The sequence below is a fragment of the Pseudorhodoplanes sp. genome (assembly GCF_059499825.1).
On the sequence record NZ_JCABZI010000010.1, the window covers coordinates 55,721 to 171,063 of the forward strand.

Consider the following 115,343-nt stretch of genomic DNA (forward strand, 5'->3'; position numbering starts at 1 on the left):
CCAGCAACTGGTGACGCGCCTGACCGAAATCTGCTCCGGACCGCCACCCGTCGTCCCTGCAGAATTGGGTCGTGAGGCGACAGAGACGCTCGATCGCTGGGCCGGCAATTCCGATGGCAAGGCCAGCGAACGCGTGCGCAATGTGATCGAAGCCGAGGTCGTGCGTGCGCCAAGCAAGATTGTAGCAACCGGCAGCAACGCTGTGGTCAATACTTGAAACAGTTCTTGTCAGGTACGGCGCGGCTGTCTTTGCGCACCAACATGTGAAACGGACCTACTCCATGCTCGCGGCACTTTCGAAACAGGCCTATCGCCTTTCCAAAAAATGGCTACCGAAGGACCAGGAGAGCGCGCATAGATCGCATATCCACACAGAGGTCATGCATATCTGGCTGACCGAGGATATGGCGAAAGTTTCCGGCGATGTCGGCCTCGATGTCGGGGCGGGCTCACTCGTGAATCGCCCGTTGTTCAATACCAAGCATTACATCGCGGTGGAGCCTAACGCGCGGTCCGCGGAAACCGGGCGCAACAGGTTTCCCGATGCTGAAATCCATGTCTGCCGGATCGAAGACTACGAGCCGGAAAAGCCGGTCGACCTTGCGATCGCCTGCACCGTCATAGGCAACAAGCACTTTGCTCCTGAATCAGTCATGCCGACCATTGAGCGGGTTACGCGCTGGCTTGCGCCCGGCGGGACATTTTTTTTCGACGTGCGCCCACGGGTGATTTCCTACGAACCGCAGGTTGATGAATTCGTTTCAGGAGCTTTTGCCAGGGTGGAAAAGCGTGTCTATGGACGTTTCGACTGGACCGCTCCGCCTTTCATCACTGCGCGCGCCGGACGCATCTTGTCCAAACGTGCCGCGTGGAACGTGCCACCTGATCCCGCGCGGCGTCGGCTGTACTATGCGTGTTTCGGCAAGCGTTGAAACTTCCGAACACGTTTTGGTCGGTCGCGGTGGTTGAACGATCTGTTCGCGAATCGGTTACTTCCGCGGTCGGCGCTCACACGCGTCGTCGAAATTACCGATTAAAATCAATATCCTGGATATAACCCATCGCGGTTAAGGCGGAACGGTGGCCTTGCTACAGCCGGCTTCAGGGGCTATGCCGATCCGTGAAAAAACTCCCGGCAGCGCGGATCGTCGAACCTCCATGCCCTTACCGGATTTCCGAAGCGATTTTCCTACCATTGCGGATTTTCTGCACTGGTGGCTGCAGAATGATGTTCTGCCCGCGCAACACGCTGCCACGTTCAAGACCTATTACGGCGGCTACATCGGCCGGTTCGGTCGCTATGTGCGCCACCATTACTCCGATCAAACCCGCGAGATTTGTAATTTCATCAGGGAAGCAGGCTCGCCGCGGTTGCTTGAAGTGGGCGGGGGATGCGGCACGGAGGCGTTGTGGTTCGCGTTGCGCGGCGCGCGGGTGGTGGCCGTCGACATCAACGAGGACAGGCTGGCTGTTGCACGCGCGCGGCAGGAGATTGTCGAACAGTCGATCGGCTGTCGTCTCGACCTCGAATTTCGCTCGTGTTCTCTGTTTGAAATCCAGGAGAGCGGCGGCTTCGATCTGATTTGGATGGAGCAGGCGTTTCATCACGTCGAGCCGCGAGACGAGGTTTATGCGACGATTGCGCGTTTGCTTGCGCCTGGCGGGCGCATTGTGATTTCGGAGGCTAATGGCTGGAATCCGCTCTTGCAGCTCGTGCTGTTCCGCCGGCGCGGTTTCCGTACGATCGTCGATCGTACAACGGCTGATGGCCAACGCATCCTTTACGGCAACGAACGCATCACGGTGCCGTCGGCCATGTCGCATGGGTTTGAGGCTGCAGGTGTGAAGCGTGAAGCCGTGCGTTATTTCCGGGCCCTCCCGAATGTGGCGGCCGCCGATGCGCTGCAGCCGCTGGAGCGTCTGATACCCTCTTACGCGGCGCCTCTGTTCAGCCATTACAATTATGTCGGCCGTAAGCCCGTTGCCTAACCGCCGCGCGACGTAACGCACATGACGGAGCGGCCCTGGCTCATCATCCCGATCGAAACGAAGGTCCGGGAACTCGATGCCAAAACCTATCTCGCCTGCGCTGCCGCGGAGGCGGGTTTTCGCGTTCTTTTGGGTGATCAGAATGCTTTGATGAAGCGGCTGGCTTCGCTGCCTCGCGGCTTCTATCTGGACAAGAGCGTGGCGCGGCTGAAGGTGAAGAGTTTCCGGCGGCTCGAAGACCTTGGCTTCACGATTCTTGCCTGGTGCGAGGAGGGTCTCGTTTATCGCGACCGCGACGCCTATCTGCATGAGCGCGTGGCGCCAGCTGCCTTTGAGAAGGTCGATGCGTTCTTTGCCTGGGGCAAGGTCCAGCACGACGATATGCGACTCGCCGTGAATGATGGCGACCAGAAGATATGCGAGACGGGCAATCCCCGGTTCGATCTGCTGCGGCCGGAGCTGCGCGGGCTGTATCGTGCGCAGGCCGAAGCCCTGGTGCGGCAGCATGGCGACTTCATTTTGATCAATACTAACTTTGGCCGGTTTAATCATTTCTACGGTGCTAGCGGAGTGATGGACATTCTTCGCAAGCGCGGGTCCATCCGGAATGCGGCCGACGAGGAATTCTTCACGCAATGGATCGCGTTTCTCGGTCAGATCTACCAGGCCTTTCGGGACGTGGTGCCGGAGCTCGCGCGGGCATTTCCGGACCGGACGATCGTGGTGCGTCCGCATCCCTCCGAAAACCATGACAACTGGCGGCAGGTGGCCGAGGGGCTGCCCAATGTAAAGGTCATCTACGAGGGTGGCGCCATTCCTTGGATCCTTGCGGCAGCCGTTTCGATCCATAACAGCTGCACGACCGGACTTGAGGCGGCGTTGCTCGACCGTCCCGTTATCGCCTATCGGCCGTTTCAGTCCGAAACTTATGACAGTTTCCTGCCCAATCGCGTCAGTGTCGAAGCTGCAACGAGCGGCGAACTGATCTCCAATGTCCGGACTGCACTTGAAGGACGGCTCGATGCGCCGCTCGCCGTGGATGAAGCGGTGCGGAACGATGTGAAGCACTATGTTGCATCAATGGACGGCCCACAGGCGTCATATCTTATCGTTCAACATTTGCTGGCGTTGAACGAAAGTCGCGCAACCTTGCGTCGCCGTAATCCGCTCTCAGCTTTGCGCGATCGGGGTGAGCAATGGGCGCGGTCCGTTGCACGAACCGCGCTCGCACCGTTGCGGCCCACAGGTGCCTACAGCCGGCAGAAGTTTCCGGGACTTGAGCGAGAGGAGCTTGACCGATTGGTGCGAGACTTCCGCCAGTTGACCGGGCGATTTGAGAAAGTGCGCGTGCTTTCTGGCGAGAAGCATTCCTTTATCGTGACGATCTGAGCTCCGTCGAAACCGACTTCGTGAAGCATAGATGTGCGCTACGCGTCCTTGCCGATGGCGGCGAGGATCGCGAGCCGTGTTCGCTCGCCGGCGCGTCCGTCCGCATTGCCTGTCCAATGTTCGAGCGTGGATATTTCGCTGGAGCCAAGCTCTGCCGGCACCGGGCGGGAGGATCGTGCGTACTCAATCAGCAGATTGCGCAGTTCGACCGGATGACGGGCCACCTCGCCAAGGGCTCGCAGGTCGATGACGTATGGCTGCACGTCCGCGCGCTCGGCTTCTGCGAACCAAGGCAGAACAATGGGTTTGCCGGCGGCAACGGATTCGAGCAGCGCCGTGGAATTGAAACCGCAAACGACGGATGCCTCCGCAATCAGCGGCAATACGTCGCCGCTGTGAACAATCCGAAGATTAGAGGGGGCAGGCGCCTCGTCATCCACTCCGAACAGGCTTCCGCTTTCGGCCAAATCGCGTTGCCGGCCTTTGGTCTTTACGACGATCTCGATGTCCGGGTTCTCGCGCGCAATGTCGAGAATGGTCCGGCACGTCTCGGCGTAAAGAGTGCTGAGCGAAATGGCCCCAATGCCTTCTCCTGCGTCGTCATCGGCATCCTCAAGGTAAACAGTGCCGGTTCTCTCGCCCTTTCGGACAACGCGCGGCATGCCGGTCAGCGGCGAAAACAGGAAGAACAGAATTCGCCGCGGTGATGATGTCCCTGCGTTGGCGATGCGCCACTTGTGCATGCGATCCAGGCGCGGCATGCCAACGATATCGATTTGTGCCGCCGCCGCGATACCGGCGCGGAGTTGCAGGTCTTTCTCGATCTGGTTGTAAACCAGAATGTTGCGGCCGGTGAAGGGGCCGCGCCGTTCCTTGTAAATGTATTCGAAGAATTCAACCCGGCCCGGCGTCTTAAGGTTTTCCTTATGCAGCGCGATGAAGGGGATGCGCAATTCAGACAAGGCCGTCGCAAGTTCGCGTTCGGCGCGATAGCCAAAATTTCCTGTCACGACCGCATCAATCTGTCGGAAACGCGATAGCACCTTGAACAGTTCGAGAATGAAACATCTGTAGCGGGATTTGAGTCGATCGAACTCACTGCCTGCCGATGCATAGTTATTGTCATCGACGGAATTGGGCAGGAAGGCGCGAAAGCTCTCTCGCAGGATCAGCCGGGGGAGTGCGAGCACTTCGACATCGTCGGCACTGCCGAGTGCACTCATGATGTCTTGTGTAAAGCCGTCCTTCGGCAGGATCAGTATGCTGTATCGCTTGGTCGATGTGGCGGGCTTCAAGCGGGAAATGAAGGGCAGGACCAGGATCGCGGGGATCCACGCCAGTCCCAGCCCCGCGCTCTTTCGTAAGGCCGCCAGATAGGCAGATCTGAGCTTATTGGCGATGTGGTTCATTGCCATTCAGCACGGAGTCGACCTCGTTGGTATTGATGCGGTCGAGAGCAAACGGTATGTGCTCGGGCTGCACCCATTGCCCCGTCAAGGTCACGCCCACCGAAAAGCCGTGGCGCCTGCAGAATTCCGCCGGATCGGAAGGAAGAGCCCAGTCGCGGCCATAAGGGAACGAGACCCAGTTGGGCTTCCGACCCGTGGCTTCGGCGAGTGTGGCAACATTAAGCGCCATGAGCCGGTCCTCGTCCGGTCCAAGGCGCGTAACCGCGCGGTGATCGTGCGTGTGCGCGCCGATGCGATGCCCTCTGTCTTCGAGGCGGCGCAGGCCGGCCGCGTCCATATAGGTCTCGGCGCAGAAGCGCCGCTCATCGATGCCACGGTTTGAGAGCATCTTGCTGGTCACGTCATCGAGGATGTCTTCCGGAAGCAGCGAGTTGAGCAGATACTTGATCTGCCCGTGCTCCGGCTTGTCGTAGATGTAGGTGCGCTCCGCCTTCAAGCGTTCGTCTTGAGTCAATTGCCGGGTCCGCCATTCGGGCGGCAGGGCGGTCAGCAGTTCTTCCCGAAAGCGCGCAGGCTCTGTCATGGCGCGAAGATAGTGCACCTTGTGGACGGCGAGCGCACGGTGCTCCGTCAGCGGGCGAGAGCACACGAAAAAGACTGCCTTGATGCCCATTGGCTCGAGAATGTCGTGGGCGGCTTTTGCGTGATCGGTGAGCCCATCGTCGAATGTGACCAACGCGCTTGGTCCCGGAAGCTCCTTGCCGTGAAGCAGATATGCTTCGGCTTCTTCCGGTGTCGCCATGTAAAGCAATGACCCCAGAAATTCCATCTGGCGACGAAAATCCTCAGGCGATATCGGGTGAATTCCTGGATAGGCATACAATCCAGGGTCGCGCACATAGTGATAATTGACGAGAAGCAGGCGTTGATTCATGGGTGCTATAATTTGCCAGCGACGGCCCGGCCATAAACCTCGCCGAACCCACGACTCGCGATCGCGTCCTTGATATCGGCGATGTCCTTGTCGGCGAGAATGTTACGCCAGATTCCGACACGCTGATTTGTCAGTGGCTCCTTAAGCCGTTCCAGCGTTGTGGAAGCCTTTCCGGTCGCGTCGCGAACCTTCTCGAAATCTCCGTCGCGGCCGCTGAAGGTGCCGACCTGCGGCTCCCAGTCCTCATTCAGAAACGAGACAACCCGGCGCATCGTGGCCTCTGGGGCGTCGATCAGGTCTTCGTAGCGGATGACGAGATAGGCCGTGTCGTCTGGGTTGATCTTGTTGATCAGTTCGGTCCCGGCTCCAATCGTGTTGCACCAGCGTTCGGCAAACTCTTCTACCGAATCCCACTTTCTGGCCTCCCGGAGGGATGCGAAGACGTCACGCGGATCGCGCGTGATGTGGATGACCTGCGCGTTCGGCCAAAACGACCAGATGCGGTCGACATGGGCAATATTTCCAGGCGTTTTCTCGGCCCAGCGTCTTTTGCCCAACTTACTTGCGAGCTCGTTCATTAAAGCGTCGAGGAAGGCTTCCGTGCTTGGCGCGGATTGGGCCAAGGCTACAACCTCGTCGGAGGGAAGATCGTAAAAGCCCGCCAGCTGAACGATTTTGCCCTGCATTTTTGCGCTGTCGCGCTCTGCCCAGTTCCAATTGAACCAGTAGGTCTCGAGTCCGGACGCAATCGCGCTGTGCTCGCCCAGCATAGCCCGCAGCAGCGTGGTCCCCGACTTGAACATTCCGCCAATGAAAATGGGAGCGCTTGTCATGCGTGTCGTTCTCGGTTCAACAGCCACTCGGCCAGCTCAAGCTCAAATGGATCGTCGATATTCACGACGTGGCGTTCAATGACAACGGCTTGCGCATCGCGGTCAATGATGCGGCCGTGATCGACGAGATGAGATCTGGTGACGGCATAGCACAATCCGTTGCGATGATAGTAGGCCGGTATTCCCTGCCGGAGGCTGTGGCGCGCGCCGTCCGACAGGTAAAATCCGATCGTGCCGCGGTCGTCCAGGGTGAGCGTTTTGTGCGGCGTGAAATGCGCAGGTGTGCGGGAAACGGTCGCGGCCGCCGGCGCACCGGTTTCGATAAGTGTCCTCACCGTGAGGTTTACATCCTCGGGGCGGCGCATGGGGCTGGTCGGCTCCAGCAATACGGAAATATCGAACCGCCGGCCGTAGTGTTTTTCGGCCGCAAGCCAGGCGTGGCGCCACATGTCTGCAGAGCCGGCCTGATCGCCGGACAAGTCGTCCGGTCGCAAAAACGGGGTGTCCAGCCCGTAGCGCTCGGCCTCGGCCAAGATATCGCGATCGTCGGTCGAGATAAGCGCTGCGTCGATCCATGGCAGGGCGCGGGCGACCATTGCGGCGCGGCCCACCAGGGAGATGCCGCCGATCTCCTTCAGGTTCTTGCGCGGTATCGACTTCGACCCGCCGCGAGCGGGGACGACCGCCAGAACCGCGTGACCCTCAATCATCCGCGCTTGCCGTTCGCACGGTGCATCCCCTTGCGCTACTCTCGCGGATGGCCTCTATCAGTTCCATGACCTTAATGCCATCGGCCAACGTACAGGAGGGCGAGACCTGCCGGGTGACGACATCCAGATATTCGCGCGCCACAGCCATGAACATCTCGTTGCGTTCAAACGTGAAATTTTCTGCTTCCCAGACGTGCGCGCTTTGCCGGCCGATGGCGAGGCGATTAGGATCGGCGGACCATAGAAGTGTCCCCCCTTCACCGATGAAACGGATGTATTTTTCGTGGGGACGGCCGTACAGATCGAGATGCAGTGAAACCCTGAGACCGTCGGGATAAACGGCGAGCGCATCGACGTTATCGTCTGTTTCGATGTTCAGATCGGATATTTTTTCGACGCGTCCGGAGAGTTCGGCTGGCATGCCGAACAGCCAAATCATCAGATCAATCCAGTGGCTCTCGTCCAGCAGCGCGCCGCCACCCTGCGCGGCGCTGGCCATAAAGAATTCTTGATACGGTTCCCAGGGGTGCCAGTCCGCCAGATGTGCGGACATGTGAAACTGTACATGGCGCAGCGTACCCACCGCGCCGTCGCCGAGTAGAGCGCGGACGCGCGCAAGCGGTGGCCACCAGCGCCACGTATAACCGAGCAGGACAGGCACGCCGGTTCGCCGTTCGACCTCGCGCATGGCATGAGCTTCGGCTGCCGTCTTTGCGACGGGCTTTTCGAGCAGCACCGGCAGTCCGGCTTCAAGGGCCGAGATTGTCTGTGCTGGATGGAAAGCGGTGGGCGATCCGACAACGACCCCATTGAGCCCGCCAATAGACAACGCATCTTCGATGGTTGGATAAGAGCCGATCACCGGCGTTTCCGCCGCAAGCTCTTTGCGCCGCTCCTCGCGCGGATCGACGCACGAGATCCGGCAGCCCAGCGACGCCAGATTCCGCGCGTGGCGTTTGCCGACGCTGCCTGAGCCCACGATGAGGAGATGAGGATCGGTCACTGTCTGGCGTCCTACCGGATCCCGGCAACCATGGCCTCATAAGGCTCGGGCGCGAAGGGAATTTCAAGAAAGGCGGGTCCGTTCTCGGGACGCCAGGCAGCGAGGGCCGCTTCCGTCGCGGCGAGGGTCTCGGCGCGATGACTCGGAAGGCCGAGGGCGTCGAAGGACGCGGTCCAGCCTTTGCCGTCCATGGTCAGCGGCTTCTGTGTCAGGTTGTGTTTCAATGCGCGTGTGCGGATGGAGCTGAAAGTGTTGTCCGTCATCAGGACGATCAGCAGCGGGAGACGGTTCTGCGCGGCCAGCTTTGCCTCGGCCAGATGCATCGCGATACCACCGTCGCCAAGGATCGCAATGCTCGGCGTCGTGGGATCATGCAAAGCGGCGCCCAGCGCCATCGGCAGTCCTGTGCCCATGTAGCGGCCTTGGCCCGACATCAAACAAAGGTCGGCCTCGCGGGGCCGCAGGGCATGTTCGCCAATAGTGCAGAAATAGCCAGTATCGAGCACCACGCGGGCACGACGGTCGAAGCGTCGCTCGATTGCGTGGAAGACGCAGCCGGGGAGAAAGCCTTTCTGCATATTCGCCTGCAAAGCAGCGACGATGCGCGCAAGGTTTTCCAATCCCCACGAGCGCGGCCGCAGCGCGGTCAGGATCTCCCCGACATCGGCGATGTGGACGCGCGCAGCGGGCGCGAATGCGGCAGTGCCGGGTGTTTCGACGGCCTCGACGGCGACGTAGGGAACGGGAAACGGCTTCGTTGCGAGCGCTTCGCGCGCGGTCAAGCCGATGCCGACAATGAGATCGGCTTGGCCGAGCAAACCGCTCTCAGGAGTCAGGTTAAGCCCGACGCCGGTGAATACACCGGCTGCATTCTCGGCGGTCTCGTCGATGATCCCCTTGGATGCAGCGGTGGAGAATACCGGGAAGGGGAGGGAAGCCAGCGTGTCGCTAAGTTGATTGCGATGTGCGAGTGTTCCGGCGATCACGATGGGGCGTTCGGCACTGCTCGCCAGTTTCAACGCGGCTTGCAGGTCGCTCTTGAAAGCCGGCGCCTCGGCAAAGGCGGGTGCGTCCGTCTCCACTTTGCCGGCGAGAGTGACCACGCTTGGCCCCGGCTCCTCGGCACGTGCGAAAGCCGCAATCTCGGAGAATCCCGGACCGCCTTGCGTGAGGTAACGCATGTCTTTTGTTATCGGCTCGACAAGCGCAGCCTGATCGATGCGTTTGTGCGCCATGGACAGAGGCGCGTTGGGTGGGAAGCCCTCCGTGAAATGCACCAGCGGAAAGCCCTCGAACCAAGCCGCGGCAATGCCGGGAATCGCGTTGGTCAGACCCGGACCCTTGATCGAGAGAGACACCCCGGCGGCATGGGAAAGTCGACCGACGGTGGCCGCCATCAATGCGCCGGCGCCTTCCGAATGCGTCAGGTGAAACTGCGCGCCACGCGTCTCGAGCGCATCGATCAGTGACAGCGTTTCGCCGCTGCCGGGAATGCCGAACACGTGCTTGACGCCGTGCGCGACGATGTCATCGGAAAGGCGGGCGAAATCCGTCATGGGGTACTTTGCAGCTGATGGCGGATTTTTCCGGCCGCGTGCGCGCAGACGAGTCGGACCGCATCGGGGCTGAAGCCGCCGCAATGCGGTGTGATCAGCAGATTCGGATGTGTTCGCGACAGGACGACAAGCGGGTGATCGGCGGTCTCTGGTTCGCCCTTGAGGACGTCAAGGCCGACACCCCCGAGCAGCCCTGACTCGATTGCGTCGTATAAAGCCGCCTCATCGACGATGCCGCCGCGCGATGTATTGATCAGGATCGCGCCGGGCTTCATTTTCTGAACCAACTCGCGCGAAACAAGGCCTTCCGTTTCGGGTGAGAGGTGTACGTGGATCGAAACGAAGTCGCTCGTCGTTACCACTTCCTCGATGGGGCGTGGTTTGATGGTGTCCGGAAAAGCAGAAAGGTGCGGATCGAATCCGATGACCTCCATGCCGAATGCCTGCGCATAGCGCGACATCCATCCGCCGATCCGACCGCAGCCGACGAGGCCCAGCTTTTTTCCTTTGAGCATCACGCCCGGAAAGTCCTCGCGGGTCCATCCGCCGCTGCTGACGTGGCTGACGGCAGCCGGCAGCTTGCGCGCGCAAGCCATGAGCAAAGCAAAGGAGTGTTCGGCGGCCGGCGTTATATTGCGCAGAACGTCAGGGTCTTCCTTGAGCGTGCGCACGGGAATGCCGCGGGCTTCGAGCGCTGCGCGGGAAATATGGTCCGAACCGGTCGTCGCACAGGAGATGATCTTCAGGTTTTGCGCAGCCGCGATCATGTTGTCGGTAATGCGGGTCTTCATCGACGCATCGAGCAGCCCGTCAGCAAGGCGGAGGGCCGCGGCGACGTCTGTCTGCTCGGCCGGCACATGCAGGACACTCGCCACGCCAGCGAGAGCCGTCTCGGTGGCTTCGAAACCTTCTGCTGCGCCCAGATAGATCACCTGCTTCATGTCGGTGACTCTCAGTCCTTGCGAACCAGAACAGCGTAGAGATAATCGCCGTTGCCTTCCATCTCCAGCGTACGGGCCCAGACCGCGTCGAGCAGCGGGGCGTTGATACCAGGTAGCGCGGCATGGCCGCCTGGCTTCTTGTCTCGTAGCCAGATCAGCGCGTTCGACAAGCCAAATCGATGGACGCAACGCATCTGCTCGACGGCAAGCCCAGCTTGCCGCGCACAATTGGCCAGCGAGTCCGCGTCGAAATACCAGCGATGCACGGCGCGATAGAAGAATGACGGGTAGGTGTCAGGCAGGAGGCTCATCAGCAAATCCGCCCGATTGGGCGTCGAGATGAGAATGCGCCCGCCGGGCTTCACCATCGTACGAATGTCGGCCAGAAAGCTTTTCGGATCGCCGACATGTTCAATGACGCTGAAAGAAAATGCCCAGTCGACGCTCGCCGGGTCGTTCATGTCTGACGGCGACGCGTAGACTTCGAACCCGCGGTCCGAAAGCGACCGATGATACGGGATGCATGGTTCGACCGCGATGGCGCGCGCTGGCAGGCCCTTCACATGATCGAGGAAGCTTCCGGCGGCGCAGCCGATATCGGCAATTGTCTTACCCCGCAATGTTTCGGGCCAGACCTGCTGGAGGTTCTGCAATTGCAGCCGGTCGTGCTCGGCAAAGAAGCCGGCGGCGTCGGTGGCCTCGTTCAGCGCGGCTCGGTATTCGGTGCCCTTGTAGAAATCGTCGTCCTTGGTGCTTTCCTCGGCCAAACGTTCGACGCCACAATCTCCGCATCGCGCAACGATTGTCGGCTTGGTCAACCGGCCAAAAGCGCCGTCGCGCACCGGACCGCGATAGGCTTCGCGCCAGTCCGTCGAGCCGCAAACCTCGCACGCCCGAAAGTTGTCAACTGACATAGGAGAGCTTTTTCTGAATGCGGAAATTGGCGGTAGCAAGGATGTCGGCAATCCGTCTGCCTGCGGTTCCGTTTCCGAACAATGTCGACGGCTCGTAAGGACCATGCTCAAGCTGACGGCGAATGGCGGCTCCGATCTTCTCCGCGTCATAGGGGACGTCGATGACGTTTACGCCGCGCTCACGGCCTTGCTGCCGGGTGCCAATGTTGACGCATGGAACGCCCATGAACACGCCTTCGCGCAGCCCGGACGACGAATTTCCTACGAGGCAGGCACAATGCTTGATAAGCCGCAGATAATCTTCCGGCGAGAAGTTGCGGTAAAAATGCAGATAGTCCGGATTGGTGTGCTCGCGAAACACACGCAGTCCTTTCGAAACGTCGTCGGAACCGGCATCAACGTTGGGCCAAAGCCAGGCCACCTGCATCCCGATCGCCGATATGGCGTTCAGGGTCTCGCTGATCTGAGCGAAGCCTTGCCCGTATTCTGTCGTAACCGGGTGCTGCAACACGACGAGATACGGACGGTCTGGATCGATATCGGCGCCGACGCCGGCATAGCGCTTGAACAGATCGGGCGGGAGAGTCAGGTCGGCGTCGGCAACAAGATCCATCGCCGGGCATCCCGTCAGGTGCACAGTGTCCTTTTCCTCGCCCATGCGCAGAAGGAAATCATATGCCCGCTCTGTCGCCGGGAAGTGGATGTGCGAAAGCTTGGTGACGGCGTGGCGGACGCTTTCGTCGATCGATCCGGTAACTTCGCCGCCCTGAGTATGGGCGACCGGGATATTCATATAGCTCGCTGCAATCGCGGTCGCGATGGTTTCGAATCGATCTGCGACCGTCAGCACAACGTCCGGTCGAATGTTTTCGAATTGAGAAGCAAGTTCGAGCACGCCGAGGCCCGTCGATTTGGCCATCGTCGTCGGTGTTTCGCCCTCGACAATCGAATGCACCACCGCGGTAGGATCGAATCCATCGCTACGAATGATGTCGATCACGCTGCCAAACCGATGCAGCAGGGCCGAAGCGCCAACGAGAAGCTGCAGCTCCAGCTGAGGATGCTGTTGAACGGCGCGCATGACGCTTTTGATGCGCCCGTAATTCGCACGGCTGTTGACAACAACGCATATCTTACGGCGGCGCTCAGGCATCAATGTCTTCCCAGGAAAGCAGGTTTCGCGCGTCTACGGCACGTTTGAGCCGCTTTCCGACCAATTGGTCAATGTCAGCCGCGGGAATGCCGCTGCCGGGCTTCTTGAATGTCAGCATCTCACGGGTCAGCATTGTTCCTGCGGGCGAGTCATCGGTAAGCGCGACGCTTTTGCCGAAAATCTGCCGGGTTGGCCGGAGCGAGTCCGCCAGCATGTCCTTGTCGACCGGATGACTGCGCATCTGGTGGAAAGCGTCTCGGGCATTTGCGAGAAGACGGAATTCGTCGGGGGTCAGAGAGGCAAGTGTGTCCGGCCCGAACATGCGCCGGTCGAAAACGATATGCGCTTCGATCATGTCTGCGCCCCGAGCCATCGCGGCGAGCGCCGGGAACACGCTCCCTGAATGATCGGAAAGGCCCACAGGACAATGGAAACGCTGTCTGAACTCATCGATGACGTTCAGGCCAACATCCTTCAAGGCCACAGGGTATTGCGATGTGCATTGGAAAAGCGCCACGGCGCTTCCGCGTGCCCGCAGGGACGCAACGACTTGTTCGACTTCCGAGTAGCTGCTCATGCCGGTGCTGAGCAGTACCGGGCCGCCGGCTTTGACCATTGCACCAAGGAGGTCGCTCGATCCGACTTCGCCGGAACCGACCTTCCAGGCACCCATGTTGATGCGAGCCAGCATTTCGACCGCGCGAACAGAAAACGCGGAACTCAAGAAAATCAGCCCTCGCGCTTTTGCGTGCTCGGCCAGTCCTGCCCATTGCTCGGGCGAAAATTCCATCCGCTTCCAATATGCGTAGCGCGTATCATCCTGTTTGGAGAACTTGACCCGGAACGGTTCATCGAGCGTGGATTCAGCGTCGGCAATATGCGTCTGGAACTTGATAGCGTCGGCTCCAACCTCGGCCGCAACGTCGATATACGCGTGTGCAGCGCCGAGGGAGCCATCATGGGCCTGGGCGACTTCGGCGATCAAGAAGGCGGGGTGGCCCGAGCCGATCGGACGACCTGCTATGTCAATGACCTGGTTCACGGGGAAAGCTGGGGTCTCTCGTCGTGGTGCAGACGCCAAACCTGCCTGCAGCCTCGTCTTGTTTTCAAGTCGGGCGAGACCAGCTCGATGCCGTCCGACCTGGCTGATTTGGGCTTGCCCTTCATTAGTTCCTATCGGCCATTTCCACAAGTCTGCGGGGCCGGTGCCGGAGATAGTCGAAGGTCGAAATCAGGGAATTTCGCCGCGGATCACGCCGACGAAGGTCTTGGCATATTCCTGACCGATCGCCTCCGCGCCGAAATTAGCCGCAATCCGGTTGCGCGCCGCAGTGCCCAAGGCGCCGCGCTCTGGCCCGGACAGCCTCAGGATTTCGATCATGGCCTCTGCCAAGTCCCCCGGGGATTCCTTCGGCACGATGCGGCCGGTATCCCCCACGATAATGGCCGAATCTCCAACGTCCGTCACAACGCAGGGGACTTCCACCGCCATTGCTTCGGCGATGGTATTCGAGAAACCCTCGGTTCGTGACGAGGACACGTTCAGATCGAGAGCCGAGAGAATGGATGGCATGTCGCGACGTTCGCCGAGCAACAGGAACTTTTCTGCAGACAAACCCATGGCGCGGACGGTTTCGCGGAATTCTTGGCTGTCGGTACCGCGACCGACCAGCAAAAATCGCGCAGCCGGAATGGCGCTTGCGACCTGGGTTGCCGCAGCAAGAAAAGTGTCGTGCCCCTTCATCGGATCTACGCGCGCAATCAGCCCAACGAGAAGGGTCTCCGGGCCAACTCCAAGTTCTTCGCGCATGCGGGCTCTCGCACGACTATCCGGACGAAACGTCGACAGATCGAAACCGTTTGGGATGGTGAGCCAGTAACGTGCGCGGTATCCGTAAGCTTCATGTACGCGCCGCCCGGCATTCGAGTTCGTGACGATGGCGGATGCGCGGCGCGACAACTTCGCCAGGATGCGGGGCAATGCCCGGGTGAGCGCGCTGTATTTGGAAAGATCCATGTCTGCGCAGCGAATGTTCCACATCAGCGGTGCGCGTACGGCAAGGGAATTCGCCAGAGTGCCGAGAAGGTCAGCGTGGTAGAGCCACGTCACGATCAAGTCGGGGCGCTCTGTCCGAAAAAGCGTGGCAAGGCGAAAAATGGCGCTCGCGAAGTCGCGGGGTCCCTGGAGGCCGATCGCGGTGACTGGAACCCCCTTCGCCCGGATCTCGTCTTCGAGAATGCCGCCGCGTTTCAACGAAACGACGTGGTGTCGCATGGAATTCGGCAAAGAATTCGAAACTAGACGCATGAGCGCCATCTCGGCTCCGCCGATATCGAGGTCGGTAATGACGTGAACTATTTTCGGTTCGCGATCGGTCATAAAACTGGTGTGGTTTTGACCCGTCCGGCCTATTGACGGGACGTCCCTTCGCGATGGATGTCTGACGGGTCCAATTTCACTGCCTTGGCATTCTCGATCCGGTAGATGGCCTTGGCCGCAAAAATGATGTCCTGTCTGTGCGAAATAATGACAACAGGATGCGTTAGTGAGAGCTGGTAGATGAGATCGTTGACGATGGCCTCGCTGTCTCGATCCAGCGCGCTGGTCGGCTCATCGAAGATATAAAGATCGGGCCTGCGTAGCAGCTCTCGAGCCAGCGCCAGTCGCTGGCGCTGTCCCCCGGAGAGCAGGTGCCCCGAACGGCCGAGCTCGGTCGAGTATCCCTTCTCCATGGTCGAGACGAATTCGTCGACATGGGCGCGGCGCGCGACCTCAAGCATTTCTGCTTCCGTCGCATCGTCCCGGCCAATCATCAAATTCTCCGCAACAGTCCCGTCAAAGAGTTGGGGTTCCTGTGACAGGTAGCCGACCCGCGCCCGCAATGACCGCACGTCAAACTCACTCACATCCCGCCCGTTGACCAGAACGCGGCCGTGATCGGTGGTTCGCAGCCGGACAATCAGATCGACCAATGTTGTTTTGCCGCTGCCGGATGGGCCGACGATCGCGGTGAGGCCGACCGCTGGAATCCGCATGTTGAGACGGTCGAAGATGACAGGGCGCCCCTCAGGTTTGAGGGAGACGTCTTCAAAGACGATTTCTCCCGTGAAACCCGGAAACGGCACGGAACCTCGCAATTGCTCCGGCGCCAAACCCATCGCTTCATGTACCGCTTGTAGCGGCGCCAAGGAGCTTGCGATTTGCAAGCGTTTCGCAAAAAGCTGCGTTGCGCTGGCAGCAAGGCGCATAAACACCAATGCGAACAGCGCGGTAGTCGGCAAAACCTCCTCGATCCTCATCTTCAGGACTGCTGTCATGAAGAGAATGACAGCGCCCCCAAAGACAATGGCGATCAAGTCGATCATGTTGGAGGGCAAGCCGCTCGCAACCTCAAATCTGGTGTCGATCGAGCGATACTGCTGGAGCATCTTCCGCAGCGCCTTCGCCCGTCTTGTGGTCAGGTCGAGCAATTTGATAGTTCGCAACCCCGTGATGGTCTCGCTGACGAGCTTGCTGGCGTCGTTTCGGATGACCCGCCTCTTGCGTCCCGCCTCAATGGAGAAACGTTGCGCGCTCTTCTGCGAGAGTGCGAATGCCAACACTCCCAGGATCAGGACGAAGACGGTTGTTTGCCAGTTGGTCAGTAGCAACAACAGCAAAAGTACTCCGGCCTGAATGAGCCGGGCCGAGAAATCGACCAGCAGGAGCACTCCGCGCGCCGCGAGTTCGGTTTCTCCCACAATCGTCTGTATGACTTCTCCATGAGGGCGAGCAGCCACTATTGCGTAAGGTCCCCTCAAGTAAGCCAGCAAACTTCGCGTGGACCAGTCTATCCGCAATGTATTGATGAACCATCGCGTCAGACCGGACGAAACGATCAGGCTGATGCTCTTCACCATGAAAACGAGCACAAGTAAGCCAAGGAGCCCCGGTAGGCGCCATTCGCTAGGGAACAACTGACTGAGCCGCGAGAATGCGAGTTGAATGAAATTGCCGCCGCTGCCGGTTGAATCGGGCGACAGCAATGTTTGCAGCAGCGGGACTACGAGTGAAAAGCCAATGCCCTCGACGATGGCGGTAAAAAGGAATGTGCAGAATAGCAGAGCAACCTGATGCCAATGTCCTTTAAGCATCGGCAGCAAAAGTTGCTTCACCGGGATTTGCTCTGCGGCACCGGCTGGAATCTGTCGTGGAGTTGTCAGCAACTGCTCGTTTCTCTTCATGCGAGGGTTGCCGCGTTGGGCGCTTCTCTCGCCAGGCTTCGTCTAAAAAAATAGCCTGAACTCGGTCGCTCCGCTCTATTCTCCAGGGAGTGTTTTTTGGCCATTCGACACGATCTATAAGCAGCGAGGATACAACTAACAATAGACTTCGTGGCCACGCTGACGTGCCTTAAGATTGAAGCTACCCAGTACTATACGGGTGCTGCGAGGCGGTAGGGCCGGAGGGGGCATCTTCAGAAATGCGAGCCACGGTCCCGGCCGGTACGCGTCAGCGAGTTGTCCGCCGGTTTGGGATCACGCAATTTGAACTCCTCGGACAACTTTGGCGACGAGGTCCATCCAGGCAAAAGTCGGTTTGTCGATTGATTCTCGAGGATGGGCTTCCGAGGATTGACTTCTGGTGCCCGAGTCGCTGGCCTCACGCTGGTCGGTCCGCGGACCGGCGGGCTTAGAGGCCAAGTATCGCTCAACGGGAAATTTGAGACGAAAAAGTTCCTGGCGCTTTAGGACCAAACCACGGTTGGCTGCTCCACCCTCTGACAGGGAACCCACATCCGGAGCATCAGGAAAGCGTCTTTTTACGAGAATAGGCACCATTTCCTACCGTCGCGCTCGCTGAAAAGCGATCGGGCCTCGCCAGCGCGGCCGCGCAAAGCGCTCAACTCGGCGTTGAAATAAGGTTGAGTAGAACTGCGGGCCGTGTTTATAGTGATTCTAAAGATAAACCGGGATTTCTTCAGAAGACGGCAAGATGGCGGAACGCTCTGCAGGCGAAGACGCGTTCAACATGCTCAAGGTTGAACGTGGTGTTCTGACTGCATCTCTAATCTTCACGGTTGCACTTGCCTCGGACTTCCCGGCTTTGGCGGACGACTTGTTCGCGCTGCGCGCTCCGGGCCTCTCATACATCGCGCCACCGTTTTCGATTTACTACCTTCCGCTGCTCATCCTGTTTCTCTGGTTCAATTATTCGGCTCGCGAGTCCCAAGAAGCCAGCATCAAGGTTGGTCCATCACTCATCTCAGCGGCCTTGCTGTTGTTTTCTCTCCTCATGATCGAAGCGCTCCATGCGCTCCGTGGCTATGAGCCGAACATCGAAGTGATACTGGGCTTCGCTTGGATGATCCTTCTGCTGTTCACTTTGCGAAGTTTCAGTTATCTCGTTCATTGGAGAGCGACGATAATTGTAGCTGCATCTGTCTTCTGCACGGTGCTCTCGGTCCTAAGCTTGGTCGTTCCGGTCAACAGCCTTTCCGATTTGGGGAGGGCGGTGCTGGTCAGTCCGGATCGGCCTGAGTGGAAAGGCGTCAACTCGCACGCCTATTTTGCCGCAGCAATGTCCATTGTTGCGGCGAACCAGTTTCTGTTTGCGCGACGTCAAGAGCCGCTGACTTCCCTCTTCTGGACGGCCGTCGTGGCCGTGAACATCCTCGCCGTTGTGGTCAATCAGTCCCGGGGCGCATGGATTGCTGCATGTCTCGGGTTCGCCATGCTGCTGATCTCGCGGATCACCGGTTGGACTGCAATGCGTTCGGCCATAGCTGCAGCGCTTCTTGCGTGCCTAACCGTCGGGCTGCTTCTTGGTACGCAATCCTCACAACTCGAGAGCGTTCTTTCTCTGAACCGAGGTCTATCCTCAAGCCAGGAACTTGCTCAGTCCGGACGAGCACCAGTGAACGGTGATGTGTCGAGCGTCGCAGTTCGCTACGCGATGATTTCTGAGGCGGCCGCGCGTTTCTGGGCTAGTCCCTATTTTGGCAGTGGTTGGGCGAGGATTTCAGAGGAGAGCTTCGGCGGGCACTCGATGCACGGCGTGCCGCAGATATTCTCAGCTTCATACGGCTTGGTCGGCCTGATTGTGTTCGGGATCTTCGTTTATTGCAATTTTTCAAATCCGCTCGCTTCTCGAATGGCGATACCGTTGATTGTGTTGATGGCCATCGAAATCATGGCGCGGCCAATTATCCCTTTCTGGTTCGCGATAATCATTGCCTTGATCGGCCCGCAGGACAGGCAGCAGGCCTTGGGCGACAAATGACGCGCCGCAGCCTTGCTATAGACCTGCGTGGTTTCTCGAACCTGTGGCGACTTAGCTGGAAGGTGTTTGTAGTCGCGCTCTTGCTAGGCGGCGTAATCGCGGTAGTGACGGCAATGCGGGTGGAACCTCGGCCATATAAGCCAGTCATTCGCATCGGGTTGCCCGGTTCGGGTGCAGAGGTCGATGCCGATATGAAGGCAAGTGATGCCGCATGCGGTCCGATGCTCGGCCGCCGTAGCTATAGGGATATTTTGGCACAGTTTGAGCTGAATGCGTATTCGGCAGTCTTGCGACTTCAGCGCGACGAACTGTTCGTGACGCGTTTCAATATTTCGGAGGATGGAAGAATAAGACTGAGGTTAGAGTCCGTCGGCAGGGACAAAACAGATTCGCACCTGCAGGTTTTGATTCGCGACCTCAATGCCGCGCGATTACAATTGTTGCATGTGCTCCATGATCGATTGGCTATTGTTGAGAACCGACGGCGACTTTTGAGCGAAAGTCTTCAGTGGGTGCAGTCTAAAAGCGAACCGCAAGCCAGCGCGGTGGCCGCGTATCTCCAAGAGCAGATCTCTTGCAATGATTTTGAACTTGAGTTCCTGCGCGACCGTTATCGGGACAGTCAAACAAAAATAGTGCCGACTGCTTTAGGCAGCGATTCGATGTATCCGTCGAAAAGGAGAACCCTCGTCGTCTGCCTGATTATTGCTCTGATAGTCGCGTCGCTCGCAGCAATCTTGGTCGGCTATGCGCGTTTGTTGCGTCGTTCGATGAAAGAAAAAGACCGGAATGCCGCGAAACCGAGCGTGTTGTGAGCCTTCCGCTGCGACCGTACATGGAGTATTCGAGTGTCGCTCCGGGGGGTCGGCTTAGCGATAATCCGACTGCGCGAGGAGACTTCGCCCGGTTTTGATCGCTAGAGCATTTCATCGATGCAAACCGAAAGTCCATTGATCCTCTATCTCGTGACTGAGGACTGGTATTTTCTCTCCCACCGATTGCCGATGGCGCGGGCTGCGCAGCAGGCGGGGTATCGTGTTCATGTTGCAACGCGTGTTGGGAAGGGTGGGGCGGCTATCGAGGGGCTCGGGTTCACCCTGCATCCGATCATGTGGCAGCGCGGTAGCACTAATCCCTTCAATCTCGTCGCGAATATTCGGCAGGTGAGGGCACTTTACAAAAGGCTGAGGCCGGATCTCGCGCATCATGTCGGCTTGCAGCCTTCGGTGGTTGGGTCGCTGGCCGCCGTTGGGTTGCCGATTGCATTGCTGAATGCCCTCACCGGGCTTGGCTTCGCTTTCACTTCCCGCGATCTCAAGGCGGCGTTTTTGCGGCCCTTGATGTCGCTACTGCTTCGTCTCCTGCTGATGCGTCGTGGAGTCAGCGCGCTGGTGCAAAATCCGGATGACAACGCGGCGCTCCGAAGCCTGGGCGTGGATCCGGCCAAAATCGATATCATTCCCGGCTCGGGTGTCGACACCCAGGCGCTTAAGCCGTTGCCGGAACCGGGAGGCGAGGTAAGCATCGCCTTTGTCGGGCGCCTGCTCGACGACAAGGGCATCCGTCCGCTTGTCGCGGCCCATGAATTGATGAGGCGGCAGGGCCAGCAGGTCCGCTTGCTCATCGCGGGCGATCCCGATCCGGCAAACCCCGCATCGATTCCCACGGGCGAAATCGAGCGGTGGAGGCATCTGCCAGACGTTGAGATGCTGGGGCATGTGGTCGACATCGAGGCCGTCTGGGCGCGGTCCCATATCGCGGTTTTGCCGTCGCGGCGGGAGGGATTGCCGAAGGGGCTTCTGGAGGCAGCTGCCCATGGGCGACCGATCGTGGCCACCGACGTTCCCGGGTGCAGAGAGATCGCCAGGCACGGGCACAACGCTTTCCTGGTGCCCGTGGACGATCCCGCACCGCTGGCAGGCGCCCTGACCGTTATGGCGCGAGATCCCGCCTTGAGGCGTCGGATGGGGGCGGCGGGGCGCGCCATGGTCGAAAAGGAGTTCTCCAGTGATCTGATCGGCCGGGAGATTGTGGCCCTTTACGGCAGGCTCACGGGCCGGAAAGTGGAGCTATTGCCCGCGCCATAAGCTTCCGGCTATGACCCCCCTTTCGAAATCACAGGAAGCATCGTGTCCCCTCACAGGAAGATCGCCGTCATTGGCCTCGGGTATGTAGGCCTGCCGGTCGCGGTTGCGTTCGCACGCGCTGGCTCCGAGGTTGTCGGCTTCGACATCGACAAGAGCCGAATTGCTGAACTCAGGGATGGCGTGGATCGCACGCGGGAGATCGAGCAAGCGGACCTGCATCTGGCAACATTGGCATACACGGCCGATGTGAGTGCGCTCAACGCCGTGGATTTCTTCATCGTTACAGTCCCGACTCCTATCGACGGGGCGAATCGACCGGATCTTCGGCCGCTCCTCGGCGCATCCGAAACCGTCGCGCGGGCGATGAAGAAAGGATCGATCATCGTCTATGAATCGACCGTATACCCCGGCTGCATCGAGGAGGATTGCGTACCGATCCTGGAGCGCGTTTCCGGCCTGAAATACGGAGCCGACTTCACGGTCGGCTATTCACCGGAGCGGATTAATCCCGGCGATCGCCAGCACCGCTTCGAGACCATCACCAAAGTGGTGGCTGGGTCCGATCAGCGAACCCTCGATATCGTTGCCGATGTCTACGGCTCGGTGGTGACCGCGGGTATTCACCGCGCGCCCTCGATCAAGGTTGCCGAAGCGGCGAAGGTGATCGAGAACACACAGCGCGATCTGAACATTGCCTTCATGAACGAACTGTCGGCGATCTGCCATCAACTGGGCATCGACACCGGCGACGTGCTGGCCGCTGCCGGGACCAAATGGAATTTCCAGAAGTTCTACCCTGGTTTGGTCGGTGGACACTGCATCGGCGTCGATCCCTATTACCTGACCTATCGGGCCGAACGCGCGGGCTACCATCCTGAGGTGATCCTGGCGGGACGCAGGATTAACGATAACGTCGGACAGCGCGTCGCGCAGGCCTGCATTCAGGCGCTGTTCAAGCGGAAGCGCGTGGATGCGACCGTCACCATCCTCGGCATGACTTTCAAGGAAAATGTGCCCGACATCCGCAATTCGAAGGTCGTGGATATCGTGCGCAACCTCGAGGCGGCGGGCGTCACCGTTCAGGTGACGGACCCGCTGGCGTTAGCAGACGAAACCAAACATGAATACGGCATCGACCTGACCGCAAAAGATGCGTTGAAGCCGGGCGATGCGGTGGTTCTGGCAGTTGCGCATGACGATTATCTGCAAGGCGGATGGCCATTCATCTGCAGCTTGCTGCGTGACGGCGAGGGGCTCGTCTTTGACGTAAAATCGATGCTCGACCGGGATTCGAAGCCCGGCGGAATCGAATTATGGCGGCTGTGATGGACGCACCGATTCTGGTGACCGGTGCCGCCGGGTTCATCGGCTTCCATGTGACGCGTAGGCTGCTCTCGCAGGGGCGTCGCGTCGTCGGCGTCGACAGCTTGACGCCGTATTACGATCCTGCATTGAAGGATGCGCGACGCGCCGAACTGGCGAAGTCCAACCACTTCGACTTTGTGAAGCTCGATCTCGCGGACCGTGACGCGACGCACAAGCTGTTCCGCGACTTCGGGTTTCCCTATGTCGTGCATCTCGCCGCGCAGGCGGGCGTGCGCCACTCGATTTCGCACCCGGAGGCCTATGTCGATGCCAATCTGCAGGGCTTTGCCAACGTGCTGGAAGGCTGCCGCCACAATGGCTGCAAGCACCTGATTTTCGCCTCGTCGTCGTCGGTCTATGGCGCCAATACAAAGCTCCCGTTCCGGGCAAGCGACAATGTCGACCACCCGATTTCGATGTATGCGGCGAGCAAGAAGGCGAATGAATTGATGGCGCATTCCTATGCCCATCTGTTCCGGTTGCCGGTGACAGGGTTGCGCTTCTTCACGGTCTACGGGCCGTGGGGCCGGCCGGACATGGCGATGTGGATTTTTGCGCAGTCGATCCTCTCCGGGAAACCTATTACGCTGTTCAATTACGGAAATATGCGGCGCGATTTCACCTATGTGGACGACGTGGTCGAATCCGTGGTGCGGCTCATCGGCAAACCCGCCGCGCCCGACCCGCAATGGTCCGGCGATCAGCCCGACCCGGCGACCAGTTCCGCGCCCTACCGCATTTACAATATTGGCAACAATAATCCGGTTGAGCTCCTGCATGTAGTATCAGAACTGGAGAAGTGCCTCGGCAAGCGGGCGGAACGCGAGCTTATGCCCATGCAGCCGGGCGATGTGCCGGAAACCTATGCCGATGTGGACGATCTGATGCGGGATGTGGGTTTTCGGCCTTCGACGCCGGTCGAGACCGGAATTCGTAAGTTCATCGATTGGTATCGTGACTATTCGAGAACCTGAACAACGCAGTTTGTATTGCCGACATCCGGATGTTTGAGGTGATTTTAGCGCTATGAAGCAAATCGCAGCCTCCGACCGAATTGTCCCACTCGTGATGTGCGGCGGCGCCGGGACGCGGCTTTGGCCATCATCGCGCGAGGGACGGCCGAAGCAGTTCCTGTCGCTGCTCGGCTCACGCTCGACTTTCCAGGACACCATGCTGCGCGTTTCGGACGCAGCAATATTCGCGCGGCCGATTGTCATCACCAACACCCAATATCGATTCATCGTCAAGGAACAGCTTTCGGAGATCGGTATCGACGCCGACATCCTGCTGGAGCCGCTACGGCGCGATTCCGGGCCTGCCATCGCCGCCGGCGCAGCCTTCGGCGAAAAGCGTGATGGCAATCCGGTGATGATAGCGCTGGCGGCAGATCATGTAGTTGCGGACAACGCTGCCTTTGTTGCGGCCTGTCTTGATGCTGCCAAGGCGGCGCAACGTGGGCACATCGTTACATTCGGTGTGAAGCCCGATCGTCCGGCCACCGATTACGGCTACATACGTCCCGGTGCGAAGATAGACGGCGGCGTTTTCGCGGTTGAGCAATTCGTCGAAAAGCCAGATGCCGAGACTGCCAAGCGCTATATCGGAGAGGGTTATCTGTGGAATTCCGGTAACTTCATTTTTCGGGCGGGCGATCTCCTGGGTGAATACAGCGCGTTCGAGCCCGAGACGGTTGCCGAAGCGAAAGAAGCGATCGAGGCGGCCGGGGACGATCTCGGTTTCGTCACCATCGATCCAGCGCATTTCGCCCGCGCGAGGGCAACGTCCATCGATTACGCCGTGATGGAGAAGACCAAGCGCGCCGCGGTGATCCCGGTGTCATATGGCTGGTCCGACGTCGGTTCGTGGCACGCGGTGTGGGAATTGTCGAAACAGGACGAGTCCGGAAATGCCGGGCAGGGCAATGCCGTGTTCGTCGACACGCATAACTCTTTTGTTTCGTCGGAAAAGCCTCTGGTGGCGCTGTTCGGCGTCCGGGATATCGTGGTGGTCGCGAGCGAGGATGCTGTTCTGATCGCGGATCGAAAAAATACTGCGGAGATGAAACGCCTCGTCGGAAGGCTCAAGGAGGTTGCTCCCGCCGTAACGGTGGATCACATCCAGGTGCACCGGCCGTGGGGAAATTATCAGTCGCTCGATAACGGCGCCCGCTACCAGGTCAAACGCATCGTGGTAAAGAAGGGCGGTCGGCTGTCGCTTCAATATCATCATCATCGCGCGGAACACTGGATCGTGGTGCGCGGTACGGCGCGGGTGACGATCGGCGACGACGTGAAGATCCTGCACGAAAACCAGTCGATCTATATTCCGATGGGGACTTCGCACCGGCTGGAGAATCCCGGGATGATCGATCTGGAACTGATCGAGGTTCAGACCGGCAGCTATCTGGGCGAAGACGACATCGTGCGTATCGAGGACGATTATCGCAGGTCCTGAGTTCCACGCTCGGTCCGGAATGCGGGTGAAGCGCACGCCGCCGCATTCAGCCCTTTGCTTGTCGGCGCTTCGGAGTTATGGAATCCCGGCTTGCGAGCCCTTGCCCGCGGCAGGAAATGACGGAGAGCGTCATGGCGATCAAACTCGAAGACCTGAAGGTCAAGCTGTTCACCGACGGTGCCGACAAGGCCCAGATCGTGGAGATGGCGAAAAACAGGTGGATCGCCGGCTTCACCACGAATCCTTCGCTGCTCAAGAAAGCCGGTGTGACGGACTACGAGGCCTATGCCCGCGACCTGGTCGCGGCGGTTCCCGATCGCCACATCTCCTTTGAGGTGTTTTCCGACGACATTGAGGAGATGGTGGCCCAAGGGCGCGTGATCGCGTCCTGGGGCAAGAATGTCTACGTGAAGCTTCCTGTGACGACGACGCGCAAGGAGCCGCTATTCGACGCGGTGCGCACCCTGTCGCGCGATGGCGTGAACATCAACCTCACCGCGATTTTTTCGGCCGACCAGGTCGGCAAGGCCATGCAGGCGCTGGCGGGCGGGGCGCCCGCCTGTGTCTCCGTCTTCGCCGGGCGGCTGGCCGATTTCGGCATCGACTATGCCCCGCTGATGCGCGACGCCATCGCGCAGGCCCGCGAGACCGACAATGTCGAAATTATCTGGGCCTCGACCCGGGAGGTCTACAATGTCATCGAGGCCGATAAGATGGGCTGCCACATCATCACGGCGCCCGCCGATGTCCTGAAAAAGCTTCCGGCGCTGGGCACGAAGACGCCCGAGGAGCTCTCCGTCGGCGCGATCCAGGCCTTCCGGGAGGACGCCCTCGCGGTCGGCTTGAAGCTCGACCTGGGCGGGCGGGCGGCGGCGGAATAGCCCTCGGATTATCGCATTTCGGCTCCACGCGGCCTCTCTGCTCAGACTTTCGGCGGATTTGTCCGGTTCCCGTCCGTAACGCTCTGACTCAAAAGGTGTTTGGACGCGGAAAGCGAAATCTCGCCGCAATTGCGATGAGCATGCTAGGCAGATCGGGGATCTGGGCCGCTTCGGGGGTATGTCTGAGATGGTTCTTGCAATGAAGGGCGGCGAGGCTAGGCCGCTTCGCGTCGGCGTGGTCGGCGTGGGTATCATGGGGGCGAATCACGCCCGCGTATTTGCCGGATTGCCGGACGTGACCCTGGTCGGGGTGGCGGACCCCAATTCGCAGCAGCGCGAACTCGTCACCCGTATTCTCGGCGTCCCTGCTGTGGAGGATATCGACGATCTGCTCGGGCCCGGCCTCGACGCCGTGACCATTGCGGCTCCGACGCATATGCACCACGAGCTTGCGTTGAAATGCATCGAGCGGGGCATTCATGTCCTGATCGAAAAGCCGATCGCCTCCAATGTGGAGGAGGGGCGTGAGATCATCGCCGCCGCCAAGCGGCGCGACGTCAAGCTGATGGTCGGCCATGTCGAGCGCTTCAATCCGGCAGTGCAGGCGATCAAGGACGCGATCCGCGACGAGGACATTCTTTCGATCGCCATCACCCGGGTCGGGCCGTTTCCGCCGCGCATGTCGAATGTCGGCGTGGTGATCGATCTCGCGGTCCACGACATCGACCTGATTCGCTGGTTCACCGATTCGGAAATCGTCGAAGTGCAGCCGCAATTGTCCAGTGCGGTAGCCGAGCGTGAGGACATCGCCCTTCTGCAATTCCGCACCGCCTCCGGCGTTTTGGCCCATATCAACACAAACTGGCTGACGCCGTTCAAGGCGCGCACAGTGCACGTCGCCACCCGCCGCAAATACCTGATCGGCGACCTTCTGACCCGCCAGGTCACCGAATGCTTCGGGTTCCAGCCGGACGGCAGCTATTCGATGCGCCACTTGTCCGTCGGACATTCGGAGCCCCTGCGCGCCGAATTGCAGGCCTTCGTAAATGCGGTGCGGGACAACAAGCGGCCCCCGGTGACGGGCGAAGAGGGCGTCGAGAGTCTGGACGTCGCGATGCGCTGTCTCGATAACCGCCAGCCGGCCAAGGTGGCTTCGCATCCTTCGGTCGCGCGCCGCGCCGCCGGCTAGGCCTACGTTTTTCGCTCCGGATAGAGAATCGTCGTCAGCTCATGAACCAGCATGCCCGCGTCGAAGTGAAACCCATTCCCTTCATCGATGTGGCGGCGCAACGCCGCCGTCTGGGCAAGGCGATCGATGACGCGACCACCCGCGTTCTCAACCATTGCCAGTTTCTGATGGGGCCGGAGGTCGGCGCCTTTGAGGCCGAGCTCGCCGCGTTCTGTGGCGCCAAATACGCATTGTCATGCTCAAGCGGTACTGACGCTTTGGTCATGACCCTGATGGCGAAGGGGATCGGCCGCGGCGATGCCGTGCTCTGTCCGACCTTCACCTTCTGCGCGACAGCGGAAAGCGTTGCGCTGGTGGGCGCGACGCCGGTTTTGGTGGATGTGGATCCGGAGACGTTCAATATCGACGTCGCGAGCCTGAAATCGGGGATCGCGACCGCGAAGGCGGAGGGTCTGAAGCCCAAGGCCGTGATCCCGGTCGATCTGTTCGGACTGCCGGCCGATCACGATGCGATCGCCGAGATTGCCGCTGCCGATGACTTGTTCATTCTCGACGATGCCGCGCAAGGGTTTGGCGGCATCTATAAGGGCCGCGCTGTCGGCACCTTCGGCCACGCCACCGCGACCAGCTTTTTCCCGGCCAAGCCGCTCGGCTGCTACGGCGATGGCGGCGCCGTCCTGACCGATGACGAGGAACTGCTCGCGATCCTGAAAAGCGTCAGGGTTCATGGCGGCGGATCGGATAAATACGACAATGTGCGGCTCGGGCTGACAGCCCGTCTCGACACCATCCAGGCGGCGGTGCTGCTGGAAAAGCTGAAAATCTTCCGCGACGAGATCGAGACCCGCAATCGCGTCGCCGAGCGCTACAGCCGCGCGCTGAAGGATGTGGCGACCGTGCCGGTGGTGCCGGACGGCTATACTTCGGTCTGGGCGCAATACACGCTGCGGCTGGCGCCCGGTACCCGGGACGAACTCGCCCGCGCGCTGCAGGCCGAGGGCATTCCGACGGCGATCTATTACGCCAAGCCATTGCACCGGCAGACGGCTTATCGCGATTTCCCGGTTGCGGCGGCAGGGCTTGCGGTCAGCGAGCGGCTCGCCGACGAGGTCCTCAGCCTGCCAATGCATGCCTATCTCGACGAGCCGACGCAGGATCGCATCGTGGATGCGGTGAAGCGGGCGTTGCGCTAAGACACGGACCGCCTCTAGGCTCCGATCATTCCCGCGAAAGCGGAAATCCAGTGCTGGGTCCCCGCCTTCGCGGGGACGAACGGAAAGAATGGTTTTCCGGTCGTGATCGGACGCATTTTCACCGTCGGCGGTTTCACGCTGCTCTCGCGCATCACCGGCTTCGCGCGCGACATCATGCTTGCGGCGATTCTCGGCGCTGGACCGGTGGCCGACGCTTTCTTCGTCGCGCTGCGGCTGCCGAACCATTTCCGCGCCATCTTCGCCGAAGGCGCGTTCAACGCGGCATTCATTCCAGCCTACGCGCGCATCCGCACCCAGGACGGGCCGGACCCGGCCAAGCTGTTTGCCGACCGCGTCTTCACCATGATGGTGGTGGTCCAGCTGGTGCTGCTCGCAATCGCGCTCGTTTTCACATCCGATGTCATTTCGCTGCTCGCGCCCGGCTTCAGGGACGATCCCGGCCGCTTCGCGCTGGCGACCGAACTGACCCGCATCACCTTTCCCTATTTGTTGCTGGTCTCGCTGGTCACGCTGTACGGCGGCATTCTGAATTCGATCCATCACTTCGCGACGCCGGCCGCCGCGCCGATCCTGCTCAATCTGTCGATGATGGCGACGCTGGCGCTGGCCGCGTTTTTTCCGTCCGCTGGCCACGCTGCGGCCTGGGGCGTTTTCATCGCAGGCATTCTCGAATTGCTGCTGGTCGTGGGCGACGCTGGCCGCGCGCAGGTGCTCGCCTGGTTCACCTGGCCGCGGATCGATGAGAATGTCCGGAAATTCTTCCGCGCACTGGGACCGGCAACCGTCGGTTCGGCGGGCGTGCAGCTAGCGATGTTCGCCGATACGATCATCGCGAGCTTCCTCGCCGCCGGTGCGATCTCGGCGCTCTATTATGCCGACCGCATCAATCAGTTGCCGATCGGCGTCATCGGTATCGCGATCGGCACCGTCTTGCTTCCGGAAATGTCGCGCCGCCTCGCCGCCGGCGACGAACCGGGCGCGCGCAACGCGCAAAACCGTGCGGTTGAACTGACACTGCTGCTGACCATTCCCTGTCTGGTCGCCTTCCTGCTGATTCCCGACCTGATCATGCGCGCACTGTTCCTGCGTGGAAAATTCACCGCCGATGACGCGCTGGCAGCGGGTGCGACGCTCGCGGCTTATGCGATCGGTCTCATTCCCTATGTTCTGATCCGCAGCATGACCGCACCGTTTTTTGCCCGCGGCGACACTCTGACGCCGGTCAAGGCGTCGCTGATCGCGGTCGCAGTCAACATCCTGATCAAGATCGTACTGATGGGCCCGCTGGCACAGGTCGGTCTCGCCATCGCCACCGCAATCGGAGCCTGGGTCAATCTGGGGCTGGTCACCTGGTTTGCCTCGCGCGCGGGCATTGCCGCGATGGATGCGCGGCTTAAACGATCGATCCTGCTGCTGGTTGCAATCGGCTGCGTGTTTGGGATCACCCTCTTCCTGTCGCAGCGGATCGTAACGGCGCTCTATCGCGATCTGCCGGCGTTCCGCGATGAAGCGGCGCTGGCGACCCTCGCCGTGCTTGGCGGCGTTGTTTACGGTGCGCTCGTGCTGCTGTTGCTGGGGCGCCACTGGTTCGCGGCTTTTCGGGGCGAAAAGCGCGTCCCTGCTGTCAGCACAAAATCCGACTAAGCCCCTATAACCGATAGACAAATGCGGCGCGCGCCAGTAACAAACGGGCGCGGGGACAATGTTTGCAGTCTGACCTCAGCGTTCCTATGTGACGCTGGCGGTTGCAGTGCACAATGAGCCTCGAATGATTAGACGAAAGTATAGCCGCTTTGCAGGCTTGGCATTGGCTTTGACCGCAGTGGCTGGTCTTGCCGGATGCGGCCAGAATCCTCAGCAGCAGCAATCGGCGCCGCCGCCCCCTGCCGTTACAGTCGCCACGCCGATCGAGCGAACCATCACCGATTTTGATGAATATGTCGGCCGGTTTGTTGCGGTCGATTCGGTCGAAGTCCGGGCCCGCGTCTCCGGCTATCTGGACAAGATCGATTTCAAGGACGGCCAGATGGTGAAGGAGGGCGATCTGCTCTTCACCATCGACAAGCGCCCATTCCAGACGGCGCTGGATCAGGCGAAGGCGACGCTCGAAAAAGCGCGCGCCGAGCTCGCATTCGCGCAGGGCGACCTCGACCGTGCGGCCCAACTGGTCAAGGACAAGACCATCACCCAGCAGACGTTCGATCAGCGCACGCAGGTGAAGCGCGTCGCGGAAGCCAATGTTGCCGCTCAGGAAGCCGCGGTTCGCCAGGCCGAGCTCGATCTCCAGTTTACCGATCTGCGCGCGCCGGTCAGCGGTCGCATAGGCGATCGCCGCGTCTCGGTCGGCAATCTGGTCACCGGCGGCACGTCGGGCAATACGACGTTGCTCGCGACCATCGTATCGACCGACCCGATCCGTTTCGAATTCACCTTCGATGAAGGTTCGTATCTGCGTTACGAGCGCCTCGCCGCCAACGGCAATGTGAATGCAGCGCGAGACGGCATCGCAGTCCGCGGCGGCTCAACCGTGGTCCGGCTGAAGCTGATCGACGAGAAGGATTTTTCCAACGTCGGCCGCATGGACTTCATCGACAACGTGATCGAACGCTCGACCGGCACCATCCGCGGGCGGGCCGTGTTCTCCAATGCGGCGGGCATTCTGACCCCCGGCATGTTCGCGCGGATTCAGGTCCCCGGTTCCGCGCCCTATACCGCGCTGCTGATCCCGGACACCGCGATCGGCAGCGAGCAGGCGCGCAAATTCGTCTATGTGGTGAATGGCGATAATACAGTCGTGCAGAAGTACGTTGAGCTCGGGCAGTTGTCCGATGGCGACCGGGTGATCAAGAGCGGTCTCCAGCCGACCGATCGGGTGATTGTCGAGGGCCTGATGCGTGTCAGACCCGGCAGCAAGGTCAGTCCGCAGACTGCCCCTGCGCCGGCGCCCGCATCGGCGGGCGCCTCCGGAACGGCGCAGAAATAGGCCTCGATATGAAGATCTCGCACTTCTTCATCGACCGGCCGATTTTCGCGGCCGTTCTCTCAACCGTATTCATCATCCTGGGCGCCGTTGCCTTTGTGCGGCTTCCGATCGCGCAATACCCGGAAATTGCGCCGCCGGTGATCAACATCACCGGGCAATATCCCGGCGCCAGCGCAGAAGTGGTCGCCGATACAGTGGCCGCGCCGATCGAGCAGCAGGTCAACGGCGTCGAGGGGATGCTCTACATCTCCTCAAACTCGACCACAGACGGACGCTTCTCGATTGCGGTGACGTTCGAACTCGGCACCAATCTCGATATTGCACAGGTTCAGGTGCAGAATCGGGTTTCGACCGCGACTCCACGCCTGCCACAGGCGGTTCAGCAGATCGGTGTGACCGTCGCCAAGAGCTCGCCCGACATTCTGATGGTGGTGAACCTGTTTTCGCCCGATCAGACCCGCGATACGGTGTTTCTGACCAACTACGCGAACCTGCAGATCAAGGATGTGCTGACCCGTCTCGACGGCGTCGGATCGATCACGGTGTTCGGTGCCCGCGACTTTGCGATGCAGATCTGGCTCGATCCGAACCGGATGCAATCACTGAACCTGACCGCACAGGATGTCACGACCGCCTTGCAGGGGCAGAATATCCAGGTCGCTTCGGGTATTCTGAACCAGCCTCCGGTCGACAACCAGCTCGCGTTCCAGGTCGCGGTGCGGACGCTCGGCCGTCTGTCTGACCCCGCCGAATTCTCGAATATCGTCATCAAGCAGACGCCGACCGCAGTGGTGCGGGTCAAGGACATCGCGCGGGTCGAACTGACCGGTCAGGATTATTCGTCGTCGTCCTATCTCGGAAAAAGTCCGTCGGTCGCGATGGCGGTGTTCCAGCGGCCGGGCTCGAACGCGCTGGCGACCGGTAACCTGATCCGCGCAACCACTGCCGAACTCGCCAAGAGCTTTCCCCCGGGGATGCAATACACGATCATCTACGACCCGACGCAGTTCATCCAGCAGTCGGTCAATGCGGTGATCGAGACGATTTTCGAGGCGGTTATCCTCGTCATTCTCGTCATCCTGCTGTTCCTGCAGACCTGGCGGGCGGCAGTGATTCCCATCGTCGCGATTCCGATCTCGCTGATCGGCACCTTCTTCATGATGAGCGTGTTCGGATTCTCGCTCAATAATCTGTCGCTGTTCGGGCTGGTGCTCGCGATCGGTATCGTGGTCGATGACGCGATCGTCGTGGTCGAGAATGTCGAGCGCAATATCGAGAAGGGACTCTCGCCGCGCGATGCTGCGATCCAGTCCATGGACGAGGTCGGGGGAGCGCTGGTCGCGATCTCGCTGGTGCTGTGCTCTGTGTTCATTCCGGCGGCCTTCATCACCGGCATATCCGGGCAGTTCTTCCGGCAATTCGCGCTGACGATTGCGGGCGCAACCGCGATCTCTCTGGTCGTCTCGCTGACCCTGTCGCCTGCGATGTGTGCATTGCTTCTGAAGCCACATAGGTCGGAGCACCATCAGCCAAGATGGTGGGAAAAGCCGTTCGTCACTTTCTTCCGCTGGTTCAATTCCGGCTTCAACTGGCTGTCGGCAAAATACGGCATGCTCGCCGGGCGCACGGTGCGGATGGTCGGGCTGATGCTGGTCCTGTACGGGGTGATCATCGGCTTCGGTCTGAATGAATTCCGGAAGGCGCCACAGGGCTTCATCCCGCAGCAGGATCTCGGCTATCTCATCGTCGCCGCGCAATTGCCGCCGGGCGCTTCGCTCGAGCGGACCGACAAGGTGATGCGGCAGGCGACCGACATGGCGCTGGCCACGCCAGGCGTCCTCAACGCGATCAACATCGTCGGGTTTTCCGGCGCCACGTTTACAAATGCGCCGAATGCCGGTGCGATCTTCGTGATCCTCGATCCGTTCGACAAGCGCGCGAAGGATCCAGCCCAGTCGGCAGCGGGGATCCAGGGGGCGCTGTTCGGAAAATATGCCGCCATCCGGGAGGCGCTGCTGCTGGTCGTGCAGCCGCCACCGGTCCAGGGCATCGGCAATGCCGGCGGCTTTCGCATGATGGTGGAAGATCGGGCCGGGCGCGGGCCGCAGGCGCTGCAGCAGGCGGTCGGCGCCATGATGGGGCGCGCCGCGACCACGCCGGGTCTGATGCAGGTGTATTCGCTGTTCGAGGTATCGACGCCGCAACTCTATCTCGACATCGACCGCACCAAGGCCCAATTGCTCGGGATCAATATGCCCGACGTCTTCAACGCGCTGCAGGTCAATATCGGCTCGTTGTATATCAACGACTTCAATCTGTTCGGCCGGACCTTCCGCGTGCAGGCACAGGCCGAGGCGCCATTCCGTCTCGAGCCAAAGGACATCCTGAGTCTGCGTGTCCGCAATTCGAGCGGCGAGACGGTGCCGCTCGGATCGTTCACGACGATACGCGACATCACCGGTCCGTATCGCGTGCCGCGCTACAATCTCTATCCGGCCGCCGAACTCGACGGCTCGGCAGCGCCGGGCTATTCGCAGGGGCAGGCGATCCAGATCATGGAGAAGCTTGCCGCCGAGACCTTGCCGCAAGGGTTTGCCTACGAGTGGACGACACTCGCCTATCAGCAGATCAAGGCCGGCAATACGGCGATGTTCGCGTTTTTACTGGCGGTGGTGTTCGTGTTCCTGGTGCTCGCGGCGCAGTACGAAAGCCTGACGATGCCGCTCGCGGTGATCATGATCGTGCCGATGTGTCTGATCGCATCGATCTTCGGCGTGGTGTGGCGCGGCCAAGACAACAACATCCTGACCCAGGTCGGCTTCATCGTGCTGATCGGGCTCGCGGCGAAAAATGCGATTCTAATCGTCGAGTTTGCAAAGCAACTCGAGGATCAGGGGCGCGACCGCTGGCAGGCCGCGACCGAAGCCGCCGAGCTGCGTCTGCGTCCGATCCTGATGACCTCGCTGGCCTTCATCTTGGGCGTAGTGCCGCTGGCGATCGCAATCGGCGCCGGCGCCGAATTGCGGCGCGCGCTCGGTACCGCGGTGGTATCCGGCATGATCGGCGTGACGATCTTCGGCCTGCTGTTCACACCGGTCTTCTACGTCATGGTGCGCTGGATCGAGGACCGGTTCGCGCGCCGAAAGACCACGCCGCCCGCGGCGGAGCATCCGGCAGAACAACGGAACTGACCGAGACGATCAGTCGAGTCCGCGGCCTGACCGACTCTCGTCCGTTGGAATGAGGCGGCGCGCAGAGCGCGGACTCGAATTTTCAGATGGCGTAAATTCAGAGGGGCCACCAGGTCATCTGATCCATTGCGCTGGCCATCTGGTGCATGCGCGATGCCATCTTCACATCCCTGACGCGAAAATGGAGCTGAAACGCAGCGCGCCAGCGCCGCGGGCCCATGCAAGCCAGAAGCGGGATCACGGCTTCGTGATGCCAATCAGGCGTGGTTCGCAATAGCGGTGTCGTCACTTTTTAGGAATAACAATCTGCCGTCCGGGTTTGCCAGTTGCCTGCCTCAATCGTTCTCCTTCCTTCGAAACACACGGGGAGTCTCCCATGATCGTCCGTACCGCCGTCTGCGCTGCCCTTGCCGTTGCCCTCAGCGCAAGCGCCGTGATTGCTCAATCCAAGGCGATTGCCGAGCGAAAAGAAATTATGAAGGGCGTTGGCGCCGCAGCGAAGGAAGGCGCGGCCATGGCGCGGGGTTCCGCGCCCTATGACAACGCCAAGGCGGTCCAGGTCTTCGTGGTCTACGCGAACGCCGCGGAAAAGATGCCCGGCCTGTTCCCGGATGATTCCAAGACCGGCGGCGAGACCACGGCAGCCCCGAAAATCTGGGAAGACATGGCAGGCTTCAAGGCCGCAATGGCGAAATGGGGCAGCGACGCCAAGGCGGCGCAGACCTCGGTCAAGGATATCGACACCTTCAAGACCGCGTTCGGCGAAGCTGGCAAGCAGTGCGGTGCCTGCCACGAGGTCTACCGCATCAAGAAGTAACACAATCCGATTCGGCATAGGAGGGCGGCCGTCCTTGGGGATGGGCCGCCCTTCGGCTTTTCTGACAACGCCTGACCGCCTAACATCCCGCCCGGAAACAGGGAGCCTCGCATGGTGCGCAAGCTAGTCCTGCTGGCGATCGTCGCCGGCTTCATCGGTCTTGCGATCTTCTGGTTCGTGACCATTCCGGCGACCGTTCCGGCGAGCGCGCTCGGCGCCTACACGCCCAATCTGGAAAACGGCAAGGCGATGTTTTACGCGGGAGGCTGCGCATCCTGCCACGCGACAGAAGGCCAGGACGACAAGCTCAAGCTCGGCGGCGGCCATCCGCTTCATTCTCCGTTCGGGACGTTCTACGCACCAAACGTATCTCCCGATCCGAAAGCCGGTATCGGCTCATGGACCGAGCAGCAATTCGTCAATGCGATGCTGAAGGGCACAAGTCCGAACGGTTCGCACTATTTTCCGGCATTCCCCTACACCTCCTATCGCTTGATGCCAGTTTCTGATGTGCGGGATCTGTTCGCTTTCATGAAGACACTGCCGCCCGTATCGGACGCATCGAAGTCGCATGATGTCCCGTTTCCGTTCAGCTTGCGCCGCCCGCTCGGCGGCTGGAAGCTGTTGTTCTTCGATGACGCGCCATTCAAGCCGGACCCGACGAAATCGGCGGAGTGGAACCGTGGCGCCTACCTTGTGAATGGCCCGGGTCATTGCGTCGAGTGCCATTCCCCGCGCAATCTGCTGGGCGGCATTCTGTCGGCGCAGAAGTTTGCCGGCGGGCCCAATCCCGAGGGCAAGGGATGGGTCCCCAACATCACGCAGGCCGGTCTGAAGGAATGGGAGAAGGACGACATCGAGTACATGCTCGAGTCGGGTATGACGCCGTCAGGCGACTCGGTCGGCTCCAATATGACGCCGGTGATTCACAACACCTCGAAACTCTCCAAGGCCGACCGGGCGGCGATGGCGGTTTACCTGAAGTCGCTCCCGGCGGTGGAAGGGCCGAAGCGCCCCGGCAAATAAACCTGCTTTCGTCCCTGGTGGGTCAGGCGTGAGCCGCCCGCATTGGCGGCATGCGGTGCTTGGCCTTGCGCGCCCCGCGTGTATCGGCGACAGGGGGCGTGCCGATCTGGCCTGCCTGCTGCGCCTCGGGCGCCGATTTTCCGTTCCATGAATGTCTACAAGGCGATCCTGTTCACGCTGATCTCGTCGCTGATGTTCGCGGCGATGTCGGCGCTCGTCCGGTCTGTGGGCGAATCGGCGCCGGTTGGACAGGTGGTTTTTTTCCGTGCCGCGTTCGGGATGGTTCCGATCACGCTTTTCGTGCTGTTCCGCGGCGAACTCTCGCAAATGATCCGCACGCGCCGAGTCTTCGGCCATGCCGGACGCGGGGTGTTCAGCGTCGGCGGGATGTTCCTGAACTTCGCCTCGCTTGCGAGACTTCCGGTGGTCGATGCCACTGCTTTTTCATTTGCCTCGCCACTGGTCACGGTGGTGCTGTCCGCGATCTTCCTGAAAGAGCGCGTTCGCATCTACCGCTGGTCGGCCGTGGTCCTTGGATTCGTCGGCGTCCTGGTGATGCTGTGGCCGCACTTCGATCCGTCGCGCTATGTGGGAATGGCCACCACGGCCACGGCGATCGGCGCGATCTGCGGCCTGACCGGCGCCATCATCAATGCCGGCGCGGTGATCCAGACGCGCAGGCTTACCCATACCGAGACGACGTCGTCGATCGTGTTCTATTTCTCGCTATTCTGCGCACTCGCCGGACTTGCGACGTTGCCATTCGGCTGGATCATGCCGACACCGACGCAGCTTCTGGCGCTGATCGCGACCGGCCTGATCGGCGGCTTGTCGCATATCTTTCTGACGGAGAGCTACCGCCACGCGCCGCAATCGGTGGTCGCGCCATTCAACTATACGACCATGCTGTGGGCGCTGGTCTTCGGCTATGTGTTCCTGGGTGAGATTCCCGTACCGATCGTTCTAGTCGGCGCCAGCATCATCGCGATTGCCGGGCTGATCGTGGTGTTCCGGGAGCGCCAGCTCGGCAAGCGCGAGATCGACGCGCCGCCGCCGACGCCGTAAGCGTCAGAATGCCTTGAAGGTGATGATGGTCAGGGTGTCCTGAATACCCGGGATGACCTGAACCTTCTCGTTCACGAAATGGCCGATATCGACCGACGGGTCGACATAGAATTTCACCAGCAGGTCGTAATGGCCCGCGGTCGAATAGACCTCGGAGGCGATCTCGGCATCGGCGATCGCGTTCGCCACCTGGTATGACTTGCCCATGTGGCACTTGATCTGAACGAAGAAGGGAATCATCGCACGTCTCCGCAAGCCCCAGGGGCCATTTCAGGCCAATCCAGCAAAAAGCCGAATGCTTGGCAAGCGAGAGCATGCCTCCGAAGCCGAAACCGGTCTTCATGCAGATCGCAACGCATGCGGCTACACCGCGAGCCGCAGCGCCAGCACCATGATCGCGCTGGCGGCGATCCACGATCCGGCAATGCGAACGGATACGCTCCGGATGCGCTGGGGCAGGGCGCCAGACAGCCACGCGGATGCGGCGGCGAGTGCGATCGCCGCGGTCACAATGCCTGCCAGGGAGAGTGCGGTCGCCTGCACGGACAGTACCGGCGGAACGGAATCGAACATCAGCGCGCCGGCGATCGTGGCGGTGAGGCCGGCAACAACCGGAAGCGGCAGCAACAGGCCGGCCGCGAGAACCAGACCGATTGCGGCACTCAAGGCCAGAAGGAGCGTCTCGGCCCGGGTCGCGCTATAGGCCATTGCGATCAAGGCACAGGATACGCACGCGGCGATCAGGAATGCCGCGAGCAGCAGGGCTTGAGCCGACCTGGTGAATCGGCCGGCCATCAGCCCGAGCGCGATCAGCGTGAGCGTATGCGCCGGTACGAGAAGCGGATGCAGCAGCCCGCCCGGAAATCCACCGATGCCAGGAATGACGGTGTGGGCTTGCGCGGCCGCCGACGTGAGACACAGGAGCGCAGCGGCGAGCGCCGCTCGTGTCATATCAATCGGCCGAGAAACACGAGGCCGGCGATGGCGATAGCACTGCCTGCGGCACGCACCGCCACGCGCCCGGCGGGATGCTGGGTCAGCATTCCGAAGGCGATACCGGCAAGATGCAGCAAGCCGGTTGCGATCACGAAGCCCAGCGCATAGCCCAGCGCGTTGGCGCCGTCCGGCAATTCGGTGCCGTGGGCGTGGCCGTGGAAGATCGCGAAGGCCGCGACCAAGATCGCGGCGACCGCGATATGCGGTTTGGCCGCCAGCGCTACCATCAGCCCGAGCACCACGGCGGACACCGCAATCCCGATTTCGATCCCGGGCAGCGGGACGCCGAGAATGCCGAGCACACCGCCCAGCGCCATCACCAGCGGAAACACGACCGGCAAAACCCAGATCGCAGGCAGCCCGAGAAACGCACCCCACAGTCCGACCGCGAGCATGGCCGCGACATGGTCGGGCCCGAGCAGCGGATGCATGAAGCCGCCGGCAAAACCGCCGGCCAGGCCTTCGCCAGTATGCGCGAAGGCCGGCGTCGCGCATGCGATCGTGGCCAGCGCGATGGCGGCGATCCGCTTCACGTCAGGCGGCCTTGCGCGCGGCCGCGACTGCCGCACCACGGAGCAGGTCGATCAGCGCCAGCGGGTCAGAGGGTTCGCTGTCGCCGCGCCAGGCGATGTGCTGGTCGGGCCGGATCAGCGCGAGCTTGTGCTGATAGAGGTCCCCTGCACATTCGGCAGGGAGGTCGACCACGACCAGCGGCATGCCGCGATGCGCAGCCGCCTGCACAATGCCGTCGATTGACACCGCAGGATCGAAGCGCAGGATCGAATAATCCGGTCCGAGCAGATCGTAGAGCGACTGCCCGTTCGGCAGGAAGAAATGCGGCGCCCGGCAACCCGGCACCGTGGACGGCGTGAAGTCGTACATCGTGTAGGTCGGATGCTCGCCATCGTCATAGGCGATGACCGGCGATTGCGAGTAGAAATAGCCGAAATTCAGCCCGCCGCAGCAATATTGGTGAACGTTGAGATCGTAGGCTTCCTGGCCGACGCGTGCGCGCACGGCATCGCCTTCCGGTCCGGGCAACTCGACCTCGGGCGGAGTGCCTTTGCGCTGGCGCATGTTGTTGAGCGCCATTTCCATCGCGAATTTGGAGACCTGCTCGGTGATCGGCTGGCGCTCGCGTTCATAGGCGTCCAGCAACGACACTGGCGCCCAGCCATTGAGGACGGCGGCCAGCATCCAGGACAGGTCCATTGCATCGGCGATCCCGGCATTCATGCCGTAGCCGGCATAGGGCATCCACAAATGCGCGGCGTCGCCCGCGATAAAGGCGCGGCGGTCCCGGAAGCGGTCGGCGACCAGACGACGACCGGTCCAGTCTTCTTTCGATACGATTTCGTATTCGAAATCGTCCGGCACGCCGAGAATGGTGCGGATCGCCCAGTCGCGGTCGATCGAGTCGAAGTCCGGCTCCCCCTCATAGAGATGATTGTGGATCAGCCAGGTCTCCTTGCCGTCGATCGCGATCACCGTGCCGCAGCGGCGGGGATTGAGCGACAGATACATCCAGGCCCGCTTGCCCGGCATCATGCCGAGGAGCTGCGGGGCGCGGATGCAGGTCGATTGCACACGCTGGATCACCGGTGTTCCGGACAGCGTTGCGCCGATCGCGCGGCGCACGATCGACCGGCTGCCGTCGCAGCCGGCGAGATATTTCGCGTCGATGCGGAAGGTCTCGCCGCTGTCGAGGTCGCGCGCGGTCGCGGTGACGCCGTGATCGCCCTGCGTGAAATCCTCGACCACCGTCCGATTGAGGATGCGCACACCCGGCATGGCGGCGGCATGGGCGAACATCACCGGCTCGAGGAATTGCTGGTTGATGCGGTGCGGCGGTTCCGGCGTCGGCCACCAGGTGTCGGGACCGCCGGTCGCGGTGTAGCGCTCGTCGCGCGCCGGGATCGGAATGCGGGCCAGTTCGATGCCGGTCGAGGTGGTGCGATATGAGGCGTCGTTCGGGTAGTCGGAGGGCAGTCCGGTGTCGCGCACTTTCTGCGCCAGCCCGAGACGGCGGAAGGTCTCCATCGTGCGGGCGGAGACATGGTTGCATTTCACGCTCGGCGGCTCGCCCGGATAACGGGTTTCGGCCACAAGCACATCGATCCCCCGCCACGCGAGGTCCATGGCGAGGGTGAGGCCCACTGGGCCGCCGCCCACGATCAGAACGCTGGTCTTTTCCTGTCTCATGTCACGCTGTCGCAAGTTGAGGGCTGCACTTCTATCACGGAAGCGGATCGCATATCATTGCTGCACACGGGATGAAAGATAAGCTCGGGAGGAGCATAGAATGTCCTTTTTTTCGCGGGTTTCCGCTTTGGGCCTTGCGGCGCTGCTGTCGCTGACGGCCGTTGCCGCCGCCCAGAATTACCCCAATCGCCCGATCCGGCTGGTCGTGACATTTCCGCCCGGCGGCAGCACGGATCTGCTCGCGCGCGCCATGCAGCCGTATCTGGAAAAGGCGCTCGGTCAGCCGATCGTGGTGGAAAACCGGCCCGGCGCCGGCGGTGATATCGGTGTCGACGTGGTGGCGAAGGCTGCGCCCGACGGCCATACGATCGGAATCGGGGCGGCCGGCGCATTGTCGGTCAATGTGAGCCTCAAGGACAAGATGCCGTATGACGTCCAGAAGGACCTTGAGCCGGTCACGTTGCTGACCGCCATTCCCTTCGTGATGGTTTCCGGTCCGGGCTTCCCCGGCAAGACGCTTGCCGATGTGGTGAAGATCGCAAAGGAGGACCCGAAGAAACTGTCGATCGGGCACGGCGGCAACGGGACGGCGATGCATCTGTCGTCGGAATATTTCAACCACCTGACCGGCGTCAAGATTCCGCTCGTGCCCTACAAGGGATCGGGCCCGGCGACGCAGGACGTCGTCGCAGGTCACATCCCGCTCGCAATCGTGGACATTCCGTCCTCGCAGGCGATGATCAAGGACGGCAAGATCAAGGTGCTCGGCGTGACCAGCACCAAGCGCGATAACCACGTGCCCGATGCGCCGACCTTCATCGAAAGCGGGCTCCCCGGTTACGAATCGATTGGATGGTTCGGTCTCGTCGCCCCGGCGGGAACACCGCCGGACATCATCAAGAAGCTGAACGAGGTGTTCGTCGCCGCCATGAACGACCCGACCGTCAAAGAGCGTATCCATCAGGGTGGAGCCGAAGCACGGCCGACCACGCCGGCGGAGTTCGCGGCGTTCATCAAGAAAGAGACCGACAAGTGGGCCGAGATCATCAAGGCGGCGGGACTGAAGGAACCCAAGCAGAATTGACCTCATCAGCATGCATCATTCCGGATCGCACGAGGTGCGATCCGGAATCGGATCACTGGCTGCATGGCTGACGGGTTTGAATTCCGCGGGCTCGCATTCCGGAAAACGACCGCCGGGCGGCTTGCATCGCCGCGGAAGCCGGCCTAGATAATCAGCAATCTCATGGGGTGCCCGACGGATCGTCCGTCGCGCTGAGAGGCGGCTACGCCAACCCATTGAACCTGATCCGGGTCATGCCGGCGGAGGGAGTGAGATATGCGTGCCCCCGAGGGCGGCCCTGACAGTGTTGGCTCTGCCGGCGTCGAACACCTTGCCCACCATGCTGCCGACCTGATCGAACGCCTGCGCCTGCGCCAGCCGCGTGTGCATTGCATTACCAATGCGGTGGCGCAGAACTTCACGGCCAACCTGCTGCTCGCAGCGGGGGCGGTGCCATCCATGACCATCGCGCGCGCGGAAGTCGCTGCGTTTGCATCGCGTGCGGATGCGCTGCTTGTGAATCTTGGAACATTCGATGCGGAACGCAGAGCCGCGGCGGACCTGGCGATTGTCGAGATCCGGGCAGCGGCCAAGCCATTCGTGCTCGATCCGGTCTTGATCGATCGTTCGCCGCCACGTGCCGCCTATGCACGCGGGTTGCTGTCGCATCGCCCGTCGGCGATACGCATGAATGCTGCGGAGTTTGCCGCCCTGTCTGGCGACGGCGCGCCGCAGGCGTTTGCGAAGGAGCAGCAGACGATCGTTGCCATCACCGGAGAGACCGACCTTGTGACCGATGGCAGGCGGACGTTCCGGATCGCCAACGGCCATCCGCTGATGGCGAGGGTCACTGCGATGGGGTGCGCGGAATCGGCGGTGGTGGCGGCTGCTCTTGCAGTCCAGCCCGATCAGCTGATGGCGGTTGGCGGAGCGCTCCTGATGTTCGGGATCGCCGGAGATATCGCCGGCGAGACCGCGAACGGACCGGGTACCTTCGGCGTTCATATCCTTGACGCGCTGTTCAACCTCGATCCCGCGACAATTCTTGCGCGTGCAAAGGTTTCATCATGAGTGTCGATCTTCGTCTTTACGCACTGGTCGATCCCGACCGCAGCGGCGGACACGAACTGGGCGCGTTGTCGCGCATGCTGGTCGAGGGCGGCGCAACGCTTGTCCAGTTGCGTGACAAGACCGGTTCGACGAAGCGCATGATCGAAGAGGCGCGCGCGATCAAGTCCGCGCTTGCCGGCTCCTTCGTGCCGCTACTGATCAACGACCGGGTCGACGTCGCGCTGGCAGCGGGCGCCGATGGCGTGCATGTCGGCTGGGACGACATGCCGGTCGCCGATGCACGGCGTCTGCTCGGGCGCGAGGCCATTATCGGTCTCTCGATCAAGACCCGTGCGCAGATCGACGCGGCGCCACTCGAACTGCTCGACTATGTGTGTATCGGCGGCGTGTTCGAGACATCCTCCAAGGACAACAAGGAGCCGCCGGTGCGGCCAGAGGGCTTCGCGGCTCTCGCGGCGCAATTGCGTTCGCGTGCGCCGAACATGCCGGTCGGTGCCATTGCCGGGATCGATGACACCAATGCGGCCGATGTGATCGCGTCCGGGGCTGACGGGATCGCGGTGATCTCCGCCTTGTCGTTGGCACCCGACCCGGCAAAGGCCGCGGCACAGTTGCGCGGGATCGTCGATGAGGGGCTGCGCCTGCGGGGTGCCGCATGACAGCGATTGCAGTCACCATCGCAGGGTCCGATTCCGGCGGTGGTGCCGGCATTCAGGCTGACCTGAAGACGTTCTCCGCGCTTGGAGTCTACGGGGCGTCGGTGATTGCGGCATTGACCGCGCAGAACACCCGGGGCGTCACCGGCATTCACGATATTCCGCCGGCCTTCGTCACCGCGCAGATCGACGCCGTGTTTTCTGATCTTGCCGTCGACGCCGTCAAGATAGGGATGCTGTCGCATCCGGATGTGATCGCGGCGGTAGCCGACGGGCTGGATCAATACAAGCTGGATAAGATTGTCCTCGATCCGGTGATGGTCGCCGCTTCGGGTGACCGGCTGCTGTTGCCGGAAGCAGTCGACGTATTACGCAGGGTCTTGATCCCGAAGGCGATGGTGATCACGCCCAATCTTCCGGAGGCGGCGGCCTTGCTCGAGACGGCGATGGCGCGGACCGAAGGCGAAATGCAGGAGCAGGGCGAGAAGCTGCTCGCACTCGGTGCCAAAGCCGTGCTGATGAAGGGCGGTCATGGGTCCGGCGGCGAAAGCGTCGATCTGTTGATCGAACCGAACTCGGTCGCGCGCCTCGCTGCCGAGCGGATCGCTACGGACAACACCCACGGCACCGGCTGTACGCTGTCGTCCGCGATTGCTGCCGGGCTAGCGAAGGGACTGTCGTTGGCCGAAGCAGTGCGTGAAGCCAAGGCCTATGTCACCGCCGCGATCAAGGCATCGGATCAACTCAAGATCGGTCAGGGACACGGTCCGGTGCATCACTTCCACCAATGGTGGGGCGAAGGGAAGGACTGAATGAGCATTACGCGACGCAATCTGGTCGGGGCGGCAGCGCTCACGACGGTCGTGGCGGCGCCCAATGTGGCGCGCGCGCAAACCAGGCGCTGGCGCATGGTCACCTCGTGGCCGAAGCGGTTGCCCGGACCCGGCATGTCGGCCGAACGCGTGGCCGAGCGGATCAAGGCGCTGTCGGGCGGACGTCTGGAGATTTCGGTCTCGGCCGCAGGCGAGGTGGTGCCGGCTTTCGAAGTACTGGACGCAGTCGGTGGCGGTGTCGCCGAGATGGGGCACACGGCGTCCTTCTTCTGGCAGGGCAAGGAGCCGGCCGCGGTGTTCTACACCACCGTGCCGTTCGGGCTGACCCCGAACGAGCATGTCGCCTGGGTCGATGCCGGAGGCGGACAGGCATTGTGGGACGAACTCTACGCGCCGTTCGGCGTGAAGCCGTTCATGGCCGGCAATACCGGCGTCTGCATGGGCGGCTGGTTTCGCCGCGAGATCAAAAGCCGCGAGGATATTCGCGGCGTCAAGATCCGCTCGCTCGGTCTCGGCGGCGAGGTCTACCGCCGGCTGGGCGCGGTCGCGCAAACCACGCCGCCGGCGGAGATCCTGACCAGCCTGCAATCCGGCGTGCTCGACGCGGCGGAGTTCGTCGGCCCCGGCTCCGACATCGCACTCGGCCTCTATCGGGTGGCGCCGATGTATTACGCGCCGGGCTTCAACAAGCCGAACGGCACCGGCGAATGCGTCGTGTCGCAGAAAGCCTGGAACGCGCTCGAGCCTGACCTGAGGGCGATCGTTTCCCATGCCTGTGCGGCCGAGGCCGCGTTCGCGCTGTCGGAGATGGAGCGGCTGAACATTGAAGCGCTCAATGCGCTGGTGACGAAGCACAATGTGAAGCTGATGACGTTTCCCTCCGACCTTGTCGCGGCGGCGTCGAAGGAATCGGCCGATGTGCTGGCCGATCTTGCCAGCAGGAGTGCGACATCACGCAAGGTGCACGACTCCTATCTCGCCTTCCGCGAACGGGTCAGCGCCTGGTCCAATATTTCGCTGCGGGCGGTACTCGAGGCGCGCGGCTGATCCGCCGGCGTCTGAGTCTCGGGTTTCGGCGTCCGCGCCGGCCACATTTCGGAATAATTCGCAAACCTGCGCAGCGTCTTGTCGTGTCTGGTCGGCTCGATCACCGGAAGCAGCCAGCCCAGCAGGACGTTGAGCGCCGCCGATGTATGTCGCACGTATAGATCCAGCGGCACCAGCTTGAACCGCAGCTGAAGCTTGGGTTCGTAGCTCAGCCCGGTGCTGACCCAGCGCTTGTAGCCGTTGGCGATGCCCCATGAGGCGATGTCGCGGAAGGCGTAATAATACAGATGCAGCTTGTGAGCGACCGTGTAATCGAGGCCAAGATACTCATTGTAGATGGTGTCGCCGTGCACCATCGACACGCTGAATGCGATCGGCTTGCCCGACTGCCGCCACACAAAGAAGCGCGCCTTGTCGGGCATCGCGCGTCCGAGGTCGCACAGAAATGCTTTCGTCAGCTTCTCGAAATGCAGCGGCGATTTCTCGAAGACCTGCAGATAGAGCGGATAAACCTCGTCGATGATCGGCGTGACATCGCGCGTGACGCTCATCTCGATCGGGGCGGCCTTGTCGGCGGCGCGGAATTTGCGGCGTAGCTCCGACCGGATTTTCGAACTCACTCCGCGCCGCAGATAATCTTCGAAATCGGCATAGCGCAGGTCCAGCGCGGCCATGGGGAAGCTCGGGATCCGCGTGTAGCCGTGGTCCAGCAGGCCATCGAGATCGTCGCGATACTCGGCCGGAAATTCCTTCATCACGATCAGGCTGGCGCCGGCCTCGACCGCGTAGGCGCGCAACGCCTCGGCGAACCCCGCCGGCCCGCCGTTGGATCGGCTTGTGCCGATATCGAGATGCCCTTCGCCGGCCGAGCATCCCACCATCAGCGTGCGCAATCGCAGAAATTTCGGCCACCATGACCGCACCAACCGATCCGCGGCGCGCGATAGCGCCGGCACGCCGGCGAGCAGGTCCTGATCGAGCAGAAACAGCGGCTGGATCGCTTGAGCCCGGCCGGTCTCGTCACGGCATACGAGATAGCGGTAATCGAAATCCGGACACAATGTCCGGTCGATCAACTCGTAGAACCGGTGATCCTTGCGCTGATGCGCGAAGGCCCGCGTCCAGTACGGTTCGCGCGCCAGCGCGGATCGCGTGACGACCTGAAAGCTGCGATCCGGTGCCGTGGAGACGGAACCGGTCGGTGGAATAAGCTTCAATTTGGGCATGATTGTTCCGAAGAGGCCGCCCCCCTCGCACCAAGCCCAATGTCCCGCGTTGGTTCCGGTCCGTACAGGAACACCGGTCGCGTCGCCGCGACCGGTGTCCCGAAACGGATCGTCCCGCAACCGCCTATTTCTTCAGCTCGACGATCTTCTGCTTCTGTTCGCCGAGCCCCTGGATGCCGAGCGTGACGACGTCGCCCGCCTGCAGGAATTTCGGCGCCGGCTTGATGCCGAGGCCCACGCCCGGCGGCGTGCCGGTGACGATGATGTCGCCTGGCTCCATCACGAAGAACTGCGAGCAATACCAGACCAGGTGTTCGACCCCGAAAATCATGGTCTTGGTGTTGCCGGTCTGGCGCCGCTCGCCGTTGACGTCGAGCCACATATCAAGATTTTGCGGATCCTTGATCTCGTCCTTGGTGACAAACCACGGGCCGATCGGGCCGAACGTCTCGCAGCCCTTGCCCTTGTTCCATTGCCCGCCCGATCGGTCGATCTGGAAAGAGCGCTCCGACACGTCATTGGATGTGAAATAGCCCGCCACCGCGCTCATCGCCTTGGAGCGGTCGAGATAGCGCGCGCGCTTGCCGATGACGATGCCGAGCTCGACCTCGTAATCGAGCTTCGTCGAATCCTTAGGGATGATGGTGTTGTCGTTCGGTCCGCAGATCGAGGTCGGCGCCTTGTTGAAGATGATCGGCTCCTTCGGGATCGGCATGCCGGCCTCGGCGGCGTGATCGGAATAATTCAGGCCGATGGCGATGAAGTTGCGCACATTGCCGACGCAGGCGCCGAGCCTGGGCTTGCCCGGCACCACTTTCAGCCGGTTGATATTCGCCTTCTTGATCTCGGCCAGCCCGCCAGATGCGAGCATCGCGCCATCAATGTCATCGACGATGCGCGACAGGTCGCGGATCTTTCCTTCGGAATCGACAATGCCGGGCTTCTCGCGGCCCGCCGGGCCATAACGCACAAGCTTCATGTTTCCCCCTGGGAGACTTGGTTGGATGCGCGGGGCCGGGTGCATAACCGGTGTCCGCTCTTGCAGGCTCCGCGCGGACGGCGCGGACTATGCGGCGATGGGCAGGCGAGGGCAAGGTGGCTGCCGGAAAGAAGGCAAGGCTTCGCCGTCCCTGTTCTTTGGCCGGCGCGGGCGCGCCCGTCGTCCCATCTCGCATTCCCTCCCTCGCACGATGCAAGGGCGCGCGGAACGCCGGGCTCTCAGCCAAGCCCATGGCCCCATGCGCTGAGTGTAAAGCGCATGAGCAGGTAGTCACCACGGACCGCCGAAAGGAATCCGGCGTTCCGCGCGCGGTGTTTATAGGCTTGCTCTGCGACAACCCCGGAGGACAGACACCGTTGACCGGCATTGCCGGGCGGACTTTCTTGGTATCCTCCGCTGGTGACCCACGGCCGGTGAGCCGGATCATCGCAGCTTGGGCCTCCGCTGCGATGCTGCGTCTCAGCACCCACAACGGCCACCGCATCCCGCCCCGCGTCTCGCGACGCTCATGAAACGCCCCTTGCTCGGGACGGAATATAAAGACTATATTCCTATTGGCCCGAAAAGTCAAGAGAAAGGTTTGCTGATCTCTATCCACCCGTTCGTCCCCGCGGAATTGCGAACCATAACCACCACTCTGGACTCTGGGTCACAGCCTTCGCGGGGACGCCGGAGGCGAGCGCCGAAGTGTGCTTTGCGATGGGTTTCGCTGCGCTCAACCCATCCTACAGGTCTGCCGATTACGCAGCGCCATTCACCCCGCCACCACCGCCACGGCCCGCACCGGACTTCCACTTCCGTGCAGGATCTTCAGCGGCGCGGCGATGATGATCGCGCCGGTCGGCGGCAGCAGGTCGAGATTGCACAGGCATTGCAGGCCGAGCTTGCCGTTGCCGTGCATGATGGCATGGCACGGATAGGGCGGGCGGAAATGCGCGGCCTGTCCGGCATCGGTGCCGATGGTCTCCGAGCCGAAGCCGAGCACACCGCGCTCATGCACCAGGAATTCCACCGCCGCGACATCGGGCCCCGGCGTATGCTGGCCGGCCGCATCGAAATTCTGATAGGCGACCGGATCGCTGCGCTTCGACCAGTCGGTGCGCATCAACAGCCACGCGCCTTCGGGAATGCGGCCGTGCTGCAATTCCCATGCGCGCAGGCGGTCGACGGTGAGCAGGAAATCCGGATCGCGCGCGGCTTGGGCCGAGCAATCCACCACGCAGGCGGGCGCGACGAATGAGCGGACGGGGAGCGAGTCCGTCGTCGCATCGGGCAGATCGCGGCCGGTGATCCAGTGCACCGGCGCATCGAAATGCGTGCCGGTATGTTCGCCGAACGAGATGTTGTTCCAGTACCAGCCGGGGCCGCGATCGTCGTAGCGCGAAATCTCCTCCATCCGGAACGGCGCGCATTGATCGAATTCCGGCGGCAGCACGATCTGCGGAAAGCGTGGCGACAGCGTCTGCGTGAGGTCGATCACGCGCAAGCGATGCGCGGCCAGCGCCTCGGTCATCTTCGCGAGGACCTGGGCGGGCGTGTCGGCGCTCATTGATCCCACATTTCGCGCTCGAGCACCTTGGCGCTTTCCTGCCACTTGGCGAACAGGTCCTGCGCCACGTCGCCCGGATAGATATCCTCGACGCCGTCCTGCAATGCCTTCACCACGGCCCTGGCGAGCGCGGCGGGCGCGAGCTTCGGCGGCGGGATCAGTTGCGTCCATTCGTCGTCGACGGGGCCGGGGAAGACGTTGACCACGCGGATGCCGGCGGCCCGCATCTCGGCACGCAAGGTCTGCGACAGCGAGAAGGCGGCGGCCTGCGATGCCGAGAAGGTGCCCTGACCGGGCAGCGCCGAGAGCGCGTAGATCGAGAGGATGTTGACCCATGCGGCGGCGGGCACGCTTCCCTCCGCCGCACGCGCGCGCAGGGCCGGGCCGAAGCTTTGCGCCAGGCGCAGCAGGCCGAAATAATTCACGTCCATCTCGGCGCGTGCGGATTCGACGCCGCGGCGGTCGCCGATGCCATGGCTGCGATGGAAATCCGCATTGCTGACGACGATATCGACCTTGCCACCGATCGAACCGGCAAGCTCCGCGACCGAGCGGGTATCGGTGAGGTCGAGCGGCACGATTGTGACTTGCGGGAGTTTCGCAATCGCGTCGAAGCCGGGTGGCATCTTCCATGGTTCGGCCACGCCGGCCCAGACGATGTCGGCCTTGGCCTCGACGAAGGCTTTCACCAGCGCCTGGCCGGTCGCGCTCTTGGCGTCGGTGACGAGGACTTTCCTGTAGGTCGGATCGGCGGTCATCTCACGCAGCATCCTGTCGTCGGCCATGTTCGGCGTGTCGGTTGCGGGAATCGCGATCAGCGTCGCCTGACCGGCCTTGTCGAGATGCGCGCGCACGCGCACCGGTGTCGGCTGGTTCGCCTGCGCCGTCGGGCAATCGCCATGCAGATGCGCGAGCACGGTGATGTTTTCCTCAAGACGGACGAGGCCGAGCCGCAGCGGCACGAGCGCGCGGTAATAAAGTTCGTTGGAGTGATGCAGCAGCGTTTCGGAAATCAGGTCGCCGCGCGCGGAGACCGGTTTCCATTCCAGCCGCACGGAGAGGCAATTCGCGCAGGCATCGCGCGGCGGATATTGCACCTGTCCGCAATCGTGGCAGGTCTGCAAGTCGAAGCGGCCTTCCGCGACCGCGGCGGTCATGCGTAGCGCCGCCCGGCTGCGCGTTGCAGGCGGCAGGGTCGGCAGTTTCAGCGCCAGGATCGGGTTGCGCGGGGCGGGGCGTTTCAGTGTGTCGGTCATGTCACGCCCGCCCGAGGATGGCGGCGCCGGTGCAGATGCCGCGATCGTAGTTGATCATGCCGAAGCCGCTGACCAGCGCATGGCGCGCATTCTCGACCTGCGTCTTCAGCGCCTGACCGGTGACCTGCCGCAACGCCTGAACGAGGCCGAGGAAGCCGCCGGCGGCGCCGGCCTGTCCGACCGAGAGCTGGCCGCCCGAGGTGTTGAACGGCTGCGAGCCGTCGATGGTGAATGTGTTGTTGCGGATGAAGGCCGGCGCGTCGCCTTCGCGGCAGAAGCCGAGCCCTTCAAATTGCAGGCAGTTGATCACCGGATAATCGTCGTAGACTTCCAGCACGTCGATATCCGGCGGGCCGAAGCCGGCCTGCGCATAGAGATGATCCTGATCGACCGCCCAGCCGCCGCGAAACTGGATCGGGTCGGCGGCGAACGCGTTATGCCGTTCGATGGTGCCGAGGATGCGGGCATAGGGGATGCAGAGCTGTTTCGCGCGATCCTCGCGCATGACGAGGAATCCTTCGGCGCCGGCGCAGGGCATCACGCAATCGAACAGCTTCAGCGGATCGGCGATCGGCCGGGCATCGAGATATTCGTCGAGGGTGAGGGGGCGCTTGAACAGGGTGGAGGGAAACCGAAGCGCATTGTCGCGCTGCGCGACACAGAGCTTGCCGAAATCTTCCGCCGTGGCGCCGGTCGACTGCATGTAATGCGAGGTCAGAAACGCGAAACTCGCATTAGGCCCGCCGGAGCCGAACGGATAGACCGCGTCGCGGGCGAAGCGGGAGAAATTGGCGAGATTGGCGCGGAAGGAATCGACATGGTTGGTGTCGCCGGCGACGCACGCGACCACGCTGGCGTCGCCGGATTGCACCGCGCGTGCTGCCCGTCGCAGCGCGATCACCCCGCTGGCGCCGCCATAGGGCAGGTGGTCGAGCCAGCGCGGCGAGAGCCCGAGATGCTGCGTCAGTCCGACCGCGGTGTCGGGAAACAGCGTGAAGCTCGAGACGCCGAGGCCGTCGAGGTCGTCCTTCTTGAGGCCGGAGGCTTTCAGCAATCCCGACAGCGCGCGCGCCAGAAACCAGTGCGCATCCTTGCTGGAATAACGCACATACGGAAGACTGACCGGAGCCGCGATCACCACGCCCTGATAGGCGGCTGCGGTCATGCGGCGAGCGATCCGTCGGCCTTGCGCAGTTCGAGCACGACCTTGCCGCGGGTGCGGCCGGTTTGCGAGAGTTCGTGCGCGCGGCGAAACTCGGACAGCGGCAGCGTCGCCTCGATCGGAACGCGCAGCGATCCGTCGGCCATCATTTTCAGCAGCGCTTCGAGGATGTCCTTGCGCGGCAGCACCGGCGCCTGCGTCACCGTCACGCCGAATTCCGCCGAGCGTTCGGTGAAGGGCTCCGCCATCAGGCAGACCATTTGGCCGCCGCGCTTCAGCACCGCATAGGACTTGTCGTGGACGTCGCCGCCCATGGTGTCGAACACCATATCGACATCGCGCACCGCGCTCTCGAACGGGGTGCGGTCATAGGCGATGACTTCATCGGCGCCGAGCGACTTGACGAAATCGACATTGCGCGCCGAGCAGGTCGCGATCACATGCGCACCGCGCGCCTTTGCGATCTGGATGCCGAGCGAGCCGACGCCGCCGGCGCCGGCATGGATCAGCACCCGCATGCCGGGTCCGACCTTGGCGATATCGACCAGCGGGATGAAGGCGCTGGTGCCGGTGAGCGGCATCGCGGCCGCGTCGGTTGACGACACACCATCGGGGATGACGGCAAAATTCGCGTACGGCATGACGATCTGGTCGGCCCAGGTGCCGACGCCGCGCGGGGCGAGAAATGCGACCCGGCGTCCGGCGAGCGAGGGATCGATGCCGGCCCCGGTCGTGGTGACGACACCTGAGCCGTCGCGCCCGGTGATCATCGCCGCTGCCAGCGGCGCGCCGCCGGCCATGCGGCCGGAGCGGATTTTCCAGTCGATCGGATTGACGCTGACCGCATGAACGTCGATCAGGACCGCGCCGTCGGCCAGCGCGGGTGGCGAAATCTCGCGCAATTGCAGGACTTCGGGGCCGCCATAGGTGTCAAATTCAATCGCGCGCATGAGATTCCTGCTTTAGGTTCCTGCTGTTGCAGGTGCCTATTTTAAGTGTGCCCGACCGGTGCGTCTGCCCATATGCGACGCTTGACCTGCGAACAATAACATACAGTATACTATTTCCAGCAAGCCCGGATGTTCGCCGGACTTCGACGCTTGCGGTTAACGGCGGAGCCTTCGATGCGGGATATGGCGAAGCGTGGTGCCGGCGCGGCGATCGGCCAATGACCGGTTTTCGGTCATGCCGAAATGCGCGACCGCGCATTTGTCCATGCGACGGGCAGGGCGAATGCAATGCCTTGACCGCTCGCAAGCGCGCGACGGATTGCCAAGCCGTAACTTGCCGGCCCAACATTTAACGGATCAATCTGCCGGCCAAGCTTCTCAACGAGCCGGCCAAGACGTGACCACAGAACGAACAGGGGACCACGATGAGCGTAAAGATTGAACTGACCAAACGCGAATTTGTATCGCTGATGCTGGGCCTTCCGGCCACCACCTTTCTTCCGCATCTCGCCGGCGCGCAATCCGCCGACACCCCGCTGAACATCGCCTTCATGGCCGACGTGCAGAGCTGGGATCCCACCGCGGTGACGTTCCCCGTCGGGCAGTCGATCTTCAAATGCGTTTACGATTCGCCGCTGACCTATTCGTCGGACCAGAAGCTGCAGCCGCGCCAGATCGCCTCGCGGAAATGGCTCGACGACAACTCGACGCGGCTCGAGATCACGCTGCGCGACGATATCTTCTTCCATGACGGCTCAAAGCTCACCACCGAAGACGTCAAGTATAGCTGGGTCACCCGTCCGCAAAAGGACAAGAAGCTCGCGGTCGCGGGCCTGCTGCAGGACCTGAAGGATGTCGAGATCATCTCGCCGACGCAGGCGGTGCTGGTCTATTCCAAGCCGTCTCCATCTGCCGAATTCTATCTCGGCTTCCTGACGGTCTACATCCTGCCGAAGGCCTATCACGAGAAGGTCGGCGACGAAGGCTTCCTCGCCAAGCCGATCGGCGCCGGACCCTACAAGCTGGTCGATTATCAGCGCGGTTCGCGCATGGTGATGGAAGCGTTCGACAAGTACTGGGGCGGCGTTCCCGCGATCAAGAGCGTGACCTTCCAGGTGCTGCCGGAAGCGTCCACCCGCGTTGCCGCGATCGAAGGCGGCCGCGTTGACATCGCCGTCCAGTTGCCGTTCCGCGAAGCGGTGCGACTGGAAAAGAACCCGCAGCTCAAGGTCGACATGTTCCCGCAGGCCGAGATGTACATGCTGCAGATCCCGAGCTATGTGGACACCTATCAGAACAAGGACGTGCGCACCGCCCTGCATATGGCGATCGACAAGGCCGCGCTGGCCAAGGCGTTCTTCAACAATCTCGCAAAGCCCTTGCAGGTGCTGGCGACACCGGGCTCGTCCGGCGACGTGCCGGGCTATACCTTCCCGTTCGACCGCAAGAAGGCAGCCGAGACGCTGGAAAAGGCCGGCTTCAGCAAGGCCAAGCCGCTGCAGATGACGTTCTGCACCACCAACGGCACCTTCCCGAACGATTACGAAATCGCCCAGGCGATCGCCCAGATGTGGCGCCAGATCGGCGTCGACGTGAAGCTCGAGGAAATGACGGTCGCGAAATATCTCGAGCTCAACCACGCTGCCAAGCTGCCCGGCGTCATGCTGTATAGCTGGGCCAATGCGACCGGCGATCCGGAAAACTATTCCGGCCGCATCCTCAATCCGGCGCTGCGGTTCTCGGCGTGGAAGGAGCCGGCCAACGGCGAGCGGATCGCAAAGCTGTTCGCCATGAAGCTCGGCGAGGAGCGGCTTGCGGGCTATCGCGCGCTGAACAAGGACGCATCGGAAAATTCCTGGAGCATTCCGTTGCTGCAGCCGGTTGCGAACATGGTCACCAAGAAGACCGTCTCGATCCCGAGCTATTCGCAGCTCTATGTCCTGCCGGCGGAAGCCAAGCGGACGGCGTAGTAGCCGACAGACGCATGCAATCGCTGCCACCGCCTGTTGAAAGGCGGTGGCTTGGGTAACACCCGGTGTCGTCCCCGCGCAGGCGGGGACCCATACACCGTGCTGTATCGATACGACGCGCGGGGCAGTCTTAACACGGGATGGATAGGGGCACGACGAGAGCCTGGTGGCTATGGGTCCCCGCCTGCGCGGGGACGACAGGCTGATGTTCAAGTCTCTGATCAATGTCGCGGCCAGGCGGTTGGTGGGTGCGGTTCCGACCGTGCTGCTGCTGTCGATCGTGGTGTTCTTCGTGCTGCGCGCGCTGCCGGCCGATCCGCTGGCCTTGCTGTTGCCGCCGAACGCCACCCAGGCCGATGCCGAAGTGGTGCGCAAGGCGCTCGGCCTCGATCGTTCGATCGTCGTGCAATATCTGATCTGGCTGCGGGATGCGCTGAGCGGAAATCTCGGCAATTCGATCGCCTTCCGCGAACCGGTGACGCGGCTTCTGGCCAATTCGCTGCCGGCGACGCTGGAATTGTCATTTGTCGGCCTGGCTTTTGCGCTGGTGATCAGCATTCCGGGCGGATTGCTGCTGTACGGCACGCGCGGCACCGTGATCGAGAATATTCTCGATGTGCTGGTCGTCTGCATGCTGTCGATCCCGTCCTTCCTCTGGGCGATTTTTCTGCTGCTCGGCTTCGGCGTGATGCTGGGCTGGCTGCCGTTTTCCGGCCGGGTCGATCCGGGAATCGTCATTCCGGACGGCAGTGGATTCCTGCTGATCGACTATCTCGTCACCCTGCAATGGGGCTATTGGCAGAATGCGCTGTCGCACCTGATCCTGCCGGCGATGGCGCTGGCGCTCGGCTTCTCGCCGCTGGTGATCCGGGTCCTGCGCTCCTCGCTTCTGGAGGCCTCCGAGGATCACTATGTCACCGTTGCGCGTCAGCGCGGGCTGAACGAGCGCCAGATCATCCTCGCGCATATGCTGCGCAATTCGGCGCTGCCGACTATCACGCTGATCGGCGCTCAATTCGGCTTTCTGTTCGGCGGCACATTGCTGGTCGAGACGATTTTCTCCTATCCCGGCATCGGCAATCTGATGGTGCAGGCCGTGCGCAATCATGACCTGCCGCTGATCCAGGGCATTGCCCTTGTCTTCTGCATCACAACGCTTGCGATCAACACCGTCGTGGACATTCTCTATGTCGTCCTCAATCCCAAGCTCCGGCGCGCTTGAAGCGTCGCGCCCGCCTTCGGCCGCGGCCGAAGCCATGCGCCAGGCGATCCGCTCGCCGCGCGTGGTCATCGGCGGCGCGATCGTCATTGCGATGGTGATCTGCGCGGTGTTCGCGCCGCAGATCGCGCCGAACGATCCGGCCAACCAGGATCTGCTCAACATGCTGCTGCCGCCGATGTGGGCGGAGGGGGGCAGCGTCGATTATCCGTTCGGCACCGACAGTCTCGGACGCTGCATCCTGTCGCAGATGATCTATGGCGCGCGGGTGGCGCTGTTCGTCGGCTTCGTCGCCGCCATCGGCGCAGCGTTGCTCGGCACCACCCTTGCTTTGCTGGCGGGCTATTTCGGCGGCTGGATCGACCGCGTCATCAGCCATTTCGTCGATCTGTGGATGTCGCTGCCGCCGGTGGTGCTGTCGGTGACGCTGATGGTCGGTTTCGGCACCGGTGTTGGCAACGTCATTCTCGCCATCGTGCTGGTGGACTGGACGCGGTTCTGCCGGGTGGTGCGCTCGGAAGTGATGGTGGTCGCGCGCAAGGATTTCGTGTCGGCAGCGAAGCTGCTCGGCTTCGGCAACCTGCGCATCATCCTGCGCGAGATCCTGCCGAGCGTGGCGCCGCTGGTCATCACGCTGTTCACGCTGCAGGTCGGTATCGGCATTATCGTCGAGGCGATCCTGAGCTTCGTCGGCCTGAGCGTGCCGGCCGACGTGCCGGCCTGGGGGCAGATGATCGCGCAGGCGCGCAACTACATGTACCAGGCGCCATGGGGCATCATCCTGCCGGTCATGGCGATGTTCATCACCGTGCTCGGGTTCAACCTGCTGGGCGAAGGCCTGCGGGTCACGCTCGACCCACGGCTGCGGCGGCGGAACTTCTGATGGCAAACGTCCTGTCCTTCGACAACGTGACCGTGACCGCCCGCATGGGCGGCCGCTCTGTCGACGTGCTGCGCGATATTTCGTTCGCGCTCGGGCCGGGCGATATCGCCGGGCTGGTCGGCGAATCCGGCGCCGGCAAGAGCATGATCGGCCGGGTGATCTCGGGGTTGTTGCCGGAGAATTTTTCGGTCACGGCGGGGCGGGTGACGTTCGACGGCGCGGACCTGCTCGCGCTGCCGAAAGCGCAGCGGCGCGCGCTGCTTGGCCGCCGCATTGCCTTCATCCCGCAGGAACCGTTGAGCGCGCTCAATCCGGTGCGGACCATCGGCTCGCAATTTTCCGAACATTTGCGCCACATCGGTATCGAGCGCGCGCGGCATCGCGCGCTGATGATCGAGCGGCTGCAGCAGGTGCAGCTTCGCAATGCCGAGGAAGCGCTGCTGCGCTTTCCGCATGAATTGTCGGGCGGCCAGTGCCAGCGCGTGCTGATCGCAATGGCCTTCGCGGGCGAGCCCTCGCTTGTGGTTGCCGACGAGCCGACCACCGCGCTCGACGTGATGACGCAGGCGCATATCGTCCGGCTGATCGCCGAGCAACAGCGGCTGCATGGCACCGCGCTGCTGTTCATCACCCATGACCTGCGGCTTGCCGGCCATGTCTGCCGCAATGTTGGCGTGATGTATGCCGGCGACATGGTGGAATACGGACCGGCCGCGGCCGTGCTGAAGGCGCCGTCGCATCCCTATACCAAGAGCCTGCTGGCGGCGATCCCGGAACTGACCGGCATCCGCCGCGTGCTGCCCGCTTTGTCCGATCACATGCCGGGACTGGCGAGCTTTGCCGGGCTCGCCGGCTGCCGGTTTTCGCCGCGTTGCGCGGTCAAGGATCCGGCCTGCATGAGCACGCGTCTGCCGCCGCGTTCGGTCGGCGAAGGCCATTGGGTGCGCTGCGCGGAGCGCTGCGAACAGGTCGGCGCCGCCGATCTGGGCGAGCCGATTGCGCTTCCTGCCGGTTTGACGGACGCGCCGCCCGCGGTCGCGTTCGACAAGGTGCGGCTCAGCTATCACGCCTCGCGCGGCTTTCTCGGGCTGCACCGCTCGCGCTTCGATGCGGTGAAGTCAGCGACCTTCTCGGTGCGCGAGGGCGAGATCCTCGGCATTGTCGGCGAGAGCGGCAGCGGCAAGACCTCGGTCGGTCGGCTGATCGTCGGGCTCGAAAAGCCGAGCGCGGGCACGATCCGCATCGACGGCGCGGAGCGCGCGACCGGCGCGGTGCATCTGTCGCATCGCGACACCCAGCTGATTTTCCAGGACCCGCAATCGGCGCTCAATCCGCGCCGCAGCGTGATGCGGCTTCTGACCCAGGCGCTGGAAGTGGGCGAGAGCTATCAGCCGGAAGCGCAGCGGCGGCCGGCGGCGGAAGCCCTGCTGCGCGATACCGGCCTGCCGCCGGATTGTCTCGAGCGGTTCCCGTCGCAATTATCCGGCGGCCAGCGGCAGCGGGTGAATATCGGCCGCGCGCTCGGCGCCAAGCCGAGACTGATCGTGGCCGACGAGATCGTGTCCGGTCTCGATGTGTCGGTGCAGGCGCATATCCTGAACTGCCTGCTCGATCTCAACCGGAAACACCGGCTGACGATCGTCTTCATCAGCCATGATCTTGCGGTGGTGCGCTATCTGTGTTCGCGCATCCTGATGATGCATGCCGGCGAGATTGTCGAAGAGGGCGAAACCGAAACCGTATTCTCGAATCCGCAACATCCCTATACCAAGGCGCTGCTGGCTGCAGTGCCGCCGGACAATGCCGACCGGCCCTGGCCGCCGGTTTCCGTTGCCGAGTCCACGATGAGTGTGCCCCGATGAGCGATCGATCGACCAGGCCGAAGGCCCATGAGAAGCTGCCGCTGAAGGTTGTGAAGACCATCAGCCTGCGCGAGCAAATCTACGACCATTTGCGCGAGCGCATCCGCACCGGGCAACTGACTTTCGACGACCGGCTGGTGGATGTGGACATCGCCAGCGAATTCGGCGTGTCGCGCATGCCGGTGCGCGAGGCGCTGATGCAGCTCGTGCATGACGGCGCGCTGGAAAGCACGACCCGCGGCTTCATGCTGCGGCGCTACAGCGATCAGGAGATCGCCGATATTTTCGAGATCAGGCGCCTGCTCGAGCCGGCGGCGGCGGAGATCGCGGCCGGGAAGATGACGGAGTCCGCGCTGCAGATCATGGAGGCCGCGATTCAGGCCGGCATCTCGGCCAGCGAGGCCAATGATTTCACCGCCTTCGTCGTCGCCAATGCGGCGTTCCGCGAAGCCTGGATGGCGCAGGTGCCGAACAAGCAATTGATCGCGGCGCTGGCGCGCTATTTCGATCACGTACAGATCATCCGTCTGGTGACGTTGTCGCAGCGTGCGGTGCGAGACGACGTGCTGGCCCGGCTGCGCCAGATCCACGATGCGTTTCGGGCCGGCGACGCGAAAAGGACCGCGGCGCTGTTTCACGATCATGTCGATGCGGCGGTGCTGGCCTATCGGACCTATTCCGAGGACACGCGCTGACGGGCTGGCTGCCGGGTGGCGCTGGCCATTGTTGACAGGGCGGCCACGGGCGGTAATCTGGATACAGTATACTGTTTTGAGATGGAGCCTCTGATGCTGGCCGTCAATCCCACGCAGGTCGCCAACCCGATGTCGGACCCGGCGCAGAATGGTTTCAAGCTGGGGGTGTTTTCGTCCAATGCCGACCGCGGTCTGACCTTCTCCACCGTCCCGGAAGCCTGGAAGGCGGAGTGGGACGACATCGCCGAGGCCTGCCGCATCGCCGACCGCGGCGGGCTCGATTTCTTCCTGCCGATCGCGCGCTGGCGCGGCTATGGCGGCTCGACCAATGTGCGGGAATGGTCGTTCGAGACCTTCACCTGGGCGGCCGGACTTGCCGCGATCACCGAGCGCATCGCGCTGTTCATGACCGTGCATGTGCCGCTCCTGCATCCGCTTTATGCGGCCAAGGCACTGGCGACGGTCGATCACATCAGCCACGGACGCGCCGGGCTCAACATCGTGTGCGGGTGGAATCCCGACGAGTTCGACATGTTCGGGGTGACGCTGGTGCCGGATGCCTATGTGCAGGCCAAGGAGTGGCTCGACATCATCGTCCAGACCTATAACAGCGACACGCCGATCGACTTCAACGGCAAGTATTATCAGTTGAAGAATGCGGTGAGCCGGCCGGCCTCGGTTCAGAAGCCGCGGCCCGTGACCATGAATGCGGCGTTCGGTCCGCCCGGCCGCGACTTCGCGGCGGAAAATTGCGATCACCTGTTCACGAGCTTCACCGATATCGAGGTCGGCAAGGGGCACATCGCCGACATCAAGGGGCGCGCAGCGAAGTTCAACCGCGACATCGGCGTGTTCACCATCGGCCATGTGGTGTGCCGGCCGACGCAGGCAGAAGCCGAGGATTACTATGATTATTATTCGCGCCAGCATATCGACGAGGAAGCCGTCGATTATCACATGCGGCAGAAGAAAAACTTCAGCCACAGCCATGAGGACGAGGCGTTCAAGCAATACAAACAGCGGTTCTCGGCCGGGACCGGCAGCTATCCGCTGGTCGGCACGCCGGAGGTGGTCGCCGCCGAACTTGCAAAATTCGCAGGCGCGGGCTTCAACGGCGCGGCCTTGTCGTTCGTGAATTACAGGAACGAGTTGCCGTATTTCTGCGAGTCGGTGATGCCGCTGTTGAAAGAGGCAGGGTTGAAGAAATGACCGCGCGGTCATGAGAGTGCCGATATGAGCGCCGATCCGCGCGCGCAATTCGTTCCAACCGAGCGTACGCTTCCCGTCATGTTGCGGCGGCAGGCCGAGCGCTATGGCGAGCGCCCGCTCTTCGTCTGCGGCGACGCGCGCTGGAGCTATGCCGACACGGTCGACGTCGCGGCTCAGAGCGGTGGCCGCTTTACTGCAGCCGGCATTGGTAAGGGCGATCGCGTCGCCATCCTGTGCGGCAACCGGCCCGAATTCCTCGATCTGTTTCTCGGTCTCGGCTGGATCGGCGCGATCTCGGTGCCGATCAATGTCGCCGCGCGGGGCCCGCAACTCGAACACATGCTGAAGACATCGGGTGCCCGGCTGCTGGTGCTGGAGCGCGAATTGCTGCCGGCGCTGGAATTCGTGAACTTCCCGGCGCTGCAGGTCGAGGCGATCTGGGTGATCGATCCCGACGGCGATACGCCCGACCGACATCAGCATGTCCCGATTGCCGGACTGCCCGCCCGCGGCGCTCCGGCGGCGCCCGCCGATCTCAAGCCACATGAGCTGCTCACCATCCTGTTCACGTCGGGTACGACGGGACCATCGAAGGGCGTCTGCTGTCCGCATGCGCAATTCTTCTGGTGGGGCTTCAACGTGCTGCGTCAGCTCGCCCTGCGCGACGGCGACGTGCTGCACACCACGCTGCCGTTATTCCATGTCAACGCAATGGCCGCCTTCTTCCAGGCGCTGCTGAATGGCTGCACGCTGATTGCGGAGAAGCGCTTTTCCGCATCCAACTTCTGGCCCGCGCTGGTGTCGTCAGGCGCGACGGTGACGTATGTGCTGGGCGCCATGGTGCCGATGCTGCTGTCGCGTCCGCCGTGTCCCGAGGAAAAGCAGCACAAGGTGCGCGTGGCGCTTGCGCCCGGCGTGCCGGCGCATCTGCACGAGGTGTTTACCGAGCGCACCGGCATCTATCTGCTCGATGCCTATGGCGCGACTGAAAGCAACGCGACGATCGGCACCATGATCGATACGCGGCGGCCGGGATGGATGGGCAAGCTGTTCGACGGCTTTCAGGCCCGCGTTGCCGACGAGGACGACAACGAAGTGCCGGACGGCACGCCCGGCGAATTGCTGCTGCGCGCCGACGAACCGTTTGCAATGGCGACCGGCTATATCGGCATGGCGGACAAGACCGTCGAGGCCTGGCGCAATCTGTGGCTGCATACCGGCGATCGCGTGGTGCGCGACGCAGAGGGCTATTACAAATTCATCGACCGGATGAAGGATTCGATCCGCCGCCGCGGCGAGAACATCTCCTCGTTCGAGGTCGAGCGGGTGATCATGTCGCATCCCGCCGTCGAGATCGCGGCGGTGTTTCCGGTGCCGTCCGATCTCGCCGAAGACGAGGTGATGACCACGGTGGTGGTGAAGGACGGCGCCACGCTCGACGGCGCCGAACTGATCAGGTTCTGCGAGGGCCGGCTGTCGTATTTCGCGATCCCGCGCTTCGTGGACTTCGTCTCAGAACTGCCGCGCACCGAAAGCGGCAAGGTGCAGAAATTCAAGCTGCGTGAACAGGGCCGATCCCCGGTAACGTGGGATCGCGAGGCGGCAGGGATCAAGTTGAAGCGGTGATGGCGTGGCGTTGATTGGCGGCGGTGTCTGATCCGTCGCCCTGAGGTGCGAGGCGCAAAGCGCCGAGCCTCGAAGGATGGACGGCCAAAGTCGGCCGTCGCCCTTCGAGGGCCGCGCAGGCGCGGCCACCTCAGGGTGACGGGTCCAAACATGGGAATTGTTCATGGCCATATCCTGGTTCTGCCAATGGGACGCGGGCGCCGGAACGAAGGACGGCGCCAAGCCCGTCCTCGACGAACACGACCACCAGGGTCTGGTCGCGCTGATCCGCGGTGTTCCTCGTCTGATCGAAGGACACATCATGACGCCCGTCGCGGCGCATGATCCGCATTATGCGGCCGATCTACACGCATCTCCGACGTTGATCCTGCAACTCGAATTCGCCGAGATCGCCGATCTCGAACAGGCGCTGCGGCCGCACGGTTATCTGCAGGCGCTGGCGCATGACGATATGCTGCCGAGCCTGCACGGCACGGTCGCCAGCCATCACGCGATGCTGACGCGCCGCTATCCGGTGGCGGAGCCTGCTGACGGAGCATCGCGCGAACTCCTGAGCTACATGGTCGAATATGCGGGTCCGGCGAAGGATGAGAATGCGTGGCATCTTTTCTATGTCTCCGGGCATCCGCCGCTGCTGGCGAAATTTCCCGGTATCCGCAAGATCGAGATCTACACGCCGGCCACCGTCATTTCCGCGTTGCCGTTCGGGGTGCGCCGGAGCATGCAGCGGAACAAGACCGCCTGGGACAACGCCGAAGCGATGAACGCGGCCATGGCGAGCCCCGTGCGCGCAGCATTGCGCAAGGACTTTCACAACTTTCCCGAATTCGAAGGCGCCGCGGCGCATTATCCGTTCCGCACCGTGTCGGTCCGCGGCGAGCGTTACAGGGCGTGATTAACCTTAAGGCTTTGTGGCGCTGATGGCTGCAATACAAAATGAACATCTGCGGGCTCAAATGGGTACACTGCAAGAATAAGAAGAGCAGGCGCGAACAGAGTGGAGAGGGCGCACCGCTGATGCGGGCGCCCTTGAGTTGGAGTTGAGGATGTCTGGCAGTCCGTTGCGTCACCGGATCGGGCAGCGTGAGCCGATCGGGTTATTCTGGATGACGCTTGGCTCATCCACCGTCCTGGAACTTGCGTCGCAGGCGAAGCCGGATGCGGTCGTGATCGATGCCCAGCACGGGCTGTGGGACCGCGCATCCCTCGAGCAATCGGTTGGCGTGGTGGCGAGCACGGCACCGGTGCTGGTGCGGGTCGCGGAGAATTCGCCGCTCGCCATCGGCCAGGCGCTCGATGCCGGCGCCGAAGGCGTGATCGTGCCGCTGATCGAGACCGACGAAGAGGCCGCGGCCGCGGTCGCAGCGGCGCGGTTTCCGCCCGAGGGCACGCGATCGGGCGGTGGCGTGCGCCCGCTGAGCCGCAATTTCGGACAATATTATCTCGACTCGATCCGCCGCACCGTGGTCGGCGTCATGATCGAGACCGTTCGCGGCGTGCGAAATGCCGCGGCTATCGCCAATACGCCTGGCGTCGACTTCGTGCTGATCGGGACCGGCGACCTCGCAATCTCGCTCGGCGGCTTCCCGCATGTCGATGCCCGGCACGGCGAGGCTTGCGCCACCGTGCTGCAGGCCTGCAAGACAGCCGGCGTCGCCTGCGGCATCTTCACCCTCAATGTCGATGCCGCGATGGCGCGCCGCAAGGATGGCTATCCGATCGTGGTCGTGGCCAACGATATCGATATCGTGGCGGGCGGCTTCACACGCGCCATGAACACCTTCACCGGCAAGGGCGCGCCGTCAGGATCGATTGCCAAGGACTCGACCGCGCCGGTAGGCTATCTGGCCCGGAACGACGAGCAAAACGAAGAGGATGACAACGTGTCCGACCTTCTGTTGAAATTCGCCTCTTTCATCGCCGATGGCAGCATCCGCGTGGTCGACCTGACCCAGACGCTGAAGCCGTCGACCCCGGTGATCCAGCTGCCGCCGCCCTTCGCGCCGTCCGATCCGTTTCGGATTTCGGAAATCTCGCGCTACGACGATCGCGGTCCGGGCTGGTACTGGAACAACATCGCCTGCGGCGAGCATACCGGCACGCATTTCGATGCGCCGGCGCATTGGGTGACGGGACAGCATTATCCCGACGGCTATACCGACACGGTGAACGTGCAGCGCTTCATTGCGCCGGCCGTGGTGATCGACTGCAGCAAGGAATCCGCGGCCGACGAGAAATTCCTGGTCGAGCCGTCGCATCTCGAGGCCTGGGAAGCCAAGCACGGCCGCATCCCCGACGGCGCCTGGGTGCTGATGCGCACTGACTGGTCGAAGCGCGAGGGCGATCCGGCGAAATTCCTCAACATGAAGGAAGACGGTCCGCACGTGCCGGGGCCGTCCGCCGCCGCGGTGCGCTTCCTGGTGCAGCAGCGCAACGTCAATGGCTGGGGCGTCGAAGCGGTCGGTACCGATGCCGGCCAGGCCTTCGCCTTCGAGCCGGCCTTCCCGGCGCATCACCTGATGCATGGCGCCAACAAGTTCGGGCTGGCGAGCCTGTGCAATCTCGACAAGCTTCCGCCAACCGGCGCGATCCTGATCACCGCGCCGCTGAAGATCGAGAAGGGATCGGGAAGCCCGCTGCGGGTGCTGGCGCTGGTGCCAGCGTAGCATCACAGCAGCCACACACTCCGTTCATTCCCGCGCAAGCGGGAATCCAGTGTTTCGCGGCTCTGGGTCCCCGCTTTCGCGGGGACGAACGGCTGAACTATTTCAATTCAATCCCGGCCTTGCTGACGACATCGCGCCAGACCGCGGTTTCGCGCGCGATGCGATCGTTCAGGCTGGCCGCGCCGTCCGCCGCGACCTCGACACCGGCTGCGTTCAGCTTGGCGCGGACATCCGGAGCGCCGAGCGATTCGACGATCGCCTTTTCCAGCTCGGCCCGGATTGGAGCCGGTACCGTCTTCGCGGTGAGAATTGCGAACCAGGCCGGTGCATCGAAGCCGGGATAACCCATCTCCGCGATCGTTGGGACATCCGGCAGCAGCGACGAACGCTCGGCCGTGGTAACGGCCAGCGCCCGCAGATTGCCGGACTGAATCTGGGGCAGGGCGGACGGCAGATTGTCGAACATGAGTTGAACGCGGCCACCGAGCAGATCCTGCACTGCGGGTGCCGAGCCCTTGTAGGGCACATGCCGATAGTCGATGCCGGCTCGCTGCGCGAATTGTTCGGCGATCAGGTGGCCATTGGATCCGACGCCCTGCGACGCGTAAATCAATTCACCCGGCTTCTGCTTGGCGACTTCGACCAGTTCCTTGAGGTCCTTCGCGGGCACCGAAGGATTGACCACCAGCACATTGCTCACCTGACCGGTGCGCGTGATCGGCGCCAGATCGCGCGCGACGTCATAGCTCAACGACTTGTAGAAGATCGGATTGAGGGTCAGCGCGCTGGAGGCGACCGCCAGCAACGTATGCCCGTCCGGGTCGGCGCGCACGACCTGATTGACGCCGATGGTGCCGTTGGCGCCGGGCCTGTTTTCGATAACGACATTCTGGCCGAGCCGCTCCGACAGCTTCTGCGCCAGGATGCGCGCGATGATGTCGCTGGTGCCGCCGGCCTGATAGGGCGACACGATGGTCACGGTGCGGGAGGGGAAGGTCTGTGCCTGTGCGCCCGCCACCAGAGACAGCGTGGCAAGGCCGATAACGAGTCCGCGGATCATCGCGATATGCTCCTGGTCAATGGTCCGCCGGTGCGGCACCGGTCTTGATCTCGATCAGCACGTTTCGGTATTGCCAGTCGCTGATGTTGAGCAATTCATGCGGAATCCCTGGCTCGCGCCAAAGGACGCCGCCGACGGTCTCCTGCGTTTCCTTCTCGCGGCCGTCCTCGAAATACATGATGTTCTTGCCTTCGGTCATCGGCACGATGACGTAAGGCAGATCGTGCTTGTGCCAGGCCTGCCGTTCGCCGGGATCGAGCTTCACGCTCCAGATCCGCACGTATTCGTTTTCGAACAGGATCTTGTCGCCGAGCGGTCCAAGCTTGTCGCCGCGTGGTGAGGGACCTCTCATGATGTCGTCTCCTTGATAAGCCGCTCGGGATTGTCGCAGAAGATCCGCTCGCGTCGCCCCGGCTCGAGGGCAGCCATCTGCCGATGCGGTTCGATCACGCCCATGGGGAACGGCCAGTCCGAGCCGAACATGACCTGCGTTTCCCCGAACACCCGTTCGGCAAGCGTGAGCGCGTCAGGATCGTGGACGATGCAGTCGACGCAGACATTGCGGAATGTCATGCGCGGCGCCGCCGCCTTGGTATCGATGCCGGGACGCGCGGTGTCGAAACCCCGCTCGAAGCGACCGGCCAGCATCGGCAGCACGCCACCGCCATGGGCGAAGCAGAATCGGATGTCCGGATAACGCTCGAACACGCCGCCGAAAGTCAGATGCCCGATGGCGACAGCGGTCTCGTACGGGTTGCCGAGCAGGTTCGACAGATAGAACGCCGTGAGCCGGCCGTCGGCGCATTCGCCGGGATGGAAGAAGACGAAGGCCTTCGCTTGGTTCAGTGCCCGCCAGAGCGGCTCATAGGCTTTGTCGGACAGCACCTGTTCGCCATGCCCGCCGGACGGTGCGCCGAAGCGGCGATGGCCGCGCGCGATCCAATCGCGTGCGGTATCGGTGGCGATCTCGGGATCCTGCAGCGGCAGATGCGGCAGCGGCGACAGCTTGCCGGGATAGTCATCCGAAATCCGCTGCAAGCCGCGATTGGCGTAGCGAACCCAGTGGCGGGCGTCGTCGCCGCGCAGATGCGCGCGATACAGTGGCGGCGGGATCGAGATCCAGGCCTGCGCGATCGTGTTCTGCTCCATCCACGCGACGAGGGCCGGTGGATCGAACAGAGGCTTCATACCGACGGCGTGGCCGTCGACGGTGAGCGTCTTCGTGCCGGCGTTCCAGCTGACGCCTTCGACCGAGTCGATATCATCCGGATAGACCGGCGCCAGATGCGCATGCACGTCCAGCGCAATGGGTTCGGTCATGCGTCGGCCTTTGCTTTTGCTGCGGCGGGCGCTTCGCTTCGCGTGATCTTGCGGTAGATTGTCTCGACCAGGCCCTCGCGCATCGGCGCGATTGCGGCGATATGATCGTCGGGCCGCACCAGCATCACCGTGTCGGTTTCGCAACCGGCGCGCTGCCGGAACTTGTCGCCGACATCGAACAGCGAACGTTCACGCAGTCCGGAATCGATCGGCGCATCGCGGCGCGACACGATCAGATGTTTGAGGCCCGTACCGTCGGCGGGAAGGACCGGGCGCCGCCGCACGTCGGTGAAATACAGCGCAACGAACGAGTCATCGACCACATCGTGGAGCCGAACCGGGCGCCCGAAGCCATCATGCAGCGTCACGTCGGGAATGCGTTCGCCGACGCGGAGCGGCCCCGGTTCGGTGCGCACCATCGACCAGTCGCCGGACTGGTCCACGTCAAGCCGCACCCCAAGCATCGTCCGGGTCAGCGCATTGGCGAAGGCGCCGCCCGACATGGCGCGCACGGCGTCGTTCTGCCCGAGCATGTATTTGCGCGCGGCTTCCGCCATCTCGCCGGAACCATGCGCGGCGACCGGACGCTGCTCGCGGGCATAGCTTTCCAGCAGCGATGGATCGGCGAGGCCGCGCGCCACCCAGGCCAGCCGCCAAGGCAGGCTGATGGCGTCAAGAATGCCGGTGTTCAATCCCAGCGCCCACATCGGCGTGATCAGATGCGCGGCATCGCCCATCAGGAAGACGCGGCCGCGCTGCCATTCGGTCGCGATCCGGTGATGGATTCGGTAGACGATGGTGTTGAGGATCTCCATGTCCTCGACCGGACCGATGAAGCGCAGGATCTTCTCGCGCATCTCCTCGCGCGACGGCTCTGGCTGGCTGGCCGGAAAAGGAAACAGGAAGCGCCAGCAATGCGGCTGGCGCACCAGGATCATCCATTCGGTCGGATCGGCGAAATAGGCAAGATAGGGATAATCCCGCGGGTTCTGCACATCGAGGTCTACTTTCACGTCGACCAGGATCGTGAGCACGTCGAGCGACTCGCCCTCGACCGGAATGCCGAGTTCGCCGCGGATGAAACTGCGGCCGCCGTCGCAGGCCAGAAGATACGAGCCTTCGACATCGCGCGGGCCGTCCGGGGTGTCGAAGCTCGCGACCACGCCGTCGTCCGTCGTGCGGAATCCGGTGAGTTTGTGCTGCAGATGCACCTGGCCGGAATGCTTTTCGTTCAGTGCCTGGTGCAGGATCGGCTCGAGATGGTGCTGCGGCATGTTGATGACGAAGGGATAGCGCGTCTCGTCTGCCAGCAGATCGGCGCGGACCGAGGGGCGGGCGGTACCGGTCGCCCGCTCGACGTCGCCGATCTCGTCGACGCGCAGCGCCTTGGCCAGCACCCGGTCGGCGACGCCATAACGGCGAAACGCCTCCAGCGTGCGGGTCAGCACCGTGCCGGCCTTGGTGTCGCTGGAGAGCCCGGCGTCTTCCTCGAAAAGCTGGAATGGCAGGCCGTAAAAGCCCAAGCCCAGCGCCGTGGTCAGCCCGACCGGGCCGCCGCCAACGACCAGCACCGGCTTCATGTTCGCAAGCGGCTTCGGTGTCGTCTTCACTGATCCTCCGCGGAATAGGCGAAGTCGCGCGACAGCACGGAGGCCGTCATCGACGCGGCATCGGACAACAGGAACATCAACGGGCCGACGGCATCCTGCGGCGTGCCGACACCGGTCGAGTTCTTCCAGCGTTCGTGGTCGGCGCCTTGATTGGCGGCGCGGTATTGCGGCGTATCGATCACGCCGGGCGCGATCAGGTTCACCTTGACGCGATGCTTCGCCACTTCCTTGGCCGCACTTTTCACGAACGCAATCAGCGCGCCCTTGGTCGCGGCATAGGCCGAGGCGTCCGGCCAGCCCTGATGCGCAAGCCCCGATGAGAAGGCGATAATGCTGCCGCGGCGGCGCGCGATCATACCGGTTATCGCGGCCTGATAGCACCAGACCACGCCGTCGAGATTGATGGCGAGCACCCGGCGCCATTCCTCCGGCGAGGTCTCGTGCACCGGGTTGCGCGGCTGGATGGCGGCGGCGCATACAAGTCCATCGATGCGGCCGAAGCTCTTCTCGATGTCCGCGAAGGTCGTCATCACCGCATCGCGGTCGGAGACATCGAGGCGGCGCGTTGCGATCAGCGCATTTGCCGCTTCCGCCTCGGCCATGGCATTGTCATCGACATCGCAGATCACCACGCGCCCGCCGGCACGCACCACGGCATCGGCCAGCGCGCGGCCGATGCCGTTGGCGCCGCCGGTGATGACGACCACGTCTCCGTCCGCTTCGAACCGCGCTTTCATCGGTCAGCCGTTCGGCAGGACGGCGATGGCGTTGATCTCGATCAGATAGTCGGGCGAGGTAAATTTGTTGACCTCGACCATGGTGGAGGCGGGCGCGATCCCGGTGAAATACTCGCGCCGCACTTTATGGATGGTGTCGAAATGCTCCATGTTGCGGACATAGACATCGACGCGGACGATGTCGTCCAGCGTACCGCCGGCTTCCTCGACCGCCGCCTTCACATTCTCGCAAACCTGCCGTGTCTGTTCCTCGACATTGCCGAGCCCCGCGATCGAGCCATCCGGACGCCGTGCCGTCATGCCCGAGATGAAGACGAAGGTGCCTTTCGCGGCAATCGCTGTCGCGTGCGAGAAATGCCCGTTCGGCTGGCGGAGCTTGCCTGAGGTGATCTGTTTCTTCATTGTGCGGCCTCTTCAGATTGCGTGATCGATATCGATTCCGGCGCGCCGGCCGGACTCGATGAGAGCGTTCAGGGTCTGCCGGCTGAGCGTGCAGCGGCCGGCATTGGATTCCCGCGTGTCATGGACGAGTTCGCCCGGCGCATAGACCCGCACGACGCCCGGCGCGCGTTTTGATGCGCTGACCCGTTGCGCCTGTTCGTGCACCCGTTGCGGGAACGCAGCGCCATCCGGAAACACGCCAAGGTCGATGGCAATGAATGTCTGGCTGCAGCGATAAGGCTCGGCGGCATCGCCGTAGAGCGGGCGGACATCCGAGCCGATGGCGCCGCCCGACAGGCCGCCGCACAGGAGGTCGATGATAAAAGCGAGTCCGAACCCCTTGGGGCCGGCGGCGGGCGCCAGCATGCCCTTGATCGCTTCAGCCGGATCGGTGGTCGGCTGACCGTCCGCGGCCATCGCCCAGTCCGGGGGAATGCTCTGGCCTGCGGCAGCCGCGAGCCTGATCTTGCCCATGGCGGTCGCGCTCATCGCCATGTCGACCTCGACCGGAAAATCGCCTGCGCTGGGCAGCGCGATGGCGATCGGATTGTTACCGGTGATGGCTTCGGCGCCGCCCGGCGCGGGCATCAGCGGACGGGTGTTCGACATCACGATGCCGATGCAATTCTGCTCCGCGATCAAGCGCGCATAGCGGCCGGCGGTGCCGAAATGGAAGGCGTTTCGCACTGCGACGATCGCCATGCCGGCATTCTTCGCCCGCGCGGTGGCCAGCCTGACCGCCTGATGCGCCGTGAGCTGGCCAAGCGCGTTATCGGCATCGACGACGATGGCGGTGCGGATATCGCTGACCACGTCGCCCTGGCTGCGCTTCGACACCGAGCCCTTGAGGATGCGCTCGACATACATCGGCATCAGCATCACGCCGTGCGAACTGACGCCCTCGAGGTCGGCGCGGACCAGGTCATCGGCGACCACATCCGCATCGGCCGGCGCAATTCCAAGCGCCACGAAAATGCGCGCGACGGGCTGGGCGAGACGTTTGGCGTCGACCAGGACGCGATCCGGCAGGGCGCTTGCGGTAGCATTGGACATCAGCGCGCGTCCTCGTCGTTGGTGTACCAGGACGGCCGGATCGGATAATGCGGCCCGTCATAGACTTCCACCACGACGGTGTTCTCATGCGCGATCGCCGGGCCGTGCACGTTGCCCTTGGGGTTCCAGTAAAAACTGCCCGCGGTCAGCGTCACGCCGGTGCTGGTGTATTCGTATTTTCCTTCCAGGCAGAACATAAACTGGTTGGAGGCATGGCTGTGCGGCGCGGGGATGCCCGCGCCTTTCTCGAAGCGGATCAGCGCGATCGAGGCGCCGGTTTCCTCGTTGCGCCACAGCATCTTTTCCGACACGCCCTTCAGCGATTTCTCGCGCCAAGGCAGATCGTTGGCCTGCAGCAGCACTTCATCGAGGCTCGGCATGGCGCCTTCGCCAAGCTTGGGTATCCCGGAATAGGCGGACATGTTCGACGCTCCCTGACGTTTCGTCCCATTATTTCAGCGGCAGCGGGCCGTGCCCGCTGGATGCTTCCTGCGCACGCATCAGCCGGGTGCGCAGACTTTCGATGTGAGTGCGCACGGCTTCGGCTGCGGCATCCCCGTCGCCGCGTGCGATCGCGTCGGCAATGGCGGTGTGCTGCTTGATGGTCGCCTTGTCGTCCAGCGTCTGCCACAGATGCAGATACCAGTAGCGGATCGAGCGCTCATGCAGCGTCCGTGCAAAATCGCTCAGCACGGGATTCTCCGCGAGCTCCGCGAATTTGCGGTGGAAGTCGCGGTCGGCGCCGATGAAGCTGTCGAGCTCCGACATCTTGCCGTTGGTCGCGCCGGCGCGCGCCAGCGTTTTCAGTTCATCGACGTCTTTTGAGGTCGCCCGCTGCGCCGCGTTGCGTGCCAGTTCCGCCTCGACGGTTGCGCGCGAGTCCAGGATCTTGAGGATTTCGGAAATGCTGCCGGGCTGAACGATCACGCCCTTGCGCGGCATGACCTCGACCAGGCCTTCATGCTGCAGCCTCTGCAAGGCTTGGTGGATCGGCGTCCGCCCCATATCGAGCAGCGCGCAGAGCGCGCCTTCGTTCAGATACTGGCCGGGCAGGAAATAGAGCTTCAGGATCTTTTCCTTGATCGCCTCGAACGCCATGTCGGCGAGCGAGGATTTGCGCGGCGCGCGCGAAGCGATCTTGCGCGGGGCCGCGCGGACCTTCTTGGTCGTGCCTTTTGTCGCGACCCGCTTCTTTGCGACCTTCCTTGTCACAGCTTTTTTGGCCATGGCTCAGTGCCTTTGCGGCGCCGGCGGCAACCAGGGCGCCGCCAGCCGCTCCGCCAGTTCGACCAGCAGATACACGAACATGCCGAGGAAGGAGAGCGCGAACAGCGCCGCAAAAGCGAGCGGCGAATCGAGCTGCGACGTCGCGCTGAGAAGGAGGAAGCCGAGGCCTTCGCTGGAGCCGACGAATTCGCCGATCACCGCGCCGATGACGGCAAGCGTGATCGCGACCTTGGCACCGGTGAAGATGAAGGGCAGGGCGGCCGGGAGTTGGACCTTGAGGAAAACCTGCATCGGTGACGCCCGCAGCGACCGCGCCAGTTCCAGCAATTCGCGCGGCGTCGACCGCAGGCCGGCGACGGTGTCGACGATGATGGGGAAGAATGCGACCAGCCAGACGATCGCCAGTTTGGATTCCATCCCGGTGCCGAGCCAGACCAGGATGATCGGCGCCAGCGCCACCTTCGGCACCGATTGCAGGCCAATCAGCAGCGGATAGAACATCAGGTTCATCGCGCGTGAATTGGCGACCGCGACCGCCATCGGAATTCCGACCACCAGCGCGAGGATGAAACCGTAGAGCGTTTCCTTCAGCGTGACCCAGCCTTCCGACACGATGAGGTCGAAGCGCGCAATGAAGGCGTGCAGCACCTTGTCCGGTGTCGGCAGCACCACGGTCGGCAGGTTTGCATAGACGCAGACGAACGTCCAAAGCGCGATCAGCAACAATGTGCCGGCGAGCGGATAACCGATTTGCGTTGCGAGGCGGTGCGTCATCAGGCAGCGCTCTCGACCGGCGGGATAACGCCCAGCGCAATGCTGGCGAGGCGTTCGGCCTGCGTGAAGGCGGGCGTGAACCGAATTTGCTGGCTGCGCGGATAGGGGAGGTCGATCGGGATTTCGGTTGCGACGCGGGCCGGACGGCGGCTGAAGACAATGACTTTGTCGGCGAGATAGATCGCTTCCGAGATCGAGTGGGTGACGAACACGACAGATGCGCCGGTTTCCTTGCGGATGCGCAGCAGCAGATCGTTCATTTCGAGCCGCGTCAGTTCGTCGAGGGCGCCGAACGGCTCGTCCATCAGCAGCAGCTTCGGCTGATGGATCAGCGCGCGGCACAGCGCCACGCGCTGCTGCATGCCGCCGGACAATTGATGCGGCCGCGCCTGCATGAAGCCGGAGAGGCCGACGACATCGAGGAGATGCGTGGCGCGCTCGCGCGCGGCGCGGTCGTTGCGCTTGAGGATTTCCATGGTGAACAGCACGTTGTCCAGCACCGAGCGCCAGGGCATCAGGCTGGGCTGCTGAAACACGAAGCCGTAGTCGCCGAGCGGTTCGGTTACCTCTCGGCCGCCGATCATCACCGAGCCTGAGGTTTTCTGGATCAGGCCTGCCATGATGCGGAGCAGGGTGGTCTTGCCGCAGCCGCTGGGGCCGAGCAGGGCGACCAGTTGTCCCTCGTCGAATTCGAAGCTTGCATCGTCGAGCGCAACCACCGGTTCTGTCGAGCCCGATGCCAGCTCGCTTGCGGCGAACACTTTCCTCACATTCCTGATCGTGCCGAAGGCCATGTCGCTGTGAACGCCCTTGATGCTGAAAACTGCGGCTGTGCGGCCCGGTTCTTGCTTTTCGACGAGGGCTTTGGCGCTCCGCCATCGCCCCGCACCGCGTGCCGCTAAAGGGCGCTTGTGCATATCTGGTGAAATATCTTATGATATTTGAAGTGTCAATTTGGTCCGCCCGCGGCGCGTCCGGATCGTGAGGGGAGAGTCGCAATGCCAATGCTGAAGAGACTGATCGGAGCTGCCGTCGCAGCCTGTCTTGCGCTGCCGGTCGCGGCGCAGGCGCAAACCACGGACGTGAAATTCATTCTCGACTTCATCAGCCTCGGCCGCCACGCACCGTGGTATGTCGCGCTCGGCAAAGGCTATTTCAAAGACGAGGGGCTGAACGTCACCATCCTGCCGTCGAAGGGCACGGCCGACGCGATCCGTACGGTGGTGACCGGCGGGGCGGAAATCGGCTTCATCGACGTGCCGAGCCTGGTCGCCGCGGGCGGCGCCGGTGCGCCGATCCGGATCGTCGCCGCGAACTACCAGAAGCCGCCATACTGCATCTTCAGCCTCAATCCCGGCGCCAATATCGACGACGCCAAGAAGCTTCAGGGCATCGAGCTCGGTTCAAGCTCCGCGTCGTTCCTGCCGAAAATCTGGCAGGCGGTGATGGAGATGAACGGGGTCGATTCCAAGACCATGAAGATCGTCAATATCGATGCGCCGGCTCGCGTGCCGATGCTGGCCGCCCGCAAGGTGCCGTCCATCGACCTGTTCATCATGAGCGAACCGGCGATCAAGCGCGCGGTGCCGGACGCCAAGCCGGTCTGCCTGTTTGCGGGCGATCTCGGGCTCGAGATTTACGCCAATTCGATCGGCGTGCATGAGGACTACCTGAAGAAGAACCCGGAGGTGGTGAAGAAATTCGTGCGCGCGGCGCTGCGCGGCTGGAAGGATACCTTCGACAATCCGCAGGAAGCCGCGAAGATCCAGCTGCAATATGTGAAGGCGCTGGACCCGCAGATCGTGGTCGAGGAGATCGAGATCCTGAAGCGCGTCGCGATCACGCCCGAGGTGCAGAAGAACGGTCTCGGCTACATCACACTCGACCGGATGAAGAAGACGGTCGATTTCATCAACAAGAATATCGAGGTGCCGGGCGAGAAGCTGACGGCGGAGCAGATCTTCGCGCCGGGCTTCCTGCCGGAGAAGCCGGTATTGCCGTAAGTGCCTACGGCCCCCGCGTAAGCGGGGGCCGATACTCCAGAGCGGCGGTTAGGGGTCCCCGCTTCCGCGGGGACGACCGCTCAGAACGGCACCACCAGTCCGTCCATGGGCGCGTCGCAATTGACGAGGTCGACGCGCTTGAAGGCGATACGGATATCGCCACCGGTCTGAACCAGCGTGTGCCGGTAGGTGCCGGCGAAGATGCGCTGCTCCTCGCGGCGATATTCCACGATCATAAATTTGGAGCGGACTTCGGTGGAGTTACCGTCGCCGCCTTCGATCGTGACGTTGGTCACGATGCGGCTCGTGCGCGAGCGCGGCTCCTGCGAATAGATGCGCGGCGAGGAGAGGCGGCGGACCCGGGTCTCCAGCAGGCGGCGGTCGTCATACATCAGCGAGATGATATCGAGCGCGCTCTTCTGATCGGGCTCGCTCGGCACCCAGTAATGCGCTTCGGCCGTAAACAGCGCCAGCCATTCGTCGTAGCGCGCCTCGTCGAGCAGGCGCGCCTCGTGAAGCAGGAAATCCTCAGCATCGGCGCGGGACAGGCCGCTTGCGGTCTTGCGGGCGGTTGCGGTCATGCGCTGGCCTTCATCTCGTTCGCACTGGCCGTTTCGCCCAGCATATAGCCGCGCCAGGCGTCGAACATGTTGCGGATATAGACTTCACTGGTCGAGTTCTTGCCCTTCAGGCCGCCATGCTCGTCGCGCGCGTCGCTGGTATAGCCGCGGCCGATCTCGATCCATTCGGCGCCTTCGCTCGCAAGGCCGATGCCGACACGGTTGTAGATTTCCAGATCGTCGGTCAGCACCAGCGAGCCGGTGCCGTTGACGATATTGGCGAAGGCGACGGTGTTGCGGAACATCTGCTCCGGCGCACCCTTGAGCTTGAAGTTGTAGGTGCAGACCAGCGTACGATTGACCGCAAGCGGGTGAATGACCCGTAGCTGCTGGAACGAACTCATGAAGGACAGGTTTGGATAGAGGTTGGAATTCCAGCGCCGGACTTCGAGGATGCGCTTGACCTCGTCCTTGCCCTTCTTGGCTTCGAGTATCGCGATGTACTCGCGAAACAGCGGGTCTTCCATCGAAGCGATCAGCTTCTTGTCGTCGTGATAGTCGCCCAGATAGGAATGTCCGTTCGGGTAGGTCCAGATGCCAACCTGGTTTTCCCAGAACGAGTAGGGCGCGCCGTTCTGGCGCATCTGCCGGATGGCGATTTCGCCGGTGCCGTCGGAATAGACGTCGTCGCTCTGCTGCTGGGCGGCGTCGATCGAGGAGCGGTGCGTGAACCACGGATGCGCGGCGTCGCACAGGTTCTCCAGATAGAGCTTCCAGTTGGCGTTATAGACATGGCGGAACACGCCACCGGCCATCTCGATTTCGCCGTCCGGCGCGCGGTCGACCATGTCGTCGATCGAGGTCGCCATATAGCCGAGATGCTCTTTCAGGCTTTTGCCTTCCGCCGCCTGGCTGATGAAGATGAAGCCGCGATAGCTCTCCACCCGGGGCACCTGCGTCATCGCGGTGCGCGGGCTCTTGGTGTCGAAATCCTGCGGATAGCCGTGATTGAGCGGCACCGCCTTCAGCCGGCCGTCGAGGTGATAGGTCCAGCCGTGATAGACACACTGGAATTCCTTCGCGTGGCCGCAATCCGACGCCACCACCATCGCGCCGCGATGTGCACATTGATTGTGCAGCACCCGCAGTTGGCCGCTTTCGTCGCGGGTCACCACCATGGCCTTGCGGCCGACCTGGGTCAGGAAATAGTCGCCGGGATTGCGCACCTGGCTTTCATGGCCGACATAAAGCCATGCATGCCCGAAGATGCGCTCCATCTCGAGCTTGAAAATCTCCGGATCGGTGTAGAGTTTGCGGTGAACGCGCGCGGGCTGTACCGCTGAGGAGAGGTCGTTCGGTGTCGGCACGATAGAGCCTCCGGACGTTTGGAATTGGAATTGGGCTAAACGATACTGCGGAGTATCGTTTGCGGCAAGCAGGGAATCGACCCATCGTGACACTCGTGCTGGAAAAATCCGCGGGCCCGGGCCGAGGCGGTCTCTCGGACAAGAAGCGCGAGGCGATCCTGAAGGGCGCCAAAGCGGTCTTTCTCAAGCACGGCTTCGGCGACGCGAACATGGATGAGGTCGCGGCGGTTGCCGGCGTGTCGAAGATGACGGTGTACCGGCACTTTGGCAGCAAGGAAGACCTGTTCGCCGGCGTCATCACCGAATCCTGCCAGCAACTCGTCAGCGGCGAGATCGAGGAGGTTTTCGCCCTGCCGGTGCGGGATGCGCTGCGGGGTTATGCGCGCAAGATGACGGATATCTTCTTCGCGCGCGACACCGCGGAACTGCATCGCATCGTCATCGCCGAGTGCCGCCGTTTTCCGAAACTCGGCCGCCTGTTTTACGAGACCGGACCGCAGGCCTGCATCGACCCGCTGGAGGCGTTTTTCGTCCGGCACAGGAACGATCGGTCGTTGAAGGTGAGCGATCCGCATCGCGCGGCCGAGGAGTTTCTGGAATTGCTGCGCGGTTATTCGCACCTGAAGATGCTGCTCGCCATCGACAAGGGGCCGAGCGCGCGCGACATCGAGGCGCGGATCGAAGCGGCGCTGCGGCATGTGATGGTGTAAAACCGGTCTCGTGTCCCGGGCGCGGCGCATCACCGCCGACCAAACCGATGCGGTTTAGGATTGAAGTTCGATATCTCCCGGCCGCCACGTCTTGTCGAAGAAAGTCTGAAGCGGCCCGTAAAGCCTCAACAAAATGTTCCAGCTCGCGCCAGGAACCGTCTGGACCCAATTCTCTTCCTGACCGGCGGGTGCCGCGGGTCCAAAATAGACGTCAACCGAACCATCGGCGTTGAGCCTCAGCATCTTATTCTGGCTGGTGACGCTAGGATATCGCTGGTTTGTCTGTAGCATAGACCGCGTCTGGTTATCGTAGACGATCACTGACCAGAAATTTTTGACCGGGATATTCGGCGGCAGTCGCAGCTTGTAATTCTTGCCGCCGTCGAGAACATTATCTTTGGAGTCGACGAACATTGCGAGATATTGCGATCCCTCGCCAACGGTCCTGGAATCCATCGCGGGCGTTACGCCTGTAGCGTAGAAAAAGAAGCCCGAATACGCATTCAACAGGCGCGCGCCATTCTCCTCAAACTTGTAGCCACCAACAAAACCAAGCCGCCACTTCCTGTCCGGATACCAATAGCCGTCAGCGCCGCGCCACCTGTACATGACCGCACGCGCGGTCGCGTCGCCGACCAGCGCCGCTTCAGCCAATATTCTCTTCATGCGTTCGTCGGGCGCGAAGGGCCTACCCTTCATGATGCCGACCGAAGCCCAGAAACCCAAAGTCGTCGCATCGACCTGATCGGTCGCTTCGTCTTGCACCACCTTGTTCAGTAATTCCCAGAACCGATAGTCCGCAGGCGCAACCATGTTAAATGGCTTGCCGGACATATCGATGAAATTGAGTTTCGGCGGATTGACCACGTCGGAGAGACGATAGATTTTCGTGTGCTTCTTGACCAGGTCGACACCGGGCTTTGGATCGCCTCCAACCAGGAAGCTGCGCCATGCAATCCAAGTGTGGTATGACCCCGGCCGCAAGACGAAATAGCCGGAAGGGGCGCTGCCCTTATAGCCGGGCGGCAGCAGCAGATATTTTCCGCCCTTGCCCTTGTCCGGCCCAACGAGCCCGATGTCGCCGACCCAATTGTACCACATATCATTAGCCAGCCCGAGCACGTTCGGCGGGGCCCTACGACGACCGGCCCACCGCGTAGGTCGAGCCAGAACCAAGTGTTAGGGGTATTGTTATTAGCGGTGAGTTCAACCGTGCGTGAATCGACCATGCTCTCCCAAATCGGCACGGTCGTATTGGCCGGACCGAGCGAGAGTATGCCGTCACGATTGCCCACCTGATTGACTACAGGCAAAGCCAGCAGATACGCCTGTACCGCACGCTGGAAATCGAGGTTGTCATAAAGCTTGTCGACGCTTGGCTGGTCAGGGAACCCTCCAAAGAAGTTCAGCTTGCCAAATCGCGTTTCCAAAGTATCGGGTATGGCGACACCCTGCGGCATTGGAGTTGAAAACTTCAAATGGGGCGCGGCTGGCGAACCTGGGAGCATCTGAGCCAGCACAGTCGCTGGCTTGGTCGCGGCAACCAATGATGCCAATGCGCCGGAGTAAAGCAAGTCGCGCTTTGTCCACATAGGGAACCTCCCAAGCAACGTCGATATTCTCTAAGCCTTGGAGGCCGCAATGCTCTTGATGTGTATCAACCCCGCCGCGCTGACGGGATAAGATGAGCAGTTGTCGAATCTCAAGATACTGCACGGGATCGAGGCGCGCCGTCGCCCGCGACATCGACGCGCGGGTCGAAGCGGCGCTGCGGCACGTGATGGTGTGATACTTCTCTCTCCCCGTAAGAACGGGGAGAGAGACCACGCGGGGATGACGCGTTAAATCCCGCCCGCCGCGCGCTTCGGCATGTAGTGCAGCACGCGCATCTCGGCCAGGATCACCAGCAGATAGGCGACGCCGCCGACCAGCGTGAGCATGATGATGGTGACGAACACCATTGCGGTGTTGCCCTGTCCCTCGCCGAAGGAGAGCAGGTAGCCCAGCCCCGAATTGCCGCTGACCAGCTCGCCGACCACGACGCCGATCACCGCCAGCGTCGAACCGATGCGAAGGCCCGCGAACAGCGGCGGCAGCGAGGCCGGAAACTCGATCTTCCAGAAAATCTGCGAGCGCGTCGCCTTGAACGAACGCGCGAGATTGATCAGGTCGGGATCGACGCCGCGCACGGCCGTCAGCACATTGACCATGACCGGAAAAAACACGATCAGGATCGCGACCAGGATCTTCGGATAGATCGTGAAGCCCATCCACAGGATGAACAGCGGCGCGAACGCGATCTTGGGCGCAATCTGCAGCGCCAGAATGTAGGGCGAGAGCGCGAATTCCGCAGTCGGCGACATGCCGAGCAGATAGCCCATCAATGCACCGAGCAGGCTGCCGAGGATGAAGCCGACCAGCACCTCGAACGCGGTGATGCCGGTGTGATAGGGCAGCGCTGCCACGCCCCACATCCGCAGAAATTCGTTCCAGGTCGCCGACATCGGCGGCACGATATAGGGCGGGATATTCAGCAATCCCGGCCCCCATTCCCAGGCGACGAGGAAGACGATCAGCATCCCCACGCTCGCGATGGTGCCGCGGCGGACGAGGGCGGAGCGGTCGGCGTCCATCAGGCCGGCTCCTTCTGCGCATCTTCCTGCGCGGCGTGTTCGCCGATATCGAGCTTGTCCATCAGTCGCGCGACATAGCCCGCAACCTTCGGATCGCGCCGCCGTTTCAGCGGATGATCGCGTTCGGGGATATCAATGACGATCTCGTCGATGATGCGGCCGGGGCGCTTGCTCATGACCAGCACGCGATCTGAGAGGATCACTGCCTCGAGCAGGTCGTGGGTGATGAGCAGCGCCGTCTTTCGGGCTTTCATCAGCGTTTGCGCCAGGTCGTGCTGCAGCATGATGCGGGTCTGCGCATCGACGGCGGAAAACGGTTCGTCCAGCAGCAGCACCGAAGGATCGACCGCGAGCGTGCGGGCGAGGGCGGCGCGCTGGCGCATGCCGCCGGACAACTGGTGCGGGTAGCGTTCGGCGAATTCGCCGAGCTTGAAGGCCTGAAGGAGTTCGCGCGCCTTCCTGCGGCTCTCCGTGCCATCGAGGTTGCGAATTTCGGTGCCCAGCATCACGTTCTGCTCGATGGTGCGCCACGGCAGCAGCAAGTCTTTCTGCAGCATGAAGGCGACGTGATCGTTGGGCCCCTCGACCCGTTCGCCGTCCACATAGGCTTCGCCAAGGCTCGGCGAATAGAGCCCTGACCCGATATTGAGCAATGTGCTCTTGCCGCAGCCACTCGGGCCGATCAGCGATACGACCTCACCGTCGGCCACCGAGAAGTCGACATCCTCGATGGCGGTGAAAGTGGCGCCTTTTGCGCCCGCAAAGCGCATCGTAACCTTGCGATATTCGAGCCGCTTCATGCGGGGACTTTCGGCTGGCGGATTGACGGCATGGGTGACACCGGGAGCAAACTTCGGACCAATTGTTGGGCTGTGGGCAGCATAGCGCACAACGAGACTGTCGAGTATAGTAAGACTTATCCGAGGGTGTCACGCCCGCGGGAATGGGGCACAACGACACAAGCACCACCGTGAGGGATATTCAGTTCATGACCGCTTCCAGATCATCCGCCATCACCCGAAGGCTGGCCATCGCCGCTTTGGCTGCAGCCCTCGGTACCGGGTTCGCCGCGCCCCAGGCGCTGGCGCAGGAAAAGGTGACCTATCTGTTTCCCGCGCCGCCGATCCTTCCGGCTTTCGCTCCGCTGCAGCTTGCCAAGGGCAAGGGCTATTTCAAGGATGCCGGACTTGACGTCGACTTTCAGGTCGCGCGCGGCGGCGTCGAAGTGGCGAAGATGGTCGGCGCCGGCAATGCGCCGATCGGCGGCATCGTCGGCGACGGCCCGATCATGGTGCGCGCCAATGGCGTGCCGGTGAAGATCGTCGCGCTGTTCGGCGGCAAGGGCTTCATGCAGACGGTGGTGCGCGAAGATGCTGGCATCGAGAAGCCGGCCGACCTGAAGGGCAAGACGCTGACCGTGCTGTCTTTCCAGGACACCACTTTCTATGCGCTGATCGGGTTGCTCGCGAGTGCGGGCCTGACGCAGAACGACGTGAATGTGCAGCAGGCCGGCCCGACCGGCGTGTGGGAATCGGTTGCCACCGGCAAGTCGCAAGGCATGGCCGGCGTTCCGGACTGGCTGGCGCTGGTTCAGGCCACTGGGACCAAGGTGAAGGTGATCCCGACCGATCAGTATTTCCCGCACCTCGCGCAGGGCATCGCGGTCTCGGACGAGATGATCAAGAAAAACCCGGAGATGATCCAGAAATTCGTGACCGCGGCGATGCGCGGCATGAAGGACGTGATGGACAACCCCGACCAGGCGGCGGCCGACTTCGTGAAGTTCGTGCCGACCTGGCAGGGCAAGGAAGACGTCGTCAAGAACGCGCTCAACTATTACGCCAAGCACGTTTATGTCGATCAGAAAAAGCTTGGCGAAATCAATCCGGAACGGCTGGCGAAGCTGCAGGACTTCTATCTGGAGAAAGGCTTCATCCAGAAGAAGACCCCGGTTGAGGAGCTCTATAGCAACCAGTTCATCAAGTAACCCGCCCGTTTGATTTGCGTCATGGCCGGCCGCGCATAGCCGTTCTTCGAATGGCTATGCGCCAGTCCGGCGGCGGAGGCACCTGCACGTGGTAACCAAACGACATGCCGAGATTGTCGGCGGCGGCTTCTCCGGACTGGCCGCCGCAGGCGCGCTAGCGCAACGCGGCTGGAGCGTGCGGCTGCACGAGCGCTCGCCCGAACTCCGGCCGTCAGGCGCCGGTATCTACATCTACGAGAACGGCCTGCGCGTACTCGAAAAGCTTGGCGCCTACGATGAGGCGGTCAAGGGTGCGCCGTTCGCGCATACCCGCGAGATGCGCGACGAGAACAACACGGTGCTCTCGGTGCATCGCTGGGACCCGTCGAAGCGGGTGTTCTCGGTGGTGCGCCAGCGCGTGATCAATGCGATGGCAGATGCCGCGCGCAGGAACGGCGTCGAGATCGTGCTGGGCTCCGAAGCGGTCGCGGCAACGCCGGACGGCGAACTGATAATGGCCGACGGGACGCGCCACAAAGCCGACCTCATCGTGGCCGGCGACGGCGTGAATTCGAAAATCCGTGACTCGCTGAACCTGGTCGCGAAACGCAAGGGATTGCCGGACGGCGCTATCCGTGTGCTGATTCCGAAAACAGCGGAAGAAATGGCGTCCGGCGACGGCGGCACCACGATCGAGAACTGGTCGGGCAGCCGGCGCATTCTCTATACGCCGGTGAGCGAGACCGAGGTCTATATCGCGCTCACCATGCTGCATTCCGACGAGATCGGAAAGCGGACGCCGATCGACAAGGCGGACTGGAAGCGCGCCTTCCCCCACTGGGCGGACCTGATCGACCGGATCACCGACGATGCCCGCTACGACCGCTTCGAATATATCCGTCTCAAGTCGTGGTCGTCCGGCCGCGTCGCCGTGCTGGGCGATGCCGCGCATGCGCTGCCGCCAAATATCGGGCAGGGCGCGGGCTGCTCGATGATGAACGGATTGTCGCTCGCTTATTATCTCGACCGCGAGAAAGACATGGCGACGGCGTTGAAGGTGTGGGAAGCGAACGAACGGCCGCTGACCGAGCATACCCAGCGCATCTCGGTGTTTCTCGGGCTGCCGACCACCTGGCCGACGCCGCTCCGCCGCGCGTTCCTGACGCTGGCCGGCAAATCGAAGTGGCTGATCGCGCAGCGGACCAAGACGGCACGGCACGTGCCGACGGGGACCTAAGACATGCGCTGACTGCGCGGCTGCTGCGCCCGATAAGTGCGAGCGTTTTTCTCGTATGGCTCTAAAAATGAGCCTCGGATTTGCCAACAAAGAGCAAAACCACGCGTCGGGAGGCCAAGGCTACATGCAATCAAGCGTGAAGGTGTTCGAGTATTTTCCAGACAATTATTCCTGGAACATGGCCGTCCTGATGACGGTTCAGGTCGGCGGGGAGATGTCGGAGATCGAAGAAGCCTGCCGGCCGCTTCGCGATGATGCGCCCAAGGGAGCGTCGTCCAAGGAGCGACAGGTTCAGTGGTTCGAATCCTGGTGCAAGCTTGCCGATCGGGTCCGCGGACTGGCGGACCGGGATCGCGCCAACGGCCATAGCCGGAGCGCGGCGCGGAAATATCACCGCGCGTGCCTGTATTACATGGCGGCTGAACGCCAGATGAGTCATCGCGATCCACGCAAGATGCAAAGCTACGATGCGATGCTGGATGCGTTCCGGCTCAGCATGGAGTTGTCGGGCAATCCGGTCGAGTTCGTGGATGTGCCATACGAAAAGACTGTGCTGCCGTCGCTCTATGTCGCACCGCCGAAGGCTGAGCCCGGCGCCTGCATGATCGTATTCGACGGATTCGATGTCTCGAAAGAATGGGCGTTTCTCTCCGACCTGACAACGGAACTGAGCGCGCGCGATATTGGCTGCCTGCATGTAGATCATCCTGGCTGCGGCGCGGCGCTGAGAAAGCTGAAACTGCCGGCGATCGCGGATATCGAGCGTGCCGCCACCGCGTGCGTGGACTGGCTCTCGCAACGCCCCGAGATCGATCCGAAGCGGATCGGGATCATCGCGCCCAGTCTCGGCGGCTATTACGCTTTTCGCTCGGCCGCGTTCGAGCCTCGTCTCGCCTGCGCGGTGGCGCATGGCGCACGCTGGGACAATGACGGGTCGCATGGTCGCATTCTCCGGAACCCGGGTGCGGCGCGCTCGATCGCCGACTGGCTCGATCATGCGATGTGGTATTACGGCACGAGCACGGAGCAGGAGACGGCCAAGGCGATCGCCGCGATGTCCCTCGAGGGCGGCGTTGCAGAACGCATCCGGTGCCCGGTGCTGGTCGCTCATGGCGGGAACGACCGTCAGGTGCCGCTCGAGCAGGCAACCACGATGGTGGAGCGCGCCATCAACAGCCCGCGACGCGATCTCAAGGTTTTCGATGCAACTGAAGGTGGCATCGAACATTGCGGCGTCGACAACATGTCGATCCAGATCGATTATATGGCTGACTGGATTGCGGAGGTTCTTGCCCCCGCCCGGTAGGCTTTTCGACCAACGCAAAAACGCCAACAAAAAAATAAGCAGCCAGGAGGAAAGTTATGAAGGCCTTGAGTGCAGCATTGTTGCTTCTGGCGGGTGCCGCCGTTACCACGCCGGCACTGGCACAGAGCGACTATCCCAAATCCACGATCCGCTTCATCAATGCGTCCAGCGCCGGCGGCATCAGCGATATTTTCGCGCGCGCGGTGGCCGACGAACTCACCAAGCGCCTGAAGCAGCCGGTCATCATCGAGAATCGCCCGGGCGGCGGCTTCAATATCGCGTCGCGCGCCTGTGCCGATGCCGATCCGGACGGCTACACGTTCTGCGTCCTGCCCGGCGAGGCGGTTATTTTCAATCCGTATCTGTTCAAGAATCTGCCATACGATCCCGACAAAAGCATCGAACCGGTCATGACCCTGTTCTTCATGCCGCAGGTGCTTGCGATCAACGCCGACCTGAACGTCAAATCGGTCGACGACCTGGTAAAGCTCTCCAAAGCGAAGCCCGGCACGATGAGTTATGCCTCGCCCGGTGTCGCGCATGCCGCGTTCGTCGAAACTTTCGTCAAGAGGCAGAAGGGCGGCGATGTCGTGAAGGTTCCGTTTCGCGGCGGCGGGGATGCGGTCAACGGCATGCTGACCGGCGCGACCCCGGTCGCGTTCATTGGCTTCGGAAACCTGCAGGCGCTGCTCGAAGCCAACAAGGTGACCGCCCTCGTTGTCGACGGCGAGAAGCGGCTTCCCAGCCTGCCGAACGTGCCTACGGCAGCGGAGCTTGGTTACAGCGGATATCTGGGGAGGCCGTTCTTCGCACTGTTTGCTCCGGCAGCAACGCCGCAGCCGATCGTCGACAGAATGCGAAGCGAGATTGCCACGATCATATCGGATCCGGCTTTCGCAAAACGTAATGTTGTCGATCGCGGATTGGCCTCCACAGCCGGCACAGCGGCTGAGTTGCGCGATCTGATCGTGACCGGCCGCAAGTCCGCCGAAAAGGTGGTTTCGGAAGCCGGCATGAAAGCGAACTAGGACAGAAGCCGGCGGCTCCGGCATCGTCCCGGAGCCGCGCCGCTCAACTTTGACGTAGCTATTTGGCCGGCTGCATCTCGGCGGCGTCAGCCTTCTTCGCGGTGTAGGTCGGCGTGCCGACCCAGCCATGCTTCGAGATGTCGAACACGACGCCGTCGTGGTCCTTGAACTTCTTCTCGAAATTACCGTGCTTGGCATCGCCGAAGTCGAAGAAGAACGAGCCGCCCGCCTTTGCGATATCGGCTTCTGCCGCCTGAAGGTCGGCGACCTGAAAGCCGCAATGATTGGCGCCGGGCTTGTACTTGTCCTCGGGCATGCCGGGCCGGATCAGCGCCATATTGGTGGTGCCGTCGGTCAGATAGATCGCCGAGCCCATCGGCTGGTGGTCGTATCCGAGATGCTTGAGCCCGAATACCGCCTGATAGAAGGCGGCCTCCTTTTCTAGATCGCGCACGAACAGAGCCATGTGCATGATACGGCCCTTGAGGTTGGCCTGCGGCACCAGCGTCTCGTCGAGGAAAGCGTGCGCCGGATCGGCCTTGATCTTGCGCCCGTCGGTGCCGACCCAGCCGTTTTCCGAAATGTCGAAGATGACGCCTTCGGGATCCTTGAACTTGCGCTCGAAATTGCCTTTGCGCTCGTCGCCGAGGTCGAAGAAGAAGGTGCCGCCGTGCTTCTCGATCAGCGCCTGCGTCTCCTTCATGCTTTCAACCTGAAAACCGAAATGATTGGCCCCGATCTGGCCTTCCGGCTTGTCGCCGAAATCGTGGCCCTTGCTGCCGGTGAAGTTGAGCAGCGCGAGATTGATGCGGCCGTCGCCCATATAGACCGCCGAGCCGATCGGCAGGTCTTCGCGGCCGTGCCGCTTCAGACCGAAAACGTCGCCATAGAACTTCGCCGCCTTGTCGAGGTCGCCGACACAAACCGCAAAATGACGCAGACGGGCCATGATATGCCTCCGCAACTGATCCGATGCATTCGATTGAATGCATTATAGGCCTGAACCGGAGCGGTTGAAATAGCGCCGATCGGGCGTGCCGGATTTGATGCTGCGCAATGTTTGCGCGCAGGTTGGTCAGATCGCGACCGGCCGGGTTTGCTGCTCGATCAGGCGGACCAGCGAGAGTGCCGTCAGTTCCGACGATTTCGGATTGGTGGCGAGCGGGTTGTTTTCCAGCGTGATGGTCATCCGCCCGAACCCGCCCTCCGCCGTGATGGTATGCCCGTTCAGGTGCACGGCCGGATCGGCGACCAGTTCGACGCGGGTGCGATCGAGCCCGATCCCGGCCAGGGACGTGACGACCGTTGCGTTGGCGTTCTGCGGGTACTGGCTCGCCGCGTCGCGCGCGGTGCCCTCGAAGAATACGGCGCGCTGCGTCAGAGTTGAAAGATCGAGCAGCTTTTCCGCTGGCGTGCCCTTCCAGGCGACCGGCGGCTTGACGATCCGGTGGGTCACTGCGTCGAGCCCGAGCACGGCCGCGCCCGCCAGCGCATCGATGCCGCCGATGGCGCCGGAGGGAATGAGGATGCGGCTGCCCTGCTTTTCCGCGAGGTCGGCGAGGCGCGGCAACAGCGCATCGTCGCAAAAGGCCGAGGTGGAGGCGATGATCATCGCGGGCGACGCGGCCAGCGCGGCCGGTGCCCATGCATCGATCGCGGCGCGTCCTGCGGCTTCGATCACGAGGTCGGGTTTCAGCGCCGCCAGGTCGGTCGGGGCAGCGAGGAACGGCACGCCGGCCGGTATGCGCGCGCGTTCGGCCGGGTCGTCTTTGGTGGCAACCGCCACGAGGTCCACGGGCGCCTTGCGTGCCTTCAGCAGATCGGCGACGCGCGAATTGATCGCGCCGAACCCGATGAAAATTACACGCAACCGTCCGTTCATGATCACTCCGCTGCCTGGTTCAGTTCGCCCGGCGGTGTCATGCGTTGCAGGATCGTGTCAATACGATCCTGCCAGGCTTTCCACGGCGCCTCGCGATAATTGTGGTTGCGCACCACGAAGGATGCGCCCGGAAAGAATTTCTCGTATTGCAGATGGCGCCCGCCGAGTTCGGACCCGACGATGTCCCAGGCGAGGCGGAACAGCTTCATGCGCTCGAGCGCGCTCATATGCGGCGTCTGCCAATAGGTGCGGAACTGCTCGCCGAGCTCTGCGTCTTCCAGCACCGCGCCGTCCGCCGGCATTTGCAGCATGCCGCCGCCGCAGAGTTCACGCAGCGTATCGATGACGGCGGAGTAATTCTCCACGCCCCAGTTCAGCCCGGCATACATCATGCGGCGGTTGAAGGTGACGTAACCCTTCACCGGCCATTCCTCGCAGGCCTCGATCTGGCCGGCGACGATGGCTTCGAGCAGCGATTCCAGCGCGGCCAGGCGGCCGAGATTTTCGCGCACCGCAGGCACCTCCGATGCGCCATTGGCCTGTGCGATCCGGCTGCACAGGCCGACCAGGAACTGCATCTTCACCATCAGCCGCACATTGGAATGGTGATTGCCGTAGGAATGCGCGGCGGTCTCGATATAGAGGCCACGCGACAAGGCGGGGTCGTTGTGCACGAACACCCGCTCCCATGGCACCTTGACGTTGTCGAACATCACCATGGCGTCGGCTTCGTCGAAGCGGTAGCTCAGCGGCGCTTCGAACTCAGATTGCGCTGCCGGCGCAAACGGCTTGCGCGACCATAGCGATACCCCCTTGGCGTTACAGGGAACCGCGAAGGTGATCGATTCCGCTTTCGCTTCCGGCGACAGCGGCAGGATATTGCCGATCCAGATCTCGTCGGCGACGGCCGAGCCGGTCGCCAGCATCTTCATGCCGGAGATGATGACGCCGTCGTCCTTCTCCGCGACCACCCGGCAGGCCGGATTCGGTAGATTCTTCTTCTGGAAGAAATCGGGATCGCGCGCGGCCTGCGGCGACACGATCGCGTGCGCGGCGAAGATGTCGTTGTCGCGCATGAATTTGTAATAGTTGCGCACGTTGTCGGCATATTGCCCGAACAGCTCGGGCTTCAGGTTCATGCCGGTGACGAAGCTCGCGATATAGTCGGGCGAGCGGCCGAGCAGGCCGAAATTCGGTTCGGCCAGGATGCGATGGGCGTTGGAGCGCTGCGCAAGCTGCGCCTTCGTCTTGGCCTTCATGTAATAGATCGAGTGGCGGTCGCCGTCCTCCTCATAGGTGAGGGCGTCGCGTTGCGCCGGATTGCGCTTCAGGTCGTAGAAGTCGGCGAAGGCGCGCGCGAGATTGCGGAACGCAGGGTGCGTGGTGACGTCCTCGACGCGTTCGCGCCCGATATAGACGGTGCGGCCGTCGCGCAGGCCTTCCAGATAGTCCTTGCCGGATTTGAGCATGATGTGCGGCTCCCGATGGCGGTTTGCCCCATCAGAGCCCCGGAACCGGCGGACTGCTAGCCGAAAGCCGCATGACTTGTCCGGATTCCGCAGGCATGATCCCCCAGACATCCTGGGACGATCGAGACCATGGCCTACGACATTCCGCATCTGCGCGAGCTCGACGCTTTGCTCCCGGCGACGCGCACAACGCGGCCGGATATCGCCCGCTCGCATCTCGCCGCGATCTTCGCCGATCACGATTTGCGGCTCTCTGCGGGGCGTGTCGATTTCAGTCACCGCCAGGCCCGGCTGTGCGACACTTCGCTCGGCATGCTGCGGTATGGCACCGAAGTCGAGGTCGTGGCGCCGGCGCTGGATTTCTACGTGGCGCAACTCACGCTCGACGGCGAGATTGGATTCCGTACCGGCCGGTTCGAGATCGCGCTGAAGCCCGGCACCCTGTTTGTGATGAATCCGGGCCTGCGCTATCGCAAGACCTGGAGCCGGGACGCGCATCAGCTCATGATCAAGATTCCGCGGCAGCGGCTCGCCGCGCGTGCGACGCGACCGATCCTGTTCGCGGCGGTTCCCCTGCCCATGGATGAGGCGGACGGCTTCGTCGGCCTGATCGCGCATCTGTGCCGCGATCTTGCCAACCCGCGCGGTCTTTCGGGGCATGCAGGCCTGCGGCGCGAACTGGAAGATCTGCTGCTCTCGGCGCTGGTCGCGACGCAGCCCGCCGAAGCGGAAGACGTGCCCGCCTATTTGCGGCGTGCCGAAGCGCATATCCACGCCAATGCCGGGCGCAGCGTCGGCATGGACGAGCTTGTTGCGGTATCGGGCGTCAGCGAGCGCACGCTGCAGCAGGCCTTCCGACGCCATCGCGCCTGCACGCCGCTGGAGCTTTCGCGCGATCTCCGCCTCGATGCGGCGCGGGCGGCGCTGCGCGCGGGGGAGGGCGTGACCGAGACTGCGCTTGCGTTCGGTTTCAACCATTTCGGCCGCTTCGCCCAGGCCTATGCGGCACGGTTCCGGGAAAAGCCTTCCGAGACGGTGAAGCGCGCGAGGCATTAGTCAGACTCGTGTCCCGGATGCCGCGCAGCATGAGCGAAGCGAAATGGTGCGCTGCTGATCCGGGACCCAAGATGTTCTCGTGCAAGGCGATGGGTCCCGGTTCTGCAGCGCACCACTGCGTGCTGCGCTGCGCCCGGGACACGAGATCGAGTTACCCCTTGGCCGGCCGGCCCGGATTGATGTGGCCGCACTTCTTGCAGTGCTGGTTTTCCGGATCGCCGTAATAGGCCTCGAACACCGGCGGCATGTCGCGCTCGAGCAGTTCGATCACCACGGTCTTCTCGAACAGCACGTTGTTGCAGTTTTCGCAGTACCAGCGATGGGTGTCGGTCATCCCGTTCTTGCGGATGCGCTCGACGATCAGGCCGACCGTATCGGGGCCGCGCATCGGCGCGTGTGGGGTATTCGCCGGCAGGAGATAGATCGAGCCTTCCGGCAGCACCACGTCGTGCGGCTTGCCCTCATGCTGGATGCGAACCTTCACCGTGCCCTTGAGCTGGAAGAAGAATTCCTCGGTCTGGTTGATGTGATAGTCGGTGCGCGCGTTCGGCCCGCCGACGACCGTGACCATGAAGTCGTCCTCGCGGAAGATGGTCTTGGCGCCGAGCGGCGGCTTCAGCTTGTCGGGATTTTCCGCGATCCACTTCATCAGGTTGAACGCGGTGGGGCCAGACGATTGCTCGGTGGCTTGGGCGGTTGCTGCTTGTGCCATGGGGTGGCTCCTTCAGGCGGCTTTGTCGGGTGAACCAGGAATGTGATCCGACGGATCCCATCCGGTCTTGTCGGCGAGGTCGAATTGCGCGGCCCAGTCGAGCGTGTGCTGATCGAGATCGGTATGCAGCGTGTCGTTGAAGCGGTTCTGCCAGCCGAACAGCGCGATCACTGCGGTCATCTCGACAATCTGCGGTGTCGAATAATGTTGCTTCACGCGCGCGAAAATCTCGTCGGTCACCGCATTGGGCACCACCGACGCGCCCCGCGCGTAGTCGAACGCGGCACGCTCGGCATCGGTGAAAAGCGGCGAGGTCTCGTAGTCCCAGATCGCGTTCAGCTTGTCGTCTGAGATGCCCCAGCGCGCGGCGCTCGAAATGTTGTGCGCCTGACAGAACTGGCAGCCGGCGGTGCGGCTGGAGATATACGCGATCAGGAAGCGGAAGCCGCGGTCGAGCGTGCCCTCGTCGCGGATCACGGCCTTGGACAGATCCATCAGCGCCTTGAGGATCGGCGGCCGGTGCGCGAGCTGCATATAGCTGTTCGGGATATAGCCGTTCGACTTCTCGATGACGTCGAACCGCTCCTTGAACTCTTCCGGCAGAGCATTGCGGTCGGCGAGTTCGATGCGGGCCATATAAGGTCTCCGGAGTTCCGCAAAGGCAAAAGAGCGCTATCTCACCGCCATCCCATTCATTCTGCAAGCCGACAAAATGTTATGGATTGATATGGCGAGCTTATAAGTTTCTATCGCGACACGACCTTGGCGATCGCAGCGCGAGTCTGCTGCCGCAGGGTCCGCGCGAAACTCTCCGCGGCCGGTGAGAGCGACCGGCCGTCCGGCTGGATCAGGAAAATATTGCGGCTGACCTGCGGATCGACCATCGGGCGCGACACAACATCGCGGCTGCGGGCGAACGACCAGGCATAGGCCGGCAGCACGGTGACGCCGAGGCCGGCCTCGGCCAGCATCACCGCGGTGGTCATCTGCGAGACCTCGTAGAGTGGCTTGCCGGCCTCAAGACCCGCCTGCGCCAGGGTTCGCTCCGTCAGTGCGCGGATGGAGGAATCGCGCGTCAGCATGATCAGTTTCTGGTCATGCAGGTCCGCCCATTTCAGCCGTCGTTTTTTCGCGAGCGCCGAAGACGGCGCACAGAACAGCGCCAGCGCATCCTGCGCCAGAACCTCGCGGCGGATGCCATCGGCCCGCTCATCGAAGGTCCCGATGGCAAGGTCGGCGTCGCCGGCCCGCAGCCGGTCGAGAATCTGGTCGTTGCGGGCATCGACCAGCCCGACATCGATTCCGGGAAACGCCGCGTTGAAGTCCGCGATCGTGGCCGGCACGATCATGGCAGCGAGAAGCGGCGGCGCGGCGATCACGATACGGCCGCGCTTCTTGTCGGAGAGATCGCGCGCGTCGCGCACCGCGCGGTCGAGATCGGCGAGCAGTTTGTCCGCCGATTGCAGGAATTCGCGGCCGGCCGCGGTCAGTTCGACTCTACGGGTCGTGCGGTCGAACAGGCGGAGGTTCAGTTCCCGCTCCAGTTCGCGGATCGAGAGCGAAAGCGCGGGCTGCGCCACCTTCAACCGCTCGGCGGCGCGGGTGAAGGAGCCGAATTCGGCGACGGTCTTGAACGCCTGGATCTGGCGGAGCGTGATATTCATAACCCAATCATATCAATAGATATGATAATGTCATCTTGCTCAATGAATGGGCTGGGCCGAAACTATTCTGCGCACGCCCCCGGACACGGCAGGATCCGTTCAAACGCCATGGATGGTACGCGAGACCAGGTCTTACGGACGCAATGGACCGGCCGGCCGCTGCGCCGGTTCGAGGATGCCGCGCTCGTCACCGGCAAGGGCCAGTTCGTCGACGATCTTCGCCTGCCGGAAACGCTGTTCCTGGAATTTGCCCGCAGCAACCACGCGCGCGGGCGGATCGTCAGCCTGGATATTGCGGACGCCGAGAACATGCCGGGCGTTGTTGCGGTGTTGACGGCGCCCGAACCGGGCACGCTGGGCCATGCCACGGTCAATCGCGTGCTGCCGGACCTTCGCATTTTGCCCTTTCCGGTGCTGCCGGTGGCGGAGATCAACGCCGTCGGCCAGCCGATCGCCGCGGTGGTGGCGACCCGCGCTTCGATCGCGGTGGATGCGGCGGAGGCCATCCAGGCGGAGATCGAGCCGCTGCCGCTCTGGGCCGATGAAGAGCCGATCTATCGCCATGACTGGAAGGCAGGGGATGTCGAGGCGGCGTTTGCCTCGGCTGCGCATGTCGTGCGTGTCGTGGTCGAACACGAACGTCTGGCGCCGGTTGCACTCGAACCGCGCGCGGCGATGGCCTTCTGGGACGAAGGCGCGCAAATGCTAAATGTCTGGCTCTCCACCCAGACCCCGCATCGCGCGCGCACCGATCTCGCTACGATCCTGAACCTGTCGGAGAAGAAAATCCGCGTCGTCGCGCCCGATGTCGGCGGCGCGTTCGGCGGCAAGGCCTCGATCTATCCCGAGGATGTGCTGGTCGCGCTTGCTTCGCTGCAGCTGAAGCGGCCGGTGAAATGGCGCGGCTCGCGCACCGAGGATTTTCTCGCGGCCTCGCAGGGCCGCGGTGCGACCATTGCGGGCGAGCTGGCGCTGGATTCGAACGGCAAGTTTTTGGGTCTGCGCGCCAGGCTCGATTATCCGCTCGGCCACTGGCTGCCCTACAGCGCGGCCGTGCCGGGCAAGAACGCGGCGCGTTGTCTGCCAGGGCCGTATGTCTGCGACCATGTCGATATCGTGCTCGAAGGCCGCGCCGAAAACACTGCGGCCGTCGGCATCTATCGCGGCGCCGGGCGTCCCGAAGCGGCGATGCTGATGGAGCGGCTTGCCGACAAGGCCGCACGCGCACTCGGCCTCGATCCCGCAGAGATCCGCCGCCGCAATCTCATTCCGGCCGATGCCTTTCCTTACCGCATGGCGACAGAATCGGTTCTCGATTCCGGCGATTATCCGCAACTGCTGGAGATGGCGAAACAGAAGGCCGGTTACGAGGATGCCTTGCGCGAGCGCGACAGGCGTCGCGCCGACGGTGAGGTCTGCGGGGTCGGCATCGCGGTCTATACCGAGCCCTGCGGGCATGGCTGGGAAAGCGCGGAGGTCCGGCTCGATCCGGACGGAAGCATCATTGCGGCCACCGGATCCAGCGCGCAGGGGCAGGGGCGCGTGACCGCCTATGCGCAGATCGTCGCCGATGTGCTGCGCACGCGTCCGGAACGGATCACGGTCGCGCATGGCGACACCGCAAGCTGCCCGGCCGGGATCGGTGCGCTGGCCAGCCGCTCCACGCCGATCGGCGGCTCTGCGCTTCTGCAGGCGGCCGAGCGGTTCCGCGAGAAGGCGCGGTCATGCGCCGCGCGGCTGTTGCAGGCCGATCCCGATCATCTCGCGCTGACCGAAAGTGGATTCGAGACCGCGATTCCGGTGCGCCGCGCGTTGACCTGGCGCGATCTCGCCCGAATCGCGCAGGCCGACGCGGAGATTGCCGCCGAGTTCGGCAAGGGCCTTCGAACCCATTGCGTGCATGAGGCCGAAGGCGAAGCCTGGTCGAGTGGCTGCGTGATCGCGCAGGTCTCGATCGACCGCGATACCGGGACGCTGGGTGTCGACCGTATCGTCTGGATCGACGACGCCGGCACCATCGTCAATCCCATGCTGGCGCAAGGCCAGATGATCGGCGGACTCGCCCAGGGTCTGGGTGAGGCGATGCTGGAGCGGATCGTCTATGACGAGGACGGTCAGCTCGTGACTGCAAGCTTCATGGATTATGCTATACCACGCGCCGGACACATGCCCGAGCTTGTGCTCGGCAAGATCGAGACGCCCAGCCCGTTCAACCCGCTGGGCGCCAAGGGCATCGGCGAAGCCGGCTGCGTCGGCGTGCCGGCCGCGATCGTGAATGCAGCGGTGGACGCGCTGGCGCCCTTCAGGGTGACGCATCTCGACATGCCGCTGACCGGTGAAAAGCTCTGGTCGGCGATGAAACACGGAATGACGGAAAAAGGAACGAAGCGATGAAATACGGCAGAAACGATGCGAAGGCCTATTCCCGCGAACATATGAAGGGTGTGTGGGCCGCGGGTCTGACGCCGTTCACGCAGGACTACAAGATCGACGAGAAGGGCATGGCGTCCAATCTCGCGCATTGGCACAACGACCTCGGCATCGACGGCGTGTTCATCGCCGGCAAGCAAGGCGAGTTCTTCTCGATGTCGGTGCCGGAACGCAAGCGCACGTTCGAGATCGCGGTCGATGCGGCCAAGAAACATGGCTTCCAGACCATCATGTCCTGTTCCGACCAGAACATCGACGTCGTGATCGACCTCGCCAAGCATGCCGAAGCGGTCGGCGCCGATTACATCGTGGTGCACGCGCCGGTCCTGCATTTCCTCAAGTCGCAGGACGAGACGCTTTACGAATATTACAAATACATCAGCGAGCAGACCAATATCGGCATCGCCATGTGGAGCCACCCGGATTCGGGCTATCTGATGAGCCCGGAGCTGTGCGCGCGCATCGCCGAATTGCCGACCATCGTCGCGATCAAGTACTCGGTCCCGCGCGAGATGTACGCCAAGCTGACCAGGCTTGCCGGCGACAAGATCCTGGTTTCAACGGCCTCCGAAGAGGAGTGGCTCGACAATATCCTGGAGCTGAACTGGCGGCTCTATCTCTGTTCCAATCCACCCTATCTGTACCAGACCGCGGTCGACAAGCGCATGCGCGAATACACCGATCTGGCCTTCAAGGGCGATGCCGCCGGCGCGCGCAAGGTCCGCGACAGCCTCAACCCGGTACGCGAAGCGTTCAAGAAGTCGCGTCCGCCGGAGAAGGGCCATGCGCACGCAAAATATTGGCAGTCGCTGCTCGGTCAGGCGGCAGGCCCGGTGCGCCGTCCGATGCTGGAACTCACCGATGCCGAGAAGGCCAAAATCCGTGCCGCGCTCGACGGCTGTGGCTTGAAACTTGCAAACAATTCCGGTGCGTTGAAGTCCTCCGCTGCGTAGGGCCCGATACGACCAAAGTCAAAGCCCGCGTGGCGAAGGAGATGAATTAGAAATGATGCGTTTTGTGTGTGTGGCGTTACTGGCTGTGCTTGGTCTGACACCGGCTGCGGCGCAGCAGCCTCTGAAGATCGGCTTCATTACGACTCTGTCCGGTCCTGGCGGCTATCTCGGCCAGGATATCCGCGATGCGTTTCAGCTTGCGATCGATGCGGAAGGCGGAAAGCTCGGTGGCGTGCCGGTCCAGCTCGTCATTGAGGACGACGGCCTGAAGCCCGGACAGGCCAAGCAGACCGCCGAGCGGATGATGAAGACCGACGGCATCAAGCTGTTCACCGGCGTGGTATTCTCCAATGTCGCCGGCGCGATCGTGCCGGACATCGTCGACAATGGCGGAATCTTCGTCAGCGCCAATGCCGGCCCGTCGAATCTGGCGGGCAAGGAATGCCACAAGAATTACTTCGTGATGTCGTGGCTGACCGACACCATGCAGGGCAGCGCCGGCCAGAACGCGAACTCGCTCGGCTTCAAGCGCGCTTTCGTGCTGGCGCCGAACTATGTCGCCGGCAAGGATGCGATCGAAGGCTTCAAGCGCTTCTTCAAGGGCCAGGTGATCGGGGAGGTCTATACGCGTCTCGATCAGACCGATTACGCGGCCGAGATGGCGCAGATCCGCGCCGCAAAGCCGGACGTCGTGTTCCATTTTCATCCGGGTGCGCTCGGCATTGCCTTCATGCGGCAGTATCAGCAGGCCGGTCTGCTCGGCACAATTCCGATGGTGCTCGCCGAGCCGTCGATGGACCACACCTTGCTCAGGACCGTCGGTGAAGCAGCCCTCGGCACCGATGTGTCGGGCGCATGGAATGCCGACTTCGACAACCCGGTGAACAAGGCCTTCGTGGAGGCGTTCACGAAGAAATACGGCCGCACGCCGACGATGTATGCGGCGCAGGGTTACGACACCGCGATTGCGATCGGCGCTGCGCTCAAGGCGATCGACGGCAAGATCGACAATGTCGACGGTTTTCGTGCGGCAATGTTGAAGGCGGACTACAAGCTTACGCGCGGCGCCTTCAAGTTCGGCAAGAACCAGCATCCGGTGCAGGACTGGTACGCAATGAAGGTCGAGAAGGATCCGTCCGGGGCAATCGTGCTGAAGACGCGCGAGAAGATCCTGACGGATTACGGCGATCCCTACGCGGCGGATTGCAAACTGTGACGGTGGTTGCCGACACCGTGCGGCTGGTCGGTCCTGATTGCCTGCAACTCGGGACCGCCACCATCCATCGGCTGGCGGACATCGAGCGGATCGGGTGGCCGGTCACGGCTGTTTTTCGCGACCTGACCGGCGATGCATTGCATGAAGCGGCGGCGTCTTATCCAGGCGCCGTCGATGCGGCGGCAGGGACGCTGGCGCTGACCTTCAATTCCTACATCGTCCAGACCCCAGACCATCTGATTCTGATCGACGCCGGCGTCGGCAACGGCAAGGAGCGGTCGGATCGTCCCGCATGGCACCGCCGCGACGGTGACTTCCTCCAGCGGCTGGGGGCGCTCGGCTACAAGCCCGCAGATTTCGACATCGTCATCAATACGCATCTGCACGCCGATCATGTCGGCTGGAACACGATCGGCGGCGGCACCGACTGGCGGCCGACATTTCCCAATGCCCGTTACGTGGTGCCGGAGCGCGAGCTGTCGCACTGGCGGTCGCGCTTTGCCGAAGATGGACACACCCTGCATGGCGCATACGCGGATAGCGTGCAGCCGATCATCGATGCCGGCCAGTACGACCCGGTCGATCTGCCCGCGGAAATCCTGCCCGGCCTCTGGCTCGAGCCGGCGCCCGGCCACACCGGCGGAATGGCGACGGTTCGGCTGGTCGGCGATGGCGGACAGCTGGTTTTTCTGGCAGATGTGCTGCACAGTCCGATCCAGCTCGCGACGCCGGATCTGACATCCAATTTCTGCGTCGATCGGGCGCAGGCACGCGCCACGCGGCGCAGACTGCTTGACGCCTGCGCCGGGACAGAGACAATTGTGGCAACGTATCATTTTCCGCCACCGGTATTCGGGCAGATTGTGAAATCAGGGGCGGGCTTCCGGCTCGTTCCCGTGACGTGAAACCGGACTCCGGATATCGACGGATGAGTGACAACAGGAGGGTACAGTGAGATTAGCCAAGCTTGGCGCCGGAGTGGCGTTGTCGGCATTGCTTGCGACCGGTGCAGTCGCGCAGGAGCCGGTGAAGATCGGATTAATCACGACGCTCTCGGGGCCCGGCGGCTATATCGGCGCCGATGCCCGCGATGCTTTCAACCTCGCGGTCGAGATGGAAGGCGGCAAGCTCGGCGGCGTACCGGTCCAGGTGGTGGTGGAAGATGACGGTCTGAAGCCAGGCCAGGGCAAGCAGATCGCCGACCGCATGATGAAGACCGACGGCATCAAGCTTTTCACCGGCATCATCTTCTCCAACGTGCTCGGGGCGACCGCGCCCGACATCCTGGATGCCGGCGGCATCTATGTGAGCCCGAATGCGGGGCCCTCGAACTTCGCCGGCAAGGACTGCCACAAGAACTATTTCGTGGTGTCCTGGCAGAACGACACCCTGCACGAGAGCGCAGGCCAGAACGCGACCAACCTCGGCTACAAGAAGGCCTTCATCCTGGCGCCAAACTATCCGGCCGGAAAAGATGCGCTCGCGGGCTTCAAGCGCTATTTCAAGGGCGACATCGTCGGCGAGACTTACACGCGTCTCGACCAGACCGACTTCGCGCCGGAAATGGCGCAGATCCGCGCCGCCAAGCCGGACATGGTGTTCCACTTCCATCCGGGCGGCCTCGGCATCACTTTTGCGCGGCAGTATCAGCAGGCGGGCCTGCTCGGCACGATCCCGCTGGTTGTGGCGGCTCCTTCGGTTGACGTAAATATCGTGAAGGCACTGGGCGATGCCGCAGTCGGCACCAATGGCACTACGCATTGGAATGCGGATTTCGACAATCCGGCCAACAAGAAGTTCATGGACGCCTGGGCCAAGAAATATCCCGGCCGTCTGCCGACCTTCTATGCCAGCCAGGCGTACGACACGGCGCTTGCGATGGGAGCTGCGCTGAAGGCGGTCAACGGCGATCTGAAGGACACCGAGAAATTCCGTCAGGCGATGCTGAAGGCGGATTTCGAAGCGGTCCGCGGCAAGTTCAAGTTCGGCCCGAACCAGCATCCGATCCAGGACTGGGTTGCGATCCGGGTGGAAAAAGGTCCGGACGGCGCTCCGGTGATCAAGACGGTCGGCAAGGTCTTCACCGACAAGGGCGACTTCTATTCCAAGGACTGCAAGCTGTAAGAAGCAAGTCGAAGACCGGGAGACATTGTCCTCCCGGTCTTTTCCGCGTTTGAGGTGATGACCGACATGATGTGTTGCCCGGTATGACGCTCGCGCTTGAGCAGATTCTGAACGGCGTTCAGTTCGGCATCATGCTGTTTTTGATGGCGGCGGGACTGACCCTCATCTTCGGCATCATGAACGTCATCAATCTCGCGCATGGCTCGCTCTATATGATCGGAGCCTACGGCGCGGCGCTGGTGGCGGCAAAAACCGGCTCCTTTCTTCTGGCCGTGCCGGCCGGGCTGCTGGCGGCCGCGGTCGCGGGCCTGCTGATCGAGTTCGTGGTCATCCGCAAGCTCTATGATCGCGATCATCTGCAACAGGTGCTGGCAACCTTCGGGCTGATCCTGTTCATCAACGAAGGCACTACGATGCTGTTCGGCCGCACGCCGCTTTTCGTTGGCATGCCGCCGTTCCTCTCCGGCTCCGTCGAGATCATTCCCGGCGTCCCGTACCCGACCTATCGCATCGCGATCATGGTGGTCGGCCTCCTGGTGGCGCTCGGGCTGTATCTCCTGGTCAACAAGACCCGCATCGGCATGCTGGTGCGTGCGGGATCGACCCACCGCGAAATGGTCCGCGCGCTCGGGGTCGACATCCGCCTTCTCTATACTGTCGTCTTTGGGCTCGGCGCGCTGCTCGCGGGGCTGGCCGGGCTGATGGCCGGCCCGTTGCTCGCGGTCCAGGTCGGGATGGGGGAGCAGATCCTCATCCTTACCTTCGTCGTGGTCGTGATCGGCGGGCTTGGCTCGATCCGCGGCGCCTTCTACGGCGCGCTGATCGTCGGCGTCACCGATACCCTGCTGCGCGCTTTTCTGCCGGGGATGCTCAAGACCGTGATGAACGCGTCGGAAGCCGACGCGCTCGGTGCCGGTCTCTCGTCCATGGGCATCTATCTCGTGATGGCGCTGGTGCTCCTGATCCGGCCGCAGGGGCTGTTCCATGCTCAAGGTTGACGAGAAATATGTGGGGCAGGCCGATGCGCCGCCGCACCGGAACTGGTGGCCGGTTGCTGGCACCATCGTCTTCATCCTGTGCGCCGCGGCCTTTCCGGCCGTCGCGAAGTCGATCGGCGATCCGTCGCTGATCGGCCTCGCCATCCGCATCACGATCTACGCAATCGCCGCTGCCAGTCTTAATCTGATCCTCGGCTATGGCGGCATGGTCAGCTTCGGACACGCCGCGTATTTCGGGGTCGGCGGGTATGTCGTCGGTATCCTTTATCACCATTATGTCGACGGCAACCCGTTCCTCGGCTTCATCCCCGGTACCAACCAGTTTCTGATCACCGTGATCGCGGCGGTCGCGATCAGCGGCCTGTGTGCCCTTGTGCTTGGCGCCCTCTCGTTGCGAACGAGCGGCGTGCCCTTCATCATGATCACGCTCGCCTTCGCGCAGATGCTGTTCTTTCTGTTCCTGTCGCTGAAGGCCTATGGCGGCGACGATGGGCTGATCGTGCGGCGCCGCAACGTTCTCTTCGACCTCAACATGGCCGACGACACGACCTTCTATTATCTGACCATATCGATTGCGGTGGTTTACTTTGTGGTCTTTGCGCGGCTGGTGCGCTCGCCGTTCGGAATGCTGCTCGGCGGCATTCGCCAGAATGAACGGCGCATGGCTGCGATCGGGGTATCGACCTATCAATACAAGCTCACCGCATTCGTGATCGCCGGCATGGGCGCAGGCCTTGCCGGCGCGCTGATGGCGAACTACTCCAAGTTCGTATCGCCCGACATGCTGCACTGGACCAAGTCGGGCGACCTGATGATCATGATCATCCTTGGCGGCACGGGAACGCTGCTTGGTCCGGCGCTCGGCGCGGCGTTGCTGATCGGGCTCGAGACGGTCCTGACCTCGTGGACCGAACATTGGAAGTTCTTCCTGGGCCCGATCCTGATCGTGATCGTGCTGTTCTCCTCGGGTGGGTTGATGTCGCTGTTCTCCGGCTGGAGCCGCAAACGTGAGTGAGCCGCTTCTCAAGGTCGATCGCCTGACCAAGCGCTTCGGCGGCCTGATCGCGACAAACAGTCTTTCGCTCGATGTCGTGGAAGGCGAGCTGCACGCGCTGATCGGTCCGAACGGCGCCGGCAAAACAACATTTATCTCGCAGATCGCGGGCGAATTGCATCAGGATTCAGGCACCATCCATTTCGACGGCAAGGAGATCAGCGGCTGGAAAACGCCGGAGCGCGTGCAACATGGACTGGCCCGCTCGTTCCAGATCACGCAATTGCTTCCCGACTACACGACCCTCGACAATGTGGCGCTTGCAGTACAGACGAGGCGTGGTCATTCGTACCAGTTCTTCGTCGATGCGCGCCGCGTCACCGATGTCCGCGACGAGGGGCGCCAGCATCTCGATCGTGTAGGCCTGGGCGGCCGCTCGGACATCTTGGTCTCCGAGCTGTCGCACGGCGAACAGAAGCAGCTCGAGCTTGCGATCGCGCTGGCGACGAAGCCGCGCATGATGCTGCTGGACGAGCCGATGGCCGGCCTCGGTACGGCCGAATGTGCGCGAATGATCGACTTGCTCAAAGTGCTGAAGACGGAAGTCACCATCCTTCTGGTCGAGCACGACATGGACGCGGTGTTCGCTCTGGCCGATCGAATCTCCGTGCTCGTCAACGGCGAGCGGATTGCAACCGGCTCCGCTGAAGACATCCGCACCAACGAGGCGGTGCGGGTCGCCTATCTCGGTGAGGGCGACGCATGATGCTGAAGGTCGAGAAGCTGCAGGCGCGCTATGGCCGCAGCCAGGTGTTGTTCGACATCGACCTGTCGGTCGGCGACGGCGAGATCGTGACCCTGCTCGGTCGCAACGGGATGGGCAAGACCACGACCATCCGGTCGATCATGGGGCTGACGCCGCCCGCCGGCGGCAGCGTCGAATTCGCAGGACAGTCGGTCGCCGGGCGTGCGCCGGAAGTCATCGCACGCGGCGGCATCGGTCTCGTGCCGGAGGGGCGGCAGGTGTTTCCGCTTCTGACCGTGTTCGAGAATCTGGTCGCGACCGCGGCCAACCGCCTGAAGCGCAAGAATCCCTGGACCCTGGAAGAAGTCTTCAGGCTGTTCCCGAGGCTGGAAGAGCGGCGCAATCAATATGCCCGCACGTTGTCAGGCGGTGAGCAGCAGATGCTCGCGGTCGGGCGTGCGCTGATGACCAACCCGCAATTGCTCATTCTCGACGAGGCGACCGAGGGGCTTGCGCCGGTGATCCGGTCCGAAATCTGGAACTGCATCTCCCTGCTGAAATCGCGCGGGCAGTCGATCCTGATCGTGGACAAGAATTTGTCGGTGCTGAAGCGCATCGCCGACCGGCATTTCGTTATCGAGAAAGGCCGCACAGTGTGGCGCGGCACCAGCGCCGATATGGATCGTGACGCCGATCTCGTGCACCGCTATGTGACGGTGTAGGGCGCTGAGCTTACGTCAGTTGATCCTGACTGCATCTCCATCGGTTCGTCCCCGCGCAAGCGGAGACCCAGATTCTGGATTCCCGCTTTCGCGGGAATGAACGGAGTTTGTTGCAGCTCCGCAGACCGCCCCGATCATGACGATCGTTGGTCCCTCGGGAAGCACCGCGTCTGCGAGCGCGCCGATCGTTGCTGTCACAACTTGCTCCTCAGGCCGGGTCGCATTGGCGATCGCGAGGGCAGGCGTCGTCGGATCGAGTCCTGCCGCAAGCGCGCGATTGGCGAACTGCCGCAGTGTCTTCTTCGGCATGTAGATGACAGTGGTCGCAGCCGGGTCGGCGACGCTGCGCCAGTCGATGTCCTCGGGCAGCAAGCCGTTCTCGCCATGGCCGGTGAGATATTGCACGCGACGCGCGGCGCTGCGATGCGTCAGCGACAGTCCAAGTCGGCTCGCGGCGCCCTGTGCGGCGGTCACGCCCGGCACCACCTCGATCGCGATGCCAGCCTCGCGGCAGGCTGCGATTTCCTCGCCCGCGCGCCCGAAGATCATAGGGTCGCCACCCTTCAGCCGCACCACCCGGCGGCCCGACTTGGCGAGCCCCACCATCAACGTGTTGATTTCGGATTGCTTGCATGATGGGCCGTGCCCGGCTTTGCCGACCAGCATGCGCTTGGCCTCCCGCCGCGCGAAATCCAGCACCTCATTCGAAACGAGATCATCGTACAGGATCACGTCGGCTGATTGGAGTGCGCGCACGGCGCGAAGCGTGAGCAATTCCGGGTCACCGGGGCCGGCGCCGACGAGGGTCACCGATCCATGCTCGGCAGCGGGGGCCTCGCTTCTTGTTTGACTCAGCAGCGCATCGAAATCGGCAGGAGAGGGCGCGCCGTTCGGATTCTGCAGGGCGGTGCGGGTGAAGACCTGCCAGAACAGGCGGCGGCCATTGAACGGCAGACCCGACTGTTTCAACGCTTCGCGCCAGTTGCGTGCGGCCTCCGCCCAGCGCGCGAAGCCCGCGGGCAGCATTGCTTCGATGCGCGAGCGGATCGCCTGCGCGAAGACCGGGGCCGCGCCATCGGTCGAGATCGCAACAACGAGCGGCGAGCGGTTGACGATGGCGCCGAACGAGAAATCGCAATAGCCCGGCTTGTCGATCACGTTGCAGGGGATGCCCGCGGCACGCGCAGCGGCCTGGAATTGCCGGGCCTCCTCATCGGTGTCGCAAGCGGCGATGGCAAGGGCCTGGCCTTCCATCGCATCAGGAGTCCAGGGCTTGCGATGCAGCGTGATCTCGCCCGAAGGCGGAGTGGCTGCTACCGCGAGCAATTCGTCGCTCGGGTTGGTGGCATAGACCTCGACGTGAGCGCCGGCCGCCGCCAGCAATTCCACCTTCCAGGCTGCAGCCGCGTTGCTTCCCGCGATTAACACGCGCTTGCCATGCAGCGAGAAGAATACCGGCAACCGTGCCAGCGGGTTCATGCGCGGCGGCGGGCTCTCAGAGGGCGAGCGAGTCTTGTCGTGCATGCCGGTCACGATGTCCTTCTTGAGCCACGATTTTCTTCAGTTCGGGCAGGCAGGAGCCGCAATTCGTCCCCGCGCGTAGTGCTCTGCCGATGCCTGCGACGTCGGTCGCTGCGCCGGTGACGAGCGCGATGCGAATGGTGTTGAGGCCGACGCCGAAGCAGGCGCAGACGACAGGTCCGGCGTCCACCATGCCATCGGCCGATTGTCCGGACAGGAGAATGCGGCGCTGTCGCTCGTCCAGTGTTTCCGCGGCGAGATGTGCTTTCGCGACGTCCCATTTCGGCCGCCGCGAGGCCGGTCCGACAAACAGGCAACATACAAGCCGTCCATCGGCGAAGCCTGCGGCTCTGTAGATGCCGTGTGGTTCGTCGAGATATTCCGACAAAGAGACATCGGGCGGAGCGTTGTCATGCATCCAGCCGCGCCAGCGATCGGGGCCATCGTTGCAGGCGAACAAAATGCCATCGCCGCCGTCTACGGAGGAGCGCGCCCACCACGTGTGGTTCGGCAGGCTCACGGACTGCTTGCTGAGCAGGAACCCGGCGAAACGGAAATCGACGCGCGTGATCGAGGCCGGTGTGGCCTTGGATTCGGGCTGCCCGGAGAACGGGTCGGTCGCCGGAGTGACGAGTTCTCCGATACGTGCGGAAGATGCATTCGCCTCACTCCAGTGGATCGGCACGAACAACGATCCGCGTTGCTGGCCATCGCTGACGCGCACCTTCAGCACGACGGCTCCGTACGGTGTGGTCACGTTGGCGAAATCGTCGTCCGCTAGTGCGGCGTTCACCGCGTCATCGGGATGAATTTCGACGAATGGCTCAGGCAGATGCGAGGCGAGCCGGGAACTCAGACCCGTTCGTGTCATCGTATGCCATTGGTCGCGAATGCGACCGGTATTGAGAATGAACGGAAACGCGGCATCGGTCGCCGACCGCAGCGCCGGCCGTTCCGGTGCAACGAAGCGACCCCGCCGGTCCGGTGTGAAGAATCCGCCCTCCGCGAAGAAGCGCGTTTCCGCGGCTGTATCTGGCGAGGCTCTCGGCCATTGGAACGGCGCGAGGGCATCGAAAGCCGCGTCGTCAAGATCCGCACAGGCGCCGATATCGAAATCGCGACTGCCATCGTTTTCAAAAGCGGAGAGGGCGGCATGCTCGCGGAAAACATCCGCCGCGCTTTCGTAAGCGAAGGCGTCGCCAAAGCCGAGCCGCCGCGCGACCTGCGTGACGATCCACCAGTCGGGCTTCGCTTCGCCCGGCAACGGCAGAAAGGCGCGCTGGCGCGAAATGCGGCGCTCCGAATTCGTCACCGTCCCGCTTTTCTCGCCCCAGGCTGCGGCCGGAAGCAGAATGTGCGCGCCGCATGCGACCGTGTCGTTCGACAGAACGTTCTCGGACACGACGAACAATTCGAGCTGGCTTAATGCCGAGCGTACGGCGCCTGCATCCGGCAGCGACACCGCCGGATTGGTCGCCATCACCCACAGCGCCTTGATCTCGCCGCGGGCGATTGCCTCGAACATCTGCACCGCTTTCAGCCCCTGGCGCTGCGCCATGTTCGGCGCATCCCAGAAGCGGCCGACGCGATCGATCTCGTCAGGCGAGAAGCCCATATGGGCGGCAAGCTGGTTGGCGAGCCCGCCCACCTCGCGGCCGCCCATCGCATTCGGCTGACCCGTCAGCGAGAACGGTCCCATGCCGGGCTTGCCGATGCGGCCGGTGGCGAGATGGCAATTGATGATGGCGTTGACCTTGTCGGTGCCCTGCGCCGACTGGTTCACACCCTGTGAATAGCAGGTGACGACGCGTTCGTTGGTGCGGAACAGATCGAAGAAATGCGCGATGTCGGCCGGGTCGAGACCGGTGGCCGCCGCAACCGCATCCAGACTCGGGGCCAGTGCGCGGCATCGCTCGAGCGCGGCTTCGAAACCGGACGTGTGGGTATCGATATAGCCGAAGTCAATCGCGGTGCTGTCGGCGAGATGCGCGAGCAGGCCGGCGAACAGCACGGTGTCCATGCCGGGTGCCATGGAGAGGAACAGGTCCGCCTCTTCGGCCGTGACCGTGCGGCGGGGGTCGACGACGACGATCTTGGCGCCGCGTTCGCGCCTGTGCTTCACCATGCGCTGGAACAGAACCGGGTGGCACCAAGCGGCGTTCGAGCCGACCAGCACGATCACATCGGCGCAATCGAGATCGGCATAGCAGCCGGGCACGGTATCCGCTCCGAACGCGCGGCGGTGGCCGGCGACCGAGGAGGCCATGCAGAGCCGCGAATTGGTGTCGACATTGGCTGTGCCGATAAAGCCTTTCATCAGCTTGTTGGCGACGTAGTAATCTTCGGTCAGCAATTGGCCGGACAGGTAGAAGGAGACCGCATCCGGTCCGTCGCGAGCGATGATGCGGCGGAAACCGTCGGCGGTTTGATCGAGAGCTGTGTCCCAGTCCGTGCGGATGTAGGTCGCGTCCGGCTGGCGCAGCATCGGATGCAGCAACCGCGTACCGAGCGAGAGGGTTTCGCCGAGCGCTGAGCCTTTCGAACAAAGCCGCCCGAGATTCGCTGGGTGATCGGGATCGCCGGAGACCATTGCGCCGCCGCGCCCGTCGGGCGAGGCAAGCACGCCGCAGCCGACACCGCAATAAGGGCAGGTGGTGCGGATGACGGGTGGCGTGTTTGAGGGCGCGTTCATGACGCGCCGTATTCAAACGACGTCAGGTTCTGCGGCCGCTGAGACACCACGACCATCAATATACGTCCTGCTGATAGCGTCCGCGCTTCTTCAGGTCGGCGACGAAGGCAATCGCCTCGTCGGTCGAGCGCGCGCCGTGCTGCGCAACGATGTCGACCAGCGCGCGCTCGACGTCCTTCGCCATGCGCTTGGCATCGCCACACACATAGATATGGGCGCCGTCGGCGAGCCATGACCATAGATCCCGCCCCACCTCTCGCATCCGGTCCTGGACGTAGAATTTCTGACCGCTGTCTCTGGACCACGCAAGCGATAGACGCGTCAGCACGCCGGCGGCCTTCATTGCGGCGAGTTCATCCTCGTAGAAATAGTCATGGTCGCGCCGCTGATGCCCGAAGAACAGCCAGTTTCGGCCCGGAGCTTTGGTGATCATCCGCTCGTGCAGGAAGGCCCGGAACGGCGCGACTCCCGTGCCGGGGCCGACCATGATGACCGGGACCGACGGATCGGCGGGCAGGCCGAAGGCGTGCGCCTTCTGCACATAGACCTGGATCGGCGCACCCGGCCCGATACGCTCGGCGAGATAGGTCGAGGCGACGCCGAGCCGCGTGCGACCTGCAATCGGATAGCGTACCGTATCGACGGTCAGCGACAGCCGGCCGGGTTCGACCTTGGGGGACGACGAGATCGAATAGAGCCTGGGCTGCAGCGGCTCGAGCGCCTCGATGAAGGCTTCCGGATCGGGTGCGATCCCAGCGAATTTCTCGAGCGTGGCCAGCACGTCGAGCGTTTCCGCGTCGCCATCCGGGTCTTCGCCGGAGGCGAGCGCCTTGGCCTTCTGCCGCCGCTCGCCGCCGGTGATGTAGGAGAACAGCTGGAACAGCGAGTCCGGTGCGGGCGATAGCGCGACCGTCTCGATCAGGATATCGCGCAATGCTCGGCCGCCGATGTCGAAATCGGGCGAAACGCCAAGCGCCTTGACGATGGCATCCGCAAGGGCGGGATCGTTCTTCGGGAACAGGCCGAAGGCGTCTCCCACGACGTAATCAAGTTTCGCCGCGCTGAGATCGAAATCGAGGTGCCAGGTGTCCTTCTCGGAGCCCGGCTTGTTGAGCCTGTAGCGGCCGACGAAAGTCGCGGTCGCAGGATTGTCGCGCGAGCGGCCGGCGTCTCCTGCGGGTTGCGGGTTAGCGGGCCTGGCCTCTGCCGGGACTTTCGCCACGGCCGGCGCCTTGTCCATCTCCTCGTAGAGCGACTTCAGCATGCGGGCGGTTTCCTTGCCGCCGGGCACGCAAAGGTTCAGCCGCTCCTCGGACTTGTCGACAATCTTGTCGGCATAGTCGCTGCAATTGTAGCCGCACTGGCCGCAATCCTGCTGGGCCATCGCCGCCATCATCCGCCGCCGCAACGGACGGCCCTCGGCGAGCGTCATCCGCTCGGCCATCGGCAGGGTCTGGTCGTGCCACGGCGCTTCGCCGTCGTCGCCGTCGCCAGTGCTGCCGGACATCATCGCCGCATTCTGCTCGGGCGACAGCGCGGTGACGCCCGCGCCGTCTAGCGAAACGAGGCCGGCGAAGAATCCGTTCAGCCAGGCGCGCTGCTCGGGCGAGAACGGCGCGGTCTCCGGAATGAGGTTGGGGATGGGAGGCGGCAGGGCGGTCATTCTACCGCCTCCGCGTCGAACATTCCCTTCAGTGCTTCGACCTCATGGCGCTTGGCGAAAGCCAGGAAAGTCTCATCCGCCGACGCACGATGCGCGAGATAGCCTTTCAGCATGCGCTCGACGACCTTCGGCGCGGTCTCCGCCTTCACATCGCGGTAGATTTCGCGGCCGATCGCGGCATCCGGCCCGAAGCCGCCGCCGACATGGACATGATAGCCATCGACACTGTCGCCGTCGTCGTTGATCGCAACATGCGCACCGATCAGACCGATATCGCCGATATAATGCTGTGCGCAGGAGTGATGGCAGCCGGTGAGATGGATGTTGACCGGCGTATCGAGCGATACGCGCGCGTCGCACCAATGTGCGATCTCCTCGGCATTCTCCTTGGTATGTGCGCCGGCGAAGCGGCAGCCGGTGGCACCCGTGCAGACGACAAGCCCGGCGCGCACGGAGGTTGCCTGCGTGCACAGGCCGAGCGCCGCGATCTCGCTTTCGACCTGCGTGACCTTGTCCGCCGGAACGCCGGAGAGCAGCAGGTTCTGCCAGACGGTGAGGCGGATATCGCCATCGCCATGCTCGCGCGCGATCCTCGCGACGCCGCGCATCTGCTCTACCGTCATCTTGCCGACCGGGAGAACAACACCGATCCAGAACAGCCCGTCCTGCTTCTGCGGATGTACGCCGATATGGGCGAGCCGGTCGAATACCGGACGTGGCTCCAGCGCGTCGGCCGGAACACGGGTGAGCGCGCGGCCGAGCTTTTCCTCCACCGCGGACAGGAATTTGTCGAAGCCCCAGGCATCCAGCACGTATTTCAGCCGCGCCTTGTTGCGGTCGGTGCGGTTGCCGTGCTCGATGAAGACGCGAACGATGGCGTCGGAAATCGCGGTCGCTTCCGAGGGCTTCACGATCACGCCGGTATCGCGCGCGAAATCCCTGTGACCCGTGATGCCGCCGAGCGTGAGCTTGAACCAGATGCCGGGCTCGGCGCCGAACCCGTCCTTCACCAGCACCGCCTGGAAACCGATATCGTTGGTCTCCTCCAGCACCGCGATGCGGCCGGCGCCGTCGAAAGCGACGTTGAACTTCCGCGGCAGTCCGTACAGAGAACGGTCGTTGAGGATGTGATGGTGCCACTTCCGCGCATAGGGCCGGGTGTCGAGCAGTTCCTGCGGGTCGATGCCGGCGGTCGGCGTGCCCGTGACATTGCGGATATTGTCGGCGCCGGAGCCGCGCGAGCACAGCCCCAGGTCCTGGATCGCTTCGACCACATTGGTGGCGTTCGCAGGCTCGATCTCGCGCAATTGGAGATTGGCGCGCGTGGTTACGTGCGAATAGGGCCCGGCATAATTTTCCGCGACATCGGCAAGGCCGGCGAATTGCCAGTGCGTCAGGATGCCGTTCGGAATCCGCAGCCGGCACATATACGAGGATTGCGCCGGCGCGACATAGAACAGGCCGAAATAGCGCCAGCGGAAATTGTCGGCGGGCTTGGGCGGCTCGTTCTTCTCCGCTTGTTCGCGCAGCCTCGGATACGCATCGAAGGGATGCAGTTCGCGCTTGAACTTCTCCTGATCGGCGAGCTTGCCGCCGGCCGCTATGGTGCGGTCCTGTGCCTTGATGTGGATCGCGTCCGGGCCGGTCGGCTCGCCTTTTCCCCCGCCGCCCGCGCCTCTGGCAGCACGCGCCGTGGAAAGGCCTGACACGAAGCCTTCCAGATAGCGTTTCTGATCGGGGGTGAAATCGCCGGACATGTCAGGCCGCCAGATCCTGTTTGGTCTTGTCCTGTTCGGTCTTGTCCCGGTTGATCTTGTCCTGTCTGGTCCTGTCCTGCCTTATCTCGTCCGGATTGTGCTGGTCCAGCCTGGTTGCGCGTTCGGCCAGGGCACGACCGAACGCGAGTTCGTTGCGGAAGCGGTCCGTCGGTGCGCCGGTGCGGATCAGGTCGAGATACCAGAGCCCGTCCGCGGTATCGCCGAACAGCACAGCGCCGACGAGGCGGTCGTTCCTGATGACGAGCTTCTTGTAGACGCCGAGGCCGGGATCGCGGAGCAACACCTGCTCGGTGCCGGGCGCACCGAGATAGTCACCGGCCGAAAACACGTTGACGCCTGTTACCTTGAGATTGGTGGCGGGGGTGCTGCCGATATAACGCGCACTGCCGCCGCCAAGGCGGTCGGCCAGCACCGTGGCCTGCTCATAGGCCGGCTCGACAAGGCCGACGCAACGTCCGTCATGCTCGGCGCATTCGCCGATGGCGTAGAGGCCGGGAATATCGGTCTGCATGCCGTCATCGACGACGATGCCGCGATTGATCGACACGCCGGCCGTGCGCGCCAGTGCGACATTGGGCGCGATGCCGGCCGCCATCACCACAATATCGGCTGGAATGATGCGGCCATCTTTCAGTTCGACATGCTCGACATTCTGGCTGCCCGCGAACCGCGCGGTCTCGGCATTGAGAAGGACATCGATGCCCTTCATCTCCACCGCAGCCTTCAGCATCTCCGCTGATTCCGCGTCGAGCTGGCGCTCCATCAGGCGGTCCATCAGATGCACGACCGTGACCTTGGCGCCGGCCTTGGCGAGCCCGTAGGCCGCCTCGAGCCCGAGCAGACCGCCGCCGATCACCACGGCATTGCATCGCCCGGCGGATTTCAGCACGTCGACATCGCGCAGGTCGCGGAAGGTCATCACGCCCGGCAATTCGCGTCCCGGGATCGGCAGCACGATCGGACGCGAGCCGGTGGCGAAGACAAGCTTCGAATAGGGAATGGTGGCGCCGCTCGCGAGCCTGACGCGGCGGATGTCGCGGTCGATCGCGGTGGCGGCTTGGCCGTAGAGCACGGTTACGCCGCGATCGCGCCACCAGCGCCTGGACTTCAGTTCGATATCGCTCTGCGCGACCTCGTCGGCCAGCACCGACGAGAGCAGTACGCGATTATAGGCCAGCGCCGGCTCCTCGCCGATCACGGCAATGGCGTAGCGCCCGAGCGCGTGCGCGGACAGCCGCTCCACGAGCTTTGCCGCGGCCATGCCATTGCCGACGATGACGAGGGACTCGCTCACCTTTGCCTCACGCCGCTTCGACGAAGCGATGTCGTTCGTAAAGGAATTCCAGCACGCGCTGGCGGCATTTCAGGTAGGTCTGGTTCGCTGCGAGCTCCAGGCGCTTGCGCGGCCGTGGCAGCGGCACGTCCAGAATCTCACCGATGCGGGCGGCTGGGCCGTTGGTCATCATCACGATGCGGTCGGAAAGCAGAACCGCCTCGTCGACATCGTGGGTGATCATCATCACGGTGTTGCCGAGCTTCTGATGGATCGCCATGACCGAGTCCTGCAGGTGGGCGCGGGTCAGCGCGTCGAGCGCGCCGAACGGTTCGTCGAGCAGCAGAACCTTCGGCTCCATCGCGAGCGCGCGCGCGATGCCCACGCGCTGCTTCATGCCGCCGGAAACTTCGCCCGGCCGCTTGTCCTTGGCGTGCGTCATCTGCACCAGTTCGAGATTGTGCATGACCCAGTCATGACGCTCGGTGCGCGACTTGACGCCGGAGAAGACCTTGTTCACCGCCAGACTCACATTGTCGTAGACGGTGAGCCACGGCAGCAGCGAATGGTTCTGGAATACGACGGCGCGGTCGGGTCCGGGGTCGTTGACCTCCCGGTCTTCCAGCAAGACGCCGCCGGATGTGGCATCGGTCAATCCGGCGACGATGTTGAGCAGGGTGGACTTGCCGCAGCCGGAATGCCCGATGATCGAGACATATTCGCCCTTGTCGATGCTGAGGTCGATATCCTTGAGGACGTTGGTCTCCTGCGACCCGCGTTTGAAAATCTTGTTGACCTGCTCGATCTGCAAATAATGTTTCATCGTAACCTCCTAATTCGCAGCCGTGCCGCGGGTGACGATATTGGCGAGCATCGCGACGATGCGATCCAGGATGAAGCCCACGACGCCGATGTAAATGAGCGCGACGACGATGTCGGACAGGCGCGACGAGTTCCAGGCATCCCAGATGAAGAAGCCGATGCCGACGCCGCCGGTCAGCATCTCCGCCGCCACGATGGCGAGCCACGAGAGGCCGATCCCGATGCGAAGCCCCGTGAAGATGTAGGGCGCCGCAGACGGGATCATGATTTTCCAGAAAAACTCGAGATGGTTGAGCCGGAGAACGCGCGAGACGTTGCGGTAGTCCTGCGGGATGTTGCGGATACCGACCGCGGTGTTGATGATGATCGGCCACACCGAAGTGATGAAAATTACGAAGATGGCGGAAGGCTGGCTGTCGCGGAACGCTGCCAGCGAAATCGGCAGCCAGGCAAGCGGCGAGATGGTGCGCAGCACCTGGAAGATCGGATCGAGACCGCGCATCGCCCAGACCGATTGGCCAATGATGGTGCCAAGCAGGATGCCGATCACAGCGGCGAAGCCGTAGCCGACCGCGACACGCTGCAGTGACGTCAACACGCGCCAGCCAAGCCCGATGTCCTGCGGACCGGCCACAAAGAACGGATCGACGATCAGGTCGTAGGCTTCGCTCCAGATCTTGGTGGGAGAGGGGAGCGTGGCGCCCGGCTTCATGCAGAGGATCTGCCAGACCGTCAGGATGAGCGCGAGCATCACCAGCGGCGGGATCACATTGGCGGCGATGTCACGCAACGCGGGGAGAAGCTTCGCGCGCACGAAACTCGGCTTGGGCGGCGTGATGCGCAGAACATCAGCCGTTGGCAGGGTCGTTGCGACACTGGGCTCTGTCTTCAGAACGGTCATCGTCATCTGCAATATCTCCGCGAGGGGAAGCGGCGCCGCGGCATTGCGCGGCGCCGTACGCGATCATTGGCGCGACTACACTTCGACGCGCTTGATGGAGAGCGACTTCAGGTAGGCCTGCGGGTCGGCGGGATCGAAGACCTTGCCGTCAAAGAAGGTCTCCTTGCCGCGTGAGGGCGATGCCGGGATATCGGCGGCCGCGACCGAGAGTTGCTTGGCGGCTTCGCGCCACAGGTCTTCGCGGTTCACCTTGTTGACGAGGCCGCTGATGTCGGTCGACGGCTCGAACTTGCCCCAGCGGATGTCCTCGGTAACGAACCAGGCGTCATGGCTCTTGAACGGGTAGGACGCGTGGTCCTGCCAGAACTTCATGAACTGCTTGGTGCCCTTCTCGACGCGGCCGTTGCCGTAGTTGATGTCGCCATTGGCGCGGCCGATGATGTCGGCGACCGGCACGTTGAACCACTGGCGCTTGCCGACGATGGTCGACATTTCCTGCCGGTTCTCCGGCTTGTCGCACCATTGCTGGGCCTCCATCACCGCCATCAGCAGCGCTTTCGCAGCGTTCGGATATTTGTCGACCCATGCGGCGCGCATGCCGAGCGCTTTCTCAGGATGCTTGGCCCAGAGTTCTCCGGTCGAGCAGGCGGTGAAGCCGATATTCTGGTTGACGAGCTGCTCGTTCCACGGCTCGCCGACGCAGAACGCGTCCATGTTGCCGACCTTCATGTTGGCCACCATCTGCGGCGGCGGAACGACGATGGTCGAGATATCCTTGTCGGGATCGATGCCGCCGGCGGCGAGCCAATAGCGAATCCAAAGATCGTGGGTGCCGCCCGGGAAGGTCATTGCGACCTTTACTTCCTTGCCGGAGGCTTTCTTCTTCTCGAAGGCAGTCTTGAGCGGCGAGGCGTCCGTGGTGACCTTGAGGTCCTTGTACTCGTTGGAAACGGAAATCGCCTGTGCATCGAGATTGAGGCGAGCCAGCAGATACATCGGTGTCGGCACGTTGTTCTGCGTCACCTTTCCGGTCGAGATCAGGTAGGGCATCGGCGTCAGGATATGCGCGCCGTCGATGCCGTTTTTCTCGGAGCCGAGCACCATGTTGTCGCGGGTGGCGCCCCAGGAGGCCTGCTTGGACACTTCGACGTCGGGCATGCCGTATTTGGCGAAGATGCCTTTCTCCTTGGCTATCACCAGCGGAGAGGCGTCCATCAGCGCGATGTAACCGAGGATCGCTTTCTTCACTTCGGGGCCGGACGCGTGCGCGATCGGGAGGCCGAACGGGAACTGGGTCTTCACCGCGCCAAGCAAAGCCGCAGTGCCGGCCGTGCCCTTCAGAAGCGTGCGGCGGCTGATCCGGCCTTTAAACTCATTCCCTCGTTCTTTCGACATCGACTATCCCTCTGTCAGTCTCTGATGGGCCCGGCGGGGTCCAATGGGTCGCCAAAACAAAAAAGCCGCTCATCCGGCAGGCGCCCGTTCCCCTCGCGGGGCTGGCTCCTTGGGATGGCGGCTTCGCCTGGTCGATCCGTCGTTGGATCGGATTTGGCACCCGACGACACGGGTGCCTTTCGCACTCTTCTTTACAAGCTTCGTGCCAACTTCGGTTCGGAACGATTCCAGAATTAAGTCAGAGACTTATCGAAAATCCCGCGAATCGCCTGTCGGCGCGAAAAGCTGAAGATTGCCGCATCAGGGGTCTCATCTGACGCGCGATTGTGCAACGCAGCGCAGCTGACCGCCGCTCGATAAGCGGATGAGAAGGGCTTATCGGCGCCGGATTTTCCAGCCGTCGAGATGCGCCGCGATGTTGTCCGGATCGAAGGCCGGACCGGTGAAAGCGCCGACGCGGTCTGCGGGTTCGGAGGCCGGGAGCGGCGGCTGCGGCCCGAGGATTTCGTCATAAAGGTCCGGCCGGAACGTCGCCTTGGCCTCCGCCAAATTCTCCGCGGACATCAGGGCCTGGCCCCAGCGTACCATTTGCGCGTAGAGCCAAGCGGCCTGCACCGGATCGGGACGCGCGGCGCCGTCGCGTCCGACCAGGAGATAGCGGCCGCTCGATCGGAAGGTACCGTCGGGCGACACTTTCAGCCGGCCGTCTAGCGTGCGGCGGATGACCTCCGGCGCCACGGCGATGCGATCCGGAGCGGACAGGATGGCGGCGACCTCGTCTCGGTTGTCCGGATT

At 62.7% G+C, this 115,343-nt stretch carries 102 protein-coding genes and 1 riboswitch (2 of these 103 running past the window's edge); of the genes, 49 read left to right on the forward strand and 53 right to left on the reverse strand.

The features are described from left to right. The 4 genes from AC5I5I_RS14085 to AC5I5I_RS14100 form a co-directional block, all read left to right on the forward strand. On the forward strand, positions 1-217 hold the 3' portion of the coding sequence (locus AC5I5I_RS14085; RefSeq protein WP_495974032.1) for a hypothetical protein. 1,181 nt of this gene lie to the left of the window's left edge; the window shows 217 of its 1,398 coding nt (coding positions 1,182-1,398); its start codon lies off the left edge, out of view; the stop codon is at positions 215-217. 64 nt (positions 218-281) lie between these two features. Then, on the forward strand, positions 282-932 hold the full coding sequence (locus AC5I5I_RS14090) for a class I SAM-dependent methyltransferase (RefSeq protein WP_495974034.1): 651 nt from the start codon (positions 282-284) through the stop codon (positions 930-932). Positions 933-1,110: 178 nt separating this feature from the next. After that, positions 1,111-1,989 (forward strand): class I SAM-dependent methyltransferase, encoded by an 879-nt coding sequence (locus AC5I5I_RS14095; protein WP_495974036.1) that lies wholly within the window; start codon positions 1,111-1,113, stop codon positions 1,987-1,989. A gap of 21 nt (positions 1,990-2,010) precedes the next feature. Next, positions 2,011-3,378, forward strand: coding sequence for a surface carbohydrate biosynthesis protein (locus tag AC5I5I_RS14100; RefSeq protein WP_495974038.1), 1,368 nt, complete (start codon positions 2,011-2,013; stop codon positions 3,376-3,378). Positions 3,379-3,416: 38 nt separating this feature from the next. On the opposite strand, the gene AC5I5I_RS14105 is transcribed toward AC5I5I_RS14100, so the two are convergent. The 12 genes from AC5I5I_RS14105 to AC5I5I_RS14160 form a co-directional block, all read right to left on the reverse strand. Continuing rightward, positions 3,417-4,787 (reverse strand): hypothetical protein, encoded by a 1,371-nt coding sequence (locus tag AC5I5I_RS14105; protein ID WP_495974040.1) that lies wholly within the window; start codon positions 4,785-4,787, stop codon positions 3,417-3,419. Next, positions 4,768-5,721 (reverse strand): polysaccharide deacetylase family protein, encoded by a 954-nt coding sequence (locus AC5I5I_RS14110; RefSeq protein WP_495758541.1) that lies wholly within the window; start codon positions 5,719-5,721, stop codon positions 4,768-4,770. The genes AC5I5I_RS14105 and AC5I5I_RS14110 overlap by 20 nt, the downstream gene beginning before the upstream one ends. A 5-nt stretch (positions 5,722-5,726) precedes the next feature. After that, positions 5,727-6,554, reverse strand: a complete 828-nt coding sequence (locus AC5I5I_RS14115; protein ID WP_495974042.1) for a sulfotransferase family protein — start codon at positions 6,552-6,554, stop codon at positions 5,727-5,729. Then, complete coding sequence (locus AC5I5I_RS14120; RefSeq protein WP_495974044.1) at positions 6,551-7,264, reverse strand: acylneuraminate cytidylyltransferase family protein; 714 nt, start codon at positions 7,262-7,264, stop codon at positions 6,551-6,553. The genes AC5I5I_RS14115 and AC5I5I_RS14120 overlap by 4 nt, the downstream gene beginning before the upstream one ends. Further along, positions 7,257-8,267 carry a Gfo/Idh/MocA family protein gene (locus AC5I5I_RS14125; RefSeq protein WP_495974046.1) on the reverse strand — a complete coding sequence of 337 codons (1,011 nt, stop codon included), beginning with the start codon at positions 8,265-8,267 and terminating at the stop codon, positions 7,257-7,259. Before AC5I5I_RS14125 ends, AC5I5I_RS14120 begins: the two co-directional genes overlap by 8 nt. 11 nt (positions 8,268-8,278) lie before the next feature. Then, positions 8,279-9,823 carry a thiamine pyrophosphate-binding protein gene (locus AC5I5I_RS14130; RefSeq protein ID WP_495974048.1) on the reverse strand — a complete coding sequence of 515 codons (1,545 nt, stop codon included), beginning with the start codon at positions 9,821-9,823 and terminating at the stop codon, positions 8,279-8,281. Continuing rightward, the gene (locus AC5I5I_RS14135) at positions 9,820-10,764 is read right to left on the reverse strand and encodes an NAD(P)-dependent oxidoreductase (RefSeq protein ID WP_495974050.1); all 945 of its coding nucleotides are present in this window, start codon (positions 10,762-10,764) and stop codon (positions 9,820-9,822) included. Before AC5I5I_RS14135 ends, AC5I5I_RS14130 begins: the two co-directional genes overlap by 4 nt. Positions 10,765-10,775: 11 nt before the next feature. After that, positions 10,776-11,678, reverse strand: coding sequence for a class I SAM-dependent methyltransferase (locus AC5I5I_RS14140; protein WP_495974052.1), 903 nt, complete (start codon positions 11,676-11,678; stop codon positions 10,776-10,778). Beyond that, the gene (gene neuC, locus AC5I5I_RS14145; protein WP_495974054.1) at positions 11,668-12,831 is read right to left on the reverse strand and encodes a UDP-N-acetylglucosamine 2-epimerase; all 1,164 of its coding nucleotides are present in this window, start codon (positions 12,829-12,831) and stop codon (positions 11,668-11,670) included. The genes AC5I5I_RS14140 and neuC overlap by 11 nt, the downstream gene beginning before the upstream one ends. Beyond that, positions 12,824-13,873 carry an N-acetylneuraminate synthase family protein gene (locus tag AC5I5I_RS14150; RefSeq protein WP_495974056.1) on the reverse strand — a complete coding sequence of 350 codons (1,050 nt, stop codon included), beginning with the start codon at positions 13,871-13,873 and terminating at the stop codon, positions 12,824-12,826. The genes neuC and AC5I5I_RS14150 overlap by 8 nt, the downstream gene beginning before the upstream one ends. A 189-nt stretch (positions 13,874-14,062) precedes the next feature. Further along, positions 14,063-15,211 (reverse strand): glycosyltransferase family 4 protein, encoded by a 1,149-nt coding sequence (locus AC5I5I_RS14155; RefSeq protein WP_495974058.1) that lies wholly within the window; start codon positions 15,209-15,211, stop codon positions 14,063-14,065. A 29-nt stretch (positions 15,212-15,240) separates the two neighbouring features. After that, on the reverse strand, positions 15,241-17,055 hold the full coding sequence (locus tag AC5I5I_RS14160; protein WP_495974060.1) for an ABC transporter ATP-binding protein: 1,815 nt from the start codon (positions 17,053-17,055) through the stop codon (positions 15,241-15,243). A gap of 751 nt (positions 17,056-17,806) precedes the next feature. Here AC5I5I_RS14160 and AC5I5I_RS14165 point away from each other — a divergent pair. The 15 genes from AC5I5I_RS14165 (at position 17,807) to AC5I5I_RS14235 (ending at position 37,365) form a co-directional block, all read left to right on the forward strand. Beyond that, positions 17,807-19,093: an O-antigen ligase family protein gene (locus AC5I5I_RS14165; protein ID WP_495974062.1), complete on the forward strand. Its 1,287-nt coding sequence runs from the start codon at positions 17,807-17,809 to the stop codon at positions 19,091-19,093. Further along, on the forward strand, positions 19,090-19,908 hold the full coding sequence (locus AC5I5I_RS14170; RefSeq protein WP_495974064.1) for a hypothetical protein: 819 nt from the start codon (positions 19,090-19,092) through the stop codon (positions 19,906-19,908). The genes AC5I5I_RS14165 and AC5I5I_RS14170 overlap by 4 nt, the downstream gene beginning before the upstream one ends. Positions 19,909-20,043: 135 nt before the next feature. Then, on the forward strand, positions 20,044-21,180 hold the full coding sequence (locus AC5I5I_RS14175; RefSeq protein ID WP_495974066.1) for a glycosyltransferase family 4 protein: 1,137 nt from the start codon (positions 20,044-20,046) through the stop codon (positions 21,178-21,180). 42 nt (positions 21,181-21,222) lie between these two features. Continuing rightward, a complete protein-coding gene (locus AC5I5I_RS14180) occupies positions 21,223-22,506 on the forward strand; it encodes a nucleotide sugar dehydrogenase (RefSeq protein ID WP_495974068.1) in 1,284 nt (427 codons plus the stop codon). Beyond that, positions 22,503-23,519, forward strand: a complete 1,017-nt coding sequence (locus AC5I5I_RS14185) for an NAD-dependent epimerase (RefSeq protein WP_495974783.1) — start codon at positions 22,503-22,505, stop codon at positions 23,517-23,519. Before AC5I5I_RS14180 ends, AC5I5I_RS14185 begins: the two co-directional genes overlap by 4 nt. Positions 23,520-23,571: 52 nt before the next feature. Next, complete coding sequence (locus tag AC5I5I_RS14190) at positions 23,572-24,999, forward strand: mannose-1-phosphate guanylyltransferase/mannose-6-phosphate isomerase (RefSeq protein ID WP_495974070.1); 1,428 nt, start codon at positions 23,572-23,574, stop codon at positions 24,997-24,999. A gap of 131 nt (positions 25,000-25,130) precedes the next feature. After that, positions 25,131-25,880, forward strand: coding sequence for a transaldolase family protein (locus tag AC5I5I_RS14195; protein ID WP_495974072.1), 750 nt, complete (start codon positions 25,131-25,133; stop codon positions 25,878-25,880). Positions 25,881-26,058: 178 nt separating this feature from the next. After that, entirely contained in the window at positions 26,059-27,069 is a 1,011-nt protein-coding gene (locus AC5I5I_RS14200) for a Gfo/Idh/MocA family oxidoreductase (RefSeq protein WP_495974074.1), read from the forward strand. A gap of 41 nt (positions 27,070-27,110) precedes the next feature. Continuing rightward, positions 27,111-28,262 carry a DegT/DnrJ/EryC1/StrS family aminotransferase gene (locus AC5I5I_RS14205; protein ID WP_495974076.1) on the forward strand — a complete coding sequence of 384 codons (1,152 nt, stop codon included), beginning with the start codon at positions 27,111-27,113 and terminating at the stop codon, positions 28,260-28,262. A gap of 102 nt (positions 28,263-28,364) precedes the next feature. Beyond that, positions 28,365-29,927, forward strand: coding sequence for a murein biosynthesis integral membrane protein MurJ (murJ, locus tag AC5I5I_RS14210; RefSeq protein ID WP_495974078.1), 1,563 nt, complete (start codon positions 28,365-28,367; stop codon positions 29,925-29,927). A gap of 178 nt (positions 29,928-30,105) precedes the next feature. Further along, complete coding sequence (locus AC5I5I_RS14215; RefSeq protein WP_495974080.1) at positions 30,106-31,266, forward strand: efflux RND transporter periplasmic adaptor subunit; 1,161 nt, start codon at positions 30,106-30,108, stop codon at positions 31,264-31,266. 8 nt (positions 31,267-31,274) lie between these two features. Next, positions 31,275-34,457 carry an efflux RND transporter permease subunit gene (locus AC5I5I_RS14220; RefSeq protein ID WP_495974082.1) on the forward strand — a complete coding sequence of 1,061 codons (3,183 nt, stop codon included), beginning with the start codon at positions 31,275-31,277 and terminating at the stop codon, positions 34,455-34,457. 376 nt (positions 34,458-34,833) lie between these two features. After that, entirely contained in the window at positions 34,834-35,274 is a 441-nt protein-coding gene (locus AC5I5I_RS14225; RefSeq protein ID WP_495974084.1) for a c-type cytochrome, read from the forward strand. A 111-nt stretch (positions 35,275-35,385) separates the two neighbouring features. Continuing rightward, positions 35,386-36,300 carry a c-type cytochrome gene (locus AC5I5I_RS14230; protein WP_495974086.1) on the forward strand — a complete coding sequence of 305 codons (915 nt, stop codon included), beginning with the start codon at positions 35,386-35,388 and terminating at the stop codon, positions 36,298-36,300. Between the two features lie 147 nt (positions 36,301-36,447). Continuing rightward, positions 36,448-37,365, forward strand: a complete 918-nt coding sequence (locus AC5I5I_RS14235; protein WP_495974088.1) for a DMT family transporter — start codon at positions 36,448-36,450, stop codon at positions 37,363-37,365. 3 nt (positions 37,366-37,368) lie between these two features. Here AC5I5I_RS14235 and AC5I5I_RS14240 read toward each other — a convergent pair whose 3' ends face one another. The 4 genes from AC5I5I_RS14240 to AC5I5I_RS14255 all read right to left on the reverse strand — a co-directional run bounded on the left by AC5I5I_RS14240 (position 37,369) and on the right by AC5I5I_RS14255 (position 40,563). Further along, complete coding sequence (locus tag AC5I5I_RS14240; protein ID WP_495974090.1) at positions 37,369-37,605, reverse strand: Lrp/AsnC ligand binding domain-containing protein; 237 nt, start codon at positions 37,603-37,605, stop codon at positions 37,369-37,371. 123 nt (positions 37,606-37,728) lie between these two features. Next, a complete protein-coding gene (locus AC5I5I_RS14245; protein WP_495974092.1) occupies positions 37,729-38,316 on the reverse strand; it encodes a HupE/UreJ family protein in 588 nt (195 codons plus the stop codon). Further along, positions 38,313-38,894, reverse strand: coding sequence for a HupE/UreJ family protein (locus tag AC5I5I_RS14250; RefSeq protein ID WP_495974094.1), 582 nt, complete (start codon positions 38,892-38,894; stop codon positions 38,313-38,315). The genes AC5I5I_RS14245 and AC5I5I_RS14250 overlap by 4 nt, the downstream gene beginning before the upstream one ends. Position 38,895: 1 nt before the next feature. After that, entirely contained in the window at positions 38,896-40,563 is a 1,668-nt protein-coding gene (locus AC5I5I_RS14255; protein WP_495974096.1) for an FAD-dependent oxidoreductase, read from the reverse strand. A 100-nt stretch (positions 40,564-40,663) separates the two neighbouring features. On the opposite strand from AC5I5I_RS14255, the gene AC5I5I_RS14260 reads away from it, so the two are divergent. The 5 genes from AC5I5I_RS14260 to AC5I5I_RS14280 all read left to right on the forward strand — a co-directional run bounded on the left by AC5I5I_RS14260 (position 40,664) and on the right by AC5I5I_RS14280 (position 45,233). Next, a complete protein-coding gene (locus tag AC5I5I_RS14260; RefSeq protein ID WP_495974098.1) occupies positions 40,664-41,647 on the forward strand; it encodes a Bug family tripartite tricarboxylate transporter substrate binding protein in 984 nt (327 codons plus the stop codon). A 153-nt stretch (positions 41,648-41,800) separates the two neighbouring features. Beyond that, positions 41,801-41,913: riboswitch (TPP riboswitch) on the forward strand. After that, the gene (gene thiM, locus AC5I5I_RS14265; protein ID WP_495974100.1) at positions 41,903-42,697 is read left to right on the forward strand and encodes a hydroxyethylthiazole kinase; all 795 of its coding nucleotides are present in this window, start codon (positions 41,903-41,905) and stop codon (positions 42,695-42,697) included. (Overlaps the previous riboswitch by 11 nt.) Next, entirely contained in the window at positions 42,694-43,356 is a 663-nt protein-coding gene (thiE, locus tag AC5I5I_RS14270) for a thiamine phosphate synthase (protein ID WP_495974102.1), read from the forward strand. Before thiM ends, thiE begins: the two co-directional genes overlap by 4 nt. Then, positions 43,353-44,165: a bifunctional hydroxymethylpyrimidine kinase/phosphomethylpyrimidine kinase gene (thiD, locus tag AC5I5I_RS14275; protein WP_495974104.1), complete on the forward strand. Its 813-nt coding sequence runs from the start codon at positions 43,353-43,355 to the stop codon at positions 44,163-44,165. Before thiE ends, thiD begins: the two co-directional genes overlap by 4 nt. Beyond that, positions 44,166-45,233, forward strand: a complete 1,068-nt coding sequence (locus tag AC5I5I_RS14280) for a TRAP transporter substrate-binding protein (RefSeq protein ID WP_495974106.1) — start codon at positions 44,166-44,168, stop codon at positions 45,231-45,233. Here the strand turns inward: AC5I5I_RS14280 and AC5I5I_RS14285 are convergent. The 6 genes from AC5I5I_RS14285 to AC5I5I_RS14310 all read right to left on the reverse strand — a co-directional run bounded on the left by AC5I5I_RS14285 (position 45,158) and on the right by AC5I5I_RS14310 (position 52,376). Continuing rightward, on the reverse strand, positions 45,158-46,459 hold the full coding sequence (locus AC5I5I_RS14285) for a GNAT family N-acetyltransferase (protein ID WP_495974108.1): 1,302 nt from the start codon (positions 46,457-46,459) through the stop codon (positions 45,158-45,160). The two genes, AC5I5I_RS14280 and AC5I5I_RS14285, sit on opposite strands and share 76 nt — an antisense overlap. Positions 46,460-46,583: 124 nt before the next feature. Next, positions 46,584-47,438, reverse strand: coding sequence for a fumarylacetoacetate hydrolase family protein (locus tag AC5I5I_RS14290; RefSeq protein ID WP_495974110.1), 855 nt, complete (start codon positions 47,436-47,438; stop codon positions 46,584-46,586). A gap of 775 nt (positions 47,439-48,213) precedes the next feature. Next, a complete protein-coding gene (locus tag AC5I5I_RS14295; RefSeq protein WP_495974112.1) occupies positions 48,214-49,008 on the reverse strand; it encodes a cyclase family protein in 795 nt (264 codons plus the stop codon). Further along, positions 49,005-50,264: an SDR family NAD(P)-dependent oxidoreductase gene (locus tag AC5I5I_RS14300; RefSeq protein WP_495974114.1), complete on the reverse strand. Its 1,260-nt coding sequence runs from the start codon at positions 50,262-50,264 to the stop codon at positions 49,005-49,007. Before AC5I5I_RS14300 ends, AC5I5I_RS14295 begins: the two co-directional genes overlap by 4 nt. A gap of 1 nt (position 50,265) precedes the next feature. Further along, positions 50,266-51,429, reverse strand: coding sequence for a thiolase family protein (locus AC5I5I_RS14305; RefSeq protein WP_495974116.1), 1,164 nt, complete (start codon positions 51,427-51,429; stop codon positions 50,266-50,268). Then, a complete protein-coding gene (locus tag AC5I5I_RS14310) occupies positions 51,426-52,376 on the reverse strand; it encodes an NADP-dependent oxidoreductase (RefSeq protein WP_495974118.1) in 951 nt (316 codons plus the stop codon). Before AC5I5I_RS14310 ends, AC5I5I_RS14305 begins: the two co-directional genes overlap by 4 nt. A 425-nt stretch (positions 52,377-52,801) precedes the next feature. Between AC5I5I_RS14310 and AC5I5I_RS14315 the strand changes: the two genes are divergently transcribed. The 9 genes from AC5I5I_RS14315 (at position 52,802) to AC5I5I_RS14355 (ending at position 64,506) form a co-directional block, all read left to right on the forward strand. Next, complete coding sequence (locus AC5I5I_RS14315) at positions 52,802-54,346, forward strand: ABC transporter substrate-binding protein (protein WP_495974120.1); 1,545 nt, start codon at positions 52,802-52,804, stop codon at positions 54,344-54,346. Positions 54,347-54,551: 205 nt separating this feature from the next. Further along, a complete protein-coding gene (locus AC5I5I_RS14320; RefSeq protein WP_495974122.1) occupies positions 54,552-55,568 on the forward strand; it encodes an ABC transporter permease in 1,017 nt (338 codons plus the stop codon). Beyond that, positions 55,534-56,448: an ABC transporter permease gene (locus AC5I5I_RS14325; protein ID WP_495974124.1), complete on the forward strand. Its 915-nt coding sequence runs from the start codon at positions 55,534-55,536 to the stop codon at positions 56,446-56,448. The genes AC5I5I_RS14320 and AC5I5I_RS14325 overlap by 35 nt, the downstream gene beginning before the upstream one ends. Beyond that, a complete protein-coding gene (locus tag AC5I5I_RS14330; protein WP_495974126.1) occupies positions 56,448-58,310 on the forward strand; it encodes a dipeptide ABC transporter ATP-binding protein in 1,863 nt (620 codons plus the stop codon). Before AC5I5I_RS14325 ends, AC5I5I_RS14330 begins: the two co-directional genes overlap by 1 nt. Continuing rightward, the gene (locus AC5I5I_RS14335; RefSeq protein WP_495974128.1) at positions 58,307-59,005 is read left to right on the forward strand and encodes a GntR family transcriptional regulator; all 699 of its coding nucleotides are present in this window, start codon (positions 58,307-58,309) and stop codon (positions 59,003-59,005) included. Before AC5I5I_RS14330 ends, AC5I5I_RS14335 begins: the two co-directional genes overlap by 4 nt. 81 nt (positions 59,006-59,086) lie before the next feature. Continuing rightward, entirely contained in the window at positions 59,087-60,214 is a 1,128-nt protein-coding gene (locus AC5I5I_RS14340; protein ID WP_495974130.1) for an LLM class flavin-dependent oxidoreductase, read from the forward strand. A 24-nt stretch (positions 60,215-60,238) separates the two neighbouring features. Beyond that, positions 60,239-61,840: an ATP-dependent acyl-CoA ligase gene (locus AC5I5I_RS14345; RefSeq protein ID WP_495974132.1), complete on the forward strand. Its 1,602-nt coding sequence runs from the start codon at positions 60,239-60,241 to the stop codon at positions 61,838-61,840. Positions 61,841-62,003: 163 nt separating this feature from the next. Continuing rightward, positions 62,004-62,735, forward strand: coding sequence for an EthD family reductase (locus tag AC5I5I_RS14350; RefSeq protein WP_495974134.1), 732 nt, complete (start codon positions 62,004-62,006; stop codon positions 62,733-62,735). A 151-nt stretch (positions 62,736-62,886) separates the two neighbouring features. Then, entirely contained in the window at positions 62,887-64,506 is a 1,620-nt protein-coding gene (locus AC5I5I_RS14355; protein ID WP_495974136.1) for an aldolase/citrate lyase family protein, read from the forward strand. 97 nt (positions 64,507-64,603) lie between these two features. Here the strand turns inward: AC5I5I_RS14355 and AC5I5I_RS14360 are convergent, their stop codons facing one another. The 11 genes from AC5I5I_RS14360 to AC5I5I_RS14410 are packed head-to-tail and all read right to left on the reverse strand — an operon-like array spanning position 64,604 to position 73,522. Further along, positions 64,604-65,566 carry a Bug family tripartite tricarboxylate transporter substrate binding protein gene (locus tag AC5I5I_RS14360; RefSeq protein ID WP_495974138.1) on the reverse strand — a complete coding sequence of 321 codons (963 nt, stop codon included), beginning with the start codon at positions 65,564-65,566 and terminating at the stop codon, positions 64,604-64,606. Positions 65,567-65,582: 16 nt separating this feature from the next. Continuing rightward, positions 65,583-65,918, reverse strand: a complete 336-nt coding sequence (locus AC5I5I_RS14365) for an AraC family ligand binding domain-containing protein (protein WP_495974140.1) — start codon at positions 65,916-65,918, stop codon at positions 65,583-65,585. Next, the gene (locus tag AC5I5I_RS14370; RefSeq protein ID WP_495974142.1) at positions 65,915-66,886 is read right to left on the reverse strand and encodes an amidohydrolase family protein; all 972 of its coding nucleotides are present in this window, start codon (positions 66,884-66,886) and stop codon (positions 65,915-65,917) included. Before AC5I5I_RS14370 ends, AC5I5I_RS14365 begins: the two co-directional genes overlap by 4 nt. After that, a complete protein-coding gene (locus tag AC5I5I_RS14375) occupies positions 66,883-68,496 on the reverse strand; it encodes an FAD-dependent monooxygenase (RefSeq protein WP_495974144.1) in 1,614 nt (537 codons plus the stop codon). The genes AC5I5I_RS14370 and AC5I5I_RS14375 overlap by 4 nt, the downstream gene beginning before the upstream one ends. Further along, positions 68,493-69,233 carry an SDR family NAD(P)-dependent oxidoreductase gene (locus AC5I5I_RS14380; RefSeq protein WP_495974146.1) on the reverse strand — a complete coding sequence of 247 codons (741 nt, stop codon included), beginning with the start codon at positions 69,231-69,233 and terminating at the stop codon, positions 68,493-68,495. The genes AC5I5I_RS14375 and AC5I5I_RS14380 overlap by 4 nt, the downstream gene beginning before the upstream one ends. A 3-nt stretch (positions 69,234-69,236) precedes the next feature. Then, positions 69,237-69,635, reverse strand: coding sequence for a RidA family protein (locus AC5I5I_RS14385; protein ID WP_495974148.1), 399 nt, complete (start codon positions 69,633-69,635; stop codon positions 69,237-69,239). A 12-nt stretch (positions 69,636-69,647) separates the two neighbouring features. After that, positions 69,648-70,727, reverse strand: coding sequence for an Ldh family oxidoreductase (locus AC5I5I_RS14390; RefSeq protein WP_495974150.1), 1,080 nt, complete (start codon positions 70,725-70,727; stop codon positions 69,648-69,650). Further along, the gene (locus AC5I5I_RS14395; RefSeq protein ID WP_495974152.1) at positions 70,727-71,149 is read right to left on the reverse strand and encodes a cupin domain-containing protein; all 423 of its coding nucleotides are present in this window, start codon (positions 71,147-71,149) and stop codon (positions 70,727-70,729) included. The genes AC5I5I_RS14390 and AC5I5I_RS14395 overlap by 1 nt, the downstream gene beginning before the upstream one ends. Positions 71,150-71,177: 28 nt before the next feature. Beyond that, the gene (locus tag AC5I5I_RS14400; RefSeq protein ID WP_495974153.1) at positions 71,178-71,954 is read right to left on the reverse strand and encodes a GntR family transcriptional regulator; all 777 of its coding nucleotides are present in this window, start codon (positions 71,952-71,954) and stop codon (positions 71,178-71,180) included. Positions 71,955-71,957: 3 nt separating this feature from the next. Beyond that, entirely contained in the window at positions 71,958-72,728 is a 771-nt protein-coding gene (locus AC5I5I_RS14405) for an ABC transporter permease (RefSeq protein ID WP_495974155.1), read from the reverse strand. Beyond that, a complete protein-coding gene (locus AC5I5I_RS14410) occupies positions 72,728-73,522 on the reverse strand; it encodes an ABC transporter ATP-binding protein (protein ID WP_495974157.1) in 795 nt (264 codons plus the stop codon). Before AC5I5I_RS14410 ends, AC5I5I_RS14405 begins: the two co-directional genes overlap by 1 nt. Before the next feature lie 204 nt (positions 73,523-73,726). Between AC5I5I_RS14410 and AC5I5I_RS14415 the strand changes: the two genes are divergently transcribed. Continuing rightward, a complete protein-coding gene (locus AC5I5I_RS14415; RefSeq protein ID WP_495974159.1) occupies positions 73,727-74,731 on the forward strand; it encodes an ABC transporter substrate-binding protein in 1,005 nt (334 codons plus the stop codon). A gap of 80 nt (positions 74,732-74,811) precedes the next feature. Here the strand turns inward: AC5I5I_RS14415 and AC5I5I_RS14420 are convergent, their stop codons facing one another. Continuing rightward, a complete protein-coding gene (locus tag AC5I5I_RS14420) occupies positions 74,812-75,312 on the reverse strand; it encodes an aromatic-ring-hydroxylating dioxygenase subunit beta (protein WP_495974161.1) in 501 nt (166 codons plus the stop codon). Continuing rightward, on the reverse strand, positions 75,309-76,658 hold the full coding sequence (locus tag AC5I5I_RS14425) for an aromatic ring-hydroxylating oxygenase subunit alpha (protein WP_495974163.1): 1,350 nt from the start codon (positions 76,656-76,658) through the stop codon (positions 75,309-75,311). Before AC5I5I_RS14425 ends, AC5I5I_RS14420 begins: the two co-directional genes overlap by 4 nt. 86 nt (positions 76,659-76,744) lie before the next feature. Between AC5I5I_RS14425 and AC5I5I_RS14430 the strand changes: the two genes are divergently transcribed. Further along, a complete protein-coding gene (locus tag AC5I5I_RS14430; protein WP_495974165.1) occupies positions 76,745-77,368 on the forward strand; it encodes a TetR/AcrR family transcriptional regulator in 624 nt (207 codons plus the stop codon). A gap of 54 nt (positions 77,369-77,422) precedes the next feature. Here the strand turns inward: AC5I5I_RS14430 and AC5I5I_RS14435 are convergent, their stop codons facing one another. The 3 genes from AC5I5I_RS14435 to AC5I5I_RS14445 form a co-directional block, all read right to left on the reverse strand. After that, a complete protein-coding gene (locus AC5I5I_RS14435) occupies positions 77,423-78,469 on the reverse strand; it encodes a DUF1254 domain-containing protein (RefSeq protein WP_495974167.1) in 1,047 nt (348 codons plus the stop codon). Between the two features lie 740 nt (positions 78,470-79,209). Continuing rightward, complete coding sequence (locus tag AC5I5I_RS14440; RefSeq protein WP_495974169.1) at positions 79,210-80,001, reverse strand: ABC transporter permease; 792 nt, start codon at positions 79,999-80,001, stop codon at positions 79,210-79,212. Then, entirely contained in the window at positions 80,001-80,801 is an 801-nt protein-coding gene (locus AC5I5I_RS14445) for an ABC transporter ATP-binding protein (RefSeq protein ID WP_495974171.1), read from the reverse strand. The genes AC5I5I_RS14440 and AC5I5I_RS14445 overlap by 1 nt, the downstream gene beginning before the upstream one ends. 188 nt (positions 80,802-80,989) lie before the next feature. On the opposite strand from AC5I5I_RS14445, the gene AC5I5I_RS14450 reads away from it, so the two are divergent. From AC5I5I_RS14450 to AC5I5I_RS14465, 4 genes are all read left to right on the forward strand, one after another. Beyond that, a complete protein-coding gene (locus tag AC5I5I_RS14450) occupies positions 80,990-81,988 on the forward strand; it encodes an ABC transporter substrate-binding protein (protein WP_495974173.1) in 999 nt (332 codons plus the stop codon). 88 nt (positions 81,989-82,076) lie between these two features. Continuing rightward, positions 82,077-83,204, forward strand: coding sequence for an FAD-dependent monooxygenase (locus tag AC5I5I_RS14455; protein WP_495974175.1), 1,128 nt, complete (start codon positions 82,077-82,079; stop codon positions 83,202-83,204). A gap of 124 nt (positions 83,205-83,328) precedes the next feature. Beyond that, a complete protein-coding gene (locus AC5I5I_RS14460) occupies positions 83,329-84,510 on the forward strand; it encodes an alpha/beta hydrolase family protein (protein WP_495974177.1) in 1,182 nt (393 codons plus the stop codon). Between the two features lie 56 nt (positions 84,511-84,566). Next, positions 84,567-85,538, forward strand: a complete 972-nt coding sequence (locus tag AC5I5I_RS14465; RefSeq protein WP_495974179.1) for a Bug family tripartite tricarboxylate transporter substrate binding protein — start codon at positions 84,567-84,569, stop codon at positions 85,536-85,538. A 58-nt stretch (positions 85,539-85,596) separates the two neighbouring features. Here AC5I5I_RS14465 and AC5I5I_RS14470 read toward each other — a convergent pair whose 3' ends face one another. The 3 genes from AC5I5I_RS14470 to AC5I5I_RS14480 all read right to left on the reverse strand — a co-directional run bounded on the left by AC5I5I_RS14470 (position 85,597) and on the right by AC5I5I_RS14480 (position 88,889). Continuing rightward, positions 85,597-86,487, reverse strand: coding sequence for a VOC family protein (locus AC5I5I_RS14470; protein ID WP_495974181.1), 891 nt, complete (start codon positions 86,485-86,487; stop codon positions 85,597-85,599). Positions 86,488-86,613: 126 nt separating this feature from the next. Next, the gene (locus AC5I5I_RS14475; protein WP_495974183.1) at positions 86,614-87,420 is read right to left on the reverse strand and encodes an aspartate dehydrogenase; all 807 of its coding nucleotides are present in this window, start codon (positions 87,418-87,420) and stop codon (positions 86,614-86,616) included. Between the two features lie 2 nt (positions 87,421-87,422). Then, entirely contained in the window at positions 87,423-88,889 is a 1,467-nt protein-coding gene (locus AC5I5I_RS14480; RefSeq protein WP_495974185.1) for a 4-hydroxyphenylacetate 3-hydroxylase family protein, read from the reverse strand. 129 nt (positions 88,890-89,018) lie between these two features. Here AC5I5I_RS14480 and AC5I5I_RS14485 point away from each other — a divergent pair, with 129 nt between their 5' ends. Next, positions 89,019-89,945 (forward strand): AraC family transcriptional regulator, encoded by a 927-nt coding sequence (locus AC5I5I_RS14485; RefSeq protein WP_495974187.1) that lies wholly within the window; start codon positions 89,019-89,021, stop codon positions 89,943-89,945. Positions 89,946-90,096: 151 nt separating this feature from the next. Here the strand turns inward: AC5I5I_RS14485 and AC5I5I_RS14490 are convergent, their stop codons facing one another. The 3 genes from AC5I5I_RS14490 to AC5I5I_RS14500 form a co-directional block, all read right to left on the reverse strand. Next, complete coding sequence (locus AC5I5I_RS14490; RefSeq protein WP_495974189.1) at positions 90,097-90,657, reverse strand: 3-hydroxyanthranilate 3,4-dioxygenase; 561 nt, start codon at positions 90,655-90,657, stop codon at positions 90,097-90,099. Between the two features lie 12 nt (positions 90,658-90,669). After that, entirely contained in the window at positions 90,670-91,293 is a 624-nt protein-coding gene (locus AC5I5I_RS14495) for a carboxymuconolactone decarboxylase family protein (protein WP_495974191.1), read from the reverse strand. Between the two features lie 110 nt (positions 91,294-91,403). Further along, positions 91,404-92,321, reverse strand: coding sequence for a LysR family transcriptional regulator (locus AC5I5I_RS14500; protein ID WP_495974193.1), 918 nt, complete (start codon positions 92,319-92,321; stop codon positions 91,404-91,406). Positions 92,322-92,429: 108 nt separating this feature from the next. On the opposite strand from AC5I5I_RS14500, the gene AC5I5I_RS14505 reads away from it, so the two are divergent. From AC5I5I_RS14505 to AC5I5I_RS14545, 9 genes are all read left to right on the forward strand, one after another. Then, positions 92,430-94,715, forward strand: a complete 2,286-nt coding sequence (locus AC5I5I_RS14505; protein WP_495974195.1) for a xanthine dehydrogenase family protein molybdopterin-binding subunit — start codon at positions 92,430-92,432, stop codon at positions 94,713-94,715. Then, on the forward strand, positions 94,712-95,704 hold the full coding sequence (locus AC5I5I_RS14510; protein WP_495974197.1) for a dihydrodipicolinate synthase family protein: 993 nt from the start codon (positions 94,712-94,714) through the stop codon (positions 95,702-95,704). The genes AC5I5I_RS14505 and AC5I5I_RS14510 overlap by 4 nt, the downstream gene beginning before the upstream one ends. Before the next feature lie 52 nt (positions 95,705-95,756). After that, positions 95,757-96,920, forward strand: coding sequence for an ABC transporter substrate-binding protein (locus AC5I5I_RS14515; RefSeq protein WP_495974199.1), 1,164 nt, complete (start codon positions 95,757-95,759; stop codon positions 96,918-96,920). Then, positions 96,917-97,825, forward strand: coding sequence for an MBL fold metallo-hydrolase (locus AC5I5I_RS14520; protein ID WP_495974201.1), 909 nt, complete (start codon positions 96,917-96,919; stop codon positions 97,823-97,825). Before AC5I5I_RS14515 ends, AC5I5I_RS14520 begins: the two co-directional genes overlap by 4 nt. 46 nt (positions 97,826-97,871) lie before the next feature. Beyond that, the gene (locus tag AC5I5I_RS14525; RefSeq protein ID WP_495974203.1) at positions 97,872-99,044 is read left to right on the forward strand and encodes an ABC transporter substrate-binding protein; all 1,173 of its coding nucleotides are present in this window, start codon (positions 97,872-97,874) and stop codon (positions 99,042-99,044) included. Between the two features lie 83 nt (positions 99,045-99,127). After that, positions 99,128-100,042, forward strand: a complete 915-nt coding sequence (locus tag AC5I5I_RS14530; protein ID WP_495974205.1) for a branched-chain amino acid ABC transporter permease — start codon at positions 99,128-99,130, stop codon at positions 100,040-100,042. Then, positions 100,029-101,057 (forward strand): branched-chain amino acid ABC transporter permease, encoded by a 1,029-nt coding sequence (locus tag AC5I5I_RS14535; protein WP_495974207.1) that lies wholly within the window; start codon positions 100,029-100,031, stop codon positions 101,055-101,057. The genes AC5I5I_RS14530 and AC5I5I_RS14535 overlap by 14 nt, the downstream gene beginning before the upstream one ends. Then, a complete protein-coding gene (locus AC5I5I_RS14540) occupies positions 101,050-101,802 on the forward strand; it encodes an ABC transporter ATP-binding protein (protein ID WP_495974209.1) in 753 nt (250 codons plus the stop codon). The genes AC5I5I_RS14535 and AC5I5I_RS14540 overlap by 8 nt, the downstream gene beginning before the upstream one ends. Further along, positions 101,802-102,503: an ABC transporter ATP-binding protein gene (locus AC5I5I_RS14545; protein WP_495974785.1), complete on the forward strand. Its 702-nt coding sequence runs from the start codon at positions 101,802-101,804 to the stop codon at positions 102,501-102,503. Before AC5I5I_RS14540 ends, AC5I5I_RS14545 begins: the two co-directional genes overlap by 1 nt. 15 nt (positions 102,504-102,518) lie before the next feature. Here AC5I5I_RS14545 and cysG read toward each other — a convergent pair whose 3' ends face one another. The 9 genes from cysG to AC5I5I_RS14590 form a co-directional block, all read right to left on the reverse strand. After that, the gene (cysG, locus tag AC5I5I_RS14550) at positions 102,519-104,027 is read right to left on the reverse strand and encodes a siroheme synthase CysG (protein WP_495974211.1); all 1,509 of its coding nucleotides are present in this window, start codon (positions 104,025-104,027) and stop codon (positions 102,519-102,521) included. After that, on the reverse strand, positions 103,999-106,716 hold the full coding sequence (locus tag AC5I5I_RS14555) for a molybdopterin-dependent oxidoreductase (protein ID WP_495974213.1): 2,718 nt from the start codon (positions 106,714-106,716) through the stop codon (positions 103,999-104,001). Before AC5I5I_RS14555 ends, cysG begins: the two co-directional genes overlap by 29 nt. Before the next feature lie 55 nt (positions 106,717-106,771). Beyond that, positions 106,772-108,379, reverse strand: a complete 1,608-nt coding sequence (locus AC5I5I_RS14560) for a sulfite reductase subunit alpha (protein ID WP_495974215.1) — start codon at positions 108,377-108,379, stop codon at positions 106,772-106,774. Beyond that, entirely contained in the window at positions 108,376-110,136 is a 1,761-nt protein-coding gene (locus AC5I5I_RS14565) for a NirA family protein (RefSeq protein ID WP_495974217.1), read from the reverse strand. Before AC5I5I_RS14565 ends, AC5I5I_RS14560 begins: the two co-directional genes overlap by 4 nt. Before the next feature lies 1 nt (position 110,137). Then, positions 110,138-111,451: an NAD(P)/FAD-dependent oxidoreductase gene (locus AC5I5I_RS14570; RefSeq protein ID WP_495974219.1), complete on the reverse strand. Its 1,314-nt coding sequence runs from the start codon at positions 111,449-111,451 to the stop codon at positions 110,138-110,140. Between the two features lie 7 nt (positions 111,452-111,458). After that, positions 111,459-112,253 (reverse strand): ABC transporter ATP-binding protein, encoded by a 795-nt coding sequence (locus tag AC5I5I_RS14575; protein WP_495974221.1) that lies wholly within the window; start codon positions 112,251-112,253, stop codon positions 111,459-111,461. 9 nt (positions 112,254-112,262) lie between these two features. Next, positions 112,263-113,159 carry a nitrate ABC transporter permease gene (ntrB, locus tag AC5I5I_RS14580; protein WP_495974223.1) on the reverse strand — a complete coding sequence of 299 codons (897 nt, stop codon included), beginning with the start codon at positions 113,157-113,159 and terminating at the stop codon, positions 112,263-112,265. A 69-nt stretch (positions 113,160-113,228) separates the two neighbouring features. Beyond that, positions 113,229-114,548, reverse strand: a complete 1,320-nt coding sequence (locus AC5I5I_RS14585; protein WP_495974225.1) for a CmpA/NrtA family ABC transporter substrate-binding protein — start codon at positions 114,546-114,548, stop codon at positions 113,229-113,231. Positions 114,549-114,923: 375 nt separating this feature from the next. Beyond that, positions 114,924-115,343, reverse strand: partial view of a CmpA/NrtA family ABC transporter substrate-binding protein gene (locus AC5I5I_RS14590; RefSeq protein ID WP_495974227.1) — the 3' portion only. The gene runs 753 nt beyond the window's last position; 420 of the gene's 1,173 nt are visible here — the last part of the coding sequence; the start codon falls outside the window, past its right edge; its stop codon occupies positions 114,924-114,926.

Coding starts and splice junctions, on each gene's coding strand:
- AC5I5I_RS14090 (WP_495974034.1), top strand. CDS start 282: ATGCTCGCGGCACTTTCGAAACAGGCCTATCGCCTTTCCAAAAAATGG.
- AC5I5I_RS14095 (WP_495974036.1), top strand. CDS start 1,111: ATGCCGATCCGTGAAAAAACTCCCGGCAGCGCGGATCGTCGAACCTCC.
- AC5I5I_RS14100 (WP_495974038.1), top strand. CDS start 2,011: ATGACGGAGCGGCCCTGGCTCATCATCCCGATCGAAACGAAGGTCCGG.
- AC5I5I_RS14105 (WP_495974040.1), bottom strand. CDS start 4,787: ATGAACCACATCGCCAATAAGCTCAGATCTGCCTATCTGGCGGCCTTA.
- AC5I5I_RS14110 (WP_495758541.1), bottom strand. CDS start 5,721: ATGAATCAACGCCTGCTTCTCGTCAATTATCACTATGTGCGCGACCCT.
- AC5I5I_RS14115 (WP_495974042.1), bottom strand. CDS start 6,554: ATGACAAGCGCTCCCATTTTCATTGGCGGAATGTTCAAGTCGGGGACC.
- AC5I5I_RS14120 (WP_495974044.1), bottom strand. CDS start 7,264: ATGATTGAGGGTCACGCGGTTCTGGCGGTCGTCCCCGCTCGCGGCGGG.
- AC5I5I_RS14130 (WP_495974048.1), bottom strand. CDS start 9,823: ATGACGGATTTCGCCCGCCTTTCCGATGACATCGTCGCGCACGGCGTC.
- AC5I5I_RS14135 (WP_495974050.1), bottom strand. CDS start 10,764: ATGAAGCAGGTGATCTATCTGGGCGCAGCAGAAGGTTTCGAAGCCACC.
- AC5I5I_RS14140 (WP_495974052.1), bottom strand. CDS start 11,678: ATGTCAGTTGACAACTTTCGGGCGTGCGAGGTTTGCGGCTCGACGGAC.
- neuC (WP_495974054.1), bottom strand. CDS start 12,831: ATGCCTGAGCGCCGCCGTAAGATATGCGTTGTTGTCAACAGCCGTGCG.
- AC5I5I_RS14155 (WP_495974058.1), bottom strand. CDS start 15,211: ATGACCGATCGCGAACCGAAAATAGTTCACGTCATTACCGACCTCGAT.
- AC5I5I_RS14160 (WP_495974060.1), bottom strand. CDS start 17,055: ATGAAGAGAAACGAGCAGTTGCTGACAACTCCACGACAGATTCCAGCC.
- AC5I5I_RS14165 (WP_495974062.1), top strand. CDS start 17,807: ATGGCGGAACGCTCTGCAGGCGAAGACGCGTTCAACATGCTCAAGGTT.
- AC5I5I_RS14170 (WP_495974064.1), top strand. CDS start 19,090: ATGACGCGCCGCAGCCTTGCTATAGACCTGCGTGGTTTCTCGAACCTG.
- AC5I5I_RS14190 (WP_495974070.1), top strand. CDS start 23,572: ATGAAGCAAATCGCAGCCTCCGACCGAATTGTCCCACTCGTGATGTGC.
- AC5I5I_RS14195 (WP_495974072.1), top strand. CDS start 25,131: ATGGCGATCAAACTCGAAGACCTGAAGGTCAAGCTGTTCACCGACGGT.
- AC5I5I_RS14200 (WP_495974074.1), top strand. CDS start 26,059: ATGTCTGAGATGGTTCTTGCAATGAAGGGCGGCGAGGCTAGGCCGCTT.
- AC5I5I_RS14205 (WP_495974076.1), top strand. CDS start 27,111: ATGAACCAGCATGCCCGCGTCGAAGTGAAACCCATTCCCTTCATCGAT.
- AC5I5I_RS14220 (WP_495974082.1), top strand. CDS start 31,275: ATGAAGATCTCGCACTTCTTCATCGACCGGCCGATTTTCGCGGCCGTT.
- AC5I5I_RS14225 (WP_495974084.1), top strand. CDS start 34,834: ATGATCGTCCGTACCGCCGTCTGCGCTGCCCTTGCCGTTGCCCTCAGC.
- AC5I5I_RS14230 (WP_495974086.1), top strand. CDS start 35,386: ATGGTGCGCAAGCTAGTCCTGCTGGCGATCGTCGCCGGCTTCATCGGT.
- AC5I5I_RS14235 (WP_495974088.1), top strand. CDS start 36,448: ATGAATGTCTACAAGGCGATCCTGTTCACGCTGATCTCGTCGCTGATG.
- AC5I5I_RS14240 (WP_495974090.1), bottom strand. CDS start 37,605: ATGATTCCCTTCTTCGTTCAGATCAAGTGCCACATGGGCAAGTCATAC.
- AC5I5I_RS14245 (WP_495974092.1), bottom strand. CDS start 38,316: ATGACACGAGCGGCGCTCGCCGCTGCGCTCCTGTGTCTCACGTCGGCG.
- AC5I5I_RS14255 (WP_495974096.1), bottom strand. CDS start 40,563: ATGAGACAGGAAAAGACCAGCGTTCTGATCGTGGGCGGCGGCCCAGTG.
- AC5I5I_RS14260 (WP_495974098.1), top strand. CDS start 40,664: ATGTCCTTTTTTTCGCGGGTTTCCGCTTTGGGCCTTGCGGCGCTGCTG.
- thiM (WP_495974100.1), top strand. CDS start 41,903: ATGCGTGCCCCCGAGGGCGGCCCTGACAGTGTTGGCTCTGCCGGCGTC.
- thiE (WP_495974102.1), top strand. CDS start 42,694: ATGAGTGTCGATCTTCGTCTTTACGCACTGGTCGATCCCGACCGCAGC.
- thiD (WP_495974104.1), top strand. CDS start 43,353: ATGACAGCGATTGCAGTCACCATCGCAGGGTCCGATTCCGGCGGTGGT.
- AC5I5I_RS14280 (WP_495974106.1), top strand. CDS start 44,166: ATGAGCATTACGCGACGCAATCTGGTCGGGGCGGCAGCGCTCACGACG.
- AC5I5I_RS14285 (WP_495974108.1), bottom strand. CDS start 46,459: ATGCCCAAATTGAAGCTTATTCCACCGACCGGTTCCGTCTCCACGGCA.
- AC5I5I_RS14290 (WP_495974110.1), bottom strand. CDS start 47,438: ATGAAGCTTGTGCGTTATGGCCCGGCGGGCCGCGAGAAGCCCGGCATT.
- AC5I5I_RS14295 (WP_495974112.1), bottom strand. CDS start 49,008: ATGAGCGCCGACACGCCCGCCCAGGTCCTCGCGAAGATGACCGAGGCG.
- AC5I5I_RS14300 (WP_495974114.1), bottom strand. CDS start 50,264: ATGACCGACACACTGAAACGCCCCGCCCCGCGCAACCCGATCCTGGCG.
- AC5I5I_RS14305 (WP_495974116.1), bottom strand. CDS start 51,429: ATGACCGCAGCCGCCTATCAGGGCGTGGTGATCGCGGCTCCGGTCAGT.
- AC5I5I_RS14310 (WP_495974118.1), bottom strand. CDS start 52,376: ATGCGCGCGATTGAATTTGACACCTATGGCGGCCCCGAAGTCCTGCAA.
- AC5I5I_RS14315 (WP_495974120.1), top strand. CDS start 52,802: ATGAGCGTAAAGATTGAACTGACCAAACGCGAATTTGTATCGCTGATG.
- AC5I5I_RS14320 (WP_495974122.1), top strand. CDS start 54,552: ATGTTCAAGTCTCTGATCAATGTCGCGGCCAGGCGGTTGGTGGGTGCG.
- AC5I5I_RS14325 (WP_495974124.1), top strand. CDS start 55,534: ATGTCGTCCTCAATCCCAAGCTCCGGCGCGCTTGAAGCGTCGCGCCCG.
- AC5I5I_RS14330 (WP_495974126.1), top strand. CDS start 56,448: ATGGCAAACGTCCTGTCCTTCGACAACGTGACCGTGACCGCCCGCATG.
- AC5I5I_RS14335 (WP_495974128.1), top strand. CDS start 58,307: ATGAGCGATCGATCGACCAGGCCGAAGGCCCATGAGAAGCTGCCGCTG.
- AC5I5I_RS14340 (WP_495974130.1), top strand. CDS start 59,087: ATGGAGCCTCTGATGCTGGCCGTCAATCCCACGCAGGTCGCCAACCCG.
- AC5I5I_RS14345 (WP_495974132.1), top strand. CDS start 60,239: ATGAGCGCCGATCCGCGCGCGCAATTCGTTCCAACCGAGCGTACGCTT.
- AC5I5I_RS14350 (WP_495974134.1), top strand. CDS start 62,004: ATGGCCATATCCTGGTTCTGCCAATGGGACGCGGGCGCCGGAACGAAG.
- AC5I5I_RS14355 (WP_495974136.1), top strand. CDS start 62,887: ATGTCTGGCAGTCCGTTGCGTCACCGGATCGGGCAGCGTGAGCCGATC.
- AC5I5I_RS14360 (WP_495974138.1), bottom strand. CDS start 65,566: ATGATCCGCGGACTCGTTATCGGCCTTGCCACGCTGTCTCTGGTGGCG.
- AC5I5I_RS14365 (WP_495974140.1), bottom strand. CDS start 65,918: ATGAGAGGTCCCTCACCACGCGGCGACAAGCTTGGACCGCTCGGCGAC.
- AC5I5I_RS14370 (WP_495974142.1), bottom strand. CDS start 66,886: ATGACCGAACCCATTGCGCTGGACGTGCATGCGCATCTGGCGCCGGTC.
- AC5I5I_RS14380 (WP_495974146.1), bottom strand. CDS start 69,233: ATGAAAGCGCGGTTCGAAGCGGACGGAGACGTGGTCGTCATCACCGGC.
- AC5I5I_RS14385 (WP_495974148.1), bottom strand. CDS start 69,635: ATGAAGAAACAGATCACCTCAGGCAAGCTCCGCCAGCCGAACGGGCAT.
- AC5I5I_RS14390 (WP_495974150.1), bottom strand. CDS start 70,727: ATGTCCAATGCTACCGCAAGCGCCCTGCCGGATCGCGTCCTGGTCGAC.
- AC5I5I_RS14395 (WP_495974152.1), bottom strand. CDS start 71,149: ATGTCCGCCTATTCCGGGATACCCAAGCTTGGCGAAGGCGCCATGCCG.
- AC5I5I_RS14400 (WP_495974153.1), bottom strand. CDS start 71,954: ATGGCCAAAAAAGCTGTGACAAGGAAGGTCGCAAAGAAGCGGGTCGCG.
- AC5I5I_RS14405 (WP_495974155.1), bottom strand. CDS start 72,728: ATGACGCACCGCCTCGCAACGCAAATCGGTTATCCGCTCGCCGGCACA.
- AC5I5I_RS14410 (WP_495974157.1), bottom strand. CDS start 73,522: ATGGCCTTCGGCACGATCAGGAATGTGAGGAAAGTGTTCGCCGCAAGC.
- AC5I5I_RS14415 (WP_495974159.1), top strand. CDS start 73,727: ATGCCAATGCTGAAGAGACTGATCGGAGCTGCCGTCGCAGCCTGTCTT.
- AC5I5I_RS14420 (WP_495974161.1), bottom strand. CDS start 75,312: ATGACCGCAACCGCCCGCAAGACCGCAAGCGGCCTGTCCCGCGCCGAT.
- AC5I5I_RS14435 (WP_495974167.1), bottom strand. CDS start 78,469: ATGTGGTACAATTGGGTCGGCGACATCGGGCTCGTTGGGCCGGACAAG.
- AC5I5I_RS14440 (WP_495974169.1), bottom strand. CDS start 80,001: ATGGACGCCGACCGCTCCGCCCTCGTCCGCCGCGGCACCATCGCGAGC.
- AC5I5I_RS14445 (WP_495974171.1), bottom strand. CDS start 80,801: ATGAAGCGGCTCGAATATCGCAAGGTTACGATGCGCTTTGCGGGCGCA.
- AC5I5I_RS14450 (WP_495974173.1), top strand. CDS start 80,990: ATGACCGCTTCCAGATCATCCGCCATCACCCGAAGGCTGGCCATCGCC.
- AC5I5I_RS14460 (WP_495974177.1), top strand. CDS start 83,329: ATGCAATCAAGCGTGAAGGTGTTCGAGTATTTTCCAGACAATTATTCC.
- AC5I5I_RS14465 (WP_495974179.1), top strand. CDS start 84,567: ATGAAGGCCTTGAGTGCAGCATTGTTGCTTCTGGCGGGTGCCGCCGTT.
- AC5I5I_RS14470 (WP_495974181.1), bottom strand. CDS start 86,487: ATGGCCCGTCTGCGTCATTTTGCGGTTTGTGTCGGCGACCTCGACAAG.
- AC5I5I_RS14475 (WP_495974183.1), bottom strand. CDS start 87,420: ATGAACGGACGGTTGCGTGTAATTTTCATCGGGTTCGGCGCGATCAAT.
- AC5I5I_RS14480 (WP_495974185.1), bottom strand. CDS start 88,889: ATGCTCAAATCCGGCAAGGACTATCTGGAAGGCCTGCGCGACGGCCGC.
- AC5I5I_RS14485 (WP_495974187.1), top strand. CDS start 89,019: ATGGCCTACGACATTCCGCATCTGCGCGAGCTCGACGCTTTGCTCCCG.
- AC5I5I_RS14490 (WP_495974189.1), bottom strand. CDS start 90,657: ATGGCACAAGCAGCAACCGCCCAAGCCACCGAGCAATCGTCTGGCCCC.
- AC5I5I_RS14495 (WP_495974191.1), bottom strand. CDS start 91,293: ATGGCCCGCATCGAACTCGCCGACCGCAATGCTCTGCCGGAAGAGTTC.
- AC5I5I_RS14500 (WP_495974193.1), bottom strand. CDS start 92,321: ATGAATATCACGCTCCGCCAGATCCAGGCGTTCAAGACCGTCGCCGAA.
- AC5I5I_RS14505 (WP_495974195.1), top strand. CDS start 92,430: ATGGATGGTACGCGAGACCAGGTCTTACGGACGCAATGGACCGGCCGG.
- AC5I5I_RS14510 (WP_495974197.1), top strand. CDS start 94,712: ATGAAATACGGCAGAAACGATGCGAAGGCCTATTCCCGCGAACATATG.
- AC5I5I_RS14515 (WP_495974199.1), top strand. CDS start 95,757: ATGATGCGTTTTGTGTGTGTGGCGTTACTGGCTGTGCTTGGTCTGACA.
- AC5I5I_RS14530 (WP_495974205.1), top strand. CDS start 99,128: ATGACGCTCGCGCTTGAGCAGATTCTGAACGGCGTTCAGTTCGGCATC.
- AC5I5I_RS14535 (WP_495974207.1), top strand. CDS start 100,029: ATGCTCAAGGTTGACGAGAAATATGTGGGGCAGGCCGATGCGCCGCCG.
- AC5I5I_RS14545 (WP_495974785.1), top strand. CDS start 101,802: ATGCTGAAGGTCGAGAAGCTGCAGGCGCGCTATGGCCGCAGCCAGGTG.
- cysG (WP_495974211.1), bottom strand. CDS start 104,027: ATGCACGACAAGACTCGCTCGCCCTCTGAGAGCCCGCCGCCGCGCATG.
- AC5I5I_RS14555 (WP_495974213.1), bottom strand. CDS start 106,716: ATGAACGCGCCCTCAAACACGCCACCCGTCATCCGCACCACCTGCCCT.
- AC5I5I_RS14560 (WP_495974215.1), bottom strand. CDS start 108,379: ATGACCGCCCTGCCGCCTCCCATCCCCAACCTCATTCCGGAGACCGCG.
- AC5I5I_RS14565 (WP_495974217.1), bottom strand. CDS start 110,136: ATGTCCGGCGATTTCACCCCCGATCAGAAACGCTATCTGGAAGGCTTC.
- AC5I5I_RS14575 (WP_495974221.1), bottom strand. CDS start 112,253: ATGAAACATTATTTGCAGATCGAGCAGGTCAACAAGATTTTCAAACGC.
- ntrB (WP_495974223.1), bottom strand. CDS start 113,159: ATGACGATGACCGTTCTGAAGACAGAGCCCAGTGTCGCAACGACCCTG.
- AC5I5I_RS14585 (WP_495974225.1), bottom strand. CDS start 114,548: ATGTCGAAAGAACGAGGGAATGAGTTTAAAGGCCGGATCAGCCGCCGC.